The organism is Streptomyces sp. NPDC055966 (assembly GCF_042269865.1).
Taxonomy (GTDB): domain Bacteria; phylum Actinomycetota; class Actinomycetes; order Streptomycetales; family Streptomycetaceae; genus Streptomyces.
The window spans coordinates 55792-168756 of record NZ_JBHJYK010000005.1; the positions used below are offsets into that span (position 1 = coordinate 55792).

General features: G+C 72.8%; 103 protein-coding genes and 3 pseudogenes (2 of these 106 cut by a window edge). 45 read left to right on the forward strand and 61 right to left on the reverse strand.

Going from position 1 to position 112965, the window contains the following annotated elements:
• On the forward strand, nt 1–1179 hold the 3' portion of the coding sequence (locus ACFC8N_RS12475; protein WP_376288073.1) for a collagenase. 780 nt of this gene lie to the left of the window's left edge; 1179 of the gene's 1959 nt are visible here — the last part of the coding sequence; its start codon lies beyond the left edge, outside the window; the stop codon is at nt 1177–1179.
• 85 nt (nt 1180–1264) lie between these two features.
• Here the strand turns inward: ACFC8N_RS12475 and ACFC8N_RS12480 are convergent, their stop codons facing one another.
• Nucleotides 1265–2710 (reverse strand): glyceraldehyde-3-phosphate dehydrogenase, encoded by a 1446-nt coding sequence (locus ACFC8N_RS12480; protein ID WP_356023874.1) that lies wholly within the window; start codon nt 2708–2710, stop codon nt 1265–1267.
• Between the two features lie 219 nt (nt 2711–2929).
• On the opposite strand from ACFC8N_RS12480, the gene ACFC8N_RS12485 reads away from it, so the two are divergent.
• On the forward strand, nt 2930–4153 hold the full coding sequence (locus ACFC8N_RS12485; RefSeq protein WP_356023876.1) for a glycosyltransferase family 39 protein: 1224 nt from the start codon (nt 2930–2932) through the stop codon (nt 4151–4153).
• A 176-nt stretch (nt 4154–4329) separates the two neighbouring features.
• Here the strand turns inward: ACFC8N_RS12485 and ACFC8N_RS12490 are convergent, their stop codons facing one another.
• The 3 genes from ACFC8N_RS12490 to ACFC8N_RS12500 form a co-directional block, all read right to left on the reverse strand.
• Nucleotides 4330–4908 (reverse strand): hypothetical protein, encoded by a 579-nt coding sequence (locus ACFC8N_RS12490; protein ID WP_376288291.1) that lies wholly within the window; start codon nt 4906–4908, stop codon nt 4330–4332.
• On the reverse strand, nt 4809–5315 hold the full coding sequence (locus tag ACFC8N_RS12495) for an MFS transporter (RefSeq protein ID WP_362822134.1): 507 nt from the start codon (nt 5313–5315) through the stop codon (nt 4809–4811). Before ACFC8N_RS12495 ends, ACFC8N_RS12490 begins: the two co-directional genes overlap by 100 nt.
• A gap of 275 nt (nt 5316–5590) precedes the next feature.
• Nucleotides 5591–5905: a hypothetical protein gene (locus ACFC8N_RS12500; RefSeq protein ID WP_356023880.1), complete on the reverse strand. Its 315-nt coding sequence runs from the start codon at nt 5903–5905 to the stop codon at nt 5591–5593.
• 336 nt (nt 5906–6241) lie between these two features.
• Between ACFC8N_RS12500 and ACFC8N_RS12505 the strand changes: the two genes are divergently transcribed.
• Together ACFC8N_RS12505 and ACFC8N_RS12510 are read left to right on the forward strand one after the other, a co-directional pair.
• Nucleotides 6242–7072 (forward strand): PP2C family protein-serine/threonine phosphatase, encoded by an 831-nt coding sequence (locus tag ACFC8N_RS12505; RefSeq protein ID WP_356023882.1) that lies wholly within the window; start codon nt 6242–6244, stop codon nt 7070–7072.
• A 160-nt stretch (nt 7073–7232) separates the two neighbouring features.
• Nucleotides 7233–8246, forward strand: coding sequence for an MASE1 domain-containing protein (locus ACFC8N_RS12510; RefSeq protein WP_356023884.1), 1014 nt, complete (start codon nt 7233–7235; stop codon nt 8244–8246).
• Nucleotides 8247–8298: 52 nt separating this feature from the next.
• Here ACFC8N_RS12510 and ACFC8N_RS12515 read toward each other — a convergent pair whose 3' ends face one another.
• Both ACFC8N_RS12515 and ACFC8N_RS12520 read right to left on the reverse strand, forming a co-directional pair.
• Nucleotides 8299–9531 (reverse strand): DUF6596 domain-containing protein, encoded by a 1233-nt coding sequence (locus ACFC8N_RS12515; RefSeq protein WP_356023886.1) that lies wholly within the window; start codon nt 9529–9531, stop codon nt 8299–8301.
• On the reverse strand, nt 9528–9899 hold the full coding sequence (locus ACFC8N_RS12520) for a YciI family protein (RefSeq protein WP_356023888.1): 372 nt from the start codon (nt 9897–9899) through the stop codon (nt 9528–9530). The genes ACFC8N_RS12515 and ACFC8N_RS12520 overlap by 4 nt, the downstream gene beginning before the upstream one ends.
• A 212-nt stretch (nt 9900–10111) precedes the next feature.
• On the opposite strand from ACFC8N_RS12520, the gene ACFC8N_RS12525 reads away from it, so the two are divergent.
• The 4 genes from ACFC8N_RS12525 to ACFC8N_RS12540 all read left to right on the forward strand — a co-directional run bounded on the left by ACFC8N_RS12525 (nt 10112) and on the right by ACFC8N_RS12540 (nt 14442).
• Complete coding sequence (locus ACFC8N_RS12525) at nt 10112–11608, forward strand: MFS transporter (RefSeq protein ID WP_376288074.1); 1497 nt, start codon at nt 10112–10114, stop codon at nt 11606–11608.
• Nucleotides 11609–11660: 52 nt separating this feature from the next.
• Nucleotides 11661–12083, forward strand: coding sequence for a MarR family transcriptional regulator (locus tag ACFC8N_RS12530; protein WP_362822138.1), 423 nt, complete (start codon nt 11661–11663; stop codon nt 12081–12083).
• 158 nt (nt 12084–12241) lie between these two features.
• A complete protein-coding gene (locus ACFC8N_RS12535) occupies nt 12242–13897 on the forward strand; it encodes an MFS transporter (RefSeq protein WP_376288292.1) in 1656 nt (551 codons plus the stop codon).
• Nucleotides 13873–14442, forward strand: coding sequence for a cysteine hydrolase family protein (locus ACFC8N_RS12540; RefSeq protein ID WP_376288075.1), 570 nt, complete (start codon nt 13873–13875; stop codon nt 14440–14442). Before ACFC8N_RS12535 ends, ACFC8N_RS12540 begins: the two co-directional genes overlap by 25 nt.
• Before the next feature lie 7 nt (nt 14443–14449).
• Here the strand turns inward: ACFC8N_RS12540 and ACFC8N_RS12545 are convergent, their stop codons facing one another.
• The 5 genes from ACFC8N_RS12545 to mgrA all read right to left on the reverse strand — a co-directional run bounded on the left by ACFC8N_RS12545 (nt 14450) and on the right by mgrA (nt 18390).
• Complete coding sequence (locus ACFC8N_RS12545) at nt 14450–15079, reverse strand: DedA family protein (RefSeq protein ID WP_356023896.1); 630 nt, start codon at nt 15077–15079, stop codon at nt 14450–14452.
• A gap of 45 nt (nt 15080–15124) precedes the next feature.
• A complete protein-coding gene (locus tag ACFC8N_RS12550; RefSeq protein WP_362822140.1) occupies nt 15125–16375 on the reverse strand; it encodes a cation:proton antiporter in 1251 nt (416 codons plus the stop codon).
• 4 nt (nt 16376–16379) lie between these two features.
• Nucleotides 16380–16865: a cation:proton antiporter regulatory subunit gene (locus tag ACFC8N_RS12555; protein WP_376288076.1), complete on the reverse strand. Its 486-nt coding sequence runs from the start codon at nt 16863–16865 to the stop codon at nt 16380–16382.
• 126 nt (nt 16866–16991) lie between these two features.
• A complete protein-coding gene (locus ACFC8N_RS12560; RefSeq protein WP_376288077.1) occupies nt 16992–17174 on the reverse strand; it encodes a hypothetical protein in 183 nt (60 codons plus the stop codon).
• Between the two features lie 172 nt (nt 17175–17346).
• Nucleotides 17347–18390 carry an L-glyceraldehyde 3-phosphate reductase gene (gene mgrA / locus ACFC8N_RS12565; protein ID WP_376288078.1) on the reverse strand — a complete coding sequence of 348 codons (1044 nt, stop codon included), beginning with the start codon at nt 18388–18390 and terminating at the stop codon, nt 17347–17349.
• A gap of 292 nt (nt 18391–18682) precedes the next feature.
• Here mgrA and ACFC8N_RS12570 point away from each other — a divergent pair, with 292 nt between their 5' ends.
• Together ACFC8N_RS12570 and pgm are read left to right on the forward strand one after the other, a co-directional pair.
• Nucleotides 18683–19540: a chitosanase gene (locus ACFC8N_RS12570; RefSeq protein ID WP_376288079.1), complete on the forward strand. Its 858-nt coding sequence runs from the start codon at nt 18683–18685 to the stop codon at nt 19538–19540.
• 138 nt (nt 19541–19678) lie between these two features.
• Entirely contained in the window at nt 19679–21319 is a 1641-nt protein-coding gene (gene pgm / locus ACFC8N_RS12575) for a phosphoglucomutase (alpha-D-glucose-1,6-bisphosphate-dependent) (RefSeq protein WP_376288080.1), read from the forward strand.
• Between the two features lie 11 nt (nt 21320–21330).
• Here the strand turns inward: pgm and ACFC8N_RS12580 are convergent, their stop codons facing one another.
• On the reverse strand, nt 21331–22257 hold the full coding sequence (locus ACFC8N_RS12580) for an SGNH/GDSL hydrolase family protein (protein WP_376288081.1): 927 nt from the start codon (nt 22255–22257) through the stop codon (nt 21331–21333).
• A gap of 159 nt (nt 22258–22416) precedes the next feature.
• Here ACFC8N_RS12580 and ACFC8N_RS12585 point away from each other — a divergent pair, with 159 nt between their 5' ends.
• From ACFC8N_RS12585 to ACFC8N_RS12600, 4 genes are all read left to right on the forward strand, one after another.
• Entirely contained in the window at nt 22417–24024 is a 1608-nt protein-coding gene (locus ACFC8N_RS12585; protein ID WP_376288082.1) for an adenosine deaminase, read from the forward strand.
• 235 nt (nt 24025–24259) lie between these two features.
• Nucleotides 24260–24916: a 1,4-alpha-glucan branching protein gene (locus tag ACFC8N_RS12590; protein ID WP_356023913.1), complete on the forward strand. Its 657-nt coding sequence runs from the start codon at nt 24260–24262 to the stop codon at nt 24914–24916.
• Nucleotides 24917–25085: 169 nt separating this feature from the next.
• Complete coding sequence (locus ACFC8N_RS12595; protein WP_376288083.1) at nt 25086–26957, forward strand: M1 family aminopeptidase; 1872 nt, start codon at nt 25086–25088, stop codon at nt 26955–26957.
• Nucleotides 26958–27154: 197 nt separating this feature from the next.
• Nucleotides 27155–28018, forward strand: coding sequence for a lysozyme (locus ACFC8N_RS12600; RefSeq protein ID WP_362822146.1), 864 nt, complete (start codon nt 27155–27157; stop codon nt 28016–28018).
• Between the two features lie 123 nt (nt 28019–28141).
• On the opposite strand, the gene ACFC8N_RS12605 is transcribed toward ACFC8N_RS12600, so the two are convergent.
• A complete protein-coding gene (locus ACFC8N_RS12605; RefSeq protein WP_376288084.1) occupies nt 28142–28477 on the reverse strand; it encodes a hypothetical protein in 336 nt (111 codons plus the stop codon).
• Between the two features lie 493 nt (nt 28478–28970).
• Between ACFC8N_RS12605 and ACFC8N_RS12610 the strand changes: the two genes are divergently transcribed.
• The 3 genes from ACFC8N_RS12610 to ACFC8N_RS12620 all read left to right on the forward strand — a co-directional run bounded on the left by ACFC8N_RS12610 (nt 28971) and on the right by ACFC8N_RS12620 (nt 31862).
• Nucleotides 28971–29501, forward strand: a complete 531-nt coding sequence (locus tag ACFC8N_RS12610) for a PadR family transcriptional regulator (RefSeq protein WP_376288085.1) — start codon at nt 28971–28973, stop codon at nt 29499–29501.
• A 97-nt stretch (nt 29502–29598) separates the two neighbouring features.
• Entirely contained in the window at nt 29599–30777 is a 1179-nt protein-coding gene (locus tag ACFC8N_RS12615) for a DUF2306 domain-containing protein (RefSeq protein ID WP_376288086.1), read from the forward strand.
• A gap of 158 nt (nt 30778–30935) precedes the next feature.
• Entirely contained in the window at nt 30936–31862 is a 927-nt protein-coding gene (locus tag ACFC8N_RS12620) for a hypothetical protein (protein ID WP_376288087.1), read from the forward strand.
• Nucleotides 31863–32022: 160 nt separating this feature from the next.
• On the opposite strand, the gene ACFC8N_RS12625 is transcribed toward ACFC8N_RS12620, so the two are convergent.
• A complete protein-coding gene (locus ACFC8N_RS12625; protein WP_376288088.1) occupies nt 32023–33183 on the reverse strand; it encodes an FAD-dependent monooxygenase in 1161 nt (386 codons plus the stop codon).
• A 105-nt stretch (nt 33184–33288) separates the two neighbouring features.
• On the opposite strand from ACFC8N_RS12625, the gene ACFC8N_RS12630 reads away from it, so the two are divergent.
• Nucleotides 33289–33846 carry a TetR/AcrR family transcriptional regulator gene (locus ACFC8N_RS12630; RefSeq protein ID WP_376288089.1) on the forward strand — a complete coding sequence of 186 codons (558 nt, stop codon included), beginning with the start codon at nt 33289–33291 and terminating at the stop codon, nt 33844–33846.
• 323 nt (nt 33847–34169) lie between these two features.
• Here ACFC8N_RS12630 and ACFC8N_RS12635 read toward each other — a convergent pair whose 3' ends face one another.
• Nucleotides 34170–35357 carry an AI-2E family transporter gene (locus tag ACFC8N_RS12635; RefSeq protein ID WP_362822153.1) on the reverse strand — a complete coding sequence of 396 codons (1188 nt, stop codon included), beginning with the start codon at nt 35355–35357 and terminating at the stop codon, nt 34170–34172.
• 583 nt (nt 35358–35940) lie between these two features.
• On the opposite strand from ACFC8N_RS12635, the gene ACFC8N_RS12640 reads away from it, so the two are divergent.
• The 3 genes and pseudogenes from ACFC8N_RS12640 to ACFC8N_RS12650 all read left to right on the forward strand — a co-directional run bounded on the left by ACFC8N_RS12640 (nt 35941) and on the right by ACFC8N_RS12650 (nt 37876).
• Nucleotides 35941–36612: a glycoside hydrolase family 11 protein gene (locus ACFC8N_RS12640; RefSeq protein ID WP_356023935.1), complete on the forward strand. Its 672-nt coding sequence runs from the start codon at nt 35941–35943 to the stop codon at nt 36610–36612.
• Nucleotides 36609–37301: pseudogene (locus ACFC8N_RS12645) on the forward strand (polysaccharide deacetylase family protein); the annotation flags it as partial. The gene ACFC8N_RS12640 and the pseudogene ACFC8N_RS12645, both read left to right, overlap by 4 nt.
• 365 nt (nt 37302–37666) lie before the next feature.
• Nucleotides 37667–37876, forward strand: a complete 210-nt coding sequence (locus ACFC8N_RS12650) for an antitoxin (RefSeq protein ID WP_356023937.1) — start codon at nt 37667–37669, stop codon at nt 37874–37876.
• A gap of 16 nt (nt 37877–37892) precedes the next feature.
• Here the strand turns inward: ACFC8N_RS12650 and ACFC8N_RS12655 are convergent, their stop codons facing one another.
• Entirely contained in the window at nt 37893–38789 is an 897-nt protein-coding gene (locus ACFC8N_RS12655) for a LysR family transcriptional regulator (protein ID WP_376288090.1), read from the reverse strand.
• Between the two features lie 78 nt (nt 38790–38867).
• Between ACFC8N_RS12655 and ACFC8N_RS12660 the strand changes: the two genes are divergently transcribed.
• The gene (locus tag ACFC8N_RS12660) at nt 38868–39218 is read left to right on the forward strand and encodes a DoxX family protein (protein ID WP_376288091.1); all 351 of its coding nucleotides are present in this window, start codon (nt 38868–38870) and stop codon (nt 39216–39218) included.
• Between the two features lie 9 nt (nt 39219–39227).
• On the opposite strand, the gene ACFC8N_RS12665 is transcribed toward ACFC8N_RS12660, so the two are convergent.
• Both ACFC8N_RS12665 and ACFC8N_RS12670 read right to left on the reverse strand, forming a co-directional pair.
• Nucleotides 39228–40442, reverse strand: a complete 1215-nt coding sequence (locus tag ACFC8N_RS12665) for a PP2C family protein-serine/threonine phosphatase (RefSeq protein ID WP_376288092.1) — start codon at nt 40440–40442, stop codon at nt 39228–39230.
• Nucleotides 40439–41527: a hypothetical protein gene (locus ACFC8N_RS12670; protein ID WP_376288093.1), complete on the reverse strand. Its 1089-nt coding sequence runs from the start codon at nt 41525–41527 to the stop codon at nt 40439–40441. The genes ACFC8N_RS12665 and ACFC8N_RS12670 overlap by 4 nt, the downstream gene beginning before the upstream one ends.
• A gap of 364 nt (nt 41528–41891) precedes the next feature.
• Between ACFC8N_RS12670 and ACFC8N_RS12675 the strand changes: the two genes are divergently transcribed.
• Nucleotides 41892–43697, forward strand: coding sequence for an alkaline phosphatase family protein (locus ACFC8N_RS12675; protein ID WP_376288094.1), 1806 nt, complete (start codon nt 41892–41894; stop codon nt 43695–43697).
• Nucleotides 43698–43815: 118 nt separating this feature from the next.
• Here the strand turns inward: ACFC8N_RS12675 and ACFC8N_RS12680 are convergent, their stop codons facing one another.
• The gene (locus ACFC8N_RS12680) at nt 43816–44487 is read right to left on the reverse strand and encodes a response regulator transcription factor (protein WP_356023951.1); all 672 of its coding nucleotides are present in this window, start codon (nt 44485–44487) and stop codon (nt 43816–43818) included.
• A complete protein-coding gene (locus tag ACFC8N_RS12685) occupies nt 44484–45725 on the reverse strand; it encodes a sensor histidine kinase (RefSeq protein ID WP_376288095.1) in 1242 nt (413 codons plus the stop codon). The genes ACFC8N_RS12680 and ACFC8N_RS12685 overlap by 4 nt, the downstream gene beginning before the upstream one ends.
• A 138-nt stretch (nt 45726–45863) precedes the next feature.
• On the opposite strand from ACFC8N_RS12685, the gene ACFC8N_RS12690 reads away from it, so the two are divergent.
• A complete protein-coding gene (locus tag ACFC8N_RS12690) occupies nt 45864–47444 on the forward strand; it encodes a nitrilase-related carbon-nitrogen hydrolase (protein WP_376288096.1) in 1581 nt (526 codons plus the stop codon).
• A 4-nt stretch (nt 47445–47448) separates the two neighbouring features.
• Here ACFC8N_RS12690 and ACFC8N_RS12695 read toward each other — a convergent pair whose 3' ends face one another.
• Entirely contained in the window at nt 47449–48252 is an 804-nt protein-coding gene (locus tag ACFC8N_RS12695; protein WP_376288097.1) for a serine hydrolase, read from the reverse strand.
• Between the two features lie 215 nt (nt 48253–48467).
• Here ACFC8N_RS12695 and ACFC8N_RS12700 point away from each other — a divergent pair, with 215 nt between their 5' ends.
• The 3 genes from ACFC8N_RS12700 (at nt 48468) to ACFC8N_RS12710 (ending at nt 51231) form a co-directional block, all read left to right on the forward strand.
• Nucleotides 48468–49505 (forward strand): permease, encoded by a 1038-nt coding sequence (locus ACFC8N_RS12700; RefSeq protein ID WP_376288098.1) that lies wholly within the window; start codon nt 48468–48470, stop codon nt 49503–49505.
• The gene (locus tag ACFC8N_RS12705) at nt 49502–50281 is read left to right on the forward strand and encodes a TIGR03943 family putative permease subunit (protein ID WP_376288099.1); all 780 of its coding nucleotides are present in this window, start codon (nt 49502–49504) and stop codon (nt 50279–50281) included. Before ACFC8N_RS12700 ends, ACFC8N_RS12705 begins: the two co-directional genes overlap by 4 nt.
• A 347-nt stretch (nt 50282–50628) precedes the next feature.
• Nucleotides 50629–51231: a hypothetical protein gene (locus ACFC8N_RS12710; protein WP_356023966.1), complete on the forward strand. Its 603-nt coding sequence runs from the start codon at nt 50629–50631 to the stop codon at nt 51229–51231.
• A gap of 460 nt (nt 51232–51691) precedes the next feature.
• On the opposite strand, the gene ACFC8N_RS12715 is transcribed toward ACFC8N_RS12710, so the two are convergent.
• The 3 genes from ACFC8N_RS12715 to ACFC8N_RS12725 all read right to left on the reverse strand — a co-directional run bounded on the left by ACFC8N_RS12715 (nt 51692) and on the right by ACFC8N_RS12725 (nt 53460).
• The gene (locus ACFC8N_RS12715; RefSeq protein ID WP_376288100.1) at nt 51692–52624 is read right to left on the reverse strand and encodes a M56 family metallopeptidase; all 933 of its coding nucleotides are present in this window, start codon (nt 52622–52624) and stop codon (nt 51692–51694) included.
• Between the two features lie 33 nt (nt 52625–52657).
• Entirely contained in the window at nt 52658–53041 is a 384-nt protein-coding gene (locus tag ACFC8N_RS12720; RefSeq protein WP_071376075.1) for a BlaI/MecI/CopY family transcriptional regulator, read from the reverse strand.
• Nucleotides 53042–53193: 152 nt separating this feature from the next.
• Nucleotides 53194–53460, reverse strand: a complete 267-nt coding sequence (locus ACFC8N_RS12725) for a GlsB/YeaQ/YmgE family stress response membrane protein (protein WP_071376074.1) — start codon at nt 53458–53460, stop codon at nt 53194–53196.
• Nucleotides 53461–53661: 201 nt separating this feature from the next.
• Between ACFC8N_RS12725 and ACFC8N_RS12730 the strand changes: the two genes are divergently transcribed.
• The 4 genes from ACFC8N_RS12730 to tatA all read left to right on the forward strand — a co-directional run bounded on the left by ACFC8N_RS12730 (nt 53662) and on the right by tatA (nt 57644).
• Nucleotides 53662–54804 carry a TerD family protein gene (locus tag ACFC8N_RS12730; protein ID WP_376288101.1) on the forward strand — a complete coding sequence of 381 codons (1143 nt, stop codon included), beginning with the start codon at nt 53662–53664 and terminating at the stop codon, nt 54802–54804.
• Between the two features lie 91 nt (nt 54805–54895).
• The gene (locus tag ACFC8N_RS12735) at nt 54896–55288 is read left to right on the forward strand and encodes a metalloregulator ArsR/SmtB family transcription factor (RefSeq protein WP_362822168.1); all 393 of its coding nucleotides are present in this window, start codon (nt 54896–54898) and stop codon (nt 55286–55288) included.
• 359 nt (nt 55289–55647) lie between these two features.
• Complete coding sequence (locus ACFC8N_RS12740; protein WP_376288102.1) at nt 55648–57354, forward strand: LCP family protein; 1707 nt, start codon at nt 55648–55650, stop codon at nt 57352–57354.
• Nucleotides 57355–57437: 83 nt separating this feature from the next.
• Entirely contained in the window at nt 57438–57644 is a 207-nt protein-coding gene (gene tatA / locus ACFC8N_RS12745) for a Sec-independent protein translocase subunit TatA (RefSeq protein ID WP_376288103.1), read from the forward strand.
• Nucleotides 57645–57664: 20 nt separating this feature from the next.
• On the opposite strand, the gene ACFC8N_RS12750 is transcribed toward tatA, so the two are convergent.
• Nucleotides 57665–57898 carry a hypothetical protein gene (locus ACFC8N_RS12750; protein WP_356023981.1) on the reverse strand — a complete coding sequence of 78 codons (234 nt, stop codon included), beginning with the start codon at nt 57896–57898 and terminating at the stop codon, nt 57665–57667.
• A 60-nt stretch (nt 57899–57958) separates the two neighbouring features.
• Nucleotides 57959–58129 carry a twin-arginine translocase TatA/TatE family subunit gene (locus ACFC8N_RS12755; protein WP_356023983.1) on the reverse strand — a complete coding sequence of 57 codons (171 nt, stop codon included), beginning with the start codon at nt 58127–58129 and terminating at the stop codon, nt 57959–57961.
• Between the two features lie 233 nt (nt 58130–58362).
• On the opposite strand from ACFC8N_RS12755, the gene ACFC8N_RS12760 reads away from it, so the two are divergent.
• Nucleotides 58363–59427, forward strand: a complete 1065-nt coding sequence (locus ACFC8N_RS12760) for a LacI family DNA-binding transcriptional regulator (protein WP_356024270.1) — start codon at nt 58363–58365, stop codon at nt 59425–59427.
• Here ACFC8N_RS12760 and ACFC8N_RS12765 read toward each other — a convergent pair.
• The 4 genes from ACFC8N_RS12765 to ACFC8N_RS12780 are packed head-to-tail and all read right to left on the reverse strand — an operon-like array spanning nt 59390 to nt 63994.
• Nucleotides 59390–60775, reverse strand: a complete 1386-nt coding sequence (locus ACFC8N_RS12765) for a glycoside hydrolase family 32 protein (RefSeq protein ID WP_376288104.1) — start codon at nt 60773–60775, stop codon at nt 59390–59392. The two genes, ACFC8N_RS12760 and ACFC8N_RS12765, sit on opposite strands and share 38 nt — an antisense overlap.
• The gene (locus tag ACFC8N_RS12770) at nt 60772–61626 is read right to left on the reverse strand and encodes a carbohydrate ABC transporter permease (protein ID WP_362822844.1); all 855 of its coding nucleotides are present in this window, start codon (nt 61624–61626) and stop codon (nt 60772–60774) included. Before ACFC8N_RS12770 ends, ACFC8N_RS12765 begins: the two co-directional genes overlap by 4 nt.
• Nucleotides 61627–61640: 14 nt before the next feature.
• Nucleotides 61641–62588, reverse strand: a complete 948-nt coding sequence (locus ACFC8N_RS12775; RefSeq protein ID WP_376288105.1) for a carbohydrate ABC transporter permease — start codon at nt 62586–62588, stop codon at nt 61641–61643.
• Nucleotides 62585–63994, reverse strand: coding sequence for an extracellular solute-binding protein (locus tag ACFC8N_RS12780; protein WP_376288106.1), 1410 nt, complete (start codon nt 63992–63994; stop codon nt 62585–62587). Before ACFC8N_RS12780 ends, ACFC8N_RS12775 begins: the two co-directional genes overlap by 4 nt.
• 158 nt (nt 63995–64152) lie before the next feature.
• Here ACFC8N_RS12780 and ACFC8N_RS12785 point away from each other — a divergent pair, with 158 nt between their 5' ends.
• Nucleotides 64153–65733 (forward strand): glycoside hydrolase family 32 protein, encoded by a 1581-nt coding sequence (locus ACFC8N_RS12785; RefSeq protein ID WP_376288107.1) that lies wholly within the window; start codon nt 64153–64155, stop codon nt 65731–65733.
• A 425-nt stretch (nt 65734–66158) separates the two neighbouring features.
• Nucleotides 66159–66698, forward strand: coding sequence for a hypothetical protein (locus tag ACFC8N_RS12790; protein WP_376288108.1), 540 nt, complete (start codon nt 66159–66161; stop codon nt 66696–66698).
• A 155-nt stretch (nt 66699–66853) separates the two neighbouring features.
• On the opposite strand, the pseudogene ACFC8N_RS12795 reads toward ACFC8N_RS12790, so the two are convergent.
• A pseudogene (locus ACFC8N_RS12795) lies at nt 66854–66964 on the reverse strand (cold-shock protein); the annotation flags it as partial.
• Here ACFC8N_RS12795 and ACFC8N_RS12800 point away from each other — a divergent pair.
• Entirely contained in the window at nt 66963–67409 is a 447-nt protein-coding gene (locus ACFC8N_RS12800; RefSeq protein ID WP_356023999.1) for a hypothetical protein, read from the forward strand. The pseudogene ACFC8N_RS12795 and the gene ACFC8N_RS12800 overlap by 2 nt on opposite strands.
• Before the next feature lie 56 nt (nt 67410–67465).
• On the opposite strand, the gene ACFC8N_RS12805 is transcribed toward ACFC8N_RS12800, so the two are convergent.
• The 4 genes from ACFC8N_RS12805 to ACFC8N_RS12820 form a co-directional block, all read right to left on the reverse strand.
• Nucleotides 67466–68068, reverse strand: coding sequence for a GNAT family N-acetyltransferase (locus tag ACFC8N_RS12805; protein ID WP_376288109.1), 603 nt, complete (start codon nt 68066–68068; stop codon nt 67466–67468).
• Nucleotides 68069–68113: 45 nt separating this feature from the next.
• Nucleotides 68114–68983: a class II glutamine amidotransferase gene (locus ACFC8N_RS12810; protein ID WP_376288293.1), complete on the reverse strand. Its 870-nt coding sequence runs from the start codon at nt 68981–68983 to the stop codon at nt 68114–68116.
• 164 nt (nt 68984–69147) lie between these two features.
• Complete coding sequence (locus tag ACFC8N_RS12815; RefSeq protein WP_376288110.1) at nt 69148–70062, reverse strand: TIGR01777 family oxidoreductase; 915 nt, start codon at nt 70060–70062, stop codon at nt 69148–69150.
• A gap of 109 nt (nt 70063–70171) precedes the next feature.
• On the reverse strand, nt 70172–71119 hold the full coding sequence (locus ACFC8N_RS12820; RefSeq protein WP_376288111.1) for a TIGR01777 family oxidoreductase: 948 nt from the start codon (nt 71117–71119) through the stop codon (nt 70172–70174).
• 169 nt (nt 71120–71288) lie between these two features.
• On the opposite strand from ACFC8N_RS12820, the gene tpg reads away from it, so the two are divergent.
• The gene (gene tpg / locus ACFC8N_RS12825; RefSeq protein WP_356024008.1) at nt 71289–71843 is read left to right on the forward strand and encodes a telomere-protecting terminal protein Tpg; all 555 of its coding nucleotides are present in this window, start codon (nt 71289–71291) and stop codon (nt 71841–71843) included.
• A gap of 41 nt (nt 71844–71884) precedes the next feature.
• On the opposite strand, the gene ACFC8N_RS12830 is transcribed toward tpg, so the two are convergent.
• The gene (locus ACFC8N_RS12830; RefSeq protein WP_376288112.1) at nt 71885–73879 is read right to left on the reverse strand and encodes a hypothetical protein; all 1995 of its coding nucleotides are present in this window, start codon (nt 73877–73879) and stop codon (nt 71885–71887) included.
• Nucleotides 73880–74009: 130 nt separating this feature from the next.
• The gene (locus tag ACFC8N_RS12835) at nt 74010–76556 is read right to left on the reverse strand and encodes a beta-L-arabinofuranosidase domain-containing protein (RefSeq protein WP_376288113.1); all 2547 of its coding nucleotides are present in this window, start codon (nt 76554–76556) and stop codon (nt 74010–74012) included.
• 180 nt (nt 76557–76736) lie between these two features.
• On the opposite strand from ACFC8N_RS12835, the gene ACFC8N_RS12840 reads away from it, so the two are divergent.
• Nucleotides 76737–77480, forward strand: a complete 744-nt coding sequence (locus ACFC8N_RS12840) for a class I SAM-dependent methyltransferase (protein ID WP_356024016.1) — start codon at nt 76737–76739, stop codon at nt 77478–77480.
• A 76-nt stretch (nt 77481–77556) separates the two neighbouring features.
• Here the strand turns inward: ACFC8N_RS12840 and ACFC8N_RS12845 are convergent, their stop codons facing one another.
• On the reverse strand, nt 77557–78723 hold the full coding sequence (locus ACFC8N_RS12845; RefSeq protein WP_376288114.1) for a PucR family transcriptional regulator: 1167 nt from the start codon (nt 78721–78723) through the stop codon (nt 77557–77559).
• 158 nt (nt 78724–78881) lie between these two features.
• On the opposite strand from ACFC8N_RS12845, the gene ACFC8N_RS12850 reads away from it, so the two are divergent.
• The gene (locus ACFC8N_RS12850) at nt 78882–80369 is read left to right on the forward strand and encodes a long-chain fatty acid--CoA ligase (RefSeq protein WP_376288115.1); all 1488 of its coding nucleotides are present in this window, start codon (nt 78882–78884) and stop codon (nt 80367–80369) included.
• Nucleotides 80370–80459: 90 nt separating this feature from the next.
• Nucleotides 80460–80903, forward strand: coding sequence for a DNA-binding protein (locus ACFC8N_RS12855; protein WP_356024023.1), 444 nt, complete (start codon nt 80460–80462; stop codon nt 80901–80903).
• A gap of 47 nt (nt 80904–80950) precedes the next feature.
• On the opposite strand, the gene ACFC8N_RS12860 is transcribed toward ACFC8N_RS12855, so the two are convergent.
• Nucleotides 80951–84106, reverse strand: a complete 3156-nt coding sequence (locus ACFC8N_RS12860; RefSeq protein WP_376288116.1) for an amidohydrolase family protein — start codon at nt 84104–84106, stop codon at nt 80951–80953.
• Between the two features lie 167 nt (nt 84107–84273).
• Nucleotides 84274–85620, reverse strand: coding sequence for a hypothetical protein (locus ACFC8N_RS12865; RefSeq protein WP_376288294.1), 1347 nt, complete (start codon nt 85618–85620; stop codon nt 84274–84276).
• 161 nt (nt 85621–85781) lie between these two features.
• On the opposite strand from ACFC8N_RS12865, the gene ACFC8N_RS12870 reads away from it, so the two are divergent.
• The gene (locus ACFC8N_RS12870) at nt 85782–87014 is read left to right on the forward strand and encodes a molybdopterin-dependent oxidoreductase (protein WP_376288117.1); all 1233 of its coding nucleotides are present in this window, start codon (nt 85782–85784) and stop codon (nt 87012–87014) included.
• A 328-nt stretch (nt 87015–87342) separates the two neighbouring features.
• On the opposite strand, the gene ACFC8N_RS12875 is transcribed toward ACFC8N_RS12870, so the two are convergent.
• The 3 genes from ACFC8N_RS12875 to ACFC8N_RS12885 all read right to left on the reverse strand — a co-directional run bounded on the left by ACFC8N_RS12875 (nt 87343) and on the right by ACFC8N_RS12885 (nt 89559).
• The gene (locus ACFC8N_RS12875; RefSeq protein WP_362822856.1) at nt 87343–88107 is read right to left on the reverse strand and encodes a methyltransferase domain-containing protein; all 765 of its coding nucleotides are present in this window, start codon (nt 88105–88107) and stop codon (nt 87343–87345) included.
• Between the two features lie 136 nt (nt 88108–88243).
• The gene (locus ACFC8N_RS12880) at nt 88244–88861 is read right to left on the reverse strand and encodes a DUF2064 domain-containing protein (RefSeq protein ID WP_362822857.1); all 618 of its coding nucleotides are present in this window, start codon (nt 88859–88861) and stop codon (nt 88244–88246) included.
• Entirely contained in the window at nt 88858–89559 is a 702-nt protein-coding gene (locus tag ACFC8N_RS12885) for a glycosyltransferase family 2 protein (RefSeq protein ID WP_376288118.1), read from the reverse strand. The genes ACFC8N_RS12880 and ACFC8N_RS12885 overlap by 4 nt, the downstream gene beginning before the upstream one ends.
• A 104-nt stretch (nt 89560–89663) precedes the next feature.
• Here ACFC8N_RS12885 and ACFC8N_RS12890 point away from each other — a divergent pair, with 104 nt between their 5' ends.
• The 3 genes from ACFC8N_RS12890 (at nt 89664) to ACFC8N_RS12900 (ending at nt 92873) form a co-directional block, all read left to right on the forward strand.
• Nucleotides 89664–90395, forward strand: coding sequence for a response regulator transcription factor (locus ACFC8N_RS12890; RefSeq protein ID WP_376288119.1), 732 nt, complete (start codon nt 89664–89666; stop codon nt 90393–90395).
• A 2-nt stretch (nt 90396–90397) separates the two neighbouring features.
• A complete protein-coding gene (locus ACFC8N_RS12895) occupies nt 90398–91510 on the forward strand; it encodes a HAMP domain-containing sensor histidine kinase (protein WP_356024038.1) in 1113 nt (370 codons plus the stop codon).
• Nucleotides 91511–91622: 112 nt separating this feature from the next.
• Nucleotides 91623–92873, forward strand: a complete 1251-nt coding sequence (locus ACFC8N_RS12900; protein WP_376288120.1) for an MFS transporter — start codon at nt 91623–91625, stop codon at nt 92871–92873.
• A 55-nt stretch (nt 92874–92928) separates the two neighbouring features.
• Here ACFC8N_RS12900 and ACFC8N_RS12905 read toward each other — a convergent pair whose 3' ends face one another.
• Together ACFC8N_RS12905 and ACFC8N_RS12910 are read right to left on the reverse strand one after the other, a co-directional pair.
• On the reverse strand, nt 92929–93930 hold the full coding sequence (locus ACFC8N_RS12905; RefSeq protein WP_376288121.1) for an NAD-dependent epimerase/dehydratase family protein: 1002 nt from the start codon (nt 93928–93930) through the stop codon (nt 92929–92931).
• Nucleotides 93931–94024: 94 nt separating this feature from the next.
• Nucleotides 94025–95866 carry a hypothetical protein gene (locus ACFC8N_RS12910; protein WP_376288122.1) on the reverse strand — a complete coding sequence of 614 codons (1842 nt, stop codon included), beginning with the start codon at nt 95864–95866 and terminating at the stop codon, nt 94025–94027.
• 308 nt (nt 95867–96174) lie between these two features.
• Between ACFC8N_RS12910 and ACFC8N_RS12915 the strand changes: the two genes are divergently transcribed.
• Nucleotides 96175–97047 (forward strand): SGNH/GDSL hydrolase family protein, encoded by an 873-nt coding sequence (locus ACFC8N_RS12915; protein WP_356024048.1) that lies wholly within the window; start codon nt 96175–96177, stop codon nt 97045–97047.
• An 18-nt stretch (nt 97048–97065) separates the two neighbouring features.
• Here the strand turns inward: ACFC8N_RS12915 and ACFC8N_RS12920 are convergent, their stop codons facing one another.
• On the reverse strand, nt 97066–97863 hold the full coding sequence (locus ACFC8N_RS12920; protein ID WP_376288123.1) for an SDR family NAD(P)-dependent oxidoreductase: 798 nt from the start codon (nt 97861–97863) through the stop codon (nt 97066–97068).
• 87 nt (nt 97864–97950) lie between these two features.
• On the opposite strand from ACFC8N_RS12920, the gene ACFC8N_RS12925 reads away from it, so the two are divergent.
• Nucleotides 97951–98802 (forward strand): helix-turn-helix transcriptional regulator, encoded by an 852-nt coding sequence (locus ACFC8N_RS12925; protein WP_356024052.1) that lies wholly within the window; start codon nt 97951–97953, stop codon nt 98800–98802.
• A 28-nt stretch (nt 98803–98830) separates the two neighbouring features.
• Here ACFC8N_RS12925 and ACFC8N_RS12930 read toward each other — a convergent pair whose 3' ends face one another.
• The 15 genes and pseudogenes from ACFC8N_RS12930 to ACFC8N_RS13000 form a co-directional block, all read right to left on the reverse strand.
• Nucleotides 98831–99655: a zinc-ribbon domain-containing protein gene (locus ACFC8N_RS12930; RefSeq protein ID WP_376288295.1), complete on the reverse strand. Its 825-nt coding sequence runs from the start codon at nt 99653–99655 to the stop codon at nt 98831–98833.
• A gap of 441 nt (nt 99656–100096) precedes the next feature.
• A pseudogene (locus ACFC8N_RS12935) lies at nt 100097–100222 on the reverse strand (zinc-ribbon domain-containing protein); the annotation flags it as partial.
• Entirely contained in the window at nt 100167–100730 is a 564-nt protein-coding gene (locus tag ACFC8N_RS12940; protein ID WP_376288124.1) for a phage tail protein, read from the reverse strand. The pseudogene ACFC8N_RS12935 and the gene ACFC8N_RS12940, both read right to left, overlap by 56 nt.
• Nucleotides 100727–102688, reverse strand: coding sequence for a putative baseplate assembly protein (locus ACFC8N_RS12945; protein WP_376288125.1), 1962 nt, complete (start codon nt 102686–102688; stop codon nt 100727–100729). The genes ACFC8N_RS12940 and ACFC8N_RS12945 overlap by 4 nt, the downstream gene beginning before the upstream one ends.
• The gene (locus tag ACFC8N_RS12950) at nt 102688–103110 is read right to left on the reverse strand and encodes a GPW/gp25 family protein (protein WP_356024060.1); all 423 of its coding nucleotides are present in this window, start codon (nt 103108–103110) and stop codon (nt 102688–102690) included. The genes ACFC8N_RS12945 and ACFC8N_RS12950 overlap by 1 nt, the downstream gene beginning before the upstream one ends.
• Nucleotides 103110–103427, reverse strand: a complete 318-nt coding sequence (locus tag ACFC8N_RS12955) for a PAAR domain-containing protein (protein WP_356024062.1) — start codon at nt 103425–103427, stop codon at nt 103110–103112. The genes ACFC8N_RS12950 and ACFC8N_RS12955 overlap by 1 nt, the downstream gene beginning before the upstream one ends.
• A gap of 77 nt (nt 103428–103504) precedes the next feature.
• Complete coding sequence (locus ACFC8N_RS12960; protein WP_376288126.1) at nt 103505–105328, reverse strand: VgrG-related protein; 1824 nt, start codon at nt 105326–105328, stop codon at nt 103505–103507.
• Nucleotides 105325–106047: a LysM peptidoglycan-binding domain-containing protein gene (locus tag ACFC8N_RS12965; protein ID WP_356024280.1), complete on the reverse strand. Its 723-nt coding sequence runs from the start codon at nt 106045–106047 to the stop codon at nt 105325–105327. The genes ACFC8N_RS12960 and ACFC8N_RS12965 overlap by 4 nt, the downstream gene beginning before the upstream one ends.
• Nucleotides 106044–106469 (reverse strand): phage tail protein, encoded by a 426-nt coding sequence (locus ACFC8N_RS12970; RefSeq protein ID WP_356024067.1) that lies wholly within the window; start codon nt 106467–106469, stop codon nt 106044–106046. Before ACFC8N_RS12970 ends, ACFC8N_RS12965 begins: the two co-directional genes overlap by 4 nt.
• Before the next feature lie 24 nt (nt 106470–106493).
• Complete coding sequence (locus ACFC8N_RS12975) at nt 106494–109445, reverse strand: hypothetical protein (RefSeq protein WP_376288127.1); 2952 nt, start codon at nt 109443–109445, stop codon at nt 106494–106496.
• Between the two features lie 4 nt (nt 109446–109449).
• Nucleotides 109450–109608: a DUF6760 family protein gene (locus ACFC8N_RS12980; protein WP_376288128.1), complete on the reverse strand. Its 159-nt coding sequence runs from the start codon at nt 109606–109608 to the stop codon at nt 109450–109452.
• Complete coding sequence (locus ACFC8N_RS12985; protein ID WP_376288129.1) at nt 109605–110105, reverse strand: hypothetical protein; 501 nt, start codon at nt 110103–110105, stop codon at nt 109605–109607. The genes ACFC8N_RS12980 and ACFC8N_RS12985 overlap by 4 nt, the downstream gene beginning before the upstream one ends.
• On the reverse strand, nt 110102–110542 hold the full coding sequence (locus tag ACFC8N_RS12990) for a phage tail protein (RefSeq protein ID WP_071376035.1): 441 nt from the start codon (nt 110540–110542) through the stop codon (nt 110102–110104). The genes ACFC8N_RS12985 and ACFC8N_RS12990 overlap by 4 nt, the downstream gene beginning before the upstream one ends.
• A 35-nt stretch (nt 110543–110577) precedes the next feature.
• Nucleotides 110578–112131, reverse strand: coding sequence for a phage tail sheath family protein (locus ACFC8N_RS12995; RefSeq protein WP_376288130.1), 1554 nt, complete (start codon nt 112129–112131; stop codon nt 110578–110580).
• A gap of 116 nt (nt 112132–112247) precedes the next feature.
• A protein-coding gene (locus ACFC8N_RS13000; RefSeq protein WP_376288131.1) for an AAA family ATPase crosses the window boundary here: on the reverse strand, nt 112248–112965 show its end. It continues 1364 nt past the right edge of the window; the window shows 718 of its 2082 coding nt (coding positions 1365–2082); the start codon falls outside the window, past its right edge; its stop codon occupies nt 112248–112250.

Here is a 112965-nt window from a genome sequence, read left to right on the forward strand (position 1 = left end):
GACAGCATGGTCAGGGCGGTCAACGACGTCTACACCCCGCTGTGGCGCGGCAACTGGAACCCCGACTACGTCCGGGCGGTCACCGCCGACCCGTCGATCGCCGGCACCCTGCACGACTTCGCCCTGGACCACACCGACCTGCTCGGCACCGACAACGCGTTCCTGGACTCCAACGCCGGGATGAACCTGGCCCGTTATGTGGAGCACCCCGAACTCCAGGCAACCGTACGGCCGTTGACCAGGGATCTGCTGGACGAGTCGGAGATCACCGGCCCGACGGCCGGGCTCTGGGTGGCGGTGGCCACGCAGGCGAACGCCTACGACGGCGGCGACTGCGCCTACTACGACGTCTGCGACCTGCCCGCCAAGCTCACCGCCGCCGCCCTGCCGGTCACCCACCGCTGCGACGCCGCCCACACGATCCGCGCCGAGTCCCTGACGGCGGACGACCTCGCCGCCGTGTGCGCGAGCGTGCAGAACCAGGACGCCTACTTCCGGAACCTGGTCAAGGCCGACGGCGCCATACCCGGCCAGTACGTCTCCGCCATCCAGCTCGTGGTCTTCGCGAGCCGCGCCGACTACCAGACGTACGCCGGTGCGATCTACGGCGTCAGCACCGACAACGGCGGCATCACGCTGGACGGCGACCCGTCCGACCCGGCCAACCAGCCCACGTCGATCATGTACCAGAAGGACTCCGACGACGGCTTCACGGCCCGGATCTGGAACCTCAACCACGAGTACACGCACTTCCTCGACGCCCGCGACGACATGAAGGGCGACTTCACGCAGCAGACGTCCGTGCCCGACGTGTGGTGGATCGAGGGTCTCGCCGAGTACGTCTCCTACGGCTACCGGGGTCTCGCCGACGACCAGGCGATCCAGGAGGCGGCCAGGCACACGTACAAGCTGAGCACTCTCTTCGAGAACACCTACGCCAACAGCGACACGACCCGCACCTACCCCTGGGGCTATCTCGCCGTGCGCTACATGGCGGAGCGCCACCCCGACGACGTCCAGCAGATGCTCGCGCGCTTCCGCGCCGGTGACTACGCGGGCGGTTACGCCGTCTACCACGACGGCATCGGTACACGGTACGACGCCGACTTCGACCAGTGGCTCACGGCGTGCGCGGCGGGAGCCTGCGCCGCCTCGGCGAAGGCCGGGACCGGGGCCTGAGCGCACGTGCCCTCGGCGCGGCGGAGGCCGCCGACCGGAATCCCGGCCGGCGGCCTCCGCCGTACGCGCGCCGTCCCGTCGGCGGTCAGACCGCCGTGGCCGGGAACGTCGGGTACTCGACGCCGGAGACGTGCTGGACGACGCGGACGACCTGGCAGGAGTAGCCGAACTCGTTGTCGTACCAGAGGTAGAGGATCGCGTTGTCGCCGTCGACCTTGAGGGCGCCGCCGTCCACGATCGAGGCGTGGCGCGAGCCGATGAAGTCGCTGGAGACCGCGTCGGGCGCCGTGGTGAAGTCGATCTGGCGGCGCAGCGGCGAGGTCAGCGAGACCTCGCGCAGGTAGTCGTGGACCTCCTCGGGGGTGGTCTCGCGGGCCAGCTGGAGGTTGAGGATCGCGATCGAGACGTCCGGCACCGGCACACGGATCGAGCTGCCGCTGATCTTCGCCTTGAGGTCGGGCAGCGCCTTGGCGACGGCGGAGGCGGCACCGGTCTCGGTGATCACCATGTTGAGCGGCGCGGAGCGGCCACGGCGCTCGGCCTTGTGGTAGTTGTCCAGCAGGTTCTGGTCGTTCGTGAACGAGTGGACGGTCTCCACGTGCCCGCGCAGCACGCCGTACTCGTCGTCCATCGCCTTCAGCGGCGGGACGATCGCGTTGGTGGTGCAGGAGGCGCAGGACAGGATCTGCTCGTCCGGCTTGACCGTGTCGTGGTTGACGCCGTGCACGATGTTCGGGACGTCGCCCTTGCCCGGCGCGGTCAGGACGACCTTGTCGATGCCGGGGCGCAGGTGCTTGGACAGGCCCTCGCGGTCGCGCCACTTGCCGGTGTTGTCGATGAGGATGGCGTCCCGGATGCCGTACTCGGTGTAGTCGACGGCCGTCGGGTCGTCGGCGTAGATCACCTTGATCGCGTTGCCGTTGGCCACGATCGTGCTGGTGTCCTCGTCCACGGTGATGGTGCCCTGGAACTGGCCGTGGATGGAGTCGCGGCGCAGCAGCGAGGCGCGCTTGACGATGTCCTCGGCGCCGCCGCCGCGCACGACGATGGCGCGCAGCATCAGACCGTTGCCCGAACCGGCCTTCTCGATCAGCAGGCGTGCGACGAGCCGGCCGATGCGGCCGAAGCCGTACAGGACGACGTCCCGTGCCTCGCGGCGCTCGATCTTGTTGCCGCCGGTGGCACCGGCGACGGCCTCGGCGGTGAACTCGGCGACACTGAGGCCCCGGTCGTCGGCCTTGTACGTGGCGGCCAGCAGACCGAGGTCGATCTGGGAGGGCCCGAGGTCGAGCTCGGTCAGGGCCTGAAGGAACGGCATGGTCTCGGTGACCGACAGCTCCGCGCCGGCGATCTGCCGGGCGAAGCGGTGCGTCTTGAGGATGCTGACCACCGACTTGTTCACCAGGGAGCGGCTGTGCAGCAGGACGGTCACGTCCCGCTCGCGGTGCAGCTTCCCGATGAGCGGGATCATCGACTCCGCGATCTCCTCGCGGATCTTCCAGTTGGTGAACGAGTCGTCGTTGACAGTCACAACATCCATCTTTCGAGCTAGGCAGCGCTCATATGTTTACCACACGTTGTTTCAACGCCTTCGGGCGCCTTCGATCGGCGGCCGATCGATGATCGGTCAGCGATTGATCAGTATGGTTTGTCCGGATTCGGCGAGAAGGGGCAATTTCCTGAATCAGGGTGGAAGTGTGTAAGAAACCCGGGTCGCGGATTGCACGTCTTACCAGGCGTGTTCAAGGTCATGAGCGTGAGTACCTCTTCTGTACCCCGGCCCGAGTCGGCCGCCCCGTCCCCACCCGCCCGTCTGTCGGTGCTGCCGGCCCTGCCGAGGATCGCGCGGCGGGGAACTCCCGAGGGCGTGCTGCCTGCCCTCGCGCTGTTCGTGGCCGTCCGGTTCGCCGGGGTCCTCACAGTGATCCTCACCAACGCCCTGCGGGGCCATCCACTCCTCAAAACCCTCGCCCACTCCTGGGACTCCCGCTGGTATCTGCACATCGCCGCCCAGGGCTACGGCCACAAGATCTGGATCACCCCGCAGGGCGCCGTCCAGGCCGACTGGGCGTTCTTCCCCCTGTATCCCGGCATGATCAGGGCGCTGACCACCGTCCTGCCGCTGACCCCCGGCCAGGCCGCGCTGCTCATCTCCTGGATCTGCGCGGGCGTGGCGGCGTACGGCGTCTACGCCATCGGCCACATGCTCTACGGGCGCGGCGTCGCCACCGCACTGGTCGCCCTGTGGGCCGTGATGCCGCACGCCGTCGAGCTGACCATCGCCTACACCGAGTCCCTGTTCGCCGCGCTGGCCATCTGGTCCCTGTACCACGTGCTCAAGCGCAACTGGCTGTGGGCCGGAACGCTGGCCGCGCTCGCGGGTCTGGCCCGGCCCAGCGGCTTCGCGATCGCGCTGGCCGTCTGCCTCGCCGCCGCCCATGAGGCATGGCGCCGGCGCGGCCGGGTCCCGGTGAGCCTGTGGGCCGGCGCCGTACTCGCTCCGGTGGGCTGGCTCGGCTACGTGCTGTGGGTGGGCAGCCAGACCGGAAACCTGCTCGGCGGCTACTTCAAGGTGCAGAGCGCCTGGGACTCGAAGTTCGACTTCGGCATCGGCTCGGCCAAGTTCGTCAAGGCGATGCTGCTGCACGGCGGGGGAGCCGTCTACCCGATGGCCCTGGTGATCGTCGCGGCGAGCGTCCTGCTGTTCGCGCTGCTGTGCCTGGAGCGCGCCCCACTGGCGCTGGTGGTCTTCTCGGGGGTGCTGGTCCTGCTCGTGGTCGCCGCATCCGGCTCCTTCTCCTCCAAGCCGCGGTTCCTGCTCCCGGCCTTCCCGCTGCTCATCCCCATGGCCCGCGCCCTGACCCGGACCTGGCGGGTCCGCCCGGCCCACGCAGTGATCGTCTACGGCGCCCTCACCATCGTGTCCCTGCTGTTCGGCGCCTTCCTGACAGCGGTGGCCCGCTCCCCGCTGTGAGCCACCACAGGACGGCCGCGCCGACCGTCCCAGCGGCCGTTCCCGCCCGCCGCGTGCGGCCATGGCCGGCGTGGCGAGTGCGGACGTGACGTGCGGGGCGCTCGCCTTTCTGACGGGGGTGGCTCAGCACTCCGTGCCGTGGGCCGCCGGCCATCGCCGGACGGCCGCGCCCGGCGTCACGCGGGTCGCCGGTCTCGGCCGTCGCGTGCGGTCATGGTCAGTGCGGCGAGCGCGGGCGTCGCCAGCAGGCCGCTGACCCAGACCGGGGCGCGGAAGCCGAGACCGCGGTCGATCGCCGCCCCGCCCGGCACCGGGCCGAGGGCGGCGCCGGCGTTCAGCGCCGACGTCGCGAACGCGGTCCCGAGGGACGGGGCGTCCGCGGCCTCGTACAGCACCCGGGTGATCAGCGTCGAACCGACGCCGAACGCCAGCAGTCCCAGCAGCGGGACGAGCAGGACGGTCGCCGTCGTGTGCCCGGCGGCCAGGGCCGGCAGCACCCAGCCGACGAGCAGCGCGGCCCCGCCCGCCCGCAGCACCGGCAGCGGCCGCCGGTCCGCCGGCCGGCCCGCCGACGTCACCCCGGCGAATGCGCCGGCCCCGAACAGCGCCGGCATGCCCGGCACCCACCCGGCAGCGAGTCCGGTCACCTCCGTGGTCAGCGGTGCGAGGTAGGTGAAGGTGCAGAAGGTGGCGCCGTCGACCAGCGCGCCGAGGCCCAGGGCCGGCAGCAGCCGGGGCCGGCGCAGCGCCCGCAGCTCCGCGCGGGCCCCGGTGCAGGGCCGCTCCGGCCGCCCGGCAGCGACCGGGCGATCGCGGCGAGCGTCGGCGCGGACAGCGGGGCGTCCTCCCGGAACGCCGAACGCCAGCCCGGCAGCCGGCCGAGCGCGGCACCGGCGGGCACGCACACCACGCAGGCGAGCGCGGTCCCGCCGAGCAGGATCGAGGTGGCCCGGCCCTTGGCGTCGGCCGCGACCATCTCCGTCGCGGCGGTCAGCCCTACGGCCAGGAAACCGGCGTCGGCCAGGGCCGCGAGGACCCACGTGGCCAGCAGGACGGCGAGGCCGGAGGTGAGGGCCCCGACCGCGTGGGCGAGCAGGAACACCCCCAGGAACACCAGCAGGGTCCGCCGCGCGGAGCGGCGTCGGCCGAGCAGCGCCGTCAACGGTGCCCCCCCCGATCATGCGTGCCCGCGGCGGGGACCGGCAGCCGGCCGCGTGCGGAACGGCGATCCGGTGAGGGCGTACGCCTCATGGCCCTCACGACCCGGACGGACGAGGCCTGCGGGGTGTGAGGGCGGAGAGGGAACGACGAGAACGCCACGGGACGGCCGGTGGCCAGCGCCTGGATGTCTCGGGACTGGACACGGGTGGCACGCCAACGCCCAGGCGCGGACGCGTGCCACCCGTGTTCGGTGTGCGGTGCCGGTGTCTGTGCCGGTCAGCGCGGGTCGAACACGATGCTGGCGAAACGCGCGCCGCTGGGCGCCGACTTGCCGGGGGCGAGCCGCGTCGCCGTCCCCTTGCACTTCTTCTGCGTGTAGACGACCAGGGGCTTCTTCGTGGCATTGCGGGCGCCGCGCGCCTCCTGGGCCATGTTGAGGCACTTGCGCGCCGGCGGGTTGTCGATGGCGTACAGCTTGCCCTGGGGGCCGGTCCACAGGAACGTGCTGTCCGCGGCGAGAGCGGAGCCGGTGGTGGTCAGGGCGAGGGCGAGTCCGCCGAGAACGGCGACGAGCGGACGGCACAGGCGCATGGTGAGGTTCCTCCGTGGAGCGCGATATCGGGATGAAAAAGGGATGAAAGGGGGAACGCGGGAACAGGGAAAAGGGAGACGGGAGTCGGAGAGTCGGGGGAGAGTGAGTGGCGGGGCGGCCCCGGTCCGCAGCCGTAATCTCCCACTCCGGTCCGGCGCGCCCGGTGGCCCGACACGGGCACATCCATCGACCGGGGGACGGCGCGGATCCGGACGTTGACCCGCATCGGAGGCTCTGTCCGAGAGCACGATCACGAGATATAGGTAAAATCTAGGCATTTGATGAAAATTCAGGCGGTCGGCCTTCGAAGGTCACCGCATCGCCGGAAGTGATCAATGCCCCGCAAGCGCTCCACGGACGAAGGCGACGAGCTGCTGGCCCGACTCGGCTCGCTCACCGCCCAGGCACGCGAGCGCGCGGAGCTGCAGCGCAGCCAGGTCGAGCTGGCCATCGCGCTCCAGCGCGGCATGCTCCCACGGGATCTGCCCGCCGCCCCCGGCCTGCACCTCGCCGTGCGCTACACGCCGGCCAACCTCGGTCTCAACGTGGGCGGCGACTGGTACGACGCCTTCGCCCTGCCCGACGGCCGGATCGGGCTGTCCATCGGCGACGTGCAGGGGCACAACATCGAGGCCGCCGCGTTCATGGGCCAGGTCCGGGCCGGACTGCGCGCCCTGGCCTCCGTCACCAGCGACCCGGGCGAACTCCTCGCCCGCACCAACGAGCTGTTGCTCTCCCTGGGCAGCGACCTCTTCGCCACCTGCACCTTCATGCGCCTCAACCTCACCACCGGCGTACTGGAGAGCGCCCGCGCCGGCCACATCCCCTTCGTGTGGGCCACGGCGGACGGCAAGTCCGGCGTCGTCGACGACGAGGGAGGGCCGCCGCTCGGCATCGAGACGGGCATGGAGTACCCGGTGACCCGGCACCGGCTGACCACGGGCGGCGTCTTCGTCCTGGTCACCGACGGCGTGGTGGAGGGCCCGTCGCTGACCATCGAGGACGGGCTCGATCAGGTCGTCCGCCTCGCCGGCATCGCCGCCGTCGCGAGCCTGGAGGCACACGCGCTGGCCGCCGCCGTGATCAAGGGCGCCGAGAGCGTCGGCCACGAGGACGACGCCGCCGTCCTCGTCGTCGGCCTGGACGGCCCCTGCGTCCACATGTGACCGCCCCGCCCCCGCCCCGACCGCCCCTCCTCCACCCCCGCTCGCCCGCCGTCGACCCGGGCGGGCCCGCTTCCGGCCGTACGGTCCGGTTACGCCATAGGGCTGGACGGCGTGGGCTCTCGCCTCGCCCCGGCGGGGGCGGCGGTGTGAGATTGCTGGTGTGGTGGGTAACGAGGTTCAGCGCCGCTCGGTCGGCCCTGCCGTCCAGGTACTGGCCGTCGCGGCCTGCTACTTCGGTGCCGGCCGGCTCGGACTCCTCCGTGAGCTGGCCGTCGAGGGCGCCGTCGTCACTCCCATCTATCCCGCCAGCGGCGTCGCCGTCGCCGCCCTGCTGATCCTCGGGATGCGCTGCTGGCCCGGCATCACGATCGGCGCCCTCTTCGTCGTCATGTCGATCACCACCCCCCGCCTCGACGTGCTGGGCACCCTCGCCGGCCAGACCGGCGCGCCGGTGTGCGCGGCGCTGCTGCTGCGCCGGGCCCGCTTCCACACCGATCTCGGCCGGCTGCGCGACGGACTCGCTCTGGTGTTCCTCGGCGCGCTCGGCGCCATGCTGATCAGCTCGACCGTGGGCGTCGGGCTCCTCGTCGTCACGGACCGGCTGGCCGCGTCGAGCTTCCCGCCGGTCTGGCTGGCCTGGTGGGTGGGCGACGCGATGGGCGTCCTCATCGTCACCCCGCTGCTGCTGTTGCTGCACGGTGCCCGCTGGCCGCCGCCGCTGACCCGCTGGAAGGAGGCGGTCGCGCTGACGGTCGTCGCCTGCGTGCTGGTGCCGGTCTCCGTCTACAGCTCGCTCAGCCTGCTCTTCCTCGTCTACCCGCTGCTGATCTGGGCGGCCCTGCGCTTCCAGCTCGTGGGCAGCGCGCTGTGCGCGTTGCTGACCTCCGTGCTGGCCACCGTCGCCGCGACCGACGACGTCGGTGCCTTCACCGGGCTGAGCCGCATCGAGGTCATGGCGAAGCTCCAGGCGTTCAACGGCTCGATGGCCCTGACCGCGCTGCTGCTGTCCGCCGTGATCACAGAGCAGCACAACACCCGCCAGTCGGTGGAGAAGGCCTGTCAGGAGCTGGTCGAGGTCCTCGAACACCTCACCGCGGGCGAGGCCCCACCACGTCTGCCGCCCTCGAAGGCCGAGGGCCGGGACGAAGGACCGCGGCGCCCGGGTTCCCCGTGAGGACCCGAGCCCGCGCCCGGTCGGCCGGCTCTGTCGCCCGGCACCGGCCGGTTCAGGCCACCGGGGGTTCGGGGCGGGCGGCGACCCTGTTCGCCCGGGACTCCAGATAGCGCTGCTCGGCGAGGCTCGCCGTGGCCTTCGCGGCGCGGCGGTAGTGCTCGTACGCCCCGGCCGTGTCGCCCGTCCGCTCCAGCAGATGTGCCCGTACGGACAGCAGCCGGTGATGCCCGGCCATCCGCCCGTCACCGTCCAGGCCGGACAGCAGGTCCAGCCCGGCCTGCGGTCCCTCGGTCTCGGCGAGTGCGATCGCGCGGTTCAGGGTGACCATCGGGTTGGGCGCGATCCGCTCCAGGATCAGATACAGGGCGTGCACCTGCACCCAGTCGGTCTCCTCGGCGGTGGCCGCGTCGGCGTGCGTGGCGGCGATCGCGGCCTGGAGCTGGTACGGCCCCAGGTCCGGGCCGGCCAACGCCGCCTTCACCAGGTCCAGGCCCTCGTCGATCAGCGCGCCGTCCCACCGCTTGCGGTCCTGTTCGGCCAGCGGCACCAGGTCGCCGGACGGTGTCGTCCGTGCCTCGCGGCGGGCATGGGTGAGCAGCATGAGCGCGAGCAGCCCGGTCACCTCACCGTCCTCGGGCAGTTGCGCGTGCACCGTCCTGGCCAGCCGGATCGCCTCGCGGGCGAGATCGGCACGGACCAGTTCGCTGCCCGAGGAAGCGGTGTACCCCTCGTTGAAGATCAGGTAGAGCACGTGCAGCACGACCCGCAGCCGCTCCTCGCGCTCCGCGCCCTCGGGCAGGGCGAAGGAGCTGCCGGCGGCCCGGATGCGCTGCTTGGCCCGGCTGATCCGGGCCGCCATCGTGGCCTCCGGCACCAGGAACGCGCGCGCGATCTCGGCCGTGGTCAGGCCGCCGACCGCGCGCAGCGTCAGCGCGGTCTGGGAGGCCGCGGTCAGGGTCGGATGACAGCACAGGAACAGCAGGACGAGCGTGTCGTCGGTGTCCGGCACGTCCGCCGGGGCCGCCTCGGCGGCCCGCGCCGACTCCCGTTCACGGCGCGCGTGGTCGCTGCGCAGCTGGTCGACGAGCCGCCGGGACGCGACCGTCGTGAGCCAGCCGCGCGGGTTGTCCGGCACTCCCTCGGCCGGCCACTGCACGGAGGCGGCGAGGACGGCTTCCTGTACGGCGTCCTCGCATCCCTCGAACCGGCCGTACCGGCGCACCAGCGCACCGAGGACCCGCGGGGTGAGGTCACGCAGCAGGTCCTCGATGGCCGGTGCTGTCATGCCTCCAATTGTCCCTCGTAGAACATCACCTGCCGCACCTCGACCCCCAGACCCGCGATCCGGGTGTCCGGGATCCGCGCCGCCAGCTCGATCGCCCGCTCCTTGTCCTCGCAGTCGATCAGGTAGAAGCCGCCCAGGAACTCCTTGGCCTCCAGGAAGGGCCCGTCGGTCACCACCGGCTGGCCCTCCCGCACGGACACCACGACGGCCTGCGACGGGTCGACCAGCGCCTGCGTGGCCAGCAGTTCGCCGGACTCCTTCAGCTCCTGGATGAACCTGGTGTGGCCCGCGCCGATCGCCGCCTTCTCCTCGTCGGTCAGCGCGTCCATCACGGCCGGGTTGATGTGCAGGCTGATCACGAACTTCATCGTGTGCTCCTCGTGCTCCTCGTGCTGCGCGAGCCCCGGTCGGGGCCCTTCGACGGGTTGGTCGGAGCCGCCGTCGACTTCTTGACATCCCTCGCCCGAAGATTCCCACGAGTTTTCCCCCGCCACGGAAATTCCCCTCCGCACCCGTGTCAAGAAGCCGCCGCCCGCTCCGACCGACCGGCGGGACATCGACAGAACAAGGAGGATCCGAGATGCGGGTCAACCGGGCATGGCTGGGACTGGCCGTCCTCATGCTGCCGACTTCGGTCGTCGCGATGGACATGACGGCGCTGCTGCTCGCGCTGCCACGACTGAGCGCCGACCTGGGCGCCGACAACATCGAGCAGCTCTGGATCAGCGACAGTTACGGGCTCATGGTGGCGGGCCTCGTCATCACGATGGGCACGCTCGGCGACCGGATCGGGCGCCGGCGACTGCTCCTGACCGGCGCGGCGGCCTTCGCGGCGCTGTCGGTCGCCGCCGCGTGCGCGGTCGGCCCGCTGATGCTGATCGTCGTGCGCGCGCTGCTGGGCGTCGCCGGAGCGACGCTGGCGCCGTCCACCCTCGCCCTGATCACCACCATGTTCCGCGACGAACGGCAGCGCGGGCAGGCCATCGCGATCTGGGCGAGCTGCCAGTTCACCGGCGGTGCGCTCGGACCGGTGCTGGCCGGCCTCCTGCTCCAGCACTTCTGGTGGGGCTCGGTGTTCCTCGCCGCCGTACCGGCGATGGCCGTGCTGCTGCTCGCCGGTCCGCTGCTGCTGCCGGAGTCCCGTGGCGACCGGGCCGGGCGGCCGGATCCGGCGAGCGTCGGGCTGTCGCTCGTGTCCGTGCTGCTGCTGGTCTACGGCATCAAGCAGCTGAGCCTCCAGCACGCGTCGGCCGTCCCGGCGGCGGCCCTCGTCGTGGGAGCGGCCGTGGGAGCGCTGTTCGTCCGCCGTCAACTGCGGCTGCCGGAGCCGCTGCTGGACCTGCGGCTGCTGCGCAGCCGGCCGTTCACGGCGGTCCTCGTCGCGCTGGTCCTCGCCGGTGTCGCCATGGCGGGCACCGGTCTGGTGGTGACGCAGTACCTGCAGAGCGTGCTGGGACACTCGCCGCTCGCGTCGGCGGTGCTGTTCGCGCCCATGGGGCTGGGCGTGGCGGTCGGTACCCTGACCGCGCCCCTGCTCGCCCGGCGGATGGAACAGACGACCGCGATCGCGGGCGGGCTCGCGGCATCGGCGCTGGGAAGTCTGCTGCTGATCGGCGTCCACGGGTCGCTCGCCCTGCCGCTGGTCATGACCGGGATCGCCGTGCTGGCCCTCGGCACCGGCCCGCTGTTCGCGCTCGGCACCGGACTGGTCGTCGGGTCCGTGCCGCCGGAGCGGGCCGGCTCGGCGGCGTCGATGTCGGAGACCGGCAACTACTTCGGCGGCTCGCTCGGCTTCGCGCTGCTCGGTGTGCTGGCCGCGGCGGTCTACCGCGACCGCACCCATGGCACGTCCGACTCGCCGGCCGGCGCGGTCGTGGCGAGCCGGCGTCTTCCGGCCGACCGGGGCGCGGAACTGCTGCACACCGCGCGGGAGGCGTTCACCGCGAGCCTGCACACCATCGGTGTCGCCGCCGCCGTCATCTTCGCCGCCCTCGCCGTACTGACCCTCACCCTGCGCCCGGCATCCGGCCCCGCCGCGACCACGACTCCCCGCGAGCAGGTGCCGGCCTCCGGGTGAATTACTTACGCTTGGTTGAACAGTCCAGACTGATAAACCTATCGTTAGCAGCATGGATACGGTTGCACTCGCCGCCGGGCTCCGGCTGGCCATGGGGCGCACCGTCCGGCGGCTGCGGCAGGCGCACGCGGTCGGGGACGTGTCGCTGTCAGGAGTCTCGGTGCTGGCCCGGCTCGCCCGGACCGGTCCGGACTCGCCGGGCTCGCTCGCCGAACTGGAGCGGGTCCGGCCGCAGGCCATGGCGGCCACACTCGCCGGGCTCGAACAGCGCGGGCTCGTCAGCCGCGCGCCCGACACGGCGGACGGGCGCCGGGCCATCGTCTCCGTCACCGACGAGGGCCGGACCATGCTGGAGCAGCGCCGCTCCGAGTCCGTGACCCGGCTCGCCCACGCACTCGACGAGTTCACCCCGCAGGAACGGCAGGCCCTCCAGGACGTCCTGCCCCTGCTCGACCGACTGGCGGAACGACTGTGAGCGGCGCCCGGCCCGCGGCGGCGGGCGCGACCGGCGACGGCGGCGGCATACGCGGCCGGCTGCTCGCGCGTTCCGCGCGGCTGCGGGACACACCCCCGGGCCCCGGCTACAAGTGGGTCGCCCTCTCCAACACCACGCTCGGCGTACTGATCGCCACGATGGACGCCTCCATCGTGATCATCTCGCTGCCTGCGATCTTCCGCGGGATCGGGCTCGACCCGCTCGCGGCCGGGAACATCGGCTATCTGCTGTGGATGATCCTCGGCTATCTGCTGGTCTCGGCCGTCCTGGTCGTCGTCCTCGGCCGGCTCGGCGACATGTTCGGCCGGGTCCGCATCTACAACCTCGGCTTCCTGGTCTTCGCGTGCGCCTCCGTCGCGCTGTCCCTCGACCCGTTCCGGGCCGGTGCGGGCGCGCTGTGGCTCATCCTGTGGCGCATCGTGCAGGCCTTCGGCGGATCCATGCTCACCGCCAACTCGGCCGCGATCCTCACCGACGCCTTCCCGGCCCGGCAGCGCGGCATGGCCCTCGGCATCAACCAGATCACCGCGCTCGCCGGACAGTTCCTCGGCCTGCTCGCCGGCGGCCTGCTGGCCGCGGTCGACTGGCGAGCGGTGTTCTGGGTGAGCGTCCCGGTGAGCATCACCGGCACGATCTGGTCGTACCTGAGCCTGCGCGAGACCTCCGTCGGCGGCCGCGGCCGGGTCGACTGGCTCGGCAACATCACTTTCGCCTGCGGCGCGGGCATCCTGCTCGCCGGCATCACCTACGGCATCCAGCCCTACGCCGGCCACTCCACCGGCTGGACCAACCCCTGGGTCCTGAGCGGCCTGTTCGGCGGCCTCTTCCTGCTGCTGGTGTTCGCCTACGTCGAGACCCGTGTCCCCGAGCCGATGTTCCGCCTGTCGCTGTTCAGGGTGCGCGCGTTCGCGGCGGGCAACCTGGCCGCCCTGCTGACCGCGATCGCCCGCGGCGGACTCCAGTTCATGCTGATCATCTGGCTCCAGGGCATCTGGCTGCCGCTGCACGGCTACGCCTTCGAGGACACCCCGCTGTGGGCCGGCATCTTCATGCTCCCGCTCACCCTCGGCTTCCTGATCGCCGGGCCGGTCTCCGGCTATCTGTCCGACCGGTTCGGCGCCCGGCTGTTCTCCACCGCAGGGCTGCTCGTCGTCGCCGCGTCCTTCCTCGGTCTGCTCGCCCTGCCGGTGGACTTCGACTACGGCGTCTTCGCGACGCTGCTCCTGCTCAACGGGCTGGGCCAGGGCATGTTCTCCGCGCCCAACACCTCCTCCATCATGGGCAGCGTGCCGGCCCGCTACCGGGGCGTGGCCTCCGGAATGCGCTCCACCTTCCAGAACTCGGGCACGGCCCTGTCCATCGGCGTCTTCTTCTCGCTCATGGTGTCCGGGCTCGCCGGCACCCTGCCGAAGACGCTCGCCGCCGGGCTCCAGGCCCACGGCGTCCCGGCCGGCACCGCCCACGAGGTGGCCTCGCTGCCGCCGGTCAGCACCCTGTTCGCCACCTTCCTGGGCAACAACCCCATCGGCCATCTGCTCGGCTCCGGCGGCACCCTGGACCAGCTGACCGCGGCCCAGCGCGCCACCCTGACCGGCCACACCTTCTTCCCGGAGCTGGTCTCCGGCCCCTTCCACCACGGCCTGGCCGTCGTCTTCGGCGTCGCCACCGGCATGGCCCTGGTCTCCGCACTCGCCTCCGCGCTGCGCGGCGGCCACCAGCGTGCCGACGACGACACCCCGACCGGGCACGACACGAAAGGACAGTCCTCGTGCCGCACAGCGCGCTCCTCGTGATGGACGTCCAGCGCTCCGTCCTCGGCCGTTTCGACACCTCCGGCGACTGCCTCGGCCGCCTCGGCGAGGCCGTCGCCGCCGCCCGCGCGGCCGAGCTGCCGGTGATCCACGTGGTGGTCGGCTTCCGGCCGGGCCACCCCGAAGTCAGCCCGCGCAACAAGTCGTTCAGCGCCGTCGCGGGCTCCGGCCGACTCGTCACGGGCGACCCCGGCGCCGAGATCCACCCGGACGTCGCACCGCGCCCCGAGGACGTGATCGTCACCAAGCGCCGGGTGAGCGCGTTCGCGGGCAGCGACCTCGACCTCGTCCTGCGGTCGGCCGGCATCGAGCATCTGGTGCTCACCGGCATCGCCACCAGCGGCGTCGTCCTGTCCACCCTGCGCCAGGCCGCCGACCTCGACTTCCGCCTCACCGTCCTCGCCGACGCCTGCCTCGACGCGGACCCGGAGGTCCACCGCGTCCTCACCGAGAAGGTCTTCCCCCGCCAGGCGGACGTGCTGTCCGTCGCGGACTGGACCAAGGGCCTTGCCGGAGACGGCGGTTGAGGCCGCGCTACGCCGTCTTCGCGCGCCGCCTGCGTACGACATGGCGCACGACGAGGGCCGCGAGGACGACGGCGGCGGCGCCGACGACGTAGAGCAGATAGCGGTTGACCTCGGCGTAGATGGTGGTGATGTGACTGCCCGCCAGATAGGCGAGGGTCGTCCACAGACCGACCCACAGCGCCGCGCCGAGCGCGTTGAAGGCGAGGAAGCGCGGCCAGGGCATGCCGGTGGTGCCCGCGATGATGCCGTTGGCCTGGCGCAGCCCCTCGATGAACCGGGCCACGGTCACGATCTTGCCGCCGTGCCGGGCGAAGAACTCCTCGGCGGCGGCGAACCGCTCCGGCGTCAGGAAGACGTACTTCCCCCACCGGTGCACGAACGCCCGCCCGCCGACCCGGCCGATCAGATAGCCGATGTTGTCCCCGACGAGGGCCGCGACGAAGGCGATGACCGCGACCGCCACGACGTTCAGCCGCCCCGCGCCCGCGTACACCCCCGCCGCCAGCAGCATCGTCTCGCCGGGCGCGGGCACCCCGAAGTCCTCGACCAGGACCACCGCCCCGACCGCCCAGTAGCCGTAGTGTTCGAGCAGCGGCGCCAGATGGGCCAGCGGGCCCGGGAGCGGAGGGGCGGACATGACACCACGGTACGTCCGGCCGTCCCGCCCCCGGGCTGCGGCGGATCAGGAGCGGGCCACGGTGTCCTCGTCCGGTACGGCCGCGGTCGCGTCCGCCGCGACGGGGCGCGGCTCCTCGGCCGGTGCCGCGGGGCCGGACCGCAGGCCGGTCAGCCGGCGGGCGAGCGGCTCGGTCCAGCGGGCGGTCAGCGGGCCGAGGACGACGAGGATCAGCACGTACGCGGTGGCCAGCGGGCCGAGGTCGGAGTCGATCCCGGAGGTGACGGCGAGACCGGCGATGACGATGGAGAACTCGCCGCGCGCGACCAGCGTGCCGCCCGCCCGCCAGCGGCCCTTGGCCGAGACGCCCGCACGCCGGGCCGCCCAGTACCCCGTCGCGATCTTGGTGAGCGCGGTGACCACGGCCAGCGCGAGCGCGGGCAGCAGCACCGGCGGGATGCTCGCCGGGTCCGTGTGCAGACCGAAGAAGACGAAGAACACCGCCGCGAACAGGTCCCGCAGCGGCGCGAGCAGGTTGTGGGCGCCCTCGGCGACCTCGCCGGACAGGGCGATGCCGACCAGGAACGCGCCGACGGCCGCCGACACCTGGAGCTGCTGCGCCACCCCGGCGACCAGCAGCGTCAGCCCGAGCACCACGAGCAGCAGCTTCTCCGGGTCGTCGGTGGAGACGAAGCGGGAGATGTGCCGGCCGAAGCGCACCGCCACCAGCAGGACCAGACCGGCCACGCCGAGCGCGATGCCCAGGGTGAGGCTGCCGGCGGCGAAGCCGGTGCCGGCCAGCAGCGCCGTGACGACCGGCAGATAGACCGCCATGGACAGGTCCTCCAGCACCAGGATGCTGAGGATCACCGGGGTCTCCCGGTTGCCGATCCGCCCCAGGTCGCCGAGGACCTTGGCGATGACGCCGGAGGAGGAGATCCAGGTGATGCCGGCGAGTACGACGGCGGCGATCGGACCCCAGCCCAGCAGCAGGGCCGCCGCGGCGCCGGGCAGGGCGTTGAGGGCCATGTCGACGAGGCCGGCCGGGTACTGGGTCTTGAGGTTGGACACCAGATCGCTGGCCGTGTACTCCAGGCCCAGCATGAGCAGCAGCAGGATCACGCCGATCTCGGCGCCGACGGCCACGAACTCCTCGCTGGCGCCGAGCGGCAGCAGCCCGCCCTCGCCGAAGGCCAGCCCGGCCAGCAGGTACAGGGGTATCGGGGAGAACCGCAGGCGGGCGGCGAGCCGTCCGAGCAGACCGAGGCCCAGGATGATGGCGCCGAACTCGATCAGGAAGACCGCGGAGGAGTGCACGCGCTCACTCCCGCCCGAGTATCGCGGCGGCCGCGTCGGCGCCCTCGCGGGTGCCGATCACGATCAGCGTGTCCCCGCCGGCCAGCCGGAAGTCGGGTCCGGGGGAGGGGATGGCCTCGGCGCGGCGCAGCACGGCCACGATCGACACCCCGGTCTCGGTGCGCATCCGGGTGTCGCCGAGCAGCCGGCCGTTCCAGTACGAGCCCGAGGACAGCTCGATCCGCTCGGCCACCAGGCCGAGCTCCGTCGTGGACAGCAGGTTCGGGCTGTGGTGGGTGGGCTTCAGGGTGCCGGCCAGGGCCTCCGCCTCCTGGCCTGTGAGGTGGACCGACAGCGCACAGGCGTCGGGGTCGTCGCCCCGGTACGCGCTCAGCGTCCTCGACCCGTCCCGGTGGGCCACGACCGACAGTCCGCGGCGTTCGCGGGTCGTCAGGTCGTACCGGACGCCGATGCCTGGCAACGGCGTCCTGCTCGTGCGTGCTGCGCCCATGGCTGCCCCCTGTCCGTTTGACGGTTTCTTGGCGAAACCATTACCGGAACCTTAACCTGGCCGCGCGGGGCGGCCGGGCGGGCCCCGGTCGGACGGGGGGCGGGGAGGATATGGGGTGGGGCGCCGTTATGCGCCGTGGCGCGAGGGGGCCTCATCGTCCTCGGGGGTGAGCTGGCAGGCGTGGCACAGCTCGTGCTCGCCGTCACGGCTGACGACGGTTCCCCAGCCGAGGCACACCTCGCATTCGCGGGCGAGACCCAGGTCGGGCCGGGGAGGCAGGAGGGGGCTGCGGTGGGCTCCGTAGACCATGAGCAGTGCGGCTCCTCGGAAGTCGCGGGGAGGGGTGACGGCGTTGCCGTGGGCGGTGACAACGCTGTCAGGCCACTTCCAGTATGTCCGAGATATTCCACCTGTCTGTGACGTACGTCACTCGGTGCCACATCTTGCCCGCTCCACCGCGCCGCCCCCGGGCCGCGGTGAGTCAGCCGAGGTTGCCGAGCCGGGCCTCCCGCCACAGGTCCACGCCGCCGTCGGTCGCGTACTTGTCGATCTCGGCCAGTTCCTCGGCGCTGAAGTCCAGGTTCTCCAGGGCCGCCACGTTCTGCTCCAACTGCCCGGTCCGCGAGGCGCCGATCACGAGCGACGTCACCCGCTCGTCCCGCAACGCCCACGCCAGCGCCAGTTGGGCGAGGGTCTGGCCGCGCCGGGCCGCGATGTCGTTCAGCGACCGCAGCCGGTCCAGCATGTCGTCCGTCAGCCAGGACGTGTCGAACGACGTGCCCTGCGCGGCCCGCGAGTCCCGCGGCACGCCCTCCAGGTAACGGCCCGTCAGCAGCCCCTGCGCGAGCGCCGTGAAGCCGATGACCCCGAAGCCCTCCTCCTCGGCGGTGTCCAGCAGGCCGTCGGTCTCGATCCAGCGGTTGACCATGCTGTACGACGGCTGGTGGATCAGCAGTGGGGTGCCCAGCTCGCGCAGGATGGCGGCCGCCTGCCGGGTGCGTTCGGCGTCGTAGGAGGAGATGCCCACATAGAGGGCCTTGCCCTGGCGGACGGCGGTGTCGAGCGCGCCCATCGTCTCCTCCAGCGGCGTGGAGGCGTCCAGCCGGTGGGAGTAGAAGATGTCCACGTAGTCCACGCCCATCCGGCGCAGCGACTGGTCGAGCGAGGCCAGCACGTACTTGCGCGAGCCGCCGCCCTGCCCGTAGGGGCCGGGCCACATGTCCCAGCCGGCCTTGGTGGAGACCACCAGCTCGTCCCGGTACGGCGCGAGGTCGCGCTTCAGCAGCCGCCCGAAGTTCAGCTCGGCCGCGCCGTACGGCGGGCCGTAGTTGTTCGCCAGGTCGTGGTGGGTGATCCCGAGGTCGAAGGCGCGCAGCGCGATCTCGCGCTGGGTCTCGAAGGGGCGGTCGTCGCCGAAGTTGTGCCAGTAGCCGAGCGACAGGACCGGCAGGTCCAGTCCCGAGCGGCCGGTGCGCCGGTAGCGCATGGTGCCGTCGTAGCGAGCGGGGTCCGCGACGTGGGTCATCGGGTCTCTCCGGGTGGTGCCGTAGGGGCCGCCTCTCCGGTCGTGGAGGGGGCGGGTCCACCCTCGCTTCCGCATGCCGCGCGCGTCCAACCGCCGTACCGGATGGGATTGAGTGATTCCGTTTCTGAATCGGGCGCGGCCGACCTGCCTCGTCGCGGAGCTTGCGGTTGTCCGATCCTACGAACTTCGCGCGCGCCGGGTATCCGGTCCGTGGCACTTCTGATAGGAAACTTTCCTACCAGTACTGCGGTACGGACCAACTCCCCACCCCCCGCCTCGACTTGGAGTCCCTGTGGTACACGCAGACCGCGAATCATCCCCCGCCACCGTCTCCCGCCGCACTCTCGTCGCCGTGCTCGGCGCCGCCGTCGCCTCCGGTGCCCTGATCGGCACCGAGCGCGCGAGCGCGGCCCCGTCGGCCCCGGCGGCCCGCGCGGCCGGAGCGGGCCTCGACGACCCGGCGAAGAAGGAGATCGCCATGGAACTCGTGTCGAGCGCGGAGAACTCCTCGCTCGACTGGAAGGCCCAGTACAAGTACATCGAGGACATCGGCGACGGCCGCGGCTACACCGCCGGCATCATCGGCTTCTGTTCCGGCACCGGCGACATGCTCGACCTCGTCCAGCTCTACGCCGACCGCAGGTCCGGCAACGTCCTCGCGAAGTACCTGCCCGCCCTGCGCAAGGTCAACGGCAGCGACTCGCACGCCGGCCTCGACCCGAACTACCCCGGGGACTGGCGTACGGCGGCCAAGGACACCGTCTTCCAGCAGTGCCAGAACGACGAGCGCGACCGCGTCTACTTCAACCCCGCGGTCGGCCAGGGCAAGACGGACGGCCTGCGCACGCTCGGCCAGTTCTGCTACTACGACGCCATCGTCATGCACGGCGACGGCGGCGACCCGACCAGCTTCAGCAACATCCGCAAGCGCGCCCTGCGCAGCGCCAAGCCGCCGGCGCAGGGCGGCGACGAGACGACGTACCTCAACGCCTTCCTCGACGCCCGGGTGTGGGCCATGAAGCAGGAGGAGGCGCACAGCGACACCAGCCGCGTCGACACCGAGCAGAGGGTCTTCCTGCGCAAGGGCAACCTCGACCTGGACACCCCGCTCGACTGGAAGACGTACGGGGACAGTTACCACATCGGCTGACACCGCATCGGCCGGCATCGCATCGCCCGACCCGCGAGCGGGGTGTACTCGCGGGTCAGGGCCCTGGCGGGGAAAGATGGGCGGTGAGCGATCGATCACACAGGCATCGATCACACCGACGCGGAGGAATAGGGACTCATGCCGCACGAGCGAGCGGGCCGGCCGGCCGAGCCCGAGGACCTGGTCGACGTGGCCCGGCTGGTCACGGCGTACTACGCGCTCCACCCGGATCCTGCCGATCCGGCACAGCGGGTCGCGTTCGGCACCTCCGGGCACCGGGGCTCGTCCCTGGCGAGCGCCTTCAACGAGGACCACATCGCGGCCACGAGCCAGGCCATCTGCGAGTACCGCGCGGCTCAGGGCATCGACGGCCCCCTCTTCCTGGGGGCCGACACCCACGCCCTGTCGGAGCCCGCGAAGGTCACCGCGCTGGAGGTGTTCGCCGCGGGCGGCGTGAGCGTCCTGATCGACAGCGCCGACGGCTACACGCCCACCCCTGCCGTCTCGCACGCCATCCTCACCCACAACCGCGGGCGCACCTCAGGCCTCGCCGACGGCGTCGTGGTCACCCCCTCGCACAACCCGCCCGCCGACGGCGGCTTCAAGTACAACCCGCCGAGCGGCGGCCCGGCCGCCTCCGACGCCACCTCCTGGATCCAGGACCGCGCCAACCAGATCATCACCGGCGGCCTGAAGGACGTGCGACGGCTGCCGTACGCCCGTGCGCTCGCCGCCGGGACGACCGGACGGTACGACTTCCTCGGCGCCTACGTCGGTGATCTGCCGAGCGTGCTGGACCTGGACGCGATCCGTGCGGCCGGGGTGCGCATCGGCGCCGACCCGCTCGGCGGCGCCTCCGTCGCCTACTGGGGCCGCATCGCCGAAGAGCACCGCATCGACCTGACCGTGGTCAATCCGCACACCGACCCCACCTGGCGGTTCATGACGCTGGACTGGGACGGCCAGATCCGCATGGACTGCTCCTCGCCCTACGCGATGGCCTCCCTCATCGAGCAGCGCGACCGCTTCCGCATCGCCACCGGCAACGACGCCGACGCCGACCGGCACGGCATCGTCACCCCGGACGGGGGCCTGATGAACCCCAACCACTACCTCGCGGTCGCCATCGACTACCTCTACCGGCACCGCGAGCACTGGCCCGCCGGCGCGGGCGTCGGAAAGACGCTCGTCTCCTCCAGGATGATCGACCGGGTCGCCGCCGACCTCGGCCGGCAGCTCGTCGAAGTCCCGGTCGGATTCAAGTGGTTCGTGGACGGACTGGTCGGCGGCTCCCTCGGGTTCGGCGGCGAGGAGTCGGCCGGCGCGTCCTTCCTGCGCCGCGACGGCTCGGTGTGGACCACCGACAAGGACGGCATCATCCTCGCCCTGCTCGCCTCCGAGATCACGGCCGTCTCGGACCGGACCCCGTCGGAGCACTACGCGGGCCTGATCGCCCGCTTCGGTGCCCCCGCCTACGCCCGCATCGACGCGCCCGCGACCCGCGAACAGAAGGCGCTGCTCGGCACGTTGTCTCCCGCCCAGGTCACCGCCGACACCCTCGCCGGCGAGCCGGTCACGGCCGTGCTCACCGAGGCGCCCGGCAACGGCGCCGCGATCGGCGGGATCAAGGTCACCACGGACAACGCCTGGTTCGCGGCCCGCCCTTCGGGCACCGAGGACGTCTACAAGGTCTACGCCGAGTCCTTCCTCGGCCCCGGCCACCTCGCCCGGGTCCAGGAGGAGGCCAAGGCCGTGGTGCGCGCCGCGCTGGGCGGCTGAACGCCGGTTGCTCAGCCGCGCCCGCGATGCCGGTCCGGGCGGTCCAGCCGGTCCAGGACCGCCCGGGCCATGGCCTGTTCCCCCCTGGCGTTGGGGTGGGCCGGGGCCGCGGGCGCGGCGGGCTGGAGCGGCTCGATCCAGCGGTCCGCGGGCGACTTGCACATGTCGTGGCCGACCGTGGGGCCGTAGGTGTCCGCGTACTCGGCCCGGTCGACCGCCGCCACCAGCCGCAGCATCAGGTTCAGGTGCTTCTCGGTGTCCCGGAGGTAGGGGAAGTCGCCCTGGGCGAAGGGGACCTGGGGGAAGCAGCCGGTGCCGTCGTCGGGCAGCAGGTCCGGGTAGCCGACGACGACCACCCGCGCGTGCGGCGCACGGGCGTGCACGGCCCGCAGCACCCGGTCGACCTTCGGCGCGGTCTGCGCGATCGCGAGGGTCAACCCGTCGTAGCCGGCGGCCTCGTAGGAGCGCTCGCAGGGGTTGCCCGTCGGGTCCTGGGCGGCGAGCCGGGCGCAGGTGCCGATGATCGCGCCGAATCCGACGTCGTTGCCGCCGATCTGGACCGTCACGAGGTCCGTGTCCCGCCGCACCGCGTCGAGCTGGGGTCTGTTCGTGCCCTGCGCCCGCCACATCTCGGCGGTCGTCGCACCGGCACAGCTGACGTCCGTGAAGGTGCTCACGCGCCGTCCCGCGGCCACCAGCGAGGGGTAATTGCGGTCGGAGCGGGCGCAGTTGGCGTCCACCTGGGCCGGGATGCCGGGGCCCGAGGTGTAGGAGTCGCCGAGCGCCACGTAGCCGGTGCCGCGGCCGGGTCCGCCGGGGTGCGCGGCGGCCGGGACCGCCGAGGCGGCGACGAGGGCGCAGCCGCCCAGTGCCGCCCCGAGTACCGCGGCCCGCCGCCGGACTCCCGTACCGCCCGCCGGACGCGTGGATTTCGCCATGATTCCTCCCCCTGGGTTCGACCGGTTCTGTATACCGTCCGGTAGGCGCCGCCGACCAGAAGCAGGAACGAACGAGTTTATTCGCGGACATGTCACTCGGTCGGGTACCGCCGGCCGAGGATCGACGTACCGCCGTCACCGACCCGTGATCATGCCCCTGTGAAGCCGAACCGTCGAAGTGCCCTGCGCCGCCGTGCCGTTCCGGCCGCGCTCGGCACCCTCAGTGTCCTGTCCCTGCTCTCCGCCCTGCCCGCCGCCGCCCAGCCGGCGGCCGCGGACGCCGGACGCCCCGCACAGCCCGTGCGCCGGGCCGTCACGCCCGCGGAGGCACGCACGGATGCCGCTCTGCGTTCCCTCCACGACCGGCCCGCGGCCCTGCGCGACTTCTTCCGGGCGATGCCCAAGGGCGGCGACCTGCACAACCACCTCTCCGGCGCGGTCACCACGGAGTACCTGATCGAGCTGGCCGCCGCGGACGGCCTGTGCATCAACACCACGACCCTCGCCGCGGCCGAGCCGCCCTGCGGCACCGGCACCCGTCCCGCCGCCGACGCGCGCACCGACCGCGCCTTCCACGACGCGATCGTCCGGGCCTGGTCCATGCAGGACTTCCCGCCCGGCCGGAACGGCCACGACCACTTCTTCGCGACGTTCGACAAGTTCGGCGAGGTCACCTGGCGCAATCGCGGCAAGCTGCTCGCCGACGTCGCCGACACCACCGTACGCAACAACCAGTTCTATCTGGAGACGATGGTCACCCCGGCCTCGGACGGAGCGAAGAAGCTCGCCGCCGAGGTCGGCTGGGACGACGATCTCGCCGCCCTGCACCGCACGTTGCTGGCGGGCGGCAAGCTGGACAAGCTGGTCGCCGACGCCCGCAAGGAGGCCGACGCCGGCGACACCGAGTTCCGTGCCGCCGAGCACTGCGGCACCTCGAAGGCCCGCCCCGGCTGCGGGCTCACGGTCCGCTGGATCTCCCAGGCGAACCGGGGCAGTTCCCCCGAGCGGACCTTCACCCAGCTCGCGCTCGGCATGCGGCTGGCCGAGGCCGACCCGCGCTTCGTCGCGGTCAACCTCGTCCAGCCCGAGGACTGGGACAGCTCGCTGCGGAACTACAGCCTCCAGATGCGCATGGTCGGCTATCTGCGTACCCAGTACCCGAAGGCCCATGTCTCCCTGCACGCGGGGGAGTTGTGGCCCGGACTGGTCAAGCCCGAGGCCCTGAAGTCCCACATCGAGGAGGCCGTGGACGTCGCGCACACCGAGCGCGTCGGGCACGGTGTCGACCTGCGCTGGGAGGACGACTGGCAGCGCACGGCTCGCACGATGGCGAAGCGCCGGATCGCCGTCGAGGTGCCCTTCTCCAGCAACGCCCAGATCCTCGGCGTGAAGGGCGGCGACCACCCCTTCACCACCTACCTGCGCTACGGCGTCCCCGTCGTCCTGTCCACCGACGACCCCGGGGTGTCCCGCATCGACATCACCCACGAGTACCAGTACGCCGCCGAGACCTACGGCCTCGGCTACCCCGAGCTGAAGGACCTGGCCCGCACCTCGCTGGAGTACGCCTTCCTGCCCGGCGCGAGCCTGTGGCAGGGCAACCCGACCGCCCAGGGCTTCCACCCGGTGCCGGTCTGCCGCGCTGAGCGCCCCGGCCTGCCCGTGCGCGGCGCGGGCTGCCGGAAGTTCCTCGGCGGCAGCGCCAAGGCGCAGCTCGAATGGCGCCAGGAAGCGGCCTTCGCCGCCTTCGAGCAGGCCCACGCCTGACGGCAGCGCGCCCCGCGTCTCAACTCCCCTCTGAAAGAGCCAGTTGGCCGAGAAGCGGCCCGCCGTGCACACGGTGGGCCGCGTTCCGTCGCCGGGCACCCGTCGACTCTGCGCCAATGTCGCCCGGCGCGCTCCCGGCGCCGGGGTCCGTCGGCCAGAGCCAGGTGGGTGACCTGCGGGAACGGTGTGCGAAGCTGCGGGGGACAGCGACCGCGCGACGGAGGAGAGGAGCCTCATGGCCATCATCCACCACACCACGCTCAAGCCCACGAAGCTGGAGCTGCTCACCGACTGGCTGCCCACCCGCCCCTGGTACCGGGGCGGCCCGGACGCCCCGGTGCTGACCAAGTCCGGTGGCTTCCGGCTGGACGACCCGGCGGGCGAGGTCGGCATCGAGTTCATGGTGGCCACGGACACCTCCACCCCCGAACCGACCGCCTACCTCGTCCCGTTGACGTACCGCGGCGCACCGCTGGCGGGTGCGGAGCACGCCCTCGTCGGCACGTTGGAGCACGGTGTGCTGGGCAGGCGCTGGGCCTACGACGGCTGCCACGACCCGGTGCTGGCCGCCGAGCTCCTGAAGCTCATCGACGGCCGGGCCCAGGCACAGGCCCAGAGCATCGACAACACCCCGGACCACGAGGTGGCCCTCTCCTACGCCGGAGCCCCGTTCACCCTCGACGGCTTCACGCCCGCCCCGGCCGACGACGAGCACGGCACCCGCCTCCCCGCGCCGCACGGCACGGTCCTCCAGGTGCACCGGGTCCTGACCCCCGTCCCGGAGCACCCGCCGCTGCCCCCCGAGGGCGCGCTCGGCCATGTCGCCCGCGGCTGGCAGGCGCCGGACGGCACGGGGCTGTCGGCGCTGTTCGTGACGGTGCGCACGGCCTGACGCCACACCGGCCCGCCTTCTGGCATGGTCCGGTCAAATCTGACACTCTTTTGACGGTTCGACGCTTCGAGTGATCGCGCAAGCCCCGTCCGCGGCCGCGCCGGCGCACCCCAGCCGGCCGGCCGCCACCGAGCAGGCCGGGATCCCGGCCGCCGCAAAGGAGTAGCGTGTGAGACCGACCCCCCACAAGGCCCTCGGCGCCGGTGCGCTCACCGTCGCCGCGCTGGCCGCCTTCGTCCTCCCCGCAAGCCCCGCCGCCGCAGCCCGGCCGGCCCCGCACCAGACCCCGCGCCCGGCCGCCTCCTGCACTCCGGCACAGGTCGTCGGCAACGGCGGCTTCGAGAACGGCGCGTCGTCGTGGACCGCGTCCTCGTCCGGCACGATCACCAGCCGCTCCGGACAGACCGCCCACGGTGGCAGCTCCTACGCCTGGCTGGACGGCACCGGCGGCACCCACACCGACACCCTGAGCCAGAGCGTCACCGTCCCGGCCGGGTGCGACCGGGCCACCCTCACCTTCTGGCTGCACATCGACACCGCCGAGACCACGTCGTCCGTCGCGTACGACAAGCTCACGGCCAAGATCGGCGGCACGACGCTGGGCACGTACTCGAACCTCGACAAGAACACCGGCTACGTGAGGAAGTCGTTCGACGTGTCGGCGTACGCCGGGCAGACCGTCACCCTGTCCTTCACCGGGACCGAGGACTCCAGCCTCCAGACCAGCTTCGTGCTGGACGACATCGCGCTCGACACCTCCGGCGGCACCGCACCGCCGAGCGACTCGACCCGTACCCCGGCCGCGCCCTCATACACGGTGAACCTCAGCAGCGACACGACCGGCACCCAGTGGACCGGGCACGAGAGCGTGACCTTCGCCAACGCCTCGGCCACCGCGCTGAACGAGGTCTACCTGCGACTGTGGGACAACTATCACGGCACGTGCGACGCCATGCCGATCCGCGTCACGGGCGTCACCGGCGGCACCGCGCAGGCACCCACCGTGGACTGCACCGCCGTCAAGGTCGACCTGCCGGCCCCGCTCGCCCAGGGCCAGAGCGCCACCATCGGCTTCGACCTCGGCATCACGGTGCCCAGCGGCGCCGACCGCTTCGGCCATGACGGCGCCTACAGCTTCATCGGCAACGCCCTGCCCGTCCTCGCCGTCCGCGACAGCTCCGGCTGGCACCTGGACCCGTACACCAACAACGGCGAGTCCTTCTACTCCCTGGCCGCCGACTTCAAGGTGACCCTGGACCACCCCAGCAGCCTGCTGGTCCCGGCCACCGGCACCTCCACCGACACCCCCGGCGCGGGCGGCCGTACGGTGACGACCGCGACGGCGTCCTCGGTGCGCGACTTCGCCTGGGCCGCCGGACCCTTCACCAAGATCTCCGGCACGTCGTCCGCCGGTGTCGCGGTGAACGTCTACTCCGTCTCGGGCATCAGCTCCGCCAACGCCCAGTCCATGCTCGGCACCGCGAAGAGCGCCGTGGACGCCCACGCGGGCCGCTTCGGCGCCTACCCCTACGGCGAGCTGGACGCCGTGCTCGACAACAACTACTGGTTCGGCGGCATGGAGTATCCGGGGTTCGTCCTGGACGTGGTCAGCAGCACCGCGCTCACCCATGAGATCGGCCACCAGTGGTGGTACGGCATCGTCGGCGACGACGAGTACAACAGCCCCTGGCTGGACGAGGCGTTCACCGACTACGCCACCGACCTCGCCCTCGGCAAGACCGGCAGCAACTGCTGGAGCGGCGTCTCCTGGGCCTCGCCCGACGAGAGGATCACCGACTCCATGGCCTACTGGGACGCGCACTCCTCGCGCTACTCCACCGTCGTCTACGGCTACGGCAAGTGCGCGCTGCACGACCTGCGCCGCGTCATCGGCGACACCGCCATGACCAAGCTGCTGAAGGACTACGCGACCGCGCACTGGTACGGCGTGTCGACCACGGCCGAGTTCAAGGCGGCGGCCCAGGCGGCCACCGGCACCGACCTCACGTCCTTCTGGACCCAGCACCGTATCGACGGCTGACGACGGCTCGACCGCCGGCGACCGCTGACGACGGCCGACAGCGAGCGATCCGGCGGCGGCCGGTCGCGGAGGCAGCCCGGGCCACCTCCGCGACCGTCCGCCGCACGACCGTCGGGCCACCCGTATGGACCAAGCAGGGCCCGGATTGGCCGTGTTGGGCGGCTTCCGGCGTGCGGGGCCGCCCGACTGCGTGTCAGATGACAGACGTGCGAACCTCCATCCTCTTCCAGCGCAGCCTGACCCGTCCGGCCCTCGCAGGGGCCCTGACCGGCCTTCTCCTGTGTGCGTCCGTCCCATCGGCGCTGTCCGCGCCGGCCCCCGACGTACCGCGTCGCGGCAGTGCGTACATGGGCATGGGCGTCCTCGCCCACGACGGCAGCACCCCCGACGCAGGCGACGGCAACGCGGACGACTCGTCGTCCGTGCCCCGCGCGACCCAGACCGAGGGGGTGGACGTCTCCAGCTATCAGGGCAACGTGGCCTGGTCCACCCTGTGGAGCGGCGGGGTCAGATGGGCGTACACCAAGGCCACCGAGGGGACGAGCTACCGGAACCCCTCCTTCACCCAGCAGTACAACGGCCCGTACAGCTCCGGCATGATCCGCGGCGCGTACCACTTCGCGACCCCGGACTCCTCCGGTGGCGCCGCTCAGGCCGACTACTTCGTCGGCCACGGCGGCGGCTGGTCCAGGGACGGCAAGACGCTGCCCGGCGCGCTCGACATCGAGTGGAACCCGTACGGCGACGACTGCTACGGCAAGTCCAAGAGCGCGATGGTCAGTTGGATCCGAGACTTCCTGAACCGGTACAAGTCCCGCACGGGTCGTTACGCCGTCATCTACACGGCGACCAACTGGTGGACTGAGTGCACCGGGAACTACGGCGGCTTCGCGGCGAACAACCCGCTGTGGATCGCCCGCTACGCCTCGTCCGCCGGGACGCTGCCGGCGGGCTGGAAGACACACACGATGTGGCAGTACACCTCGACCGGGAAGACCGTCGGGGACCGTGACCGGTTCAACGGCTCCACCGCCCGGGTGAAGGTCCTCGCGACGGGCTGAGCGTACGCCGCGCCGAACTGACCGCGTTCCTCCAGCGGTTGCCGTGGCGGAGACGGGACGGACCCATCCCCGCCACGGCGCGTCCGCTGGCCCGCGATCAGGCGGATCGGCGAATCAGGATGATCAGGAGAAGATGACCGAGCGGAGCTTGAGGCGGTCACCCAGGACCTTGCCGGGGTTCATGACGTAGTAGGTGTCGCCTTCGCAGTGCGGGTCGAGGAAGACCACGGCGGTGGCGCCCGTCCGGTTCTCCGGCGCGAAGCCGGGCTCCCCGGCCGTCCCGGGGAGATCGAGGCACTCCCCGCTCGGCGGATCGGTCAAGGTCTCGGCGTGCCGAGCGCCGTCGAGGCCGGTGTACGAGTACTGGAAGGATCCGGTCGCCGCGAAGGCCGACGTCGGCAGGGTCACGATCAGGGCCAGGGAGCCGACGGCGCAGGCCAGGGCGGTACGAAGGCGCATGTACGCGGTCCTTTCGGGGGTGCTGACAACATGATCGTCACTGCCCCGCGCGCTGCCCGATATGCGCTCCTCGTCCGGATGAGGGAATTCCCGGATCCATGCCCAACTCGGCGCGGGCAGCCCGAAGTCGAGGGCGTCGCCGTGCAGGTCTGCCCGCCATCCCGGACCGAGGCGTCTTCACGGGACTGGGCCTGCGCACCGGCGAAGACGACCACGGCGATCAGCGTGGCCAGGAGAGCGACCGCGCCCGCGGCGGCCGGACAGCCCCACAGCGCGTCCGCCTCGACGGCCTTGGCGGTGTCCAGCGTGACGCCGGCTGCCGCCGAACTCCCGGTGTGCGACGGCGAGTTCGACCTTGCTGTACTTGGTGACGCTGAGGAACGCGTCCGAAGTGCCGTCACGCGCTTGGCCGTGAGCCACCGGCTCGTCGGTCATGGCCTGCCTCCGGGGGCGTCGGTACAAGCGGACGAGCGAGGCGCGGTACGGTCGGCCCATGGCTGACCTGCGGCTGACCACCTCCTCCTTCCTGGTCCTCGGCGTCATCGACAAACTCGGCGAAGCCAGCGCCTACGACGTGAAGGTGGAGGCGGGCCGTACCGTCGCCCCGTTCTGGTCGGTACCGCATGCGCAGGTGTACGCGCAGTGCGACCGGCTGCTCGCCGCCGGACTGCTGTCCCAGGTCCGCCAGGAGAGCGGGCGGGGCCGCCGGGTGCTGGCCCTCACCGACCGCGGTCGCCGCGTCCTGCGCGACTGGCTCGACGACCCCGGCTTCGTGCCGGTCGAGGCGCGCGAGCGCGGCATCCTCAAACTCTGGTTCGGGGCCCGGCCGGAGCTGATCGCCCCCACTCAACGCGCCGAGCACGAGAAGACCTTGGGGGAGTACGAGGAACTCGCCGACAGCGTGGGCGAGTTGCTGACCTCCGGCCAGCGGGAAGCGCTGGAGTTCGGCATCCGGTACGAGCGGATGATGAGCGAGTTCTGGGAGTGGGTGCAAAGCCGCGACGAGCGCGCACCGGACCGTTGACCTCACGGGCGCACGGCCCTACCGTCGGTAACGCGCATAGTCCAGAAGAGACGGTCCAGAAGAGACTGTCACCGGGCCGCGAGGAACAGGGGGCGCCGTGCGTTCGTGGACGAGCAGCAGCACCTGGCGCCGCGCCGCCGCGGTGGCCGTGACGGCCGTATGCCTCTGGTACGCGCCCCTCGCGATGACCGAACTGTGGTCCTACGCCCGCCCCGGCGCCCCGGCCCCGGGCGCGTGGCTGCTGGCCCACACGGTTTCGCCCCGGTACGTCGCCGACGCGTTCGCGACCCGGGTCGCCCCCTACCGGCACAGCCTCGTCCCGATGATCGTGCACTCCGTTCTCGGCGGACTGCTCATGCTCCTCGGTCCGGCGCAGCTGCTGACCGCCGCCCGCCGCCGCGTACGCCTGCACCGCGCGCTGGGTGTGCTGTTCGCCGTCACGGTCTGCGCCTCCATGGCGGGCGCCGGCCTCTACCTCGCCCGCACCCCACCCCGGGACGCCTTCAGCGGAACGGCCTTCTGGATCGTCCTCGCCACGATCCTCGTCGGCACCGTCCTGAGCGTCGCCTTCGGCATCCTCGCCGCCGTCGGCCGCCTGCCCGACCTGCACCAGCGCTGGATGCTGCTCGCTTACGGGTACCTGCTGACCGCGCCCCTGCTGCGGCTGGAGTGGGGCGCCCTGCCGGCGCTGCTGCCCGGACTGCCGATGACGGAGGTCAACCGGGTGGCGATCATGCACCTCGGCTCCCTCGTCGTGTTCGGCGCGCTGCTCGCCGCCCGCGCCCGCGACCACCGGGACACCGTCGAGGGCCTCGGCCGCTCCTGGGCCCCGCTTCCCGTCACCGCCGCGGCCCACCTGGCCGGAGCGGCCGCTCTGCTCTGGCTCGCTCACGCCCTCACGTCCTACGGCACGCCCGGAAACCGGCTGCTGACCGCCTACCTGCTGCCCTACGCCATGGCCTACACCGTGATGGCCGCAGGCGCCCGGCGCGCCGCCCGCGCGGGCCGGGACTGGGCCCGCGAGGAGTGGCGGATCCAGCTCACCGGCCTCTGCCTGGCCCCCGCGCTCTCCGCCGGAGCGGTCGCGCTCTTCCAACACAGCCTGGGACTGGGCCCGTTCACCGCGCTCACCGCGGGTGTCGCCATCGGCTGCGGGCTCACGGCCTTCGGCGCCACCGCCGTGGTGAGCCTGCGCCTGCTGTACGCCCGTGAGGTCCGCCGCCGCGCCCTGCCCGCGGCGCCGCCCGTGTCCCGGACGCCGACCGCCGTGCCGTGAAGCCGGGTCAGCCGCCCGGAACCGGCCGGCGCGCACGCGTACAGCCGTCGTCCGCCCGTCCTCCGACCCGAGCGCCAACTCCCCGGAAGACACCCGGACATCACCCCGGCAAACACCCCGGCAGTCACCCGGAAACCTCCCCGGAAACGGAATCCGTCATGGCCGAACCGACCGACCCCGCCGTACCGACGGCGACCCCCGCGCCCCCGTCCGCCCGCTCGGCTGCCGTGCCCGGCCGGCCGCTGTCGGCCGGGGTGGCGCTGCTGGCCACCGCGGTCGCGGTGATCAACCTGCTCGTCGGGGGAGTGCTCACCGTCGTCGCCCTCACCGGACATGTCCTCGGCGCCTGGCCGTCGCCGGATCCGCTCAGCCCCGGACTCCTCGGTGCCGCGATGCTGGGCACCGCGCCCGCGCTGTTCACGCTCGCCCGCGCGACGACCTGGCAGCAGGCGCGCACCCTCGTGCTGCCGCTGGTCGTCGTGCCGGCCGGTCTGTTCGCGGTCAGCCTGGTCAACGTGCGCCGGCTGTACATCGCCCACGGCGGCCCGATCATCTCCGTGTTCTTCAGTCTCGGCTGGCTGCTCACCCTCGGCCTGCTCTGCGTGGCGGCGGTGATCTGCCTGGCCGGACAGGCCTTCACCCGGTCCGGACCGGCCGCCCCGCGGACCGTGCCGCTGCCGGGCTGGGCCAAACCGGCCCTCGCCGTGCTCGGCTCCTCCTGGCTGGGCATCGGCACCGGACTGCTCGTACGGCCCGGATTCTGGGCCGACTTCGTGCCCTGGCAGACCAACCGCGTCGACGCGCAGGCCCTCGGTGTCTGGGCCCTCGCCCTCGGCGTGGGAGTCCTCGGCTCCCTCGCCGAGGACGATCTCGACCGCACCCGGCCCGCCCTGCTCTCCCTGCCCGGAACCGCACTCGCCATGGCGGTCGTCCTGGCCGTGCGCGCCGCCCACGTCGACTGGGCCTCCGGGCCCGGACTGAGCCTGATCGTCATGGTGGGCGGGCTGCTGCTGGCCGGGGCGAGCGGGCGGCTCCTGCTCAAGGGCGGTGCCGGGACGCGTGAGGTGCCGGGCGGTACCGGCTGACCGTACGCGGCCCCGGCCGTACGCCCGACGTGTGGAGCGGATCGAGATCCTCCAGCCGCTGGGGCCCCGCCGCGGTGGATCCGGCCGTCATCGCGGACCTCCATGGGGTGTGCGCCGGCACCACCGTCGACCGGCCGGACCGCGTTCCCCGGCGGCGGCCTCAGCGCTCCAGACGCGGCGGCGCCCAGTCGGCGTGCCGCAGGATCGCGCGCATCGTCGCCCCGGACGGGGCGAGCCGGAGCGCGGTGTTGCGCAGACCGACGGCGAGCGGGTGGGCGAGCCGCTGCCCCATGCGGCCCGCCTGGCGGGCCGCGCGGGCGACGGCCTGGGAGCGGGGACGGCGCTCGGCGTCGTAGCGGGCCAGTGCCGAGGGGACCGAGGTCTGTGTGGCGAGCGCGGCGGCCAGCGTCGCGGCGTCCTCCAGGGCCTGGCACGCGCCCTGGCCCAGGTTCGGCGTCATGGCGTGTGCCGCGTCACCGAGCAGCACCACCCGGCCTGCGACGAACGACCGCAACGGCGTGACCAGTTCATGGATGTCGTGGTGGAGCACGGCCTGCGGCCGGGTCGCGGCCAGCAGTGCCGGGATCGGATCGTGCCAGCCGCCGAACCGGCGGCGCAGCATGCCGAGCGGGTCGGTGTGGCGGCCGCCCGGCGGCGCGGTGAGCACCGCGTGCCACTCGGCCCGGCCGTCGGCGAGGCCGATGTGCCCGAACTCGGCTCCCTCGCCCCACGTCAGCTCGAAGTCCGTGGCGAGATCGAGGGGTTGGTCGGTGATGGCCCGCAGGACCGTCGAACCGGCGTAGACCGGGCCGGGATGCTCCGGGAACAGCAGCGCGCGCAGCCGGCTGCCCACCCCGTCGGCCGTGACGACCAGGTCCGCTTCCCACATCTCGTCCGCGACCGGCACGGCCACCCGGTCGGGGGCCGCGCGGTCCGGCGCGGACACGGTGACGCCGGTGCGCAGGCACGGGGCGGGCAGCGCCGCGCGCAGCAGCCGGTGCAGGTCGGCGCGCCGGATGCCCATGATCGGGGTGCCGAGGGCGCGTTCGAGCGCGGCGCCGTCCATCCGCGCCAGCCAGCGGCCGTCGGGGGTGCGGGTGCCCCCGGTGTACTGCGGGCGGGCAGCCGCGCGCACCGCCGTACCGACACCGAGGGCGTCCAGCGCGCGCAGTCCGTTGGCGTGCAGCGAGATCCCCGCGCCCGCGTCGGCCAGAGTGGCGGACCGCTCCGCCACCCGGACGTCCCAGCCGATCCGGTGCAACCCGATGGCTGCGGCCAGCCCGCCGATACCGCCCCCGACCACCACCGCCGTACCGCCCATGACGGACCCCTTTCGACCTCGCGTGCCGCCTGCCACTTCTACAGGTGTAGAAGACCCTACAGGCCGCCCTCTACAGATGTAGAAGCGGGGGTGTAGAAAGAGGGGGTGAGCACAGACCGACGTACCCTCCTCGCCGACACGGCCATAGCGGTGCTCGCCGACACCGGTATGCGGGGGCTGACGCACCGCGCCGTGGACCGGGCGGCGGACCTTCCGCCGGGCACCACGTCCGCCTACTTCCGCACCCGTCAGGCCCTGCTCACGGCACTGGTGCGGCGGCTGGTCGCGCTCGACCAGGCCGAGCTGGAGGAGGCGGGTGCCGGGGTGCCGGTGCTGCGCACCGCGGCCCAACTGGCCGACGGCATCGCCGCGTTGGCCGGGGCGCGGCTCACAGGGGAGGGGCGCAGGCGCTCGCTCGCGCGCTACGCGTGCGCGGTCGAGAGCGTGCACCACCCCGAGCTGCGCGAGATCCTGGTACCGCGCGAGAACCGCGGACGGCGGACGGTGTGCGACTTCCTCGCCGCACAGGGGGTGGCCGACGCCGAGGAACGTACGGTCACGCTGCTGACCTGCGTGGACGGGCTGGTCTTCGACAGGCTGGTGAACGGCGGCCGTGTCCACGCGGAGGAGATCCGCGGGCTCGTGGCCGCGGCTCTGCGCTGAGCCGGGCGACAACACGACGGCGGCGCCGCCTCCTTGGGACGAGGAGACGGCGCCGCGCTTCTTCACACGCCTCGTGGCGTCAGACGAGCCACCCGACGAAGTGGGCGAGTCCGGCGAGGATGTCGGTGAGAAGGTTCATGGTCGTGCTGCTCCTTGCGGTGTTTCCGAAAGTGGGACCTGTGCGTCGACCACGGTCTGCAGCCCGTCGTTCGCACACCGTAAGTATGGTTGTGTCACTCCCGCCCCGGCGGTCTCCTGAGCGACGATCACCTGTTCCAGCGAACAACTGATCCCTTGTTCGGGTCGCCGGTATCTCCCGTGCCTCACAGGCGAGTCGGACCGGGCGGCGGCACCGCGCGCAGCGCCCGCAGGACCGCCCAGACGACCGAGACCAGCGGGACGGCCACGACCGCGCCGATCACCCCCGCGACGATGCTCCCCGCGATGACCGACACGGCGACGACCAGCGGATGCAGCCGGACCGCCCAGCTCATCACCAGGGGATGCAGCACATGCCCCTCCAGCTGGCCGATCACCACGATCAGCGCCAGGACGGCCGCGGCCGTCAGCGGTCCGCGCCCGGCCAGCGCGACGACCGTGGCGACGGCCAGCGCCACCGGCGAGCCCACCAGCGGCACGAACGCGGCGAAGAACTCCAGCAGGGTGAGCGGCAGCGCCAGCGGCACCCGCAGGACGAGCAGCGCGATCCCGACGAGAACGGCGTTGGTGGCGGCGACGATGATGATGCCGCGCGTGTACCCGGCGAAGGCCCGCCAGGCCGCCCGACCCGCCCGGTCCCAGGCGGGTCGGGCGGCGCTCGGCAGCAGCTCGTCCCGCATCCAGCCCCACAGGTGCTCGCCGGAATGGATGAAGAACACCGAGGCGAACAGCGCGAGCGCGCCCCCGGTGACCACCTCCACCGCCCGGCTCAGCCCGCTGACGGCGTTGCTGAACAGGGTCGAGCGGTGGGTGGAGAGGTAGTGCGTCACCTGGCTCTGCAACTCGGACAGCCGGCCGGGACTCAGCCGGAACGGCGGCCGCCGCAACCACTGCTCGATCCGGTGCACACCACCCCGGAACTCGCCCGCGAGCCGCCCCGACTCGCCCGCCACCGCGTTGCCCACCAGAGCGAGCAGCGTGAGCAGGGCCAGCGTGCTGCCCACCAGCGCGACGGCGACGGCCAGCGGACGCGGCAGCACCCGGTCGAGCAGATCGGTCAGCGGGCGCAGCACCGAGGTCACGATCAGCGCGAGGAAGAGGGCCACCGCGATGAGCTCGAAGCTGCCGAGGACGCTGAAGACGCCGTAGACGACGATGGCGACCAGGATGAGCCGCCAGGCGTAGGCCGCCGCGACCCGCAGCCACGGCACCGTCCGCTCGGCCACCGGCTCCGGCCGGGAGCGCGCGGAGGCCGGCAGCCGCACCGTGAACCCGGGCCGGCTGCCCGGCACACCGCCCGCCCGCCGCCGTCCGCCCGGCCGTGCCGCCCGTCGGCCCGCATCGCCCTCCACCGCTCACGGCTCCTCTCCGTCACCTGTGCTGACGGTCGGTCACATTGAGGGAAACCGTAAGCTCCGGGTGGGGAAGCGGCTCGTGCAACGCGCCCGCGCGTGCTCAGGAGCGGGCGGCGCGGGCCCGTCGTCCGGCGAGACGACCTCGGCGACCGTGCGGTGGTACGCCGACCAGGCCTGCACAGCCGTGCAGACCCGGCGTGCCCATGGCGCGGTCGATGTGGCACAGCAGGAGGCAAGGGGCGCCGAAACAGCGCCAGTCGGCGGCGGCCTCCGCCCGGCGCTCCGCGTGCGGCGCCTTCGGATCCGGCGGACGTGCGGCGGCGGCCAGGATGTGGCCAGTCGAAGGCGAAGGTGCGCGTGACGCTCCGGTACGACAGCTCGCGCAGCCGTTGCCACCGTGCCGTCATCGAAACATTCGAAGCCCCATGATGGCTGCTTTTGGGCATCTATGGGTCCGTGTAGGGCGAGCCACGCAGCCGAATGTTTCGAAATATGAACCGAATGTGTTGACAGGTGACATGGCCAGGCCAACACTCCCCATCACGTCACGGCCCACCGTCCCACAAGGAGGAAGTACGCCATGAACCCGCTCGACCATGCGACGAGCCGCAGGACCGCCTGCGCGCTGCTGCTCGGCACCGCGGCCGGACTGGCCCTGCCCGGCACCGCCCGTGCCGCCACGGTCATCACCACGAACCAGACCGGCACCGACAACGGCTTCTACTACTCGTTCTGGACCGACGCGCAGGGCACGGTCTCGATGACCCTGGGCTCCGGCGGCACCTACAGCACCAACTGGAGCAACACCGGCAACTTCGTGGCCGGCAAGGGCTGGAGCACCGGCGCGCGCAGGAACGTGTCCTACTCCGGCAGCTTCAACCCGTCCGGCAACGGCTACCTGTCGCTCTACGGCTGGACGTCGAACCCGCTCGTCGAGTACTACATCGTCGACAACTGGGGCACCTACCGGCCCACGGGGACGTACAAGGGCAGTGTCACCAGTGACGGGGGCACGTACGACATCTACCAGACGACGCGGTACAACGCCCCGTCCGTCGAGGGCACCAAGACCTTCAACCAGTACTGGAGCGTGCGGCAGTCGAAGCGCACCGGCGGCACCATCTCCACCGGCAACCACTTCGACGCCTGGGCCCGCGCCGGGATGACCCTCGGCAGCTTCAGGTACTACATGATCCTCGCGACCGAGGGCTACCAGAGCAGCGGCAACTCCAGCATCACGGTGTCGTCGTGAGGGCCGCGCGCCGACCCGCGTTACGTCCGCTGACGGCGACCGCCGCCGTCGCCGCGCTGGCCGCAGGTACGCTCACCGTCGCAGCCGCCGCCCCGTCGCACGCGGGCACCTGCTCCGGGTATGCCGGACTCACCTTCGACGACGGCCCGTCCGACGCACACACCCCGGCGCTGCTGGCGGCCCTCAGGCGGTACGGCCTGCGGGCCACGATGTTCAACGAGGGGCAGTACGCGGCCGCCTACCCCGCGCAGGTCCGGGCCGAGGCGGCCGCCGGGATGTGGATCGGCGACCACAGCTACACCCATCCGCATCTGACCCGGCTGAGCCAGGCGCAGACCGACTCCGAGATCTCCCGCACCCAGCAGGCGATCGCGGCGGCCGGCGGCGGTACGCCGAGGCTGTTCCGCCCGCCGTACGGCGAGACCGACGCCACGGTGCAGGCGGTGGCGGCCAAGTACGGCCTGAGACAGGTGATCTGGGACGTCGACTCGCAGGACTGGAACGGCGCGAGCGCCGACGCCGTCGTCCAGGCCGTCTCCCGGCTGACCGACGGCCAGGTGATCCTCATGCACGAGTGGCCGGCCACCACGCTCGCCGCGATCCCGCGCATCGCGCAGACCCTGGCGAGCCGTGGCCTGTGCGCGGGCATGATCTCCCCGCAGTCGGGCCGCGCCGTCGCACCCACGGGCTGACACCCCCTCCCGTCCGCACGGACCGTACGGGTCCCGGTCCCCCCTCGGGCCGGGACCCTCGCTCCGGCGGACCCGACCGGCCCGCGTCCCCGTCGGCATGGCGGCCCCGCGCCGTGCCGACGGGGCTCGTGCGTTCCCGTCGGCTGGAGTGACGCCTCCGGCGTGGCGTCGAGTCGTCCCGACGCCGTGCCCCGGCCGCCCGGTTGCTTGCGACGTCGTGTCCGGTCGCGCGGTTGCCTCCGGCGCGCCGCCCCCGATGCCTCGAACGCCGTCCGCGGCCGCCTTTCCCGGCCCCGGTCGCGTGGGATCATGGTCCCGGTCTGACCGGGCGGCCGGGACATCCCGGGAGAGGGGAACGGCACATGTTCGACTTCGACGACCTGAAGAAGCTCAAGGACAAGGTCGAGGACATCGCCGAGGAGCACGGCGACAAGATCGCCGATGGTCTGGAGAAGGTCGGTGACTTCCTCGACGACCGCACCGAGGGCAAGCACAGCGACAAGATCGACACGGCCGTCGACAAGGCGCAGGGCCTCGTCGAGAAGCTGGGCGAGAACGGCAAGAAGCACTGAGCCCTGGCCGCAGTGGTCATGAGGTGCGCGCGAGATCGAGACAGCAGCGCACGAAGTCCCGTACGACCGGATTCCGGTCGTCGGCCGGCGCCCAGGCCACAGCCACCCGCGTCGGGCTCACCCCCGTGACCGGCCGGTAGACCACACCGGGGCGGGCGTAGAAGCGGGCGGCCGACTCGGGCGCGAGGGCGATGCCGTAGCCGCTCGCGATGGCGCTCAGCCAGTCGTCGGGCTGCTCGGTGACCGCGCCGATCCGGACCGGCCGGCCCTCGCGCTCGTCGGCGGCCAGCCAGTGGTCGCGCCACGCCCCGGTCTGCTCCGGAGCGGCGACGAACGGCTCATCCCACAGCTCCCGGAAGTCGATCTCGGTGCGCCCAGCGAGCGGATGCCCGCTCGGCAGCGCCACCCAGCGCGCCTCACGGAAGAGCACCTCCACGCGCAGTGCGTCCTGGCCCGGGAACGGCAGCCGGAGCAGCGCGGCGTCCACCTCGCCGTCGGCCAGCCCCGCGCTCGGGTTGCTCCAGGACGCCTGCCGCAGCTCGGCCCGCCAGCCGGGCCGCCGCCGGGCGAACTCGGCGACGACGTCCTGCGTCGCCTCGTTGGCCGCGCTGGCCACGAACCCCACCCGCAGCACCCGCGTGGACTGCCGGCCGGTCGCCCGCGTGGCCCGCACGGCGTCGTCCCAGGCGGTGAGCAACTGCGGCGTACGGCCCGCGAGTTCGTGCCCCGCGTCGGTCAGCGCCATCCCGGTGTGCGAGCGGTCGAAGAGCCGCATCCCGAGCTGGTTCTCCAACTGCCGGATCTGCTTGGTCAGCGCCGGCTGGGACACGAACACGCGCTCGGCCGCGCGCGTGAGGCTGCCCTCCTCGGCGACCGCCAGGAACGAGCGCAGCAGGCGCGTGTCGACATCCATCCCCACAGGCTAGCCATTCCCATGCGTTATAGATGCTGGTATTGGACGGCACGGCGACCGCCCGGTGAGGGTGGAGCCATGAACATCGCCGATGTGACTCTCCTCTGCGTGGCCGTGCTGGCCAACGCGGGCATCGCCGCGGCCGACGTCGCGCGGGCGCCGTTCGTGCTCGCCAACTCGGCCGAGGTCGGCGTACCGCGCAGCTGGCTGCCCGCGCTCGCCGCGCTGAAGGCCGCCGGAGCGGCCGGGCTGCTCCTCGGGCTGCTGGGGGCGCGCCCCCTGGGGATCGCGGCCGGTGCAGGTCTCGTGCTCTTCTACGTCGGGGCGGTGATCGCCCATGTCAGGGCGCGGGTGTTCCGCACCATCGCCTTCCCGGGGCTGTTCCTCGCCCTGGCCGCAGGCGCCCTGGCGGTGTCGGCGGGCCGCTGACCGGCGCGGTCACGGCAGGCGCTCCAGGGCCACCAGGGCCGCGTCGTCGCCGAGGTCGCCTGCGACGTGGTGCAGCAGGTCACGGCGGAGGGCGGCCACCATCGCCTCCAGCGGCCGGCCCGCGTGCGCGCGCACCCGGGCGGCCAGGTCGTGGAAGCGGCCCCGGCGGTCGCGGCCCTCGATGAAGCCGTCGGTGTACAGGACGAGACGGTCGCCCGGGCCGAACGGAACGTCCTGCGCGGCGAGTCGGGTGTCCAGCAGATCGCCGAGCCCGAGCGGCGCTCCCGGCTGTTCCGGCTCGCAGGGGCGCACCTCGCCCCCGCGGACGACGTAGGGCTCGGGGTGGCCGCAGTGCACGATGCGGGCCACGGCCTCGCCGGGCGGGAACTCCACCAGCAGCGCCGTCGCGAACCGCTCGGTGAACAGAGCGCCCGGCTCGTGGCCGGCGGACGGTTCCGGGTCCGGTGCGCCGTCCAGCGCGGCGATGTGGCGGCGGGCCCGGGCGTCCAGTTGCTCCGCCGCCCGCGTCAACGACGGCTCGCGGTAGGCCAGTTCACGGAACGCGCTGAGCAGGGTCGAGGTGGCGCCGACGGCCGGCAGCCCCTTGCCCCGCACGTCGCCGATCAGGACCCGGGTGCCGTACGGGGTGCGCAGGGCCTCGTAGAAGTCGCCGCCGATCCGGGCCTCCGACTCGGCCGGCAGATACACCCCGGACAGGGCGAGCGAGTCGATCCGGCGGGGGAGCGGATGCATCAGGGCGCGCTGCGCGGTCTCGGCGACGGAGCGCACCTGGCGCAACTGCCGCTCCCGGCGCTGCCGCAGTGAGCACGCGGCCAGCGAGCTGAGTCCGACGACGAACAGACTGGCGAGGGTGACGTCGGCGTCCGGATGTCCGAGGCTGCCCGCCTCCCACTGGAGCAGCAACGTGACCACGAGCACGGCGCACGCGAGCACCGCCGTGGCCCGCCGGGACAGCAGCACGGCCGCCAGCACGGGGACCGCCGCGAGGACGGGCGCGATGTGCAGCCAGTCCGGGGTGAGCAGATCGATGACGGTGACGACCGCCATGAGCAGCACGGGAACGGGGACGAGGAGCCCGCGCGGGCGGAACCGGCGGGGCCAGGGCGGCGCGGCGGCCCGGGGCGGGCGCTGCACGTCCGCTCCGGTGGCGGTTTCCCGCAGGTCGGCGGGGTGATCGGTGGTGTGGTCGGTGGGATGGGTCATCGTCGTGGTGTGTGCCGTAGCGGGTGGAGGGTCCGGGGGGACCGGGCGGCGGGGGCGGGCGCCGGTGCGGACAGGGAGGTCAGGGCCGACTCCAGGGGCCGCAGGAGGCGCTGGTCCGTGCCCGCCGCGGGCGGGTGGTCGCGGGCGGGGCTGCCGAGCCGGGCGAGGGCGTGCCGGGCGGCGGGCAGCGCGGGGTGCGGCCGGCCGCCCCGGCAGGAGTAGGCGCACAGGGCGGTCGTCCGCAGCAGGCGTGCGTACGGCCGCGAGAAGCCGCGGTCGTCGGCCGCGGCGGACTCCGTGTCGAGGAGCCGGCCCGTCGTCGTCACCTGCCCGGCGACGCCGGTGAGCGTGCCCAGCACACGGTCGTCCAGGTGCCAGCGGCGGCGCCGGGCGGTCGGCCGGAGGTTCCAGCGCATGCTCTCGTGCGCTTCGTCCACGGCGGTGCGGGCCCGGCCGAGTGCCGTGTCGAGGTCGTCCTCCCAGGACGGCCCGAGCACGGTCCGCGGCCGTTCGCGCCGTACGACCGCGTCGGCCAGGCCGTCGAGGTGCCGGGCGACCAGCAGCCGCAGGTCCTCCAGCGCCCGCTCGGCGGACCGTACGCGTACGGCGGGGAAGAGCAGCGCGCTGCATCCCAGGCCGAAGGCGATGCCGAGCGCGATCTCCGCGAGATGGGTGACCAGCTCGCCGGGGTGGCGGCCGTGCACCAGGGCGAACGTGAGCACGGCGGTCGTCGGGACGTGCACGCCGTGGTGGCCGAGGAACCCGTGCCGGGCGAGCAGCGCGGAGGCGAGGACGACGAGTGCCAGTCCGGCCATGCCGGGCCCGGCGTACAGCGCTCCGGGTACCGCCACGAGGACGCCGAGCAGGCATCCGGCGGCGTAGCGCCCGGCGGCGCCGACCGTCGCCACCACCGTCGTCTCGACCACGAGCAGGGCCGCGACGGCGCCCGCGTAGGGGGCGGACACGTGCAGCAGCGTCACACAGGTCTGCCAGGTCAGCCCGGCCGCGACGGTCGCCCGCGCGGCCTCGGCGGCACCGGCCCGGCGGATCCGGGAGAGGAGGGCGGACAGCTGCGCGCGGTGCATGGCGGGTCCATCTCCTTCTGGTCTCGGGTGGTGGCAGGGGGCTCTGCCGGAGGCCTGCCGGGCCGTCCAGGATAAGCGGATGAATGGGGCATACCGCAAATAAGGATTATGTAGGGATCCTGATTCAAGCCTCAACGAAATGGCCGGTGTTCGTGGCCGACGCGGCCCGCGCGGATCCCCTGCGGCGGCCCGTCCGTGACCGGGGAATCCCGCCCGGTCGCCCCAAACTTGTCTGGTCAAGTTTGGTCGTGGTTCTTCCGCTCGACAGCGGCGGCCACTACTCATGTCCCGTTCGATGCGCACAGTCAGGCCGTGCGGCCCCAGCCGTGCACGGCGATCTCACGAACGGGACGAGGTACTACGCATGCGACTGCGCTGGAGATCCCTCGGCGGGCTGCTCGCCCTCCTCGGCGCACTGATCGTCTCCGCCCCCGCACCCGCGCAGGCGGCCGGGAACAGCGGCAATCTCATCGTCAACGGCGGTGCGGAGAGCGGTGGTTACTGCACCGGTGACTGGTCGGCCGCCACGACGGTGCCCGGCTGGACCACCGAGGCCGGCGGCCCGGACGTCATGTGCCACAGCGTCGCCTCCTTCGGCCTGCCCGGCGACGGCCAGGCACCCGGCACGGCCTTCTTCGGCCCGGGCAACCTCGGCGACGGAGCGATGACCCAGACCGTCGACGTCCGCTCGGCCGCCTCGGCCATCGACGCGGGCGCGGTGCACTACGACCTGTCCGGCTGGCTCGGCGGCTGGACCACCTACGGCGGGTACGTCGCGGTGAGCCTGCACTTCCACGACGGCGCCGGTCACCCCCTCGGCACCCCCGCCAAGCTGCCGACGGTCTCCGCCTCCGACCGCGGCCTCACCACCGAGTTCCTCGCCCGCAGCACCACGGGCGCGGTCCCCGCCGGCACCCGGTCCGTGCAGGTGGAGGTGCAGTTCCTGTCGACGTCCCACGAGACCGGCTACCTCGACAACCTCTCCCTCACCCTGGACACCCCGGTCGCCGCGCCCGCCCCGCTCGCGCCGCCCGTCTCCAAGGTCCCGGGCTACGACCACGTGTTCACGGTCATGATGGAGAACACCGACTACTCCGAGGTCATGAACGACCCCGCGGACACGCCGTACATGCACAGCCTCATGGCCCAGGGCGCCACGCTCACCGACCACCACGCCGTCTACCACCCGAGCGACGAGAACTACCTCGCCGTCGCCGGCGGCGACACCTACGCCCGGGGCGCCACGTACTTCCCGAACATCAACTCCCCCGAGCGCAACCTCGGCGACACCGTCGAGGCGGCCGGCAAGACCTGGAAGGCCTACGAGCAGGGCATGGGCACGCCCTGCAACACCAAGAACAACAACGACAGTTACTACCAGCCCGACGACGCGCCCTTCATCAACTACACCGACGTCAGCGGCAACGCGTCGCGCTGCGCGGCCCACCTGTTCGACACCACGCAGCTGACCACCGACCTGAAGTCCGCCGCCACCACGCCGAACTTCTCCTGGATCGCCGCCGACGACTACTACGACGGCGAGGCTTCCGGCAACGGCAGCGCCACCAGCCTGAAGACCCAGGACGGCTGGCTGAAGCAGACCCTCGCCCCGGTCCTCGCCTCCCCGGCCTGGACCCAGGACCGCTCGCTGCTCATCCTGACCTGGGACGAGAGCCAGAACGAGGGCTACGACCACGTGGCCACCACCCTCGTCGGCTCCCAGGGCACGGTCCCGGCCGGCACCAGCAGCCCGGCCCACTACGACCACTACGGCATCGCCCGCACCATCGAGGCCGCCCTCGGCCTGCCCGGCCTGACCGCCAACGACACCTACGCCACCCCGCTCAACGCCGCGTTCGCCCCGTCCACCGCGACCACGCCGACGCTCACCGCCGGCCTGAACGCGGTCACGTCCGGCGGCGACGTCACTTTCCGCTACGCGGTGCCGTCGGCGGCCCAGGCGAACGCCAAGAACTGGATCGGCGTCTACCCGGCGGGCGTCACCCCGGGCACGCAGTCGTCCCGCACCTGGGCCTACGCCCCGAACGCCAGTGGCGCCCTGGCCTTCTCCACCGGCTCGTTCGGCGGCGCGGGGACGTACGACGTGTACTACCTCGCCGACGACGGCTACACGGTCCTCGCCGGACCGTTCACCGTGACCGTCGGCTGACCCGGCCGCGCCGTACCGGGCGCGCACCGCACCCCGGCCCGTCCGGTGCGCGGTGCGCGCTCCTCGCGTCACCGGCCCGGGGAGCCGGCCACGCGGGTCGGCCCGGCCGTGGTGGGGGTCAGGCGAGCCCCGCCCGGTGGGCGTACAGGGCCGCCTGGACCCGGTTCTCCAGGCCCAGCCGGGTCAGGATGCGGTTGACCCGACTCTTCACCGTCGCCTCGCTCAGGCCCAGGTCCGCCGCGATCCGGGCGTTGGACAGACCGCGCGCGACCAGCACCAGGACCTGGACCTCGCGCTCGGTCAGCATGACGTCCGCAGGGCCGGGCGCGGGCGCCGTCGGCAGGAGCGCGGGCGGCAGCGCCGTGACGGTGTCGATCAGGCGCCGGGCGACGGTGGGGGCGAGGACCGGCTCGCCCGCGGCCGCTGCGCGCAGCGCCTCCGCGAGCTGCTCGGGCCGGCTGTTCTTCAGCAGGAAGCCGACGGCCCCGGCACGCAGGGCCGCGTGCACGTACTCGTCCAGGTCGAACGTGGTCAGCACCAGCACACGCGGCACCGGCCCCGGACCCGGCCACTCCCGCACGATCCGCCCGGTCGCCTCGACACCGGTCGTACCCGGCATCCGTACGTCCATCAGCACCACGTCCGGGCGCAGGGCCACGGCCTGGGCGACGGCCTGCTCGCCGTCGCCCGCCTCCCCGACGACCGACAGCCCCTCGCGCCGGTCGATGACGAGCCGCAGCGCGGTCCGCACGATCTCCTGGTCGTCCACGACGAGCACCCGTACGGTCATCGGCGCTCCCGCGAGCCGGAGGGCTGCGCCGCCCGGGGCGCCCGCGCGCACAGGACGGCGCGCAGCCGCCAGCCGCCGTCGGGGCGCGGGCCCGCGTCCAGCTCGCCGTCGAAGGCCGCCACGCGCTCCCGCATCCCGACGAGTCCCCGCCCGGCGCCGGGCACCGGCCGGTGCTCCGGGCCCGGCGGATCGTTCTGGACCTCGACCGTGAGCCGCGTGTCGTCGCCGCGCACGGCGATCCGCACGACGACCGGGCCGGCGTGCTTGACCGCGTTGGTCAGCGCCTCCTGGACGATCCGGTAGGCCGAGACCTGCATCCCGGCGGGCGGCGCCGCGCTCACCTCGACGTCGCAGGCGACGCGGCAGCCCGCCGAGGCCGCGACGCCGACGAGCCGGTCGAGACCGTCCAGGGACGGTTCGGGCGCGAGTTCGTGTGCGCCCTCGCCGAAGGACAGCAGCCCGAGCAGCCGCCGCATCTCGGTGAGCGCCGTGTCGGCGGTGCGCGCGATGACCCCGACGCCGTGCGCGGCCTCCTCCCGCTGGAGCGGACCGGAGGTGAGCACGTCCTCGGCGGCCCGTGCCTGGAGGGCGATGGCGCTGACGTGATGGGCGACGACGTCGTGGAGATCGCGGGCGATACGGGCGCGCTCGGTGAGCACGGCCTGCCGGGCGTTGAGCTCCTGTTCGGCCGCGAGCCTTCGGTTCAGCTCGCGCAGCCGGGCCGCGTCCGCGTCGATCCGGCGCCGTCCGTGGCCCAGCAGCCAGGCCAGCGCGAAGAAGAACACGAACGTCGTGACACTGATCGGCTCCAGCGAGCCGAGCCGCGGCGGCTCCCAGTGCCCGGACAGGGCGTCCGTGACGGCCGCGGAGAGGAGGCTGAGCAGTGCGAGCGGCCCGCTCACCGAAGCGCGCGCGTACCGGGCCACGGCGTAGACGCCGAGCATCAGCAGGAAAGGCCCCGGCACCTTCGACGGGACGGGACCGAGCGCCTGGAACAGGACGTACAGCCCCGTCATCGTGACGAGCACGGCACGCGGCGCCGTCCGCCGCCACAGCAGCGGCACGGTCTGCGCGCCCCACAGCGCCACACCCCAGCCGGGCGGCTCGGGCGACCTGTGCAGCACCGTGGCCATGTCGAACAGCGTGAGCCCCCCGACCCACACGGCGTCCGTCAGCCGCGGTCGGGTGGCGAGCCGGCGTTGCACGGCTCGGGGCAGGGCGTTCACCTGGGCACTCATCTCGATCCGTCAGGCTAGACGACCCCGGGGGCGGCCCGGATCCTCCCTCGGGCGCGCATCGAAAGATGCGTCGGCAGGCCCCAGGATCGACACCGGGCCCGATCCGCGGCCGGGCCGTCCCGCCCTAGCGTCCCCGCCATGACGAACGACCTGACGAACGACCCGGCGTGCAGCATGACGGACACAGCCGTACAGAACCTGCCCCTCCCGGCGACCGCACGGCCGACCCGTTCCCGCGGGCACACCTGGCCCCTGCTCCCGCTCGGCACGGCCGCGATGCTCTTCGCCGTCGGCGGCCGGTGGGACATCGCGGTCGCCGCCTGGATCTTCCCCGTCCTGCTGCTGCGCTTCACCCGGCTGAGCCGCACCTGGCCGGGAGCGCTGTGGATCTGGGCGGCGCACTGCGCGGCCGCCGTCTTCTGGGTCCAGGAGTCGGCGATCGGCTTCAACGCCGTGGTGTTCGCCGGCGCCGTGGCCCTGGCCGCCCTCCAGACCCTGCCGTTCCTCGCCGACCGGCTGCTGACACCCCGGCTGCGTCCGGTGCCGGCGAGTCTGGTCTTCCCGGCCGGTGTCGCCGCCGCCGAGTTCCTGGTCACCGTGGTGTCCCCGTTCGGCACGGCGTACGGCTCGCTGGCCGTCACCCAGCACGCGGACCTGCCGCTCCTCCAGGTCGTCGCGGTCACCGGCCCCTGGGGCGTCGGATTCCTCGTCGGCTACGTCGCGAGCACCGTCAACCGCCTCTGGGACGGCGCGTCCTGGCGCGGCGCCCTCGGCTGTACGGCCGTGCTGCTGAGCGTCCTGCTCGCGGGCGGCGCCCGGCTCGCCTTCTTCCCGCCCCAGAGCACGACCGTACGCGTCGCGGGCGTCACTGCCGGCCGTACGGTCACCGACGCGCTCAAGACCACGCTCGCCCGGTTCGCCGACCGCCCGGGTGGCGTCGCGGCCGCCCCGGCCGCCGCGGTGCGGCCCGCGATGACGGCGGTCGAGGACGACCTGCTGGCGGCCACCCGCCGGGAGGCCGCCGCAGGCGCGAAGATCGTGATCTGGCCCGAGGAAGCCGTCCGGACCCGGGAGGCCGACGAGACCGCCGCCATCGCCGCAGCGCGGCGGCAGGCCCGCCGCTCCGGCGTCTACCTGGAGATCGGCGTCCGCGTCTACAGCACCGCCGCGCCCGCCCACGGCCGTGACGAGGCGCTCCTCATCGACCCCCGCGGCACGGTGCTCTGGACCTACCAGAAGGCCCACCCCATCCCCGGCTCGGAGACGTTCGAGCCCGGCGACGGGCACGTCCCCGTCGTCCGCACGCCCTACGGCCGCATCGCGAACGTCATCTGCTACGACGCCGACTTCCCGGCCCTGATGCGGGTGCGGGCCGACATCATGCTCGTCCCCTCGCACGACTGGAGGGAGTACGGCGGCGCGCACACCGAGAAGGCGGCGGTGAGCGCCGTCGAGGGCGGCTACGCCCTGGTCCGCCAGGACGCCGAGGGAGTGTCGGCCGCCTACGACGGCGAGGGGCACGTCCTCGCCGCCTCCGACTACTTCGCGACCGACCGGCGGGACCGGCAGACGGTGGTCGCCTACGTCCCGGTGCGCGGCGTCACGACGGTCTACGACCGCATCGGGGACACCTTCGCCTGGCTCTGCCTGGCCACGCTCGCGGCGCTCACGGCGACCGCCGTCGTCCGGCCCCGGCGCCCGGCACGGGGCGTCCGCTGAGCCGTTACGCGACCGCCCCGCGGGCCGTCTGCTCCACCAGGGAGACGCCCTCGGCCATGGAGGCGCTGCCGTTCGACAGGACCGCGACGAGGTACCGGTGTCCGTTCACGGTGACCTGCCCGACGCTGTTGACGTCCCAGAGACCGGACGTGGTGCGCTGGAGCCAGCCGTTCTTCAGCGCGTGCCGGGAGCCGACGGCCGAGACGCCCCATTTCTGCTCGGGCACCACCTGGCTCATCAGGGTGTTGATGTAGGCCCGGGACCCGGCGTTCAGCGCGGTGGCGCCGGTCTTCACCGCCGTGTCGTCTCCATCGCCGTCGAACACGGCGCGCAGCAGCCGTATCTGATCGCTCGCGGTGGTCCGGGTCAGCCCCCACTTGCCGCCGGGGCCGCTGGTCGTCGAGGTCAGCCCCAGCCGCTTGTTGGCCGCCGTCAGCCCGTCGGCCTGCCCGATCCGCCGCCACAGGGCGTCGGCCGCGACGTTGTCGCTCTGCTTGATCATCGGCTCGGCGTGCGCGCGCTCCTGCGCGGTGAGTCCCCGGCCCGCGTCCTGTGCCTGGAGCAGCAGGGCCGCGAGGATGTCGACCTTGACGATGCTGGCGGTGTCGTACGCGGTGTCCTCGCCGTGCACGACGGGCGCGTGGCCGGTGCCGTCCAGGTCGAGCACGGCGGCGGTGGCGTGGGCCGGCGTCCCGGCGGGCGAGGAGGCCGCCGACGCCGGGGCCGGATGCAGCGCAGCGGTGGTCACGAGGGTCGCGGCCGCGGCCAGCACAAGACCGGTCCGGGCGCGGATGGTGAGGGACGGCATGGCCCGGAACGTATCCAGAACGGGCACCGGACGACATGACAGCCGTCACCGTCACCCCGTTTCACGGTGAATTGTGAGGAGAGCCACCGGACATGCCGCATGGGCCCCCAAGGGGCGGAATGCGGCGTGCGGACCGGCCGAACGGCGGCGTGTACGCGCGGCCGGGCGGCGCCCCTCGCCTATCGTCGGCCGGACAACCGACATCCGGAGTGAAGATGGAAAAAACGGATGAAATGGTTGGTGTGGCCGAGGGTGTGGCGGTCGTCTCCGTCGAACCATCCCTGCGCCGCATCCGGCCCTGGCCGCACGGCGCCGTCCTCGCGATCGCGGCCGCAGCCGCGGCCGTGCTCCTCCTCGTCGGCACCCAGTGGCTGGACCGGCCCGCCGTTCAGGCCTGGCGCACCGTCTGCCTCGCCATCACCGTCCAGGCGCTCCCCTTCCTTCTCCTCGGCACCGCGCTGTCCGGTGCCATCAACGCCTTCGTACCGGCCGAGCTGTTCACCAGGGTCCTGCCCAGGCGGCCCGCCCTCGCCGTGCCGGTGGCCGGGGTCGCGGGCGCGGTGCTGCCGGGCTGCGAGTGCGCCTCCGTGCCCGTAGCCAACAGCCTGATCCGGCGCGGTGTCACCCCGGCCGCCGCCTTCGCCTTCCTGCTCTCCGCACCCGCGATCAACCCCGTGGTGCTGACCGCCACCGCCGTCGCCTTCCCGGGCAGCCCCGCGATGGTCGCCGCCCGGCTGCTCGCCTCCCTCGCCACCGCCGCCGTGATGGGCTGGCTGTGGCTCTGGCTGGGCAAGGAACGGTGGCTGCGCCCCGTACTGCGGCACGGGCACACGGGCCACCGGCACGGCAGCAGCCGCTGGAACGAGTTCCGGCTCGGCTTCCAGCACGACTTCCTGCACGCCGGGGGCTTCCTGGTGCTCGGCGCCATGGCCGCCGCCACCTTCAACGTCGCGGTGCCGCGCTCCGTCCTCGACACCTTCTCCGGCTCGCCCTGGCTGTCGGTGCTCTTCCTGGCCGGGCTCGCCGTGCTCCTGGCGGTCTGCTCGGAGGCCGACGCGTTCGTCGCCGCCTCGCTCGCCGGGTTCTCGCCGACCGCCCGGCTGGCGTTCATGGTGGTCGGCCCGATGGTCGACCTCAAGCTCATCGCCCTCCAGGCGGGCACCTTCGGGCGCGCCTTCGCCTGGCGGTTCTCCACGGCCACCACCGTGGTGGCGGTCGCCGCGAGCGTCCTGATCGGAGGCGCCCTGCTGTGAGACGCCCCGTACAGGCCCTGCTGCTGACCCTGACCGGCATCGGCCTGCTCCACACGGCCCTGTTCACCGACATCTACCTGCGCTACGTCAAGGCCGGCCTGCACCCCCTGCTGATCGTCTCCGGGGCGGTCCTGCTGCTGCTCGGCCTGGCCTCGGCGGCCCTCGGGGACGGCCGGGACCAGACGTACGACGACGAGCCCGGCCAGGGACCCGCCTCCGACCACGGCCCTGAACACGGCCATGAACACGGTCACGACCACTCCGGCGCCCCGCGCGTCGCCTGGCTGCTCTTCCTCCCGGCGCTCAGCCTGCTCTTCTACGCCCCGCCCGCCCTCGGCGCGTACACCGCGGCCCGCTCGAACGCCAAGCCGGTCAGTGCGCAGAAGAAAGGATTCGCTCCGCTGCCCGCGACCTCACCCCTGCCGCTCACCCTCACGGACTTCACCCGGCGCGTCCAGCAGGACCGCAGCCTGGCCATCAGGAACCACGCCGTGCGGCTCACGGGGTTCGTCACCCCGGCCGAGGACGACGACGGTTGGTACCTGACCCGCATCATCTTCACGTGCTGCGCCGCCGACTCCCAGACCGTCAAGGTCCGCGTGTACGGCACCGAGGCACCGCCCGCCGACACATGGCTCGCGGTGACCGGGACCTGGCATCCCCGGGGCACCCTCGGCACGAGCACGGCAGAGGCGGCACTCGACGTCACGGACGCCCGCCCCATCGCCCAGCCGGTCAACGCCTACACCGACGACCTGCCGCTCACCCCGTCGTAGCCCGGCGCGCGGCGTCGTGCGTGGCCCATGCCCTGCCGCACCGCCCAGGGATCCGGCCGGGCGCGGATGCGGGACAGCTCCCCGGGATCGGCGACGAGACTGCTGCGGTGCACCGGTGTCTCGGCACGTCATGGGCGGAGCGGCACCGCGGGGGATCGGTGCCGCTCCTGAGTCCACCGTGGCCCCTCGCCCACGGCTTCGGACAGTGCCTTGAGTCCCTTCCCGGGGGCCGGACGTCCCGATGGCGCGGATCTTTTGCGCTCTCGCCCCGCCGCGATCCGCAATGAGGTGCACGATGGAGTCGTGACACCCGCCGCTCGCCCGGCGGTGGAGAGGAGGCGGTGACGATGGCCCGGACACCTCCCACGACGGTCACACCGGTACGGCTGTGGCGGTGGCGGAGCAACCCGCTGCGGCGGCACAGCGATGTCGTCGAGGCCTGGATCATCCTCGCGACCTGGGTGTTCGCCATCCTCTGCGGCGCCGTCGCGGGCCTCGCGGCGGCCCACAACGCCGACGCGGCGTTCTCCGTCCGGCGGGCCCACGTGCACGCGGTCCACGCCGTGATCACCGATGACGCGGCCCGGCCCACCGCCTCCGGCACCGGCTACGACGACGGACGGGTCTGGGCCGCCGTGCGCTGGACGGACGCGCACGGCGCGGTGCACACCGACCGCGCGAAGATCGTCCCCGGCGCCCCCGCCGGCTCCCGGATCACGGTCTGGACGAACAGCGCGAACCGGGTCGTGTCCCCACCGGTCACCGGCGCCGCGGCCGACCTCCAGGCGGCCCTCACCGGCGCCCTCGTCGCCCCGACGGCCGGCGCGGCGGTCTGGGTCGTGGGGTGGGGTGTCCGCACCCGGCTCATCCGGCGCCGCATGGCCGAGTGGGACGAGGAGTGGAAGCACATAGGACCGCGGTGGGGCAACCTCAGCGGCGGCCGGGGCTGACCGTACGCCCGCACGTCCGCACGCCTGTACGTCGTTGCCGGCATCCCGGCGCGACAGGGCGGGAAGGGCCACCCGCTTCTCGTGGGTCCGGATTGCGCGGTGCACGGTTCCCGACCGCTTCTCCGCGTCTGTCTCGGTCCTTCCCGCCACTACCAGCACACCACGGAAACCGCTCGCCCACCAGGGGTGCCGGGGCCCGTCCGACGGCCGGACCCGTCGGTGTCACCCGCACGGGTCGTTCCGCCGTCTCCCGGCCGCCCGAGGCCCGGGTACGGCTGCCCCGCGAGGTCGGGCGTGGCCGGCTGTCCCGGCCTGGCGCGACGGCGACCAGGAGATCGGATCGACGTGTTCGAGCAGCACCCGGACCATCCGGACCTCCTGGAGTTTGCAATCACATCCGCGGTGCCGACCACTGTGGTGGACGGCTTCCGGGCCTGTGCCGACGGCAGTCGGTCCGTGCTCACAGGGGCGTCGCCGCGCGCAGCAGGAGCAGGAGCGTGACCGCCGAGTTGGCCGAGAACATCGCGGAGAGGGCGGCTCCGGCGGCCGCCGTCCACAGGGCCAGGCCCACCGTCGTGAAGAAGGACGGCCAGGCGCGGCCGCTCGGTGCCGGAGCCAGCAGTGCGGCGACCCGGCGGGGGAGCGGGCCGGGGGCGGCCAGCGCGGCGAGAGCCGGCGCGGGGGTCGGGCGGGAGACGAGCGCGGCGGTGCCGATCGCGCGGGCCACGGCCTTGCGGCTGCCGACCGCCCGGGCCGCCTCCTCGTCCGCCCAGCGCTCGGCGGTGTAGACGACCGCCGTCCGCAGCGGGCGCAGGAACGGGTTGGCGCAGGCGGCGAGTTGGACGAGCAGCAGATGCCGGTGGTGCCGGGCGCGCAGGTGGCTGCGCTCATGGGCGAACAGCGCGCGGCGCTCGCGGGAGGAGAGACAGCCGAGCATCGCCGTCGACACGACGATCCGGTCGCGCGGCCCGCCGGGCAGCGCGTAGGCGTACGGCTGGGCGTCGGGCAGCACGGCGACCTGGGTGGGCGGCAGCCCCCGGAGCGCCGCGTGGGCCCGTCGCCGTACCCGGCGATGGCGCAGCAGGGCGCGGCCGCAGCCGGTGACGACCGCGAGCAGCGCGGGGATGGCGGCCTTGCCCGCGACCTCGTGCCGGGGCACGCTCTCGCGCACCTCGGGGTCCGACCAGCCGTCCGGCAGCGGATTGCCGGGCAGCTGGGCCGTGCCGACCACCATCAGCAGCGCCAGGCACACCGTGCTGCACAGCACCATGACGGTGGACACCCAGGTCAGCAGCACGGTCGCGGTGCGCGGATGGAGGCGCTGCTCGGCCAGGCGCGCGATCGGCCAGGCCGTGAGCGGCAGTACCAGGGGGAGGAAGACGAAGATTCCCATCGTCGCTCGGCTCTCGACTCTCGGCTCTCGTCCTCAGTCCTCGTCGGTGGCCTGGTCCAGCAGCTCGCGCAGCACTTGTTCGTCACCCTCGGGCAGCGCGGTGATGAAACTGGCCAGCACCGCGCGTCGGTCCTGCTCGCCGTCGAGGACCTTGCGCATCTTCAGCGCGGCCAGCCCGGCCTCGTCCGCGGTGGGCAGCCACACGAACGACCGGCCCTCGCGCCGGCGTGTCACGGCGTGTTTCGCCAGCAGCCGGGCCAGGACGGTCATCACGGTCGTGTAGGCGAGGTCGGCGGCCAGCCGGTCCTGCACCCAGCCTGCGGTCACCGGGCCCCCGGCCTCGTGCAGTGCCGCGAGCACCTGTGTCTCCAGCGCGCCCTGCGCCCTGCGCGGCCGGCGCGGATCCGGGTGCGTCACCCGCTGTCTCCCTTCTGCACGGAGGTCTGCCGGAGGAACGTCACATCGTACCGAGCCGCCGGTCATGGCCGGTTTACGCTCCCGACGGCAGTGTCCCTCGCGTCGCGCCGTCCCGATACTTCTACAGTGTTGTAGATTCGGGAACGCCCGGATCAGTCGCGGGAGTTGCCGAACAGGAGGCGATAGCCGATGAGCAGCACCAGGGAACCGCCGATCGCCGCACCCCAGGTGTAGAGGTCGAAGAAGTGCTTCTCCACCGGGCGGTGGAGGAAGCGGGCGGAGAGCCATCCGCCGATGAACGAGCCGGCGATGCCGATGAGCGTGGTGCCGATGAAGCCGCCCGGGTCGCGGCCCGGCAGGAGCAGTTTGGCGATGGCTCCGGCGGCCAGGCCCAGGATGATCCAGCCGATGATGCCCACGGTGTTGCCTTCCGGTCGGTTGTGTGTTTGCGCAAGCCTAGGGGCGGTTGACGTGAGCACACAGTCGTCGCAGGCCTCTGGTGATGTCCCGTCGAGGTTCTGCTACATGATTAAGACATTGCGCAACTGGGGAACCGGAGGAGTCCCGGCTGCGTTGATCGTGATGGACGCGGGAAGCGCGAGCGGCTGCGGAGGACGTGGATGAGTGTGTCCCTGACCAAGGGCGGCAATGTGTCGCTGGGCAAACAGGCCCCTGGTCTGACTGCTGTGACGGTCGGGCTGGGCTGGCAGGCGAACACGGGGTACGAGCTGGATGCCAGCGCGTTGCTCTGTGACGCCTCGGGCCACGTGCTGTCCGACGAGCACTTCGTCTTCTTCAACAACCTGACCAGCCCTGACGGTTCGGTCCGTCACGGCGGCGCAGGCGGTCGGGCCGCCGGCGACGACCAGCGGATCCAGGTCGATCTGACCCGGGTCCCGGCGCAGGCCGAGAAGATCGTCTTCCTCGTGTCGCTGTACGAGGCCGCGAGCCGGGGCCAGACCTTCGGGCAGGTGCTCCGCGCGCACATCCGCGTCCTCGACCAGGACGGCGGCGCCGAACTCGCCCGCTACGACCTCGCGTCCGGCAGCCTGTCGGCCGAGACCGCCCTGGTCTTCGGCGAGTTGTACCGGCACGGCGCGGACTGGAAGTTCCGCGCGGTCGGCCAGGGGTACGCCTCGGGCCTCGCCGGTATCGCGTCCGACTACGGCGTGACGGTGCTCCGGGAGACATCCCCGAGCCCCGCACCGGCGCCGAACCAGGCACCGGTCGCCATACGAAAACAACCGGGTGCGGCCGCGCCCGCGTCCTCCGCCCCCTCCGGGCCGTCGGTCGCCGCCGCGTCGGCCCCGGCGTTCACCGCATCTCCGCAACCCACCGGGAGTTCCACCGTGACCTGCTTCTTCGACCCCAACCACGGCCCGGGCACGATGACCGTGACCTGGTCCCCGCAGTGGGGTGTGGCCCGCCCCGTCCAGACGTGCGGCGGCTGCGCACAGCGCGTGCAGACCACGGTCCCGCCGTTCTACACCCCGCCCCAGCAGGGCTACCCGCAGCCGGTGCAGCAGGGCTATCCGCAGCAGGGATACCCGCAGCAGGGTTACCCCCAGCAGGGCTACCCGCAGCAGGGATACGCGGAGCCGTACGGAGACCGCCACGACCACCAGCAGGGCGGCGGCCGCCGCTTCGGCACCGGTGCGCTCATCGGCGCCGGTGCGGCCGGCCTCATCGGCGGCGCGCTGCTCAACGAGGCGTTCGACGACGACGAACCGGACGTCGAGGTCAACAACTACTACGAGGACTGATCCCGAGGGCCGGCCCCGTTCCCGTCTCCGGTGGCGCACGGCCGCCGGAGACGGACGCCTACACTGGGTGGGCGCATGTGCGTCGGCTGTGATGAGCCAGGGACGGGGACGGGAGAGGACAGTGACGGAGAACGCCGCCGGCTTCGAGGACCCGCCCGCCGAGGTGCTGGCCGAGGCCGCCGCGGCGTTCGGGCTGCTCGCCTCCTCGGCCCGGCTGCATCTGATGTGGGCCCTGTCCCAGGGCGAGAGCGACGTCACGCATCTCGCGGACCGCGTGGGCGGCGCCCTCCCCGCGGTCAGCCAGCACCTGGCGAAGCTGAAGCTCGCCGGCCTCGTCCGCTCCCGCCGCGAGGGCAGACGGCAGGTGTACTACATCGACGACCCCGACGTCGTCACCCTGGTCCGGGTGATGGTCGGTCAGCTCACCGCGCGCACCCAGCATGCCTCCGCCCCCGTCCACCGCCTGCGCGGAATCGGCGGCTGAGGTGAGATATCCGCGAAGTCCCTCTGTAAGAAAAGGGTTTGAGTGACGCGGGTGGGTAATTCGTCCGCTTTTGGCCCGCTATCGCCATCTGTGATGGGTCACACCTGACATCGTTCTTAACCCGGGGGCGTACACTCCGGCTCCCGTACCGACGCAGGTCCGCACGGCGATTCCAAAAGGTGCCCCACCTGTGAATTGAGTGTGTATCCGCGCTGTTCGGGCCACAGGTTTGTTAGATTGCGCAACCACGCAAGCAAGGCGGAGCGGCAGTCTTCCGCCCGCCTTTACACCGCCGCGCAGGTCTGGCCGTACACCCCTCGGCCGGGACTGACGGGCCCGACCGTTCATGGGAGTGGGAGATGAGCGACCCGTGGGACGGCCCCGCCGGCCAGGCCACGCGGAGCCGTAACGCACGGGTTCCCGGACAGCGCGCAGCCGAGGCCGACGGAGCACGTCAGCAGGGCGGCAGGGCCGCGGCCCGGGCGGCCGCCCGCTCACGCGCCGGCAAGCGCGGGCGCCGGGCCCGTCAGGCGGGGCGCGGGAAACGGGCGCTGAAGATCATCGGCATCGGCATGTCGACCCTCATCGTGGTCACGGCCGGTGCGGGCTGGTGGTTCTACGAGCACCTGAACGGCAACATCCACAGCCTCTCGCTCGACGGCAAGGGCGGCTCCGAGAAGGCCGACGCCTTCGGCCGCACCCCGATCAACATCCTGGTCATGGGCTCCGACGGGCGCACCAGCGCGGCCGACTGCAAGCTGGGCGGCGGCTGTTCGCAGACCGGCGTGCAGACCGGCAGCAACGCGGACGTGGAGATGGTGCTGCACATATCCGCCGACCGCTCCAACGCCACGGTGATGAGCATCCCCCGCGACACCATGACCAAGGTGCCCGCCTGCACGGACAGCGAGAGCAAGCAGTCCACCAACGGCTACTACGGCCAGATCAACAGCGCGCTGCAGTACGGCCCCGCCTGTCAGGTGGCCACCGTCCACCAGCTCACGGGCATCCCGATCGACCACTTCGTCAAGCTCGACTTCTCCGGCGTGGTGAAGATGTCGGACGCGATCGGCGGCGTCTCCGTCTGTGTCAATGACAACGTCTACGACACGTACTCGCACCTGAAGCTGTCCAAGGGCGACCACACCCTCAAGGGTGTCGCGGCGCTGGAGTTCGTGCGGTCCCGGCACGGCTTCGGCGACGGCAGCGACCTGGGCCGTACGACGACCCAGCACCTCTTCCTGAGCGCGATGATGCGCAACTTCAAGAGCGCGGGCACGCTCACCGATCCCACGGCGGTCTACGGCCTTGCCGACGCGGCCACCAAGGCGCTGACCGTGGACGACGGTCTGGGCACGGTGAAGAAGCTGATCTCGCTCGCGTCGGACGTGAACAAGGTGCCCACGAAACGCATGACGTTCACGACCATGCAGACCGCCCCCGACCCGAACAACAAGGACCGCCTCGTCGTGGGGCCGGGCGCGCAGACGCTGTTCTCCACCATCGCCGACGACCAGTCCCTGACGACCGGTTCGGGCGGCAAGTCGGCGGCGGCCTCGGCCACGGCGAAGCCCACCGCCTCGGCGGTGCCGGCGGCGCAGATCGCGGTGACGGTGGAGAACGGCACCGCGGTGACCGGCCGCGCCTCGCAGATCGCGACCGCCCTGACCGATCAGGGCTTCAGCTCCGCCACCACCACCGCCAACGCGCCCAGCCCCGCGGCGACGACCACGCTGACGTACGGCAGCGGCCAGAAGGGCGAGGCGCAGACGGCGGCCAAGGCGCTCGGACTGTCCTCCGCGCACCTGCAGCAGGGCACCGGCACGGGCCTGACCCTGGTGATCGGATCGGACTGGCCCACCGGCACCTCCTTCCCCGGCGGCAGCTCCCGGCCCGCGCCCGCCGACACCCACGCCGCCGTCTCCAACGCCCACGCCTCCACCGCCGACGACTCCAAGACCTGCGCCCAGGTCAGCCAGTACAGGACGGTCAGCCTGGGCGGTGTCTCGATGACACCGGCGCAGGCGTACGCCGCGGCACGCAATGTCCCCGACTCCGACTCCTGATCGTCGCCGGGGGGACTTGCGCACGGTCGTATAGTTGCGCAAAACGGAAATCTGGAAAACGTATCTGGAGAGGGGCGGGCGTCATGCTGCGCAACGGACTGGAACCCTGGCACCTGCTGATCGTCGCGATCGTCGTCATCGTGCTGTTCGGCTCGAAGAAGCTGCCGGAGGCGGCGCGCGGGCTGGGCAAGTCCATGCGCATCCTCAAGAGCGAGGCCAAGGCCATGAAGGACGACGGTGCGACTGAGTCGGCCACCGCCCCCGTCACCGAGGCGCGGCCGGCCGACTGAGCCACGCCCGCCCGCACCGGTCAGGGACTGGCGACGTCGAAGCCGTACCGCAGGGGCTCGGCGGTCACGCTGTAGTCGCGGCGGTACAGGTACACGGCTTCCGCCCGTACACCGTCGGGGGAGGCGGCCTCCACCTTGCAGGGGTACGTCACCTGGATCACACGGGGCCGGTCGGAGACCTTCATCCGCAGCCCGTCCGCCGGCCCGCCCGCGAGCACGGCGGTCTCCCAACCCGTCACTTCGGTAGTGTCCACGGCGCACAGTTTAGAGGTTGCGCAAGTTTTGATCCGGTGAGCCGGGTCACTCCGGTCTCGTCACCGATGCGTACGGCGCTCCGCTGTGTCCTCGTCCCTCAGCGCCCTGGCCTCGCTCTTGAAGATCCGTGTCGCCTTGCCCGCCGACCGGGTCAGCTCCGGCAGTTTGCGTATGCCGACGATCACGGCCACGACCACCAGGATCACGGCCAGCTCGCTCAAGCCGAACATCAGGACTGCCTCCACGCTCGATCTACAGGTCTGTAGAAGTATCGCCTGCTGGTGATCATCCGACAACCCCGCCGCCCGACCTCCCCGCGCCGCACGGTGTGACCTGGGAGGACGCGGTGTGCGTCGGGCTGCTGATCACCACGGGACCTCCCTCGACTGTGTTGTACGTCGTGCGTCACGGATAGGGTGAGCAGTGATCAACCGGACGGGCGGGGATGAGGGCAGCGCGCGGCATGGGCGGCACGGAGGAGAAGCAGTCGACGGGGTCCGGGCGTCCCACGTCACGGGACGTCGCCCGGCTCGCCGGGGTGTCCCACACCGCTGTCTCCTTCGTGTTCAACGGGCGCGCCGAGGGCAATCTCTCGCCCGCCACCCAGGAGCGGATCCGCCAGGCGGCCGCCCAGCTCGGCTACCGCCCCGACCCCGTGGCCCGCGGCCTGCGCCGCCGTCGTACGGCCGTGATCGGCCTGGTCACCGACGAGATCGCGTCCTCACCCTTCGCGGGCCGGCTGCTGCGCGGCGCGATGGAGACCGCCTGGGACAGCGAGCACCTCGTCCTGACCGTGGACTCCGGCGGCGACCCGGCCAAGGAGGACGCCGCCGTCGCCGAACTCCTCGACCGACGCGTGGACGGCATCATCTACGCCGCCATGTCGCTACGACGGGTTCGCGTCCCCGAGGGCCTGCACCGCACCCATTCCGTCCTCGCCAACTGCCTGCCCGAGGACGACTCCCTGCCCTCCGTCATCCCCGCCGAACGCGCCGGAGGTCGCACCGCCGCCCGGCTCCTGCTGGAGGAGGGGCACCATCGGGTCGCCGTGGTCGGTGGCCAGGACGACATCGCCTCCGTCGAGCGGCTGCGCGGCTACCGGGACGCCCTGCGCGTCGAGGGGATCACGGTCCCCAAGGAGTGGGTCCTGCGCACCGGGGGCGAGATCTCCGGCGGTTACGAGGGCGCGATGCGGATCCTCGACGGAGCGCCCGCGGATCGCCGCCCGACCGGGATCTTCTGCTACAACGACCGGGTCGCGGCGGGCGTCCTGCACGCCGCGACCGGCCTCGGCATCGCCGTCCCCGCCGATCTGTCGGTGGTCGGCTACGACGACCAGGAGCACATGGCAGAGTTCCTCACCCCGCCCCTGACCACGGTCGCTCTCCCGCACCGCGCGATGGGCGAGGCTGCCGCCCGGCTCCTCCTCGACTCCATCGAAACCGGACGCACCCCGCCCGCCACCACGCGGCGCATCGCCTGCCCGGTGATCAGTCGTGCGTCCGTGGGGCCAGCGCCCATCCCGTGACGGCGGTCGCCGCCCCCGACACGACGAGCTCGGGCACGTCGTCGGGGCGCAGGTAGACACGCTCGGTGACCGTGGCCCGATCGTCGACGAACAGCTCGAACAACGAACCGTCGACGAGCACTCGCAGCCGCCTGCCCGGCGTCCGCACCACGATCGGCGCCGACGCGTCGACAGGCGTGCGCGGCCGGTCACCGCGATCCAGCGTCACGGTGCCTGCGTCCGGGTCCAGCCGCACCGTCACCTCCGCACCGGAGGCGGACCGCAGCAGGCTCACGGTGGTGGGTCCGTGTGCGGTGACGGTGAGGTCGTACGACTGCGGCAGCGGTACCCGGCCGCCCGGTGCGGTGACGAACGGCTCGGGCGCGCGCAGCAGTTCGAGCTCCTTCGCCGGTACGACGCGCAGCGTGCCGTCCGGATGCACGTCCACCTCTCTCGGCGCGGTGAGAACACCGGCCCACCCGGCGAGGTCCACCTCGCCCTGCTCGCGAGCTTCCCAGGACCAGCCCCACATCAGGGCCCGGTCCGGCTCCTGGAGCACGGCGGGCGCGTAGAAGTCCCGCCCGTGGTCGAGCCGGCCGCCGGTCCGTGCCTCGAATCGCAACTCGCCGTCACCGTAAGGATGCAGACGTCCCGTCAGATATCCTGTGGTCCACGGGTCCCCGTCCCACAGCGATACCACGAGCACCCGTTCCCCACTGGCCGTCGCGTACATCTGCGGGCATTCCCAGCCGACGGCCCGATCGCCGAACAACCCGGCCGCCACGGGGTCGTTGCCGTCGAGGAGCACTCCGGCGAACCGCCAGTCGGTCAGGTCGTCGCAGTCGTACAGCAGGACCGACGGTGTGCCGTCGGCGTGTCCTGCACCGACCAGCGCCCATCGCCGCCCGCCGTCGGTGAACACGAACGGGTCGCGGAACATCGCCACGTCGAGGCCGGCCGGCGGACCGGCCGCCACAGGCGTCGGCAGCGGTTTCCAGTCGGTCAGTGTCTCGTCGTCGGGGACCACGGCCCGGGCCAGGCAGATGGAGCCGAGGCCGGCGTGGTGGCGGTCGACGCCGGTGTACACGGCGGTCGGTACGCCGTCGTCGTCGACCACGCAGCCGGACCAGCAGCCGGCCTCGTCCGGGCCGCCGGGTGTCGGGGCGAGCGTGATCGGGTGGTGCTCCCAGTGCGCCAGGTCGGGGCTGGAGGCATGGCCCCAGTGGACGTTCGCGTGCACCGGGGCGTCGGGGTTGTGCTGGTAGAAGAGGTGGTAGCGGTCCCGCCAACGGAACGGACCGTTGGGGTCGTTCGTCCAGCCGGCGGGCGGGCGGACCCTGAAACGCGGTGCGTTGGGGTCATGGTTCAACGGTTGACTCCTGCGGACGTGATGCCCTCGCGCAGAGGACGCTGGCCGACGACGAACACCGCGACGGCGGGAAGCATGGACAGGACGACACCGGCGAGGACGACGGAGATGGAGCCGGTGCCGAGGTTGCCCTGGAGCGAGACCAGGCCCAGGGGCAGCGTGTAGTTCTGGCCGGAGGTCTCCAGGATCAGCGGCCGGAAGAACTCGTTCCAGTGGTAGTTGAAGGCCAGCACGCCGACGATCGCGAGGCCGGGGGCGGCCAGCGGCGCGTACACGGACCGGAAGATCCGCCAGGGCCCGGCGCCGTCCAGCATGGCCGCCTCGCCCAGGTCCTTGGGCATGCCCAGGAAGTACTGGCGCATCAGGAAGGTGCCGAACGCGGTCGGGAAGGCCGGGATGATCAGGCCGAGCAGGGTGTCGGTCAGGCCCATCGACTTCAGCACCAGGAACACCGGCACGATGGTGACCTGCAACGGCACCATCATCGTCGCCAGCACCAGCCCGAACAGGGGCTTCTTGAAACGGAATTCGAGGCGCGCGAACGCATACCCGGCCAGTCCCGCCGTGATCATCTGGCCGATCGCGATCAGCGCCGTCACCAGGGTGGAGTTGAGGGCGAGCAGCCACACGTCGAGCTGGTCGAACACCCCGCGGTACGCGGCGGCCGTGGGATGCATCGGGATGATCTTCGGGGGCAGGTCGAAGGACTGGGCCGGGGTGCGCAGCGAGGTCGACACGGTCCAGATGACCGGGCCGAGGGTCAGCAGCGCACACACGGTCAGGGCGGCGATGCGTGCCCACGGCCCGAGGGTGTACCGGGCGCGGCTCGGGGACAGGGTTGCTTGGCTCAAGGGACTCACCCGGCTCACTGGTAGTGGACGAAACGCCGGCTGAGCCGGAACTGGAGGGCGGTCACCGCCATGATCAGCACGAACAGCAGCACGCCCACCGCGGACGCCTCGCCGAAGCGCAGCTGCTCGAACGCGGTCTCGTAGATGACCATCACGACGGTGCGGGTGGAGTCGCCGGGTCCGCCGTTCGTCAGCACGTACGGCTGCTCGAAGACCTGCAGCGCGTTGATCACGCCGACGACGGTCGCCACCAGCAGCGTCGGCGACAGCAGCGGCAGCGTGATGTGCAGGTGCCCCCGCAGTCCGGTCGCGCCGTCGAGGGAGGCCGCCTCGTGGATCTCCTTGGGGATGTTGTTCAGGCCGCCGACGAACAGCAGGAACGAGAAGCCGAACTGCTGCCAGACGTAGACGATGACCACCGTCGCCATCGCCGAATTCTCGGACGTCAGCCACGGCACCGGGGCGATCCCGACCAGCCCGATCAGCCAGTTCACCACCCCGAAGTCCTGGTTGAACAGGTACTTCATCACTACCGAGATCGATGCGGCGGACAGCACCAGGGGGAAGAAGAACGCCGAGCGGAACACCGAACGCAGCCACATCGGCATCCGCCCGTTCAGCGCGAGCGCCAGTGCCAGCGCGATGAGCAGCTGCAGCGCGACCGCGAACACCATGAACACGAGGGTGTTGCGGAAGGAGACCAGCACGGTCGAATTACCGAAGACCTCACGGTAGTTGGCGGTCCCGGCGAAGCTGGGGGAGTCGATGACGTTCCAGCGGAACAGGCTGAGCACGACCGAGCCGACGATCGGTACGACCGTGAAGACGACGATGCCGATGATGGTGGGTGCCAGGAAGAGCGTGGCCAGCAGGCGGGTTCCGCGGTCTCGGGGGGAGGTGCGCGGGGCGGGCGACGTACGTGCCGGCGTCCGCACGGGCGTGGTGATCTGAGTGCTCGTCATACCCCACGCTCCATGGCCTTCTCCAGGTCGCCCTGCATCCGGCGCAGCGCAGGCCGCACCGAGCGCGGGGAGGCCAGGGCGGTGCCGGTGTACTTCAGCAGGACCTCGGTCACCTCGGCGACCTGCGGCGGCGCCGGTATCGGCCCGGTGTCGGGGTACTTGTCGAGGGTGTCGTAGAAGACCGGCCAGCGTGCCGGGCCGGTTTCCTTGTAGCGTCCGGCGGTCAGCATCGAGCGGCGCGCCGGGGTCGTCTGGTTGGTGTCGAACAGCGCCGTGAGGGTGTCCTTGCGGGCGGCGTACTTGATGAACTCCCAGGCTTCGTCCTGCTTCCTGGAGGTGCGCAGCAGGGCGTAGCCGGCGGCGCCGAACTGCATGCGCTGGGTGCGCCGGCGAGGGAAGTACTGGACGTCGTAGGCGTCGGCCTTCATGCCGGCCAGGTGCAGTCCGCCCGCCCAGAAGCCGCCCGCGGGCGTGACGCCGACGCGGCCGGTGGAGAAGACGCCGACGAGGTTCTGGCCGTTGCCGCCCTCGGGGCGGGTGCAGAGGTTCTCCTGGATGAGGGAGGCGAGATAGTCGTACGCCTCCTCGACGCGGTCGTCCGTGGCCTGCGGGGTCGTCCAGCGGAAGCCGCCGCCGCGGCCGCTGCGTTCGGCGGCCGGATAGAAGGAGTCCCACAGCCAGGCGCCGCCGGGTGCCTTGGACTCGGCGAGGAGGTTGGTGCCGTTGTTGAACAGCCAGGGCACCACGCCGCCCCACAGCCGGTTGGTCCAGAAGTACGGGGTGAACTGGGAGCCGCTGGACTTCTTCATGGCCCGCAGCAGCGCGGTGAAGTCGTCGCGGGTCCAGTCCGGCGCCGGGAAGTCCGCGCCCGCCCGCCGCAGCACCTGCCGGTTGAGGTACATGTCGGCCGCGTTGAACTCGACCGGCAGCTGGTAGAGATGCCCCTCGTACATCATCGACTCCACCAGCGAGGGGTGGACATCGGCGAAGTACTCCTTCAGCTCCGCCGCGTCACGCATCACCCAGCGGTCCAGCGGGACCCCGAGCCGCTGGGCGAACAGCTGGACGCCCTCGGTGGCGACGTAGACCAGGTCGGGGGCGGTGCCCGCCGCGATCTGGGTGAGGATCTTCGCGAAGAAGTCCGACCAGTCGACGGCCTGCACCGCGTTGATCCGGAGCTTGATGTCCGGGTGCGCTTTCCGGAAGCCCTCGGTGAGCGTGCGGATCGCCTCCGGCCCGTAGGCCGGGCCGAGGGTGGCGACGACGAGCGAGCCGTCGTCGCGGCCGGGTATGTCGGCCCCGGTGAGCCGGTCCCAGCTCGCGGCGGTGCCGGCCAGGGCGGCGGCTCCCGCCCCGTAGGCGCCGTACCGCAGCAGCGTGCGGCGGGTGAGGTGCGAGTCGGTCATCCAACGTGCCTAACTCGTGTTAGATCAGGGTTGATGCCCAGATGATGTGAAGCGCGTCACGGCCGTGTCAAGAGTCGTGAACCCTTGACCTTTAACGAGTTAGGTCGCACAGTCCTGCTTCACATGAGCCGCCGTTTTCACGAGAGGAACGATGTGTGATGCCTGAGATGTCCAGGAGAGCCCTGTTCGCAGGGTCGGCCGTAGGGGTGGCGGCCGCGATGCTGCCCGCGACGGGGGCCGCCGCCACGCCCACCGCCGCGCCGAAGCCCGCAAAGGCGCGGCCGAAGGTGACGGCCGGCTGCGCCAGCTACCGCGCCGAATATCACCACACGGTCCCCGACGGCTGGAAGAACGACCCGCAGCGCCCGGTCTGGATCAACGGCAAGTACCACTACTACTACCTGTACAACGCGGACTACTTCACCGGAGCCGTCGGCACGGCCTGGCGCCTGGCCACGAGCACCGACCTGGTGACCTTCCAGGACGGCGGCGTCGCCGTACCGAAGGACACGACCCCCAACGGCGACGTCTGGTCGGGCTCGGCGGTGGTCGACGCGGACAACACCGCGGGATTCGGGGCGGGTGCGGTCGTCGTCATCGCCACCATGTCGCCCGGCGGCGGCACGGACCGCCAGGAGCAGTTCCTGTACTACTCCACCGACCAGGGGCGTACCTTCACCAACTACGGCACCGATCCGGTGCTGCCCAGTCCGGGTGCGGGGGCCGACTTCCGCGACCCCAAGGTGATCCGCGACGGCGAGCGCGGCCGCTGGGTGATGGCCCTTGCCGAGGGCACCAAGGTGGGCTTCTACCACTCCGACGACCTGAAGAAGTGGACGTCCGTCAGTGACTTCGTCAAGGAGGGGCTCGGCGCGCTGGAGTGCCCGGACCTGTTCCGGATCACCAGCGCGGACGGCACCGCGAAGTGGGTGCTCGGGGTGAGCGCCAACGGCAAGGGCTCGGGGCTGCCGAACACGTACGCCTACTGGACCGGCAGCTTCGACGGCAGCACGTTCACCGCCGACGCCACCGACCCGCAGTGGCTCGACCACGGCTTCGACTGGTACGGCGCCGTCACCTTCGAGAAGCGTCTCGCCGACGGCTCGACCGACCCCGCCACCCGGTACGCGATGGGCTGGCTGAACGACTGGGACTACGCGGGCACCACGCCCACCATCGACTGCGACGGCTTCAACGGCACCGACTCGATCGTCCGCGAGGTGACGCTGAAGCGGACAGCCTCGGGCGCGTACTACCTCGCTTCACAACCCGTCGCCGCCCTGGATGACCACGTCTCGCGCACGGTGAACCTCGGCGACATCGAGGTCAACGGCAGCCGCGCACTGGACTACACCGGCACCGCCTACGAGCTGACCTGCCGGATCACCTGGAACCAGCTCACCGGCGCGGGCCTGCAACTGCGCCGCTCCGCCGACGGCAGCCGGCACATCGATGCCGGAATCTACGGAGACTTCGCATTCCTCAACCGGCGCGGTGCCGTCAACCCCGACACCTCCGGCAAGTGGCAGGAGAGCCACACACCGTTCGACCCGTCCGCAGGCATGGTGACGCTGCGGATCCTGGTGGACCGAACGTCCGTCGAGATGTTCGTGGACGACGGGCGGTACGTGCACTCCACGGAGGCGTTCCCCTATCTCGTCGACACCGGACTGGCGCTGTTCACCATCGACGGGACGGCCGTCTTCCGGGACGTGGTGATACGGGAGTTCACCGTGTGAGGCAGCCGAGGTCTCGCCTGGACGGGGGTCGAGTTCGTGCAGATGCCCGCGCATCCGGTTGATGATGCCCGTGCGTTCGGCGACCAGGTCTTCGCGGTAGTCGACCAGCAAGCACAGTTCCCTGCTGGGCCCGGACAGTTGGGCTGTGGGTAGGTCGGGTGTGGTGTAGGGGTTCGACCTGATCCGGGGGTTTGCTCCGGCGTCGGATCCCGGTTCGCTGTGCACTCTGGCACCGGAACCCCCTCTTCACCGTGCAACTCGACACTCCACACCACGCGTTGATGAGCCTAGTTTCACGACGGAACGCAACCCGCCCGCGGTTCCCATGGCTGTCCGTGCACAGGCACGCTGATGCGCGGACGAACGGCGGAGACCGTCCAAGGCCCCTCACCAGGGCCTCCACTCACACAGGGGGAAGCACACGCATGCTGAAACTCGGGAAGGCCAAGCGCGCCGTCGCCCTCGCCGGCGTCGCCACCATCGGCCTCGGCGGCACCGCCGGCGCCGCCCAAACCCAGCCCAGGGCCGGCACCGCCTGCACCTCGTTCCAGGTCGGCGACAAGATGCCCTACGGCGCCAACGGGATGACCGCCGGCTGGATCTCGCAGTGGTACAGCACCTGCAACGGCTACACCTACGGCCGCTGGGACTGGAACACGAACTTCATGCTGGCACACCCTGGCCGCCAGGTCGTGGTCGGCGTGGAGTCGGACAGCATCGACGGGGGCCAGCCGCACTTCGGCGGCGTGCTGAACTCCACTCCTGGAAACCCTCTGTTCGCCTACTGGGGAAAGCCCCACACCGACGCGTCGGACAACATCTGGCGCGCGGGCGCCGAGCTGGACAACAGCGGCTGCGTGGCGTGGAGCTCCGCGCACAACTACAACAATGGCAGCGAGGTGGCCGGGCCGTACGCAGGCTGCAACGACAGGAACTGGAGCCAGATCCCGTGGACTGCGCCCTGAGCCCGGCCGGAGACATCCTCGGAACGTCTGGCCGACGTGAATCCAAGGTCTGAAGGGTGTACAGGCAATCTGACGTCAGGACGACCACGGCGACACAGCCGTCGAGGACGCAGCCGGAGTCGGCCGAGCCGGCCGAAGACGACTGAGGCCCGGACGAAGAGTGCGGCCCCGTTCGCGCGGAAGTGCACGAAGACGTCCGGGCCGCCGTCGTCCTGAGCGATGAAACCGAAGCCCTTGTCCCAGCAACAATCACCCGGAGAAGAAATGAGACGAATACTCGGCACCAGGGCGGCAGCCCTGACCCTGGCAAGCGCAGCCCTGCTCGGCGGGCTGGTCGCAGCGCCGGACGCCTCCGCCACCGACTGGGGTGGCTGCCGCGCGTGGGAACCCGTGGCTGCCGGCGTGACCCTGTCGCCCTGTGCCTATCCCACCATCGACGGCCGGCTCAACGGCTGGACCTACGTGAGCGACCCCGCCGGGCTCAACATCGACGTCTGCGCCCAGGTTCTCCGAGTCAACCCGGACGGCTCCACAACGGAGGTCGCGGACCTCCACTGCGCCGGCTGGAATAAGCAACCCTGGGCCTTCCAGCCGGGCTACCTCTCGATAGCTCCCGGCAAGTACGTGGTGCAGGCCGGCTTCTGGGCCACCATCAACGGCCACTACGGCTACCAGGGCTTCGTGCAGTCACCGCGCGTCGACATACCCTGACGCTCGCCGTCGAGGCGGGCGAGTGCAACTGCCAGGTCCCCGACGGGTGGGCCGGGCTAGAGCTCCGGTGCCGGTCGGTCCACCCGGCGGGACATGAAGAGGGCCACCTCACCGGCGGACTCCGTGCCGTCGTAGAGCGAGGTGTCGAGCCCGCAGAAGGTGAAGCCCATGCGCAGGTAGGCGCCGACGGCGGGCGCGTTGACGCTGCTGACCTCCAGCCACATGTGCGCCGCCCCGCACTCCCGGGCGAAGCCGAGCGCGAGCCGCATCAGGTTCCGCCCGATCCCCTTGCCCCGCCAGGCCGGTGCCACCGCGATGTCACGGATGGTCAGACGCGCGTTCCACGGCGCGAACGAGGCCGTGACGAACCCGCACACCTCGCTACCGGCGACGGCGACCATCGTGCGGCTCGGACCCGTGTCGTCGTCGGCGGCGGGCTCGTCGGGCTCGTCGTCCGGGAAGGTCTTGTGGAGGGGAGGGGTGACGGGGATGCGCCGGAGCCCGAACCCGCCTTCCGTGACGGTGACTTCGTACACGGAGTCCGTGCTGAAGGAGGAGTCGACGCCCGCCAGGGCATCGCGGTCGCCGGGCCGGGCCGGCCGGTAGACGACGGGCCCGGCCGTACCGGGAACCGTCGTGCCCTCTCCAGTCGTGTGCATGCCCCGACCGTACGGCAGCCCGCGTGCCGCCGTTGTGCGCCCGCGCTATGCGGGACGCTGCGAGGCGGCCGCGGTGGGCCGGAGATCGGCCAGGGTGAGGGGATGGGCCGGTGCGTCGGGCAGGGCGATCCGGCTCGTGGTGTGCAGGTCGGGGCCGACGTGGAGCAGTTCACCGGGATCCAGCAGGCGCCACAGCGGGCTCTCGTCCATCGGCTCGCTGGCCACGACGACGGAGGGGAGCGCGCCCAGCCGGGCCGAGCGGACCCGCAGATGGCCGTACCGGCCCGCGTGGTCCAGGTGCCGCGCGCCATGGTGACCGCCTGCCGGGCGGCGCAGCACGTACAGCTCGTGCGTGGCGGGATAGCGCAGGGCCCACAACTCGTCGGGGGTGGTGAGGACGATGTTGAGGGCGAACAGGGGAAGGTGTTCGGCGACCCAGCGCGCCGCGGCGGCGAGGCCCGCGGACACGTCGCCGCCGTGCGCCGCGGTCTCCCGGGTGACCAGGGCGAAGAAGCGCTCGGAGTCGGTGTCGCCGCGTACAAGGGACCGGTCCTCGCCCAGGTGGCGGTCGAGTTCGTCGAGCCCCTCGATCACCCCGTTGTGCGCGAACAGCCGCCCCTCCTGCTCGAAGGGGTGGGTGTTGCGCATGTCCAGGCCGCCGGTGGAGGCGTAGCGGATGTGCGCGAGGAAGGTGGCCGACTCGACCTCCCGGGCCTCCCGGGCGAAGGCGCGGTCCTCATAGGCGGCGATCGGGGCCTTGTGCACCTCGGGCGTCCCGTCGGCCTCGAAGTAGCCCAGTCCGGTGCCGTCGGGTTCGCGGTGGCTCTGTGCGCTGAGGCTGTCGGGGGCGTCCAGCAGCCAGAACGTGGCGTGTGTGCGATGGGGGGAGCTGGTCAGTCCGAACAGCCGGCACACGGCATCCTCCTTGTCGCCCTTGCCGCCGGTCCTCCGCCGGGACCCGGCGCCGTACGGCGGGACGACCATGGTCCCGCGCGCCGGGCGTTCCCGCACGCGGCGCAGGTGGGGACATACCCGCCCGTGGCCGGAATCCCGCGTCGGGGTCGCGCCGATCCGGGGCCTCAACCGGCCGTGCGCAGCACCGAGTCGAGCGCCTCGCCGACCGTCGGGTGGGCGAAGGAGAAGCCCGCCTTCTCCAGGGCGCCCGGGACGACACGGGCGCTGCACGTGATGCTCGTGGCGAACTCGCCCAGTACCGCGCGCAGGGCGACGGCGGGGACCGCCGCGAACGCCGGGCGGTGCAGGGCGCGGCTCAGAGCCCGGGTCACCTCCCGGTTCGTGGGCGGCTCGGGGGCCGTGAGGTTGACGGGGCCGGACAGCTCTTCGGTGTCGAGGGCGAAGCGGAGCGCCGCGATGTGATCGGTCAGCGAGATGACCGGCCAGTACTGGTCGCCGGAGCCGAGCCGGCCGCCGAGCCCGAGCCGGAAGAGCGGGAGGAGCCTGCCGAACGCGCCGCCCTCGGCGGAGACCACCAGCCCGGTGCGCGGGTGCACCACGCGGACGCCGGCCTGCCGCGCGAGGTCGGCGGCCGCCTCCCACGCGACGCAGACGGAGGCCAGGAAGTCGTCCCCGGCCGGCCCGCTCTCGTCGGTGATCCGCTCGCCGGTGTCGCCGTAGTAGCCGGTCGCGGACGCGGACACCAGGACGCGGGGCGGGGCGGCGGCCGCGGCCACGGCACGCGCGAGGGCCGTGGTGCCCCGGACCCGGCTGTCGAGGATCTCCCGCTTGTACCCCGAGGTCCACCGCTTGTCCCCGACGCCCGCGCCGGCCAGGTGCACGACGGCGTCGGCTCCGTCCAGCGCGCCGGGCTGGACCCGCTCCGCGACCGGGTCCCAGTGGGCGGTCTCGCTGCCGTCCCGAGGAGCGGTGGCGAACCGGTCGCGGACGAGACGGACGACCTGGTGGCCGTCCGCGAGCAGCGAGCGGGTGAGAGCGGAGCCGATGAGTCCGGTGGACCCGGTGATCGCGACGCGCATGGCGTCCTCCCGAGCAGGCGTGGGCGGTTCACGTGATTCAAATTTGAATCACGAGGGACCCTACACCTGGTGCTTGTAAGTTCAAGTAAAGGCTCGTGGGTGCGCGGATTCACCGGGGCTGCCCCGGTACCCGCTGGACGAGGTCCATGGCGGCGGAGTCCCAGGTGGGATGCGTGAAGGTGAACCCGGCCTCGTGCAGCCGCCCCGGCGTCACGCGGCGGCTCTTGAGGAGCAGTTCGGTGTCCGAGCGGAACGCGAATGCGCCCAGTTCCGCCATCCAGCGCGTCGCGGGCAGTCCGAACGGGACGCCCCAGGCCGCGCGCAGGGTGCGCATGAACTCCCGGTGGGGGAGGGGGCCGGGGGAGGCGAGGTTCACCGGTCCGTCGATGTCCTCCCGGTCGACCAGGAACTCCACCGCGCGGACGAAGTCCTCGTCGTGGATCCACGAGACGTACTGCGCACCTCCCGCGACGGGCCCGCCCAGCCCCAGCCGGGCGAGGCCCAGCAGGACGTCGAAGACCCCGCCGTGGTCCGGGCTCATCACCATCGCCGCGCGCAGCGCCACCTTCCGGGTCGCGGGCGTCGGCGCCTCGCGCTGTGCCCGCTCCCAGTTCTCGGCGATCTGCACGCTGTAGGCCCAGTAGTCCGGCACGCCCGGCTCGGAGCCGCCGATCACCCCGGTCGCCTCGTCCTGCGCCGCGTCGAAGCGGTGGGCGTAGATCGTCGCCGTGCTCATCTGCAGCCACACCCGCGGCGGCCGCGCGGCCACCGCGATCGCCTCACCCACCACCCGCGCGGAGTCCACCCGGGAGTCCATCATGGCCCGCAGGTTCGCGGGGGTGTAGCGGCACGAGACGCTGCGCCCGGCCAGATTGACGACGACGTCGCAGCCGTCGATCGCCTCGGCCCACGGCCCGAGCGTGACCCCGTCCCAGCCGATCTGGCGTGCTCGCCGCGGACGTCTGGTCAGCACCGTGACCTCATGGCCGGCGGCCGTCAGCGCGCGGTCGAGAATCGTGCCCACCTGTCCGGTGCCCCCGGGCAGAACCACCTTCATCGCGCCCCCTCCGTTCGTGTCGGACACAGCGTAGCCCTGGAGTTGAACGCGTTCAAAACCATGGTGGGCGTCTACGTCCCTCGGCTGTCCCGCAGTGTTCGCTCCGTCGCATAGGCTGACCTGCGAGACGGCCGACGCCAGGTCGTTTCGAGGTGGAGAGGAGCAGCCCGTGGACACCGTGGGGGAGAGCCTGGACCGGGCGCTGGAAGGGGCGTTCACCCGCCCCGTCCCCAAGTCCGCGCAGGCTCAGATGAAATACCTGGTCAAGCAGCTCAAGGGCACACGGCCGGCCGCCGAACTGCTGGGCGTCTCGCAGCGCACCGTCGAGCGGTACGTCGTCGGCACGCTCCGGCATCCCCGCAGGGATCTCGCCGCGCGACTGGAGCGCGAGGTCAGGCAGCGCTGGCAGCCGCAGGTGCGGGCGCGGGCCAGGGACCGGGCCGCCACGGCGGAGGGCATCGTCGTCTCGGCGCGCGCCCGGTTCGGCTTCACCGCGGCGCCGGGCACCACGGACGACGCCCGGCTCCGCCACATCACCCAGGCACTGCCGCCCCGTTGGGCCGAGCGCCTGTTCGCCGCCCGCGACCGGGGCGCCACCGAGGCACAGTTGCAGGACATCGCCGCCCAGGGCCTGGGCGAGATGTACTTCCGCGACGCCGGACGCCGCGCCCAGGGCCTGCTGGTGGAGTTCACCGACGTCGAGGACATCGACATCTCCCTGTGAACCAGGGCCTGTCGGGCCGGTACCGGCCCGACAGGCCCTGGTCACGGCAGGGCGAGAACGTCGTCGATCGCGGACCGGATCTCCGCGTCCTCCAGGAAGGCCCGGTAGTCCCGGTACGTCGACAGCCGCCGGTCGGACCCCCGCACCGCACGCAGGGCTGCCCGCGCCGCCGGAGAGACCGTGCCGATCCTGGCCAGGGCGCGCAGCGCGTCGAGGAAGAGGCCGTAGGTGTCTCCGCCGCCGGCGACGGGATGGACGTACTCCTCCAGGACGGATCCGGTCGGCTCCGGCTCGCCGGTGACCGACCACAGCGCGACCGCCGCGCGCAGCCGCACCCAGCTGTCACCGTGCTCCATGACATGCCGCACCCGGCCGGCGTAGCCCGCGGCCGCCGGTCCGAAGTCGCCGAGGAGGCCGACGGGACCGTAGAGCGGCGCCTCCCCGGTCAGCACCGCCTCCCCGATGAGCCGCAGCGCCGCGTCGCGGTCGCCGCCCAGGCTCCAGGCCGCCCACGCCACCTTGTGATGGTTGCCGGGGAAGTCGAGGACCGTGCAGCGGCGCACGGCGGGCTCGGCCGAGTTCGCGGCCGGTCCCATCGCCACCAGCGCGTCGAGTGCGTGCAGCGAGTACCGGGTGTCGTCCAGCAGGGCCACCACGTCCGGCAGCGCGGGCGCCGCGGCCGGCCCCCACGCGGTGAGGACTTCCAGGAAGCAGCAGGTGAGCGAGCCGCCCACCCCGTCGTCCCGGAGCAGCTTCCGCACCGCGGGCAGCAGGGCCTGCGCGTGCGCCCGCAGGGGGATCAGGACGTCCTCGACCTCCGGCAGGCGCGGGTCGCCCGAGACGTACGCGCGTGAGTACTGGCCCTCGTACGGCGCGTACAGCCGCTCGACGAGCCCCGGCAGGGCCCGCTCGTCGCCGATGCGGGTCAGCGCCCAGCGGGCGTGGTCACCGACGGTGCCCTCAAGAAACCCTGCCTCGCCCGGGTCGTCGAGGAGGGCGGCCAGCTCGTCGGCGTACGGCGCCGCCCGCGGCCCCAGCACGGCCAGCAGGTGGGCCGCCCGGTACCGTACGCCGTCGTCCGGATCGGCGAGCAACGCGCCCGCGAGCGGCACCAGCGACGATGCCGCCGACGGCCGGACCGCCGACAGCCGCCACCCCTCGTCCAGCGCGGCCCGGCACAGCAGGGTGTCCCCGTTCCGGCGCGCCGCGCCGATGAGCCGGACGACGAAGGCGAGTCCCGTCCGCGGCGCGCCCTCGAACAGGCGGGCCGTCCAGGAGACGACATCCTCACGGGTGAAGCCACCGTCGACGTCCGGGACGTACCAGATCGCCTCGAACTGCGGACGCGCAGCCGGGTCGGACAGCACGTCCACCAGCAGGTCCAGCTCGCGGACCGCCGCCCGGGCGTCGAACGCGGCCCAGGCGTGCACGGCCGCGACCCGCACGACGGGACCCTCCGTACGCAGCGCCCGGGCCACCACCGCCCGCACCCGATCCACCGGGCCCGCGTCGGCGCAGTCGGCCGCGGCGGTGCCCAGCGCGAGCAGCACAGGAAGCCGCACCGTCGGGTCCGTCTCGGCGTGCCACCGCTCCAGCAGCACGCCGATCCCCTCGCCGAGGGGCAGGGCCTCCCGGCGCACCTCGGGCAGCGGGTCCGCGAGCAGCGCCCGGAACCGGGGGCGCTGGGCCCGCCATGCCTCGTGCCACCCCGCGTCCACCCGGCCCGGGTCGGCTTCGGCCGCCGCCTCGGACAAACTCGCCAACAGCCCGACCAGCGTGACCCGGGCGCCCATGCCCGGATCGCCGGCGAGGGCGACGACGAACGGCAGCGCGGCCGTCGCCACGGCGGCCACGCGTCCGGTGCCCAGCGCGAAGCAGCCGAACAGGGGGTAGCAGTCTTCCTCGGTCGCCGCTCCGCCCTTGAGGGCCAGGCGACGCAGGGCGTCCCGCATCTCCTCGGCCGGGTGGTGCCCGAGCGCCGACTCCAGCCGCTCCCACGGCACCTCGTCCAGCGCCTTCAGAGCCATGCCTGCCACGCCATCTCCCCCTGTGACCGCGAATGGGCGTTCCGACGGACACTCTGTCATCGAATGGCGGCCGAATGGCGGCCTCCGCGGGATCGCCGGACCGGGCCCGGGCTCTCGTGACGCCCCCGTCGGCGAGGGCCTACGCGTCGGCGAGGGCCGTGACCTCCGCCGCGGTCAGTGTCCTTCCGTAGACCCTGAAGTCGTCGACCGCCGCCTTCAGGTACGGGTCCGGGTACTGCGACCTGCCGATGTACGCGGCCCGGATGTGGTCGCCGAAGTCGCGGGGCTCGACGGCGACCGCCGTGTTCCGGCCCACCTCACGGCCGTCGGCGTAGAGCACGGCCGTGCCGGATCCGTAGGTGACGGCCACATGCACCCAGCGGTCCGTCGGCAGCGGGTCGGCGTCGATGCGCTGCTCGGCTCCGCCGCCGCTCGTGGTGATCGCGTAGCGCAGGGTCCCCGCGTCGCTCAGCGGGGTGAGGAACATGTTGGCGCTGACCCCGGTGCCGAAGTCGAAGATCCGGCTCCAGGTGGCGGGCCGTCCGGCGAGGTTCACCCAGGTGGCCACCGAGTAGGCGGACGCGCCCGCCAACAGGTCGGCGGCCACGGCGACATGACCGTCCGTGCCGTCCAGCGCGACGGCGCCCGCGAGATGCCCCTGGGCCCAGGCGGCGCCGCCGGTCAAGGTCGCCGTCCTCCCGTTGCCGGTGGCGTCGGCGGCGCTGGTGCCGGAGGCCTCGTCGAAGCGGTACCAGGCGGCGAACGCCGGGGGCGGGGACGGGGGCCGGCCGGTCAGCCAGTAGACGTTGTAGTACTGGTGGTGGACGCGGGCGACGGGCAGCAGCGTCACCGTCTTCTGGCCGGCCGTCGCGCTGAACCGCAGCGGGTCGGCCGATGTCTGCCGGATCGTGCCCGTGTCCAGCCGGGGCATCGAGCGGCTCTGCGTGGTGCCGTACGCCCCGGCGAGCACCACCGGACCGTGCAGCACGGCCTGGACGTCCGGGTCGTCGGGGGTGGCTTCGAGGGTCGTGCGCATCGGCAGGGCGACCTCGACCTGGTCGCCGGTCTTCCACGCGCGGTCGAGGCTCAGCCAACTGCCCGCGTCCAGGCGGCCTTTGATGGTACGGCCGTTCAGCTTCACGCGCGCGCCGGAGGCCCAGGCCGGGATGCGCACCCGCAGCTCGTGCCGTGCGCTCCCGGCGGTGACCGTGAGCACGGTCGAGGCGGTGTCGGGCAGCCGGGTGGTCTGCCGCCAGGTGATCCCCTGCTCCTGCCAGTGCACCTCGGACGGGATGAACAGGTTGACCAGCAGCCGCTGTTCGTCGTGCGTGTAGATCGTGTCCGCGAACTTCGCCTGTGTCTCCATGCCGGTGCCGTGGTCGCAGGAGAAGTTGTCGTAGTCGGTGGAGTACGCGTTCGGGTCCGTGCCCATGAAGGACGGCTGCTGCTTGAAGGAGCCCGGGCCGAGGCCCGTGTAGTAGATGTCGAAGCCGTGCGCCGAGTCCGGATCCTGCTCGCCGAGCATCTGGTTGAACAGGGTGCGCTCGTAGTGGTCGAGCAAGTCGGTGCGGTCCGGTGCCTCGAAGTGCAGCAGCCGGGTCAGCTTGAGCATGTTGTAGCTGTTGCAGTTCTCGCAGGTGCCGTTGGACAACTGGGCGGCGATGGCGTCCGGTTCGTGGAAGGCCTCGCCGTTGCTGTTGCCGCCGATGACGTACGAGTGGTGGTCGGTGACGATCTGCCAGAAGTTCTGCGCGATGGTGCGGTAGCGGTCGGTCAGACCCTCCTGCCACAGCCGCATCGCGCCGACCATCTTCGGGATCTGGGTGTTGGCGTGCAGCCCGGCCAGCCGGTCCTCGCCGGCGGCCAGGGGGTCGAAGACCCGGGCGTGGGTGAAACGCTGGGCGACGTCCAGCCAGACCGTGTCCCCGGTGATCGCGTGCAGATCGGCGAGGACGTCGTTCATCCCGCCGAACTCGGTCTCCAGCACCTGCTGCATCTTGGTGTAACTCAGCTTCCCCGTACGGGTGTTGACCCACTCGCCGAGCTGGAGCACCACGTCGCGGGCCTGGGCGTTCCCGGCCAGCCGGTACTGGTCGACCAGCCCCGCCATGATCTTGTGGATCGTGTAGTACGGCGCCCAGACGCCCGTCCCGGCCTCCAGCCGGTCGAAGAAGCTCTCCGGGAAGGCCGACAGATAGCCCTTGCCGTACCCGGCCGACGGCGACGCGGCCTGGCAGGCGGCCAGGGCCGCCACGAGGCTGCGGCCCTTGTCGCGCAGCGCGGTGTCTCCGGTGTTCGCGTAGGTGAGCGCGAGACCGGAGAGCAGATGACCGGTGGAGTGCCCGCGCAGCTCCACGCCCGGTGCCTCCCAGCCGCCGCAGGGCTGGGCGCCGGAGGGCAGGCCGACGTTCAGCCGGAAGGTGTGCAGCAGCCGGTCGATGTCGACGAAGCGCAGATAGGCGGTGTTGCGGTGCTGGTTGTCCTGGAACGGTCCGGCCAGCAGCGTCATCGCGGTCAGCGGGAACGGCTGGACGCGAACGGCTCGCCGGCGCGGTGCCGAGGCGTGGTGCGGTGTTGAGGCGTGGTGCGGCGCTGCCTGGGCGGGGCCCGTGTCGGTCACCGTCAGGGCCGCCGCGGTCGCGCCGGCCGCCGTGAGGACGGACCGTCTGCCGAGGGGTGGGGTCACGAAGTCCTCCGCATGTCGATGGCATGAGTGGTGCGTTCGAGATATCGAAATCTGTGCGACATGCTGTGCGGTGATCTACCGTAGAGGACTGGCTCCCGGTGTCAATGGCGTGGGAGAGACGGGTGTGCCGGGCCGAAACAGGCTCGACAACTCATGTGCGGGCGGGCAGGGTTGGTTGCCATGGAACAGCAGAACCTCTGGGACGCGGCCACCGCCCGGCGCTACGACACCCCCGGTACCGGCATGTTCGCGCCGCAGGTGCTGGAGCCCACCGTGGCACGCCTCGCCGAGCTGGCGGACGGCGGGGCGGCACTGGAGTTCGCGATCGGGACGGGGCGGGTCGCCGTCCCGCTCGCCGAGCGCGGCGTGCCCGTCACCGGCATCGAGCTGTCCGAACCGATGGTGGAGCAACTGCGCACCAAGGCCGACGAGGCGTCGATCCCCGTGGTCATCGGCGACATGGCGACGACCGCCGCCCCGGGGACGTACCGCCTCGTCTATCTCGTCTACAACACGATCTCCAACCTGCTCACCCAGGCCGCACAGGTCGAGTGCTTCCGCAACGCCGCCCGCCATCTCGGTCCCGGCGGCCGGTTCGTGATCGAGCTGTGGGTGCCCGAGCTGCGCTCGCTCCCGCCGGGGGCCGCCGCCACCGTCTGGCACTCCGAGCCCGGATACCTCGGCCTGGACACCTACGACGTGCTCGACCAGCGTGTCGTGTCCCACCACTTCCACTTCGACGACACCGAGCGGGCCGAGCTGCACCGCAGCCCGCACCGCTACATCTGGCCCGCCGAACTCGACCTCATGGCCCAACTGGCTGGATTCGAGCGGGAGTTCCGGCATGCGGACTGGACGGGGACCCCGTTCACGGCCGAGTCCCGCTCCCATGTGTCGGTGTACCGGATCCCGGCCGAGCGCTGACCGGGCGGCACGCCCCGGGACATGTGCGGCGTACGGGCAGCCCCACTGACGGGCCCCCGGCCGAAGTCCGCGGTGCTCAGGACGGCAGCAGGCGCAAGGCGTGCAGCGCGGCGCCCAGGTCGGCCAGCGCGGCCGGGTCCGAGAGGGAGCGGCCCGTCAACTCCTCGACGCGGCGCAGCCGGTAGCGCACCGTGTTGGGATGGACGAAGAGGCGGTCCGCGGCCTCGGCCGCCGCGCCGCCCGAGGTGAACCAGTGGCCGAGGGTGCGCAGGAGCCGGGCCCGCTCCGCCTCCGGGAGCCGGAGCACCGGTCCCAGGGCGACCTCGACCAGCCGGCCCGCCTCCGCCGGGGCCGCCGCGACCAGCATGGCCAGCGGGTTGTCGTCGAAGCGCGTGACCCCCGGCCCGTCGCCGGGCAGCCCGGCCAGGGCCAGCCGGGCGAACCGCAGCGCCTGCGGGGTCTCGCGCAGCGAGTCGAAGCGGGGGCTGACCCCGACCCGGGCGCGCCGCCGGCGCAGCGCCCGCATATTCACCGTCTCCGCGTCCCGGTGCGCGAGCGAGACCAGACCGATCTGCTGGTCGGGCAGCAGCCGCCAGACCGACGACACCCCGGAGCGGCGCAGCGCCGCCTCGATGCCGGGCAGCGGCTCCTCACCGGGATCCGGCACGGCGGCGGCCACGACCGCGTACGGGCCCCGCTCCGGCAGACCCAGCTGCCGGGCCGCCTCCCACGGCGTCGTACGGTCCGCGAGCGCGCCCGTGAACAGGGCCTCGGCCAGCGCCGAGCGCCGCGCCTCGCGTTGCAGCGCCAGCTCCGCGCTGGCCTCCCGGTAGGCGGCCGCCACCGCCTCCGCGTAGCGGCCGAACAAGGCCCAGATCTCCGACGAACCGGCGACCAGCTCGGCGTCCGTGACCTCCGGATGCCGGCGCGCCTCGTCGACCATCTCCGACCAGAGCAGCTCGAAACCGACCCGGTAGGCGTGCAGTGTGTCCGCGAGGGGCACCCCCTGCTCCGCGCGCAGCCGCCCGGTCTGCCGCGCCGCTCCCACGTCCGGCTCGGCGCCGAACGCGAAACGGCCGAGGAGCAGATCGGCGTTGTCCGCGCAGGACACGCGGAGCGACTCGAACGGGATGAGGGCGTCGTCCGCGTACGACTCGACGTCCGCCCGGATCCGCTCCGTCATCCGCACACCCAGCTCCGGAAGCCGCCCGCGCAACGCCGCGCCCACTTTCTCCAGCCCCATACCCGCAGCGTACGGCGGTCTGTTTGGTTCCGGGAACAACTGTGGGAGGCGCGGACTGTGGGCGCGGCCATGGACGGCCGCCGGCCCCCGGGTGATCATGCCGTGAGCGTCGGCGGCGGGACCCGTGGGCGCCGGAAGCAGGGGTGCGAGGAGGCATCATGGCCAATCTGGCGGACTTTCTGGTGGACACGGCACGGCGCCTGCCCGACCGGCCGGCGCTGCGCCTGGGAACGACCACGACGACCTACGCCGAGCTGGACCGGCTCAGCGCCCGGGCCGCCGCCCTGCTGCGCACCGAGGGCCTGCGCACCGGCGACCGGGTCGCGCTGATGCTCCCGAACGTGCCCGAGTTCGTGATCCTTTACTACGCCGTCCTGCGCGCCGGCGGCATCGTCGTACCCATGAACCCGCTGCTCAAGGCGCGCGAGACCGCCTACCACCTGCGGGACTCCGGTGCCGTGCTGCTCTTCGAGTGGCATCGGGCGCCGGGCGAGGGCGGCGCGGGCGCGGCCGCCGCCGGGGTACGGCACCTGGCGGTCGAGCCCGCCGCGTTCGCCGCCGAACTGGCGTGCCTGGAGCCGCAGTTCGACGTCACGCCCGCCGCGGGCGACGACATCGCCGTGCTGCTCTACACCTCCGGCACCACCGGCCGCCCCAAGGGTGCCGCGCTCACCCACGCCGGACTGCGCCACAACACCGAGGTCAATGTCACCGAGGTCCAGCGGCTGACCTCCGAGGACGTGATCGTCGGCTGTCTGCCGCTGTTCCACATCTTCGGGCAGACCTGCACGATGAACGTCGCCGTCCGCAGCGGCGCCGCGCTCACCCTCGTGCCCCGTTTCGAGCCGGGCGCGGTCCTCGACGCCATCGCCCGCGACCGGGCCACCGTCTTCGAGGGCGTGCCCACCATGTACGCCGCTCTCCTGCAGCACCCCGCCGACGCCGACGTGTCCAGCCTGCGCATGTGCGTCTCGGGCGGCGCCTCCCTGCCGGTGGAGGTGCTGCACGGCTTCGAGCGGCGCTTCGGCTGCATGGTGCTGGAGGGCTTCGGCATGTCCGAGACCAGCCCGGTCGTCTCCTTCAACCATCCCGACCGGCCGCGCAAGCCCGGCTCCGTCGGCACGCCGATCCGCGACGTCGAGGTCCGGCTGCTGGACGAGAGCGGCGAGGACGTCGCGCCGGGCGAGGTCGGCGAACTGGCCGTGCGCGGGCCGAACGTGATGAAGGAGTACTGGAACCGCCCCGAGGACACGGCCGCCACCGTTCCCGACGGCTGGCTGCGCACCGGCGACCTGGCCCGGCAGGACGAGGACGGCTACCTCTTCATCGTGGACCGCAAGAAGGACCTGATCATCCGCGGCGGGTACAACGTCTACCCGCGCGAGATCGAGGAGGTCCTGCACGAGCACCCCGCCGTCGCCCTCGCCGCGGTGCTCGGCGTGCCGGACGAGCGGCTCGGCGAGGAGGTCGCGGCCGCGGTGGTGCTGCGCCCCGGCGCCCGGGCGGACGCCGAGGAGTTGCAGCAGTTCGTCCGCGACCGGGTCGCTGCCTACAAGTACCCGCGCCGCGTCTGGCTGACGGACACCCTGCCGATGGGCCCGAGCGGCAAGATACTCAAGCGCGAGATCACCGCACCGGCGTCGTGACACATGCGCCGGGGAGGCATGCGGGCAGATGAACAAGGTGTTCACAATAATCGGTTGACGTCATGTCGTGTGGAAGCTCATGCTTGCCCCATGTCATCGACCACCGACCCCGCCGACCCCTTCCTCCCCCCGCACCCGGAGCAGGCGCGCGCCGGGCGGGTCCCCGCCTCGCTCTTCCGCATCGCCGAGCGGCACGCGGCGACGGACGGGCAACGACGCCGCCAGACACACCCGTTCGTCCTCGCACCGCACGAGGCCGTGCGGCTCGTGGCGTTCCTGCTCAGCGGGGCCGCGCTGCCGGAGGACGGGGAGCCGGAGGTGGACCACGCCGACATCACGGCCGCGCTGAGCCTCGTCCCCACCGTGCGGGCGGAGCTGGACGAACTGGAGGCCGGGCTCCTGGAGATGGCCCGCGGCCGGGGCCTGACCTGGCCCGAGATCGCCTTCGGCCTCGGCCTCGGCACCCCGCAGGCCGCCCGGCAGCGCTACGAGCGGCTGGCCAGCCGCACCGCCACCGACGACGCGGACGCCTGACCGCCGCATCCCGGTGGAGAACGGCACCTCCGTCCACCGCCCGCGCCCTATCCGTTCGTGCCGGGGTGACAGCACGACCCCTCGCGAAGCCGGTGCGCCACCTCCAGCCAGGACCCGTCCCGGGGCGGCTCGGGTGCCGTCGCGCCGCGGTGGGCGGACGTCAAGTCGCCCTGGGTGTGCGGGACTCCCTCGCGCACCACGACCGGGATGTCGACGAGCGTGGCGAAGTCGGCGAACGGATCGCCGTCGACGATCGCCAGATCGGCGATCTTGCCCTCCTCCACCGTCCCGAGGTCGGCGTCGAGGCCGAAGAGCCGGGCCGGCTCGGCGGTCGCGGTGTGCAGGGCCTCTGCCGCCGAGAACCCGTGCGCGCGCAGGGCGCGCAGGCCCAGGTGCAGGGAGAGCCCGACCGGGACCAGGGGCGCGTCGGTGCCCAGGGAGATACGGGTGCCGTGCGACACGAGCCTGCGGTAGTCGGCCATCTCCCGCTCCAGGGCCAGCCGATCGTGATCCGTCGGCTCGGCGCCCGCCTCCTTGCGCACGGCGGCGACGTCCCACGGCGGCATGAGCGCGGTCACGCGCGGGTCGTCCGCCAGACCGGGGTCGGCTGCGAGCAGGATCCGCGCGTGGAACGGCGTGATGATCATCGCGAAGGAGCCGTCCGCGTACTGCTGCACCAGGTCCTGGTTCACCCGGCCGAGCGGCGTCGTGGCATGCCCGTGGTCGAGGCGCTGGGTGGCCTGGAGATGGGTGGTCAGGTCCTGGCCCGCCGAACGGCCGGGCGCGCACAGATGGCTGCCGCTCGGCACACCCAGCGCGTGTGCCGTCTCGGCCGCCATGGCCATCGTCTCGCCCGGGGCGCGCACATACGTCTTGACGAAGTCGACCTCCAGGGCGGTGGCCCGCCGCAGCGAGCGCCGCACGCCGTCCCGGGTGCGGTGGGCGCGGCCCATGGCGTACGCGGTGCGCGCGCCGTCGAGCAGTTCGGCGCAGGCGAGTTGGCGCGGACCGAGCAGGGCGCCGGACCCGGCCGCCTCGCGCAGCCGGACCGCGTCGTACAGCGGACTGCCGAGACAGAACGTGGTCGTGATGCCGTAGGCGAGCGTGGTCAGACTCTGACGCGCGCCGTACGTGGCGGTGTACGGGTGGGTGTGGCTGTCGACGAGTCCGGGGACGACGGTCCGTTCGGAGGCGTCGAGGGTGCGATGTCCCGGTCGGCGGGCGCGATGGGGCTCGATCGCGGTGATCCGCTTGCCGGTGACGAGGATGTCGACGTCGTGCCGCGGCGGCGCGCCGGTGGCGTCCCACAACTGCCCGGCGTGGATGCGCAGTGGCTCCGGCCGCGGGCCGCCGCCCCAGGTCAGCCGGAGCGGGAGGGTGCGCGTCCGGGAGGCGCCGACGGCGAGGCTGCGCAGCCGGCCCTCGCAGAGGTACAGGATCGTGCCGGAGTCCGCCGACCAGCTGGGGTGGTCGGCCGGCTCGTCGGTGAGCCGCCGGGCGGGCCCCGACGGGGTGCCGTCGGCCGACACCGGCAGCAGCCACAGCGCCGACTCGGCGACCAGCGCCATCCCGTGGCCGTCCGGAGACCACACCGGTCCGGAGGCCACGCGGTCGGACAACGACTGGTGCTCGGCGGGGAGATGGCGGCGTTCTCGGCCGGTGCGTGTGTCGATCACCCGGATGAGGTTGTAGCCCTCGCGGAAGCGCTGGTTGAGCCGGTTGCGGTCGCAGAACGCGATGTACCGCCCGTCGGGCGACCAGGTGGGCGCGCCCGGCGGACCGTCGACCGCCAGCGGCTTGGCCAGCGTCCGCTCCTCGCTCGTGGCCAGGGTGCGCAGCAGCAGGTTCCCGGTCACGTCCTGGCAGGCCAGCCGGGTGCCGTCCGGCGACAGCGCGGGGAAGAGCCGTCCACCGCCGGTCACGGCCTCGTCGGTGCCGTCGTGCAGGTGGTACCGGCGTACGGCGACCAGCCCGTCCCGGTCGGTGCAGTACAGCAGGCTGCGCCCGTCCGGCGCCCACGCGGGCATCTGCACCCAGTGGACGTCGGCCTCCTGGACGAGCTTGCGGGGCGTGCCGTCGACCGGCATCAGCCACAGGGCGCCCAGTGCGGCGAACGCCACGCTGCGACCGTCCGGGGCCAGGACCGGCCGGTGCACGCCGCGCACGTGGGCCGGTTCCTCCAAGGCGAGCGGGCGCCGGCGCCCGCGCCGGGACGGCTCCGGCATCGGCATCCGCGCGGTGAACGGCACCTCCCGCACGGAGGAGTCGGCCAGCGAGCGGATACGGATGCGCCCGTCACCGACGTACAGCAGTTCGTCCTCGCTCAGCCAGCACAGCGGTGCGGCCGCCAGGTCCTCGTCGGCCGTGACGACCTCGCCGTCCACCATCAGCGCCGCCGTGTCGGCCGAATCCCCGGCGGTGGACGGCCCGTTGAGGTGCACATAGGCGATCCGGCCGGCCGGTGAGACGGACGGACACAGCAGCCGGCCCCCGGTCACCGTGCGCACCACCTGCGCCTCGCCCCCCGCGGCGGGGACGCGTACCAGCGACAGACCGCCGTCGTTGCCGCCGCCGGAGACATGCGCGGCGCGCACGCACACGAGCGACCGCCCGTCCGGCGACCAGGCCGGATCGTAGTCCTCGAAGTCCCCGCCGCTGAGCCGCCGGGGCTGTCCGCCGGCCGCGTCCACGACCCACAGCCCGTAGGAACCGCCCGCCGTCGCGTCGCCGCCGCGCTCGGACGAGAAGGCCAGCCGGGTGCCGTCCGGCGACCAGGCCGCCCCGCGGTCGTCCCACGGCCCGTCGGTCAACTGCCGCAGTCCGCCGCCGTCCGGCCGCAGCGTCCACAGGTGGAAGCCACCGCCGCGATAGCCGCACACGGCCAGCGTCCTGCCGTCCGGGGACAGCGCGGGGCGGGTCGCCTCCAGCGTCCAGTCCGTCACCTGCTCCGCCACGCCACCGGCACGCGGAATCCGCCACAGCACGCCCTGCACCTCGGCGATCAGCTCACCGTCCGGCCCGACGGCGGTGACCGAACCCCCGGACAGCTCCGTGAAGGTGGCGGCCCGCCCCGCCGGGCCGGTCGGTGTGGCGGCCGTGTCCGGCGGTTCGGCCGCCGTCGCCGTGCGCGCGGACGCGACGGTGGCCAGCCCGGCCGCCGCCGTCCCGAGGAACCCGCGCCGATTGAACCTGCCGACGTCCATCCGCTGTCCTTCCTGCCGTTCTCGGTCATCGCTCAGCGAAGTCGCACCGGTGCCTCTCGCACCAGTGGGCCGTTTCAGCCACTGCGGCCCCGTCCCACGCCCAGGGCAACGCCCGTTCGCGTACGTCGGTCACGCGCAGTCACTCCGGTGTATGACCTGACGTATCGTCACCAGCCAGTGAACAGAAGGTGATTGAGCAGCAGGGCGAGCACCGCCTGGGCGGCGAGCCAGGCGCGGGGCCGGGAGAGCAGGGCGCAGGCCGGGAGCAGCCACAGGGCGAAGGGCAGCCAGATGCGTTCCGTCTCCGCCTTGCTCATGCCGGACAGGTCGGCGATCAGCAGGGCGAGCAGGGCCGCCGACACGAGGAACGCGAGGCGGATACGGCCGGGACCGGGACGCGGGGACCGGGGACCGCGGCCGCGCAGCAGTACGGCGGTCGTGCGGCGCAGGCCCGCCGCCGTGGCCGGGCCGGTGATGAGCGCGGTGCAGGCGAGGTTGGCCCACACCCAGTACCCGTACGGGCGGGTGCCGCCCACACCCTGGTAGTAGCGCGTGACGAGCAGGTGGTAGCCCTCCCACCAGTCGAACCCGGCGAGCGCGAACACCGCCGGGAACACGGCCAGTCCGGCGAGCACAGCCAGCAGCAGGGCGGGACGCTCGCGCACGCCGGCCCGGCCGAGCACGAGCACCGCCGCGCCGATCAGGGCGAACAGCGTGAGGCCGTAGGAGAGATAGCAGGTCAGACCGAACAGCAGACCGGCGGCCGCCCCGCACCACAGGGACCGGCGGGTCAGGGCGAGGGCGAACAGGGCCAGTGACCAGGCGGCGACGGCAGCGAAGTAGCCGTCCGCCGAGACGCCCTGCCACACCGCCGCCGGGGCCAGCACCAGGAACGGCGCGGCCCGGCGCGCGAGCTCCTCGCCGGTCAGCGCGCGCAGCGCGACCAGCACGGCCGCGCACCCCGTCGCCCCCACGACGATGACCCACATCCCGGCCCAGCCGCCGCCCCGCAGCCCGATCCGGTCCAGCAGGACGAAGGTCAGCGTCGCGGCCGGCGGATGACCGGCGATGTGCGCGGGCCAGGGGCGGGGGGTGCCGTCGACGATGTGGTGGGTGAAGTCGCGGAGCGTCGCCGGGATGTCGTGGAAGCGGTCGATGACCCGCAGATACTCGTTGGCCGTGGTCAGCCGGCCGGCGATGCCCCGCTGCCAGCCGTCGATCCACGCGAGGGAGAAGATCCAGGCCAGCGCGGTCGCCCAGGACGCCACGAGCAGTCCGCGCCAGGGCAGCCGGGCCGCGAGAGCGGGGCCGTACGCCACCGTGGCCGCCGCCACCGCCAGGGCCGCCGGGGTGCCGGGGCCGAGGTGCGGGTCCCAGTCGGCGAACACCGGCGGCCAGTGCACGAACAGGGTGTGGCGGGTGTCCTGGATGTGCCGCCCGACCAGGACGGCCACCGTGACGAGGAGGACGGCGGCGAGCACGGCGTACAGATCACGGCGCGAGGACCGGGACACACGGTGGCGGGCGGGGCGGGGCTCGACGGGGAGGAGTTCGCGGATCACACCGGAACGCTAGGCCGGGGGAGCCGCACATGGCCGCCGGCCAGGCCGGACGTCAGCGTTTCGTCATGGGTCACGCACCCTTTTCCGCGCGTTCCGCGGCCTACGGTCGGGACATGCACGACCAATCCCGGCTTCCCACCTCCCCAGGTTTCTGGCGCAGCCCGCTGCGCGGCACCTGGTTCACCTCCGTGCTCGGCCTCGTCCTGCTCGTCGGCGTCACCGTGCTGTTCGTGACCGGCCTGGTGTCGTACGCCGCCTACAACCCGGACCTGTCCCGGGTGAACGACATGACACCGGACAAGGGCGTCCTGGGCTTCTACCTCTTCGCCTGGCCGTCCAACCCGGTCTGGCTGTACCGCTTCACCCAGGGCCTGCACGTCACCCTCGGCGTCACCCTGATCCCGGTGCTGCTGGCCAAGCTCTGGTCGGTGGTGCCCAAGCTGTTCACCCTGCCGCCGGCCCGCTCCGTCACGCACGCGCTGGAGAGGATCTCGCTGCTGTTGCTGGTCGGCGGCGGGCTGTTCGAGTTCACGACCGGGGTGCTCAACGTCCAGCTGGACTACGTCTTCCCCGGCTCCTTCTACCCGCTGCACTTCTACGGCGCCTGGGTCTTCTTCGCTGCCTTCGTGGCCCACGCCGCGCTGAAGACGCCGACCGCGCTGCGCGCCGTACGGCACCGGCTGCGCGACGAGAGCGAGCTGGCCGCCCCGCGTCCCGACGCGCCCACCGTGTCCCGGCGCGGCGCGCTCGGGCTGGTCGGCGGCGGCTCCCTGCTGCTGTTCCTGACCACGGTCGGGCAGAGCCTCGGCGGCCCCTTCCGGCGTACGGCCCTGCTCGCGCCGCACGGCACGGCCGATCCCGGCGGCGGCCCGATCGGCTTCCAGATCAACAAGACCGCCGCCTACGCCGGGATCACCGCGGCCGACACCCACGAGGACAACTGGCGCCTCGTCGTCACCGGCCGCACCGGAACCGTCCGCCTCAGCCGCGCCCAGCTTCTCCGGCTTCCCTTGCACAGCTCGTCGCTGCCCATCGCCTGCGTGGAGGGCTGGTCGACCGCCGACCAGTGGTGGCGCGGGGTGCGGCTGCGCGACCTCGCGGCGCTCGTCGGACACGACGGCGATCCGCCGGACGTGCTCGTGGAATCCCTGCAGCGCCACGGCGCCTTCCGCCGCGCGGCCCTGCGCGCCAACCAGGTGGCCGACGGCCGCTCCCTGCTCGCCCTGTACGTCAACGGCGAGGAACTGTCCCCCGACCACGGCCACCCGGCGCGCATCATCGTGCCCGCGGCCCCCGGCGTGCTCAACACCAAGTGGGTGGCCCGGCTGACCTTCGGAGACCTGTGATGCCGCGACCTGTGATGCCGCGCCGCCTCCCTCTCGGCAGCCCGTTCCAACTGCTGCTGCTCGCCTGTTCGTTCGCGCTCGCCGCGTACGCCGGTCTACGACTGTTCGCCGGCGACTGGTTCGGGGTGGCGCTGTGGATCGTCGGCGCGGCCCTGCTGCACGACCTCGTCCTGGTGCCGCTCTACGGGCTGGCGGACCGCATGGTCGTGCGCGGGCTCGGGGCGGTCGGACAGCGCGGCCGGACCTCGTACGTACGGGTCCCGGCCGCGCTGTCCCTGCTGCTCCTGCTCGTGTGGTTCCCGCTGATCAGCGGGATGACCGCCCAGCGCTACCGGCTGGCCACCGGGCTCTGTCCGGACGGCTTCCTCACCCGCTGGCTGCTGATCACGGCCGGCCTGTTCGGCGGCTCGGCGCTGCTCCTGGTGCTCCGCGTGCGCAGGGCCGCGAAGCAGCGGCCGCCCGCCTCCCACTGAGCCACGCGCCGCCAGCCCGTGCGGCGCGCGTGCCGCAGCAGGGCGGGGGTGCCGAGGCGCGCCCAGGGAAAGGCGTCGGCGTCACCCGGAGCCGAGGTGGCCGTACCGACCACCTCGACCCGGGCGCGCTCGTCGACGTCGGCCGGCACGGTCTCGGCGATCAGCAGGCCGCCCGGCCGCAGCAGCCCGGCCGTCCGCTCCAGCAGGGCGGCCGGGTCGCCGCCGATGCCGAGGTTGCCGTCCATGAGCAGCACGGTGTCCCAGCGGCCCTCGCCGGGCAGCGGCTCGAAGACCGAGCGGCGCAGCACGGGCCCGCCGAGCCGCTCCGCGTGCTCGACGGCGGCCTCGCTGACGTCGACGCCGAGGACGGTACGGCCCCGGGCGGCGAGTTCCGCGACCAGCCGGCCCGGCCCGCAGCCGACGTCCAGCACGGCGCCCTCGCAGCGGTCGAGCACCGCCAGGTCGACACGATCGGCCCGGCCGCACCAGCGCTCCACCTCCAGCGGCAGCAGCCAGCCGTCGGCGCGGCGCAGGAACAGCGGGCCCCGGCCGGAGCGCAGCGCGGCGGCGTAGGGGTCGGCCGTGGCCCAGGGGGCGCGGGCGGCGTGAGTGCCGTTCATCGTGGGCCGCCCGGTGTGCGCCGGGCGGGGCGCTTCGTGAGCCGGCCGTGTGCGGCGGGCACGGTGACAGCGGGGGCGCCGACGGCGGCCGAGGTGTCCGGGACTGCCCTGGCGGCCCGGGCGCCGTGCGCGCCGCTCATCGCGAGCCGACCGGGGTGCACCGGGCCAGCCGCGCCGCGAACCGGCCGTGCGGGGCCAGCGCGGCGACGGCACGGGCGTCGGCGGCGGTGTCGACGTCCCGCAGCCGGGGCAGATCGCGCACCCGCAGCCCGGCCGCCAGCAGCCGCTCCCGCTGGACGGCCCCGGTCTGCGGGGTCGACATCGGCACGCCCCGCAGCAGCGCGGGATCGGGCGCCGCGAGCCCGAGGGCCCAGAAGCCGCCGTCCTGCGCCGGGCCGAACCAGGCGTCGCAGCCCGTGAAGTCCACGGTGAGCAGCTCCGGTGTGACCTGCGGGGTGTCCATGCCGATGAGCAGCGCCGGGCCCGCGCAGTGCGCGAAGGCGTCCGCCAGCCGCTCGTCCAGCCCGCCCGCGCACTGCGGCAGCACCTCGAAGCCGGACGGCAGCCAGTCGCCGGGCGTGCCGTCCAGGACCAGGATCCGCCGGGTCGCCGGGGTGGCGGCCACGGCGTGCAGGGTGTCGGCGAGCGCCGCCTCCGCGAGCCGTGCGGCCTCCCACGGCGTGAACGGCGGGGTGAGCCGGGTCTTGACCCGGCCCGGCAGCGGCTCCTTGGCGATGACGAGGAGGGTGGTCATCGGACGGCCTCCCGGTCGGCCGGGGCCTCGGCCAGTACACGGCTCATGTCCCGCACCGCCTGCCAGGTGCCGCGCCAGGTGCCCGTCACCTTGGAGACGCCGGTGCGTGGCCGGTAGGGCACGTCGTGCTCGCTGATGCGCCAGCCGGCGTCGGCCGCGCGGACCACCATCTGGAGCGGGTAGCCGCTGCGCCGGTCGGTGAGGTCCAGCGCGAGCAGCGCTTCGCGCCGGGCGGCGCGCAGCGGGCCCAGGTCGTGCAGGCGCAGCCCGGTGCGCCGGCGCAGCATCCGGGTCAGCGCGAGGTTGCCCGCCCGGGCGTGCGCGGGCCAGGCGCCCCGGCCCTGCGGCCGGCGTCGGCCGAGGACCAGGTCGGCCGCGCCGTCCCGGACCTCCCGTACGAAGGGTTCGAGCAGGGCGGGATCGAGCGAGGCGTCGCAGTCGCAGAAGCACACGATGTCGCCGGTGGCCGCGGCCAGCCCGGCGTGGCAGGCGGCGCCGAAGCCGCGCCGCGGCTCGTGCACCACCGTGGCGCCGAGCGCGCGGGCGATGTCGGGGGAGCCGTCGGTGGAACCGTTGTCGACGACGAGAGCGCGCCAGCCGGCCGGAATCCGGCCGAGCACCCAGGGCAGGGCCTCGGCCTCGTCCAGGCAGGGCAGCACCACGTCGACGTCCGTGGAAGTGGTCGTCACGGGTTTCACCCTACGAACGCCAATCGGGCATTTCGGACTTCGGGACCTTACGAAACGCGGACGCCCGCACCGCTGCCCCGACGGCGCCGACCTGCGGGTGCGAGGCTGGAGACATGCAATCGCCGTACCCGCCCCACGGGGCCGAAGCCACCGGTGAGGCGGCCCGGGTCCTCGTCGTCGACGACGACCCGACCGTCGCCGAGGTCGTCACCGGATACCTGCACCGCGCCGGCTACGTGGTCGACCGCGCCGACGACGGCCCCACGGCCCTGACCCGCGCCGCCGCCCACCGGCCCGACCTCGTGGTGCTCGACCTCATGCTGCCCGGCATGGACGGCCTGGAGGTGTGCCGGCGGATGCGGCACGACGGCCCCGTGCCGGTCATCATGCTCACCGCCCGCGGCGACGAGGACGACCGCATCCTCGGCCTGGAGGTCGGCGCCGACGACTACGTCACCAAGCCCTTCAGCCCCCGCGAACTGGTCCTGCGCGTGGAGTCGGTCCTGCGCCGCAGCCGCCCCGCCGCCGCGGGACACCGGCTGGCCGCGGCCGGACTCAGCGTCGACCCGCACGCCCGCCGGGCCACCAAGAACGGCACCGAACTCGCCCTGACCCTGCGGGAGTTCGACCTGCTGGCCTTCTTCCTGCGGCACCCGGGCCGGGCCTACAGCCGCGAGGACCTGATGCGGGAGGTCTGGGGCTGGGACTTCGGCGATCTGTCGACGGTCACCGTCCACGTGCGCCGGCTGCGCGGCAAGGTGGAGGACGACCCGGCCCGCCCCCGGCTGATCCAGACGGTCTGGGGCGTCGGCTACCGCTTCGAGCCGGCCGGGGCGGTGGCCTGACCATGCGCGACACCCTCCTCATCGCCCTCTACGCCTTCGCCGGCGCCGCCGCCGCGGGGGTCGCGGGAGCGGCCGTGCTGCGCCTGATTCGGCGGCGCTCGCTGACCGCCTCCGTCGCCGTGGTCGCCGCGGTCGGCGTCGGCGCCATGCTCGCCGGCACGCTCGCCGTGGCCTGGGCCATGTTCCTCTCCTCGCACGACCTGACCGTGGTCACCACCGTCGTCGCGATGGCGGCCGTGGTCTCCCTGGCCACCGCCCTGCTCCTGGGCCGCTGGGTCGTCGCCCGCAGCCGCGAACTCGCCGACGCCGCCCGTTCGTTCGGCGACGCCGGCGCCTTCGCCGCCCCGCACCGCCCGGCCACCGCCGAACTGGACGCCCTCGGCCGCGAGCTGGCCGCCACCAGCGCACGGCTCGCCGAATCCCGTGAGCGGGAGCGGGCGTTGGAGAAGTCACGGCGCGAGCTGGTGGCCTGGATCTCCCACGACCTGCGCACCCCGCTGGCCGGACTGCGCGCCATGTCCGAGGCGCTGGAGGACGGCGTGGCCACGGATCCCGACCGGTACCTCAAGCAGATCCGCACCGAGGTGGAACGCCTGAACGACATGGTCGGCGACCTCTTCGAACTCTCCCGCATCCACGCGGGCACCCTCCCGCTGCACCCCTCCCGGATCTCCCTGTACGACCTCGTCGGCGACGCGCTCGCGGGAGCCGATCCGCTCGCCCGGGAACACGGCGTGCGACTGGTCGGCGACGGCGTCGCGGCCGTACCGGTCGAGGTCGACGCCAAGGAGATGACCCGCGTCCTCGGCAACCTCCTGATCAACGCCATCCGCCGCACCCCGCCGGACGGCACGGTGGCGATCGCCGCCGAACGTACCCAGGACGGCGTGGTGCTGTCCGTCACCGACGGCTGCGGAGGCATCCCCGAGGAGGACCTGCCCCGTGTCTTCGACACCGGCTGGCGCGGCACCGACGCCCGCACACCCCCGGCGGGCGCGGGGCTCGGCCTGGCCATCGTCCGCGGCATCGTGGAGGCCCACCAGGGCCGGGCGAGTGTCCACAACATCCCCGGCGGCTGCCGCTTCGAAGTGACTCTGCCCCTTCCAACGCCCTGAGCCACCACGATCGTTCCCGAATCCGCTGTGACTCTTCCCTTGCAGGTCAGGCCTGTTCGGAGCACCGCTGAGCGCCGCATACTCCCTCGTCGGCCAAGTGATGGGGGAAACCATGTCAGTCGAGCGCGGAAACTCCTGGCTCGTCGCGCGCGGCATTCTGCTCGAACCGGGTCCGCGGCGCACCCTCGCGACCGCGAGTTTCGTCAACATGCTCGGGAGCGGGGTGTTCATGCTGAGCGCCGCCGTCTTCTTCACCCGCTCCGTGGGGCTCTCCGTGGCGCAGGTCGGACTCGGCATGGGCGTGGGTGCCGTCGTGGGGCTGCTGTCCGGGGTGCCCGTCGGGCGGCTCGCCGACCGGCGCGGGCCCCGCGAGGTCTACCTGGCCACCCTCACCGTGCAGGCGGCGGCCATGGCGATGCTCGTCCTCGTCCACTCCTTCTGGCTGTTCACGGCGGTGGTCTGCCTCACCGGACTCGCCGGATCCGCGAGCCAGGCGGCCCGTGGCCCGATCGTGCGCGGACTCTCGGGGGAGCGGCCCGCCCGGTTCCGCGCGTATCTTCGCGCCACCGCGAATCTGGCGGGCAGCATCGGTGCGCTGCTCGCCGCGCTCCTCATCCAGGCGGACTCCCGCGCTGGATACCTCTGCCTCGTCCTCGGCAACGCCCTGAGCTTCGTGGCGGCCGCCGTCGTCGTCAGCTGGCTGCCCTCCCTGCCACCGGTGCCGGCACCCCGGACCGGCGGACGCCGGCCGGCGCTCAAGGACTTCCGCTACCTGGTGGTCACGGCCCTCGACGGCATTCTGTCGATCAACGGCTCCGTCCTGGTCTTCGCCCTGCCGCTGTGGATCGTCGGACACACGCACGCCCCTCGCTGGTTCGCCGGGACCAGCGTGCTCGTCAACACCGTCATGGTGATCTTCTTGCAGGTCAGGACGGGACGCGGCATCGACACCGGCACCGCCGCCGCACACGCCTGGCGCCGGGCGGGCTGCGCCTTCCTGGCCGGGACGACCCTGATCGGCCTCGCCTCGGGACGCTCGGCCTGGAGTGCCGTCGCGCTGATCCTGCTCGGCGTGGGAGTGATCACCCTCGGTGAACTTCTCTACGCGGCCGGGTCGTTCGAGCTGCGGTACAGCCTCGCCCCCGCACACGCGCAGGGCGAGTACACGGGCGTCTTCCGCTTCGGCAGCGGCCTCGCGAGCGTGGTGGCCCCCTCCGTGCTGGCGTCGCTCTGCCTGAACGGCGGCACGCGCGGCTGGATGCTGATGGGGGCGGTCTTCCTGAGCGTGGGGTGCGTGGCGCCGTCGGCGGTGCGGTGGGCGGCACGCGGGCCCCGGGAGAAGGAGGCGGTGGCAGCCGGCTGACCCCCGAGCGGCCCTGTGCCGGACTCGGTTCACCCGGCACAGGCGCCGGGCGCGCTCATCCCTCGCGCAGTTGCGCCCGCGCGAACTCCCGCATCCCCTCCGCGAACCCGACCTGCGGCTTCCACCCCAGTTCCGCGCGCAGCCGGGAGGAGTCCGCGGTGATGTGCCGCACGTCCCCCAGCCGGTACTCCCCGGTGACCACGGGTTGCGGCCCGCCGTGGGCGTCGGCCAGCGCCCGGGCCATCTCGCCGACGGTACGCGGCTCACCGCTGCCGGTGTTGTACGCGCGGAGGGCGCCCGGGGCCGTATCCGTCTCCAGCGCGGCCACGTTCGCCTCCGCCACGTCCCGGACATGGACGAAGTCCCGCCGCTGCCGCCCGTCCTCGAACACCCGGGGGGCTTCCCCCCGGGCCAGCGCCGAGCGGAAGAAGGAGGCGACCCCGGCGTACGGGGTGTCCCGCGGCATCCGGGGACCGTACACGTTGTGGTACCGCAGGGACACCGCCGACCCGCCGGTGCTGCGGGCCCACGCGGCGGCCAGGTGCTCCTGCGCCAGCTTGGACGCCGCGTACACGTTCCGGGGATCGGCCGGGGCGTCCTCGCCGACCAGCTCAGGGCTCAACTCCGCCCCGCAGCGCGGGCACACGGGCTCGAACCGGCCCGCGTCGAGGTCGGCGACGCTGCGGGGACCGGGCCGTACGACGCCGTGCCGAGGACACGCGTAACGGCCCTCCCCGTACACCACCATGGAGCCGGCCAGCACGAGGCGCCGGACGCCCGCCTCCGCCATGGCCGCGACCAGCACGGCGGTGCCGAGATCGTTGCGCGAGACGTACTCCGCCGCGTCGGCGACGCCGTTGCCGAGCCCGACCATCGCCGCCTGGTGGCAGACGGCGTCCACGCCCGTCAGCGCGCGGGCGACCGCCGCCGGATTGCGCACATCGGCGCCGGGATCCTCCCGGACGTCGTACACGACCGGCTCGTGCCCGCTCGCTCCGAGCGCCTCGACGACATGGGACCCGATGAACCCGGCACCGCCGGTGACCAGTACACGCATACGGCCACGCTAGCCGCGCACCGCCCCGGGGCCCGGCGACGCGGCCCGTACGTCACGACTCCGTAAGAGGCGGCCGGTGCGAAGAGGAGCGCGGTCACGTCCGCCTGCCGCGCTCCCGGCGCCGCAGTTCCCGCCGCGACTGCCGCTGCGCCTTGCCCTCCGCCCGCCTGGCCTGCTGGTACATGCGGGCGAGTACGGCCTGGGAACGCGGCAGCGACGCGGGCCTGGCCTGCTCCAGCAGGGTGTACAGCTCGCGGGTGCCGAGAGTGGCGAGAGCGGGATCGACGTCCGCCTCCGGTGTGCGCAGGCCCTCGGCGATCCAGGGATCCGCTCGCTCGGGACGCGCCAGCACCCCGGCACTGCGCACGGCGTCGTAGCCGTGCGCCCACGGGTGGCGCGCGACGTACCGGCGCAGGTTCTCGCCCGCCTCGGGGAAGTCCTCGCAGGCCCGGCACAGCAGGCCCGCCAGATGCTCGGAGCGGCGCGCGTCCAGCCCGGACTGAAGCCGGTCGAACAGCTCCGGGTCGGCGCGCAGGCGCGTGGTCAGGAACCAGTTGGCGAAGGATTCCGGTCCGATCCAGGGTTCCGCCATGTGTGCGGCGATCGGCGTGCCGCCGTGCAGGGCGAGGGCCCACCCCACCCAGGCGGACGTCTCGCTCCAGGCCCGGTCCCGTTCCAGCCCCGCGAACGCGGGGAGCCGTTCGAGCACGTGCGCGGCGGCGACGTACTCCCGATGGCTGGTCAACAGCAGGGCCAGCATGACGAGTTCGGGCAGGGCGGGCTGCTCGGACAGCCGGGGGAGCGCGGGGATGCCGGGGGCGGTGAAGGACTCGGCGTGGTGCCGCCAGCGCCGGAGCTCGTGCGTGAAGAGGATCTCGGCGACGTCCTCGAAGCGTCGGGGGACCTCGGTCGAGGGCTCGCCGGTCAGCGCGGTGACGAGGGCCCGGGCATGCAGGTCCAGGGGTGTCCGGCCGGGCCCGGTGGGGGTGAGGTCCGCCCGCTCGGCGGCGGGGGCCCGGCCGAGAGCGGCGGTGAAGGCGGCGACGGCCTCCGCGTGGCGCTCGGCCAGGGCGGCGCGGTCGAGCACGGGCGGCGCCAGGTCCAGCACGGGAGCCTCGTCGACGAGACGGCGGGCCTCGGGGCTGTCGCGGTGGGCGAGTTCCTCGCAGACCACCGCGCGGAAGCGCTCCGCGTGCCGCACGACGAACAGTAGCCGCACCGGCGGCGCGCCCTGCGCAGGGCTCCGGAACGCCCGGAGCAGCGGGACCACGTCCGCACGCACCCGGGAGTGCAGAGGGCTGTCCGTGTCGGAGCGGCTGTCCGCCTCGTCCACGACGACCAGCGCGGGCCTGCCCCGGTCGCGCAGCGCCGGGAACAGCGCCGGACCGGTGCCGCGCAGCAGCCGCCCGGCGGTCCACTCCTCGCCGAGTGCCCGGGCCAGCTCCAGCGCCAGCCGCGAGGTGCCGACCCCACGGTCACCGGCGAGCAGCAGCACCGGGTGCGGGTCCGCCTCGTCCGCGCACCAGCGTCGCAGCCGGGCCAGCTCGTCCTCGCGATCACGGAAGGGCACGGGGCTGTGCAGCGGCGACAGCAGCCGGAACACCGCGGGCTCCGAACCCGCTTCCATGGCCACGGGGTTCGGGTTCTCCAGGACCTTCCGGTACGCGAGGAAGCGTTCGGCCCGCCGGATGTGCGCCTCGATCCCGTGGTCGATCACGTATCCGGCGAGCCCCACGACGATCAGCGTGCCGATCTGCCACCACGGCACGTGCCACAGCCGGGGCCGGGCCACCCGCACGATGATCCCGGCGAAGCCGGCGATCACCAGGGCCGGGCCACCCCATCCGGCCACGTCCGCCGCGATCCGCAGCCCCCGGCCCGGCCCCGGATCGTCCCATCCGCCCCGCTCCGCACCCCGGCGCCTTACCGCACCCATGGCATCCTCCCCGTCCGCGCCCGAGCCCCCCATGATCACGCGGCAAGTCCCGTCCGGCAACGGCTCGTTGGTCGGCGGCGGCGGGGAAGGGCGCGTTTCCGTGGGCGTTTCAAGAATCTCTGTCAACAACGTTGACTCCCGGGTGCGGCGCCCTCACATTACTTTTCAGTAGTACCTAGCGGTAACCCCCACGCTTCACGGCACTCCCCTTGCTCTGAGCCGCCACTTTCTCGCGCACCAGCACCCGTGCGGGCCCCCTCGTGCCCGCCGGCTCCGTGTCCCCCACCCGAGAAGAGGGAGCACCTGCCATGCCCACGCCTGCCCTGCGCCGCGTCGTCGCCGCGGCATCCGCACTCGCCGGCACCCTGGCCCTCGGCCTCACCGCCGCGCCCGCCCAGGCCGCCACGCCCCTGAACTACGCGGCCCTCGGCGACAGTTACAGCGCCGCCTCCGGCGTCCTGCCCGTCGACCTCGGCAACCTGCTGTGCCTGCGCTCCACGGCCAACTACCCGCACGTCCTCGCCGCCCGCACCGGCGCCCGGCTGACCGACGTCACCTGCGGAGCCGCCCAGACCAAGGACTTCACCGCGTCGCAGTACCCCGGGGTCGCCCCGCAGGCGGACGCCGTCACCTCGGACACCGACCTGGTGACGCTGACCATCGGGGGCAACGACAACGGCACCTTCATCAACGCCGTCCTGGACTGCGGCACCGCGGGGGTCCTCAGCGGCGGCAAGGGCAGCCCCTGCGAGGACAGGTACGGCACGTCCTTCGAGGACGCCATCGACGCCGACACCTACCCCGCGCTGAAGAGCGCGCTGGGCGCCGTACGGGCCAAGGCGCCCGACGCCCGTGTGGCGGTGCTCGGTTACCCGTGGATCACGCCCGCCACCGCCGACCCGTCCTGCTTCGCCCGACTGCCCATCGCCGAGGGCGACGTGCCGTACCTGCACGCCATCCAGGCCCACCTCAACGCCGTCGTGGAGCGCGCCGCCGAGGAGAGCGGAGCCACGTACGTCGACTTCTCCCAGGCCTCCGCGGGGCACGACGCCTGCAAGCCGATCGGCACCCGGTGGATCGAGCCGCTGCTCTTCGGGACGAACATCGTGCCCGTCCACCCCAACGCGCTCGGCGAACAGCGCATGGCCGAGCAGGCCATGAGCGTCCTCGGCCTCGACTGACCGCAATGCGGCGGGACTTCAGGCCCCCGCGCCGCCGTCGACCTTCAGCACCGCCCCGCTCACGTAGGAGGCACGGTCGCTCAGCAGCCACGCGGCGGCCTCGGCGATCTCCCCGGGGTCGGCCGCACGGCCCAGCGGGGTGCGGGCCTTGAGCCGGTCGCGGAGACCGGGGGACCGCTCCTCCCAGGTCCGGATCATCTGTGTCAGCGTGCCGCCCGGCGCGACGGCGTTCACCCGGATCCCCTCCGGGCCGTACGTCACGGCGGCCGACTCGGTCAGGCTGTTCACCGCCCGCTTCATCGCGGCGTACGCGGGCAGTTCCGGATTGGCCCGATGGCTGCCGACGGACGAGTTGTTGACGATGGCACCGGTCCCCGCCGTCGCCCGGATCGCGTCGACCTCGGCGGCCATGGCCAGCCAGACGCCCTTCAGGTTCACCGTGTAGACATGGTCGAAGTCGGCCTCCGGCAGCCCGTCCATGGGGCCGGGCGGCTGGATCGTCGCACCGTTGTTGAAGGCGGCGTCGAGACGGCCGTACACCTCGACGGTACGGTCCACCGCCGCCCGCACGCTCCGCGCGTCGGCCAGGTCGCAGACCACGTGGCTCGCAGTGCCGCCCGCCGCCCGGATCTCCTCGGCCACGGTCTTCAGCTGCTCCTCCGTACGGGCCGCCAGCATCACCCGGGCTCCTTCCCGGGCGAAGAGCCGGGCCGCCGCGGCGCCGATCCCGCGCCCGGCGCCGGTGACGAAGGCGACCTTGCCGGCCAGGAGGCCGGAAGCGGCGGCGGTCGAGAAAGGGGTGTGTGTGTTCTCCATGGCACCGAGCCTGCGGCCGTGCGCGGGGCACATCCAGGCACCGGGAGTACCTGGATCGGCCGCGCGGCCCTCGCGCACACTGGACAGGTGGACAGAGCGGAACTCGCGGCCTTCCTGCGCAGCCGGCGCGAGCGGATCGGCCCCGCCGACGTGGGCCTGCCCGCCGGGCCGCGCCGTCGCACACCGGGGCTGCGGCGCGAGGAGGTGGCGCAGCTGGCGTACATCTCGACGGAGTACTACACCCGGCTGGAGCAGGCCCGCGGCCCGCGCCCGTCGCGCGAGGTGCTGAGCGGGCTGGCCCGGGCCCTGCGCCTGACGGACGCCGAGCGCGACCACCTCCACCTCCTTGCCGGCGCCCCGCCCGGCCCGCCGCCCGGACCCTCCCGCGAGGTGCCGCGGAGCATCCTCGACCTGGTGCACCGGCTGCCGCACTCCGCCGCCTTCGTCACCTCCGCCCTGCTGGAGGTGCTCGCCTGGAACGACCTGGCGGCCGCCCTCATGGAGGACTTCTCGGCCCTGCCCCGGCGCGAGCGCAACCTCGCCCGCCGCGCCTTCCTCGGCCCGCGCCCCGAGGGACGCAGGCTGTACGGCGTCTCCGACGCGGACGCCTTCGCCCGGCATGCGGCCCGGCGCCTGCGCACCGCCGCCGCACGCTACCCCGACGACCCCGAGGTGACCGCACTGATCCGCGAACTCCTCGACGGCAGCGAGGAGTTCGCCCGCCTCTGGGCGTCCCGCGACGTGGCGGTGACACCCACCCTGCGCAAGACGTTCCGGCACCCGGTCGTCGGGCCGGTCACCGTCAACTGCGACGCGCTCGACCTCACCGACCGGGACCAGCAGGTCGTGATCTACACCGCCGTCCCGGGCTCGTCCTCCGAGGAGGCGCTGCGGCTGCTGTCGGTCATCGGCACCCAGCGCATGGACGCGCCCCGCTGAACCCGACGGCCCCGGACGGCGGCACGGATCAGCTCCGCTGGAAGAACTCGACCTCGGCGAGGGCGACATGACGGCTTCCGGTGAGCCCCGTGACCGAGCCCAGCGTCAGCCGTACCTTCACCACGTCGTCGATCCCGGTCGTGACGGTCGTGTCGCCGGCCTTGTCGGCGAGGTCGATCTCCCTGTGGTGCACCGAGCCGTCCGCCGACGTGACCTCCATGTCCATCCGGAGCGCCCGCGCCTCCCGGTCGTACTGCTCCGGCTCCCTCGACGCGCCGTTGGTGATGATGAGGTCCACCATCCGGAACGGCTTGCCGAAGGTGTACGTGATCGAGGCTCCCGCCCCGGGCACGGCCCAATAGCGGTTGCTGAGCCCGTCCGTGGTGTTCTTCGCCGGATGCCCGGGCTCCGCGGCACTCGCGCGCACGTCCACCGGGCTGACGGCCTTGACGCCGCTGAGCTTGTCCCGGGTGTCCTCGAACAGGGCGCGTCCGGCGGGCAGCAGGAAGAAGCCGCCCGCGCACAGGGCCACGACCACGGCCAGGATCACCAGGAACCGGATCCACCGCCCGGACCCCGCCCGCACCCGGCGCCGCAGCGGCCAGATCGTCCGCCACCAGGGCAGCGGAGCCCGCTGCGCCGTCGGATCCAGCGGACTGGCACAGCGGCGGCAGAACCGGCGGCCGGGCGGATTGGGCGTGCCGCACACCGGGCACGGCACCCCGGACACCTCCTCCTGCGCCGCCACGGGCCGTACGACCGGCCGCGGTGCGACCGGCTTCGCGGGCGCCACAGGTCCGATGGCTTCGGGCTCGGGCTCGGCCGGGGGTGCGGGTGCGGGTTCCGGGCGCACCGGGGGAACGGCGGGAACAGACGGGGTGGGTGGGGCCGACGGTACGGGTGCGGCCGGTGGGGGAGAGGTCGGCGCGGGCGGGACAGGCGTGGACGCGACGGGCGGGGCACCGGCCGCCGTGGCCGCGGTCTCGCCTGCCGTACCTGCTGTCTCGCCCGTCGCGCCGCCGGGCGCGCGGGTCGTGCGGCCGTCGGCATCCCGAGTCGGCCGCTCCGCATCCCGCTGGGTCCGGCCCGTCAGCCCGGACCGCGGGGACGACGAGGAGAGGGGCGGCGACGTGGCGGGTTCCCCCTCGGCTGATGTCGCGGCGGCCGGAGCTGGGGCGGGCGCGGGTGGGGCCGCGGGCGCGGACTCGGAACCAGGTCCGACCCCGGACCCGGATGCGGCCCCGGATCCGGATTCGCCCTGCGGTGCGGCCTCCTCGGACCACCCCAGGTACGACCCGCAGTTGGAGCAGAAGTCGTCATCGGGCTCGTTGGACGCTCCGCACACGGGACAGGCGCGCACGGCGTCACCTCCCTTCGTCGGCGGGCGGGCCGGGCAGGATCTCCACCCGGCAGGAGACATGCACGGGGCACAGGGCCCGGACGGCCTCGCGGACCCGGCCCTCGTCCACCTCCGGGTCGCGGCCCGGCCACACCCGGACCAGCACCTCACCGGCCGGCGCCGGCGGCGGCTCGGTGCCCGGCGTGCGCGACCACACCGCCGCGCCGTCACCGCTGACCTCGGCGTTCACCCCGAGGGTGAGCCGCAGCCGCTCCACCAGGCCGCGCCGGGTGCCGCGCCAGCGGTGCAGCTCCATCGCCCGCACCACCGCCTCGCGGCGCAGTTCCGCGGACCACTCCGGGTCGTCGGCGGCGCCCACCCACGACGCCAGCCAGGCCACGAAGTCGAGCGGCGCGACGCGCGGGTCGAGGTAGGCGGGCAGACTGTCGAGGGTCGTGAACACCGGGGCGAGGACGGCGTCCAGACCGGCGGTGAACCGCTGGGCGAAGTCGTCGTCGGCGTAGAGCGCGGGCAGCAGCCCGCCGATCGGGTGCCGGCTCGGCAGGCCGGGGACGGCGGCGCGGCTCATACCGGACCTCCCGGCTGCTGCATCGGCTGTACGACGACCTGGTGCTGGTACGAGAACACCAGCGCGCCCGCGGCCACGTCGACACGGTCCGCCGGGGTGCCCCGCCGGCCCGTGATCGGGTCGGCGGCGAACAGCCGGATCTCCTCCACCAGCGCGTTCCCGGTCGCGCGTTGCAGCAGGCCGAAGATCTCGCCGTACTGCACGGGCCGCCCGAACGGCCACCCGGTGCCGTCCGGTCCGCCGTGCAGCGGATTGAGGTACCGGAACAGCGCGGCGAGGGCCGCGTCCCGCACCCGGTCGGTGTCCTCGGGGGCCGTCGCGAGCCGGGCGACGACCGTGATGCCCTGGTAGACCGGCGGCTCCACCACCAGCCGGGTCCCGAGCAGCCGCCGCTCGTCCAGGCTCTCGGTGATCGCGGCGAGCACCTGGTCCGAGGGGATGAGCTGCTCGAAGCGGAGCCGGTCGCCGTCGTCGGCCACGGCGTCCGGCACCACCAACACCCGTACGGCGCCCGCCCCTTCGGTTGCCGGCAGACAGCGCACCCGGTGCACCGAGGGCGCCGCCTGCCGGGCGATGATCTCGTAGTCCTCGGCCGTCACCGCCCGTTCCTGCATCCGCAGCGCGTCCGGCGCCCGCAGCTTGGCGTTGGCGACGGTCTCGCCGTCCACCCCGCCGCGCGCCGCCTCCCGGTTGACGACCCGGGCGATGTACGGCACGGAGCTGCGCAGCACCGAGATCGCGCCCCGGGCCACATTGCCGGCCGGGCCGCCGCCGGTGCGATAGCGGGACACCCGGATCTGGGCGCCCTTCTCCGGCACCGCCCCGCACAGCCGCAGCGTCCCGTCCGGCTCGCGCAGCGCGGGCGGGAAGGTGAACTGGCCGGTGGTCGCGTCTACTTGGACATGCCGGTCGGCGGGGCCGGAGCGGCCGAAGTGCTCCACGACGTCCCAGCGGAGCCAGCCGTCGGCCGAGGAGACCTCCACCACCGGGGGCTCGCCGTCCAGCAGCACCGGCGGCCGGCCGAGCCGGAACGTCTGTCCCGGCACCCCCTCCGACGTGCCGAGCGGTACGTCCGTGACCGTCTCCGCGTGCTCGACGGTCCCGGTGCCGCCGACCGTGAAGACCGTCGCCTCGCGCACCGTCGGGGACTCCGAGTAGAACGGCTGGCCCGGCTGCGCCTCGGTGACCCGGCAGCGCAGCCAGCCCGCGCGGGCCCCGCCGATCACCGACGCCGTGTGCCCGGCCGGGACGTACACGATGACCTCGCCGGGCCGGTTCAGGCCGCCCGTGGTGTCCGAGCCGGTCTCGCACACCTGCCAGCGGGCGCCGTCCCACGCCTCCCACACCAGCGGCGGCTGGCGCGGGTCGACACCGACGCCCTCAACCCGGCTGTCCAGCCGAACGGCGACGATGCACCGCGGCACGGCCGCGGGCAGCCCGAACAGCAGCGCGTCCCCCGGCTCGGGCGCCGGCTGGAAGCACCGCACGTCGCGGCCCTCGCCCAGCTCACGCGTCCGGTCGGTCTGCTCACCGGTGCGCGGGGCGGTCACCAGACGGGTCAACTCGCTCGGCACGATGCGCAGTTCGTCCGTGGTCGCGAACACCACGGGCTCCTCCGCCTCGCCGTCCGCCGTGGTCACCTCGGTCCCGGCATGCAGTGTCACCGCGTCGGGCTGCGGTGCCGACAGCCAGAAGTCGACCTCGGCGCTCGCCGCCGCAGGCGGGAACAACCGGATCCCCAACAGGTCCAGGAAAGCGGTGTAGTTCTTGTCCGGCACCCGGTTCAGCCGGTACAGCAACTGGTCGACAATGTAGGCGAACGTCTCGATCAGGGTGACACCCGGATCGGAGACGTTGTGGTCGGTCCACTCCGGCGCGCGCTGCTGCACGTACCGTTTCGCCTCGTCGACGAGTTGCTGGAACCGCCGGTCGTCCAGGTTGGGGGAGGGCAGGGCCATCAGTCCGCGACCGCTTCCTCGGCCCCCTCCTCGGAGGGGATCGTGTAGAAGGGAAACACCAGGTTGCGCCGGTCGTTGGTGGAACGCACCGTGTAGCGCACGTCGATGTAGAGGGTTCCGTCGTCCACCGCGTCGAAGGCCACCACCACGTCGTCCACCGTGATCCGCGGCTCCCAGCGCTCCAGTGCCGTGCGCACCTCCTGCGCGATCCGGCCGGCGGTGGCGCCGTCGCCGGGCGCGAAGACGTACTCGTGGATGCCGCAGCCGAACTCCGGCCGCATCGGGCGCTCGCCGGGCGCGGTCCCCAGGATCAGCCGGATCGCCTCCTCGATCTCCCGCTCCCGCTCCACCATGGCGATCCCGCCGGTCGGCCCGACCCGCAGCGGGAACGCCCAGCCGCGGCCGATGAACCGCTCGCTCATCACACCCCTCCGATCTGCACGTTCAGGGCGCCGAGCTGAACGGTCGCGCCACACGTGGTGGAATCGCCCATCCGGGCCGCCGGCAACCCGCCGATGAGCACCTGGCCCGAGACGAGCGAGGCCGGATTGGGGATGATCACATTGCCCGGGCCGAGGGCCGCGTGCGGGGGCATCACGCAGGTGTGCAGACTGCCCACGACGGCGGCGGGCCTGCCGCCGATCAGCACGCGCGCCACCGCCGCGGCGGCGCCGGGCGGCGGGGTGGCGATCACACCCCCGTGGTTGGTGGGGTCGCCGGTACGGGCTGCGGCGGGCATGCCGGGCTCCTCGGAATCCAGGGTGGTCATAGCCTCAACGGCCTTGGGAACAGGGTGAATTGTGTCGACGACGAAAGTCAGTTGATGCGCACGAGATCCGCCTTCAGCACGCCGAGCAGGCCGCCGTCGAGGGTGAGGTCCGTCTGTCCGGAGACCGTCACCGAACGGCCCCCGACCTTGACCGAGTTGGTGCCCTCGATCTCCACGCTGCCGCCCTTCACGCTGACCTTGCCGGTCTTCGCGTCGAGCGTGATGCCCCGGCCGTCCAGCACCACCGAGGACAGCGCCCGCCGGCCGCCGGCCGCGTACACGGTCAGCTCCAGCCGGTTGTTGCGGTCGTCCAGCAGCACCTCCAGCCGCTCGTCCGCGGTGCGCAGCCGCACCCCGGACGGTCCCGTCGCAGGATCCAGCAGTTCGAGCCGGTGCCCCGAACGCGACACCACCGAGCGGCGGTTGACCTTCCCGCTGGTCCGGTCGATCAGCGGCACGTCGTGTTTCGAGGGCCGGTCCACACCGTTGTACAGGCCGCCGATGACGTACGGGCTGTCCAGCAGGCCCTGTTCGAAACCGACCAGCACCTCGTCGTTGACCTCGGGGCTCACCACACCCCCACCGCCCTTGCCGCCCCACTGCACCGTACGCACCCAGTCGGTGACGTACGTGTCGTCCAGCCAGGGGAACTTGAGCCGGACACCGCCGCTCTGCGCACCGCCCGGCTCACGCACGTCCGTCACCACGCCGATCGCCAGCCCCGGCATGCGCGGGCCGCGCCCGGGCGCGTTCGCGCCGGTCACCAGGCCCGCCAGGGACCGGTCCGGACTGGCGCTCACCCACACCGTCGTCCGGTAGCCGCCGTGCGGGTCCAGACTGTGCTGCACCGCCGTGGCCGTGTACCGGCCGGAGAACGCGGGCCCCACGTTGCCCAGCGCGACCGGCACACCCGCCCGCAACCGCGGACTGCCCTCGACCAGCGCCTCCACCTCGCCGAAGCCGGCACCGACCTGAGCGGCCAGCGCACCCGCCACCGCCGTCGTCTCGGCCTGCGTCCGGTACGGCGTGTCCGTCACCGTCAGCTTCGCCGACTTCCCGAACCGGGCGCCCAACGCCGGTGCCAGACCCGGCAGTACGGTGTCGCTGGTCACCGACTGCTGCCGGGCCACCAGCGCCGTCTTGGTGGTGACGTCCCAGCCGCGCACCTCGACCTGCGACGCCCCGTCCGCACCCGACAGCGCGGCCCGCAGCGCCAGCAGGTTGCGCCCGTACTCCAGCACCATCGGGCTCTGCGTGGCCGGCGTCGACGGCGCGGGCGCCCCGGAGGCCTTCTCGGGCTTGGTGAACTGCAGCACGCCCTTGTCGTCCACCCGCACCTGCGCACCGCTCTCGCCCGCCAGATACTGGAGGAAGTCCCAGTCGGAGACGTTGGCCTGTGACAACTGCTTGTACGTGACCGGCGCGGCTTCGACCTTCCCGACGGGGAGCCCCGCCCCGGCGGCCACCTTGCGGACGATCGCGGCGGCCGTCATGTTCCGGTACGCCACCACCTTCCGGCCCCGCTGGAGCCGGTGCCCGACGGAATAGGCGCGCACCACCGTGAACGACCCGGTCGAGTCCCGGTCGATCTCCACGGCCGTGACCTCGCCGTTGAACAGCCGCTCACGCGCCTGCCCGGAGACCGTCACGACCGACACCCGCAGCGGCGTACCGAGGGTGATGCCGGTCGACTTCAGGAACTCGTGGTCGGGATCGCGGTACGTGAGCACCGCGGTGTCCGGCAGGCCCACGTTCTCGTCCACGACACAGCTCACCAACTGCGCCGCCCAGATCCGCGGCAGCTCACCGGGCGCCTCCACGACGGGGTCCGCCGCGAACGACCGGCCGCCGCGCGCCTCGGGTGTGCTCACCGTTCCTCCTCTCCGCCCACGTCCCCGAGCGCCGGCACCACCAGTTCGGCACCGGGCGCCAGGGCCATCGGGTCGTCGATCCCGTTCGCCTCCGCGATGACCCGCCAGGCCGTCGCGTCGCCGTACTCCCGCCACGCCAGCAACGGCAGACTGTCCCCGGCCACCACGGTGTGCGTGCTGCGGGCCGTACGCGCGCCGGAGGTCGGGTTCTGCCCCGGCGGGTCGACGCTCGCCTCCTCGATCGACAGCGAGCAGGTCGCGCGCAGCGGCTTGCCGTCCACGTCGAACAGCGAGTACGTCACCGACAGGCTCGACAGCACCCCGTCGAACGACGTCGTACGGGCCGAACCCCACTCGAAGCGCACCCACGGGCTGGCGGGCTTCTTCCGGGCGAGGCTCGCCGGGGTCGGCACGCACCCCTTCATCAGCTTCTCGACCGCCTGCTCGACCGAGTTGTCGTGCTTCGAGGTGGCGTCGAGGAAGACCTCCAGGCTCAGCTCGCGCGGGCCGCTGCCCACGAACTCCGGCAGCGCCGACTCCCCGGCCATCCGCGACGGGGTACGGCGCCACTCGGTGGACTTGCGCAGCTGAAGGCTGTTGGGGTTGAACTGGAGGTTCAGCTGCGCGATCGTCCCGCCGGGCTTGGCGCCCACCGCCGCCGGGGGTTCCTTCAGGGTCAGCTGGGCCCTCGCCACACTGGCGCGAACGGCGGCCATCAGGAAGGCCTCAGTCCCTCGTGGGCGATCTCCAGCGTCTCCACCGCCGCCTGCGAGGTGGCGGGATCGAACGACGGCCCCTGCCAGCGCACCGGCACGATGCCGAGCACCTGCCAGCTGATGATCTTGCTCAGATCCGGCCGCAGCGCCACGATTTCCCCGTCCTTCGGCTCCACTCGCCGCAGTGTCTCGTCGAGCCAGCGCGCGATCTTCGCCGTGTCGGAGGTGACCGGCCGGGTGAGCGTGATGTTCGACCAGGTCACCCGGCCGGGCAACTGCCAGGTGAAGCCGTTGTTGCCGCCCTCGGCGTACGTCTCCATCTCCACCTCCGCCCCCATGCCGGAGCAGGTGTGGAAGGCCCCCAGGTCGTTGCCGCCGATCGCGAGCCGGAAGAACACGCTCGTCGCGAAGATGTTGTCGGTCATCCGTAGGTCATCCGTTCCCTGTCCTCAGCGCCGTCCGTCATACGGCCGGCCCGCACGTTCCCGCCCCCGCCGCAGATCGGCCCGCAACAGCCGCGCCATCGGCTCCAGCAGCCGCCGCGCCAGCTCGTCCAGGTCGATCCCGGGGTCCTGCGCGGCCTCGGCCGACCGGACGGGGTGCGTGCCCGTGGCCCTCCCGGCCGCCGTCCCCGCGGACGGCGACCGCTGCACCGTCCCCGCGGGTACGGCGGTCACCGGCACACCGGGAGGCACGAGACCGGCGCCGGCGGGGGTGCCCGTGGAGGCGTTGGCCACGGCCCGCTGGACGACGGGCACCGGCGGGGCGGGCCGCGGATCCGGGCCCGCCGGGCGGTCCCGCACCGGGGCCGCCTGCGGATCGGTCACGGGCAGCGGCTGTGACCGCAGTGGTGTGGCCCGCTGGACGGGTGAATTCGGCCGTACGACGGGGACCGCGCGGTGAGGATGCGCCGAACCGGCCCCGCGGGAAAGCGGGTTGTACGACGCGGTCGCCCCCGGGGTGCTGCCGGCGCTGCGCTGTAGCTGCGTTGCCGGTGCGGGTGCCTGTGCCCGTGCCGGTGCTTGTGCCGGAGTCTGCGTCCGGCTCGGTTCGCGTCGCCAGGACGCGGTCACGACCGGACGCTCGGCGGCGCGGGCGGCGGCGGGCGGCGCGATGCCGTCCGGGACCCGGGTGTTGACCGTGAGCGGGCGAGTGGCGAGCAGGGAAAGGCTGCGCTGAGCCGTCCGGTGCGAGGCCGTGAAGGTGTGTGCCGTGAGGGGGGCAGAGGAGGTGACGGCCCGGGCGATGACGACCGGCGGGGTTCCACCGGGGCGCGTCCGGGGCGATGCTTCGGTGCTGCTCGCGGACGCCGTCCGGATCTCCGATGCGGGCGTGGGCCGCGCCGGGCCGGTGCCGGGTTCGGCAGCGGCGGAGGGCGTGGGCCGAGGGCCGCCCGGAGCGACGAGGGGGGTGGCGGTGGTCGGAGCGGGGTTCGCAGGTGACGTTGGATTTCCCTTGCTTACAAGGGAGTTGGTGTCGATGCTCGCGGTCTCTGTCGTGCCCAGCAGGGGGGCGGTGCCCGTGTGAGGGCCGGACACGGACCGGTCCGCGTGTGCGGGCGTGCGCTGGACGTGCGGAGTGACCGGGCCGACCGAGGAGTGCGGCCGACGACCGGAACCGGCGGAACCCGGCACGTCCGCCGTCGCCGGCATCGACGGCAGCGGCGCCCCCAGGCCGCCACGGGCCCGGACACCGGACGCGCCGGTGGCAGACGGGCGGGCGTCGGACGGGCGGGGCGGGGCGGGAGCGGCAGCCGGGCTGGGCGGCCGTCCCTCGGCCCTGGGCGCCGCCGGACCGCTTCCGCGCGAACCCGGCGCGGGAACGGGAGTGTCCACCTGACGCTGCACGATCGGCAGTGCCGGTCCGTCTGCCGGTCGAGTGGTGCCTGTGGCGTCGTCCGTCAGTGGCCGTGCGGTGGAAGGGAGTTCGGTCAGGGGCGCGCCCAGCGGCGGCCTGCTGCCGGGCCGGGCGGGGGCGGCGGCGCGCTGCACGGTGGGCGTGTCCGGTGCCGATGGCCTTGCAGTTGGGGGGAGTTCGGGCATGGATTCGCCCAGCGGCGGCCTGCTGCCGGGCGGGGCCGGGGCGGCGGCGCGCTGCACGGTGGGCGTGGGCCCGGGAGCGGAGGCGTCCAGCTGGCGTTGGACGATCGGCAGTGTCGGTCCGTCCGCCGGGTGTGCGTCCTCCGCCGGTCGAGTCGTGTCCGCGGCATCGGGTGCCAATGGCCGTACGGTGGAGGGGAGTTCGGGCATGGATTCGCCCAGCGGCGGCCTGCTGCCGGGTCGGGCGGGGGCGGCGGCGCGCTGCACGGTGGGTGTCGGTCCTGCGGGTGTGGTCCGGGGAGCCTCACCCGTGAGGGGGGTCGGCGCCGCGTCCGCGTGGGAAGGGGACACCTCTGTCGCTCGGACGGTGGGCCGCAGCGCCGTGATCCGTCGTACCGGCGTGGCCGCGCGACGGGCGACGGTCAGTGAGGGGCCAGGAGCCGTAGGGCGCACCGGACTGTTCGCTGCCCGTTCCCGCGGAGTGGGGCGTCCGGCCTCCGGTGCCGTACGGCGGACGGCAGGAGCCCCGGGCGCGGCGGAGACACCCGAGGCGTCCGGCACCACGGCGATGCGCCGTACCACCGGAATCTCCGGTGCCGGCGCCGGGCGGCCGGGCTCGTCGGGCCGGACCACACGGGCACCCGGACCCGCATCTGTATCCGAGCCCGCACCCGTCTCCGAGCCGGCGCCCGGCCCCTCGGTCCGCTGAACCCGCGTCGTCGGAGCGGTCGTCGGGACGAGAGGGGCCGAGGTCACCGAGCGTTGGACGGAAGCGGTATCGGACGCAGGCGTCTGTCGGGTCCGGTCCGGTCCGGCTGCGCGTGACGGCACCGAGGTCCGCCGACGGTCAGCCGTGTCGTTCCCCTTGCCGCTGCCCTTGGCGTCCCTGCGGTTCTCCTCGGCGGCCGGCGCCGTACGGCCGTGCGCGGCGCCGGACTCGCCGCCCTCGCCCTCCCCGGCGTCCGTCCGCAGCGCGCGCAGCAGCAACGGTCCGCCGTCGGCGTACGTCCCGCCGGTGACGGGCGGGCCCGTCACCCCGCGGACCAGGCCGACCGGCGCGGACGGCAGGACGGCGTGTCCGAGGCCGGTGTCGAAGGACGGGTCCTGCCACGAGGCGAGGCCCGCGCGGAAGGTGAGGCCGTCGCTGACGCCGAGCGGGGCGCGGGCAACGGTCAGCGCCGGCGGCGAGGTGCGGCGCCAGCCGCCGTCCCAGTCGCCGGGCAGGGACGTGCCCTGCGCACCCGGCACGGACGCACCCGGCACCGACGGATCCGCCGCACCGGACGCGGACGTGCGCGCGGCGGGGCCCGGCGCGGCAGTCCGCGCCGCGGCCCGGCGGCGCAGTCTGTCCCGCCATGCCATGTGTTCAACCGCCTTCGTTCACGCGGGTGTTGATACGGGCGATCTCGCTCACCCACTGCTGCCGCTCGGCGTGGGTGAGGTCGAGGATCTCCTCGCGCTGCCAGTGGAAGTGGTAGGCGATGTACGCGATCTCCTCCCGCAGCCGGGGGAGTGCGTACGTCACGATTCCCCCAGGCGCCCACCCGAGAGGTCGACCTCGAAGGCGCCCTCGCAGTGCGGGCAGGTCACCGCCGCGCGGGTGTGTCCCTCGCTGTTGACGCGGCGGTAGAAGTCCTGGAGGAACGCGACGTCGGTGGCGTACATCCGCTCCACGATCCCCGCGTGCACGTCGGTGATCGTGCCGAGCCGGGTGACGACCTGGCTCAGCAGCACCACGCTCAGATAGGCCGGGTTCTCCTTGACCCGCAGGTCGATCTGCGGGCGCAGTTCGTCGCGGGCGGTGGCCAGGCGCATCGAGCCGTGCCGGTGGAGTGTGCCCGCCTCGTCCACGTACCCGCGCGGCAGCTCGAACTCGAACTCCGTGCGCAGCCCGTGGTCCTGGGCCGGTGCGGGGCGGGCGGCCGGAGCCTCGGGCTCCTCGGCCGCCGCTGCCTCGGCGGCGGGCGCCGTCGCCTCCAGGAACTCCTCCAGGTTGCCCGCCGTGACGGTACGGCGCCTCATTCGACGACGATCTCCTCGAACACGATCGTGACGCTCTCGGTGGCCGCGGCGGACTCACCGGCCTTGAGGGAGGGGCCCTCCCACTTGGAGGCCCAGCCGTTCATCAGCTGGATGCGCCGTACCGTCTCGCCCTTGGTGTCCTTGATCTCGATGGTCAGGTTCTGCCGGGCGGTGTCGACGGCACCGTTGTTGAGCGTCTCCTTGATCCACTTGGTGAACTCGCTGCTCTTGTCGAGTCCCCGGGTGATCGTGATCTCACCCGCCTGGCGCGCGCCGGGCTGCTTGCGGATGATCTGCTTGCCCGTCGAGGTCACCTGCCTGACCTCGACGACCTCTTCCTCGACGGAGAACCCGCTGATCTCCTGGATCGACTCGACCATGTAGCCGCCGAGCTGCACGCCGAAGACGTGGGTGGAAAGAGCATCGCCCTCTGCCATGACTGTCTGTCACCTTTCCTTGGCCGACCCGCGGGTCACTCGTCGATGAGGCTGGTGCTGTCGGAGAACTGGGCCAGCCGGAACACCACGAACTCGGCGGGCTTGACCGGGGAGACACCGATCTCGCAGACGACGCGACCCTGGTCGATCGAGGTCTGCGGGTTGTTGTCGCGGTCGCACTTGACGTAGAACGCCTCCTCGGCGGTGCGGCCGAAGAGCGCGCCCCGACGCCATTCCTCGGTGAGGAACGCGGTGACGTTGCGCCGGATGCTCGACCACAGCCGGTCGTCGTTCGGCTCGAAGACCACCCACTGGGTGCCCAACAGGATGGACTCTTCGAGGTAGTTGAACAGGCGGCGCACGTTCAGGTAGCGCCAGGCCGGGTCGGAGGACAGGGTGCGGGCGCCCCAGATCCGGATGCCACGGCCGGGGAAGGCGCGGACGCAGTTCACGCCGATCGGGTTGAGCAGGTCCTGCTCGCCCTTGCTGAGCCGGATGTCCAGGTCCACCGCGCCGCGGATCACCTCGTTGGCGGGCGCCTTGTGCACCCCGCGCTCGGCGTCGCTGCGCGCCCACACACCGGCGATGTGACCGCTCGGCGGGACCGTGGTGTTGCGCCCGGCCGCCGGGTCGAAGACGCGCACCCACGGGTAGTAGAGGGTGGCGTACCGGGAGTCGTAGCCCGCCTCCTCGTTGCGCCAGTGGCGCACCTGCTGGGCGTTCAGGCCGGGCGGGCTGTCCAGGACCGCGACCCGGTCGCCCATCTGCTCGCAGTGCGAGATGACCGCGAGCTGGACGGTGCGCACGCCCTCGGCGTCGATGTCGCCCCGCTGGTAGGCGCCCATCAGGTCGGGGACGGCGACCATGGTGATCTCGTCGATGGACTCCAGCCCGGCGAACCCGGTGCGGGCGGCCGCGTCACCGACGTACTCGGCCGGGTCGAGCCGGTTCGCCGCGCCGGAGCCGGGTGCCGCGGGGGCGGCCGGCGCGTCGGGCACGGCCACCGTCTGACTGGCGGGCCGGGTCTGGCCGGCGTCGCGCTGCTCGGTGACCTCGATCAGCTTCGAGGCGCGCAGTTGGGTGACGACATAGCCCTTGACGTTCTTGCGGGTGGAGACGTCGTACGTCTCGACGACCTGGTCGCCCTGGCGGACCAGCAGCTTGAAGCGGTCCTCGGGCGGGTTCTCGCCGTCCGCGTCGGCGATCTCCACCGAGACGCCGGAGATGCCGGGCCTGGCGGCGATCCGGAGTCCGCCGAGCGCGACCGGCTCGGCCGTCCGGACCTGTCGGGAGGCCTGGCCGGCTCCGGCGGAGGCGCCGTCGGCGGGGCCGCCGATGCGCACCACATAGGCCGCGCCGCCGCCGTTCGAGAAGTAGCCGTAGACGGCGTGCGCGAGGTAGGTGCCCTCGGTGAAGCCGCCGAACAGCTGGGTGTACTGGTCCCAGTTGGTGACCAGGGTCGGTTCGTGGAAGGGCCCGTTCTGGGCGAACCCGACGAACGCGGCGACGGCGGTGCCGACCCCTTCGATCGGGCGGGCACCGGACTGCACCTCCTCCACGTACACGCCCGGGGTGAGGTACGTCGGCATGCTCGCTCCTTCACGTTCCTATCGGGTCACACCTGCGTCGATGCCGAGTCTCCGAGGTGCAGGAGGCCCGGCGACAGGGGCGTTGGTACCTTGCCGGGGGCAACTGCGCTGCCTTTTCAGGCGTCGAGGGCGGCCGCCAGGTACGGCCCGAACTCGCTCTCCAGCACCAGCCGGCCGAGCTTGCGGTACTCCTGCACCACTGCCGACACCAACTGCCGCATGGCGAGCGGCTGTCCGGACTCCGCGGCGAGATACGCGGCGGTCACCGCACACGCGCGGATGGAGCCGCCGGCGAGTTCGAACCGGGCCGCGCAGAAGCCGAGATCCAGGTCGCCGGCGCGGGGCAGCCGGTCGCCCAGGCACCGCTCCCACAGGGCGAGACGCTGGTCGGCGTCCGGTACGGGGAACTCCGCCACCACGTCCAGCCGGCGGGTGAACGCCTCGTCCAGATTGGCCCGGAGGTTCGTGGTCAGCACCGCGATCCCGTCGAAGGACTCCATGCGCTGGAGCAGATACGCCGACTCGATGTTGGCGTGCCGGTCGTGCGCGTCCTTGACCTCCGAGCGTTTGCCGAAGATCGCGTCGGCCTCGTCGAAGAGCAGCACCGCGTTGACGGCGGACGCCTCGGTGAAGATCCGCTCCAGGTTCTTCTCGGTCTCGCCCACGTACTTGTCGACGACCGTGGAAAGGTCGACCACGTACAGGTCCATGCCGAGATCGGCGGCGATCACCTCGGCGGACATGGTCTTGCCGGTGCCCGACTCGCCCGCGAACAGCGCGATCACACCGCGCCCCCGGCCGCCCCCGGGCCGCATCCGCCACTGCCCGAGCACC

Bases quoted from the DNA above. Each gene is read 5' to 3' on its own strand.
- ACFC8N_RS12485 (WP_356023876.1), top strand. From the start codon at position 2,930: ATGAGCGTGAGTACCTCTTCTGTACCCCGGCCCGAGTCGGCCGCCCCG.
- ACFC8N_RS12500 (WP_356023880.1), bottom strand. From the start codon at position 5,905: ATGCGCCTGTGCCGTCCGCTCGTCGCCGTTCTCGGCGGACTCGCCCTC.
- ACFC8N_RS12505 (WP_356023882.1), top strand. From the start codon at position 6,242: ATGCCCCGCAAGCGCTCCACGGACGAAGGCGACGAGCTGCTGGCCCGA.
- ACFC8N_RS12515 (WP_356023886.1), bottom strand. From the start codon at position 9,531: ATGACAGCACCGGCCATCGAGGACCTGCTGCGTGACCTCACCCCGCGG.
- ACFC8N_RS12520 (WP_356023888.1), bottom strand. From the start codon at position 9,899: ATGAAGTTCGTGATCAGCCTGCACATCAACCCGGCCGTGATGGACGCG.
- ACFC8N_RS12525 (WP_376288074.1), top strand. From the start codon at position 10,112: ATGCGGGTCAACCGGGCATGGCTGGGACTGGCCGTCCTCATGCTGCCG.
- ACFC8N_RS12530 (WP_362822138.1), top strand. From the start codon at position 11,661: ATGGATACGGTTGCACTCGCCGCCGGGCTCCGGCTGGCCATGGGGCGC.
- ACFC8N_RS12535 (WP_376288292.1), top strand. From the start codon at position 12,242: ATGGACGCCTCCATCGTGATCATCTCGCTGCCTGCGATCTTCCGCGGG.
- ACFC8N_RS12545 (WP_356023896.1), bottom strand. From the start codon at position 15,079: ATGTCCGCCCCTCCGCTCCCGGGCCCGCTGGCCCATCTGGCGCCGCTG.
- ACFC8N_RS12555 (WP_376288076.1), bottom strand. From the start codon at position 16,865: ATGGGCGCAGCACGCACGAGCAGGACGCCGTTGCCAGGCATCGGCGTC.
- ACFC8N_RS12560 (WP_376288077.1), bottom strand. From the start codon at position 17,174: ATGGTCTACGGAGCCCACCGCAGCCCCCTCCTGCCTCCCCGGCCCGAC.
- mgrA (WP_376288078.1), bottom strand. From the start codon at position 18,390: ATGACCCACGTCGCGGACCCCGCTCGCTACGACGGCACCATGCGCTAC.
- pgm (WP_376288080.1), top strand. From the start codon at position 19,679: ATGCCGCACGAGCGAGCGGGCCGGCCGGCCGAGCCCGAGGACCTGGTC.
- ACFC8N_RS12580 (WP_376288081.1), bottom strand. From the start codon at position 22,257: ATGGCGAAATCCACGCGTCCGGCGGGCGGTACGGGAGTCCGGCGGCGG.
- ACFC8N_RS12590 (WP_356023913.1), top strand. From the start codon at position 24,260: ATGGCCATCATCCACCACACCACGCTCAAGCCCACGAAGCTGGAGCTG.
- ACFC8N_RS12600 (WP_362822146.1), top strand. From the start codon at position 27,155: ATGACAGACGTGCGAACCTCCATCCTCTTCCAGCGCAGCCTGACCCGT.
- ACFC8N_RS12605 (WP_376288084.1), bottom strand. From the start codon at position 28,477: ATGCGCCTTCGTACCGCCCTGGCCTGCGCCGTCGGCTCCCTGGCCCTG.
- ACFC8N_RS12610 (WP_376288085.1), top strand. From the start codon at position 28,971: ATGGCTGACCTGCGGCTGACCACCTCCTCCTTCCTGGTCCTCGGCGTC.
- ACFC8N_RS12620 (WP_376288087.1), top strand. From the start codon at position 30,936: ATGGCCGAACCGACCGACCCCGCCGTACCGACGGCGACCCCCGCGCCC.
- ACFC8N_RS12625 (WP_376288088.1), bottom strand. From the start codon at position 33,183: ATGGGCGGTACGGCGGTGGTGGTCGGGGGCGGTATCGGCGGGCTGGCC.
- ACFC8N_RS12640 (WP_356023935.1), top strand. From the start codon at position 35,941: ATGAACCCGCTCGACCATGCGACGAGCCGCAGGACCGCCTGCGCGCTG.
- ACFC8N_RS12650 (WP_356023937.1), top strand. From the start codon at position 37,667: ATGTTCGACTTCGACGACCTGAAGAAGCTCAAGGACAAGGTCGAGGAC.
- ACFC8N_RS12655 (WP_376288090.1), bottom strand. From the start codon at position 38,789: ATGGATGTCGACACGCGCCTGCTGCGCTCGTTCCTGGCGGTCGCCGAG.
- ACFC8N_RS12660 (WP_376288091.1), top strand. From the start codon at position 38,868: ATGAACATCGCCGATGTGACTCTCCTCTGCGTGGCCGTGCTGGCCAAC.
- ACFC8N_RS12665 (WP_376288092.1), bottom strand. From the start codon at position 40,442: ATGACCCATCCCACCGACCACACCACCGATCACCCCGCCGACCTGCGG.
- ACFC8N_RS12670 (WP_376288093.1), bottom strand. From the start codon at position 41,527: ATGCACCGCGCGCAGCTGTCCGCCCTCCTCTCCCGGATCCGCCGGGCC.
- ACFC8N_RS12675 (WP_376288094.1), top strand. From the start codon at position 41,892: ATGCGACTGCGCTGGAGATCCCTCGGCGGGCTGCTCGCCCTCCTCGGC.
- ACFC8N_RS12680 (WP_356023951.1), bottom strand. From the start codon at position 44,487: ATGACCGTACGGGTGCTCGTCGTGGACGACCAGGAGATCGTGCGGACC.
- ACFC8N_RS12685 (WP_376288095.1), bottom strand. From the start codon at position 45,725: ATGAGTGCCCAGGTGAACGCCCTGCCCCGAGCCGTGCAACGCCGGCTC.
- ACFC8N_RS12690 (WP_376288096.1), top strand. From the start codon at position 45,864: ATGACGAACGACCTGACGAACGACCCGGCGTGCAGCATGACGGACACA.
- ACFC8N_RS12695 (WP_376288097.1), bottom strand. From the start codon at position 48,252: ATGCCGTCCCTCACCATCCGCGCCCGGACCGGTCTTGTGCTGGCCGCG.
- ACFC8N_RS12700 (WP_376288098.1), top strand. From the start codon at position 48,468: ATGGAAAAAACGGATGAAATGGTTGGTGTGGCCGAGGGTGTGGCGGTC.
- ACFC8N_RS12710 (WP_356023966.1), top strand. From the start codon at position 50,629: ATGGCCCGGACACCTCCCACGACGGTCACACCGGTACGGCTGTGGCGG.
- ACFC8N_RS12715 (WP_376288100.1), bottom strand. From the start codon at position 52,624: ATGGGAATCTTCGTCTTCCTCCCCCTGGTACTGCCGCTCACGGCCTGG.
- ACFC8N_RS12730 (WP_376288101.1), top strand. From the start codon at position 53,662: ATGAGTGTGTCCCTGACCAAGGGCGGCAATGTGTCGCTGGGCAAACAG.
- ACFC8N_RS12735 (WP_362822168.1), top strand. From the start codon at position 54,896: ATGAGCCAGGGACGGGGACGGGAGAGGACAGTGACGGAGAACGCCGCC.
- ACFC8N_RS12740 (WP_376288102.1), top strand. From the start codon at position 55,648: ATGAGCGACCCGTGGGACGGCCCCGCCGGCCAGGCCACGCGGAGCCGT.
- tatA (WP_376288103.1), top strand. From the start codon at position 57,438: ATGCTGCGCAACGGACTGGAACCCTGGCACCTGCTGATCGTCGCGATC.
- ACFC8N_RS12755 (WP_356023983.1), bottom strand. From the start codon at position 58,129: ATGTTCGGCTTGAGCGAGCTGGCCGTGATCCTGGTGGTCGTGGCCGTG.
- ACFC8N_RS12760 (WP_356024270.1), top strand. From the start codon at position 58,363: ATGGGCGGCACGGAGGAGAAGCAGTCGACGGGGTCCGGGCGTCCCACG.
- ACFC8N_RS12775 (WP_376288105.1), bottom strand. From the start codon at position 62,588: ATGACGAGCACTCAGATCACCACGCCCGTGCGGACGCCGGCACGTACG.
- ACFC8N_RS12780 (WP_376288106.1), bottom strand. From the start codon at position 63,994: ATGACCGACTCGCACCTCACCCGCCGCACGCTGCTGCGGTACGGCGCC.
- ACFC8N_RS12785 (WP_376288107.1), top strand. From the start codon at position 64,153: ATGCCTGAGATGTCCAGGAGAGCCCTGTTCGCAGGGTCGGCCGTAGGG.
- ACFC8N_RS12790 (WP_376288108.1), top strand. From the start codon at position 66,159: ATGCTGAAACTCGGGAAGGCCAAGCGCGCCGTCGCCCTCGCCGGCGTC.
- ACFC8N_RS12800 (WP_356023999.1), top strand. From the start codon at position 66,963: ATGAGACGAATACTCGGCACCAGGGCGGCAGCCCTGACCCTGGCAAGC.
- ACFC8N_RS12805 (WP_376288109.1), bottom strand. From the start codon at position 68,068: ATGCACACGACTGGAGAGGGCACGACGGTTCCCGGTACGGCCGGGCCC.
- ACFC8N_RS12815 (WP_376288110.1), bottom strand. From the start codon at position 70,062: ATGCGCGTCGCGATCACCGGGTCCACCGGACTCATCGGCTCCGCTCTC.
- ACFC8N_RS12820 (WP_376288111.1), bottom strand. From the start codon at position 71,119: ATGAAGGTGGTTCTGCCCGGGGGCACCGGACAGGTGGGCACGATTCTC.
- ACFC8N_RS12840 (WP_356024016.1), top strand. From the start codon at position 76,737: ATGGAACAGCAGAACCTCTGGGACGCGGCCACCGCCCGGCGCTACGAC.
- ACFC8N_RS12845 (WP_376288114.1), bottom strand. From the start codon at position 78,723: ATGGGGCTGGAGAAAGTGGGCGCGGCGTTGCGCGGGCGGCTTCCGGAG.
- ACFC8N_RS12850 (WP_376288115.1), top strand. From the start codon at position 78,882: ATGGCCAATCTGGCGGACTTTCTGGTGGACACGGCACGGCGCCTGCCC.
- ACFC8N_RS12855 (WP_356024023.1), top strand. From the start codon at position 80,460: ATGTCATCGACCACCGACCCCGCCGACCCCTTCCTCCCCCCGCACCCG.
- ACFC8N_RS12860 (WP_376288116.1), bottom strand. From the start codon at position 84,106: ATGGACGTCGGCAGGTTCAATCGGCGCGGGTTCCTCGGGACGGCGGCG.
- ACFC8N_RS12870 (WP_376288117.1), top strand. From the start codon at position 85,782: ATGCACGACCAATCCCGGCTTCCCACCTCCCCAGGTTTCTGGCGCAGC.
- ACFC8N_RS12875 (WP_362822856.1), bottom strand. From the start codon at position 88,107: ATGAACGGCACTCACGCCGCCCGCGCCCCCTGGGCCACGGCCGACCCC.
- ACFC8N_RS12880 (WP_362822857.1), bottom strand. From the start codon at position 88,861: ATGACCACCCTCCTCGTCATCGCCAAGGAGCCGCTGCCGGGCCGGGTC.
- ACFC8N_RS12890 (WP_376288119.1), top strand. From the start codon at position 89,664: ATGCAATCGCCGTACCCGCCCCACGGGGCCGAAGCCACCGGTGAGGCG.
- ACFC8N_RS12895 (WP_356024038.1), top strand. From the start codon at position 90,398: ATGCGCGACACCCTCCTCATCGCCCTCTACGCCTTCGCCGGCGCCGCC.
- ACFC8N_RS12900 (WP_376288120.1), top strand. From the start codon at position 91,623: ATGTCAGTCGAGCGCGGAAACTCCTGGCTCGTCGCGCGCGGCATTCTG.
- ACFC8N_RS12905 (WP_376288121.1), bottom strand. From the start codon at position 93,930: ATGCGTGTACTGGTCACCGGCGGTGCCGGGTTCATCGGGTCCCATGTC.
- ACFC8N_RS12910 (WP_376288122.1), bottom strand. From the start codon at position 95,866: ATGGGTGCGGTAAGGCGCCGGGGTGCGGAGCGGGGCGGATGGGACGAT.
- ACFC8N_RS12915 (WP_356024048.1), top strand. From the start codon at position 96,175: ATGCCCACGCCTGCCCTGCGCCGCGTCGTCGCCGCGGCATCCGCACTC.
- ACFC8N_RS12920 (WP_376288123.1), bottom strand. From the start codon at position 97,863: ATGGAGAACACACACACCCCTTTCTCGACCGCCGCCGCTTCCGGCCTC.
- ACFC8N_RS12940 (WP_376288124.1), bottom strand. From the start codon at position 100,730: ATGAGCCGCGCCGCCGTCCCCGGCCTGCCGAGCCGGCACCCGATCGGC.
- ACFC8N_RS12945 (WP_376288125.1), bottom strand. From the start codon at position 102,688: ATGGCCCTGCCCTCCCCCAACCTGGACGACCGGCGGTTCCAGCAACTC.
- ACFC8N_RS12950 (WP_356024060.1), bottom strand. From the start codon at position 103,110: ATGAGCGAGCGGTTCATCGGCCGCGGCTGGGCGTTCCCGCTGCGGGTC.
- ACFC8N_RS12955 (WP_356024062.1), bottom strand. From the start codon at position 103,427: ATGCCCGCCGCAGCCCGTACCGGCGACCCCACCAACCACGGGGGTGTG.
- ACFC8N_RS12970 (WP_356024067.1), bottom strand. From the start codon at position 106,469: ATGACCGACAACATCTTCGCGACGAGCGTGTTCTTCCGGCTCGCGATC.
- ACFC8N_RS12975 (WP_376288127.1), bottom strand. From the start codon at position 109,445: ATGGCATGGCGGGACAGACTGCGCCGCCGGGCCGCGGCGCGGACTGCC.
- ACFC8N_RS12985 (WP_376288129.1), bottom strand. From the start codon at position 110,105: ATGAGGCGCCGTACCGTCACGGCGGGCAACCTGGAGGAGTTCCTGGAG.
- ACFC8N_RS12990 (WP_071376035.1), bottom strand. From the start codon at position 110,542: ATGGCAGAGGGCGATGCTCTTTCCACCCACGTCTTCGGCGTGCAGCTC.
- ACFC8N_RS12995 (WP_376288130.1), bottom strand. From the start codon at position 112,131: ATGCCGACGTACCTCACCCCGGGCGTGTACGTGGAGGAGGTGCAGTCC.